The organism is Ruegeria sp. AL11, assembly GCF_056540865.1.
This window is the reverse complement of sequence record NZ_JBQFXO010000006.1, coordinates 115,343-230,685: the sequence shown is the minus strand read 5'-3', so window position 1 is coordinate 230,685 and position 115,343 is coordinate 115,343. Positions and strand designations below refer to the sequence as shown.

At 58.3% G+C, this 115,343-nt stretch carries 96 protein-coding genes and 1 tRNA gene (1 of these 97 cut by a window edge); 36 read left to right on the top strand and 61 right to left on the bottom strand.

Annotated elements, in window-relative coordinates; genetic code table 11:
- The first annotated feature begins 127 nt into the window (after window positions 1-127).
- A complete protein-coding gene (locus ACR0IP_RS11825; RefSeq protein ID WP_480525700.1) occupies window positions 128-934 on the top strand; it encodes a phosphotransferase family protein in 807 nt (268 codons plus the stop codon).
- Here ACR0IP_RS11825 and ACR0IP_RS11820 read toward each other — a convergent pair.
- From ACR0IP_RS11820 to ACR0IP_RS11810, 3 genes are read right to left on the bottom strand one after another with little or no spacing between them, the layout of a single operon-like run.
- Window positions 921-1,913: an ABC transporter substrate-binding protein gene (locus ACR0IP_RS11820; protein WP_170375644.1), complete on the bottom strand. Its 993-nt coding sequence runs from the start codon at window positions 1,911-1,913 to the stop codon at window positions 921-923. The two genes, ACR0IP_RS11825 and ACR0IP_RS11820, sit on opposite strands and share 14 nt — an antisense overlap.
- The gene (locus ACR0IP_RS11815) at window positions 1,892-3,259 is read right to left on the bottom strand and encodes a sensor histidine kinase (protein ID WP_170690725.1); all 1,368 of its coding nucleotides are present in this window, start codon (window positions 3,257-3,259) and stop codon (window positions 1,892-1,894) included. The genes ACR0IP_RS11820 and ACR0IP_RS11815 overlap by 22 nt, the downstream gene beginning before the upstream one ends.
- The gene (locus ACR0IP_RS11810) at window positions 3,249-3,917 is read right to left on the bottom strand and encodes a response regulator transcription factor (RefSeq protein ID WP_480525698.1); all 669 of its coding nucleotides are present in this window, start codon (window positions 3,915-3,917) and stop codon (window positions 3,249-3,251) included. The genes ACR0IP_RS11815 and ACR0IP_RS11810 overlap by 11 nt, the downstream gene beginning before the upstream one ends.
- A 107-nt stretch (window positions 3,918-4,024) precedes the next feature.
- On the opposite strand from ACR0IP_RS11810, the gene ACR0IP_RS11805 reads away from it, so the two are divergent.
- The 5 genes from ACR0IP_RS11805 to ACR0IP_RS11785 all read left to right on the top strand — a co-directional run bounded on the left by ACR0IP_RS11805 (window position 4,025) and on the right by ACR0IP_RS11785 (window position 9,026).
- A complete protein-coding gene (locus ACR0IP_RS11805; RefSeq protein ID WP_170375647.1) occupies window positions 4,025-5,008 on the top strand; it encodes a tripartite tricarboxylate transporter substrate binding protein in 984 nt (327 codons plus the stop codon).
- Between the two features lie 69 nt (window positions 5,009-5,077).
- Window positions 5,078-5,560: a tripartite tricarboxylate transporter TctB family protein gene (locus ACR0IP_RS11800; RefSeq protein ID WP_170375648.1), complete on the top strand. Its 483-nt coding sequence runs from the start codon at window positions 5,078-5,080 to the stop codon at window positions 5,558-5,560.
- A gap of 1 nt (window position 5,561) precedes the next feature.
- Complete coding sequence (locus tag ACR0IP_RS11795) at window positions 5,562-7,073, top strand: tripartite tricarboxylate transporter permease (protein ID WP_170471470.1); 1,512 nt, start codon at window positions 5,562-5,564, stop codon at window positions 7,071-7,073.
- Window positions 7,063-8,250, top strand: coding sequence for a CoA transferase (locus tag ACR0IP_RS11790; RefSeq protein WP_170690730.1), 1,188 nt, complete (start codon window positions 7,063-7,065; stop codon window positions 8,248-8,250). The genes ACR0IP_RS11795 and ACR0IP_RS11790 overlap by 11 nt, the downstream gene beginning before the upstream one ends.
- Window positions 8,247-9,026 carry a citryl-CoA lyase gene (locus ACR0IP_RS11785; protein ID WP_170690732.1) on the top strand — a complete coding sequence of 260 codons (780 nt, stop codon included), beginning with the start codon at window positions 8,247-8,249 and terminating at the stop codon, window positions 9,024-9,026. Before ACR0IP_RS11790 ends, ACR0IP_RS11785 begins: the two co-directional genes overlap by 4 nt.
- On the opposite strand, the gene ACR0IP_RS11780 is transcribed toward ACR0IP_RS11785, so the two are convergent.
- The 5 genes from ACR0IP_RS11780 to ACR0IP_RS11760 all read right to left on the bottom strand — a co-directional run bounded on the left by ACR0IP_RS11780 (window position 9,023) and on the right by ACR0IP_RS11760 (window position 15,998).
- On the bottom strand, window positions 9,023-10,726 hold the full coding sequence (locus ACR0IP_RS11780; RefSeq protein ID WP_170375655.1) for an ABC transporter ATP-binding protein: 1,704 nt from the start codon (window positions 10,724-10,726) through the stop codon (window positions 9,023-9,025). The genes ACR0IP_RS11785 and ACR0IP_RS11780 overlap by 4 nt on opposite strands.
- A 4-nt stretch (window positions 10,727-10,730) precedes the next feature.
- The gene (locus tag ACR0IP_RS11775; RefSeq protein ID WP_170471477.1) at window positions 10,731-11,681 is read right to left on the bottom strand and encodes an ABC transporter permease; all 951 of its coding nucleotides are present in this window, start codon (window positions 11,679-11,681) and stop codon (window positions 10,731-10,733) included.
- Complete coding sequence (locus ACR0IP_RS11770) at window positions 11,678-12,655, bottom strand: ABC transporter permease (protein WP_170375660.1); 978 nt, start codon at window positions 12,653-12,655, stop codon at window positions 11,678-11,680. The genes ACR0IP_RS11775 and ACR0IP_RS11770 overlap by 4 nt, the downstream gene beginning before the upstream one ends.
- A gap of 106 nt (window positions 12,656-12,761) precedes the next feature.
- A complete protein-coding gene (locus tag ACR0IP_RS11765; RefSeq protein ID WP_480525694.1) occupies window positions 12,762-14,327 on the bottom strand; it encodes an ABC transporter substrate-binding protein in 1,566 nt (521 codons plus the stop codon).
- A 90-nt stretch (window positions 14,328-14,417) separates the two neighbouring features.
- Window positions 14,418-15,998: an ABC transporter substrate-binding protein gene (locus ACR0IP_RS11760; RefSeq protein ID WP_170678071.1), complete on the bottom strand. Its 1,581-nt coding sequence runs from the start codon at window positions 15,996-15,998 to the stop codon at window positions 14,418-14,420.
- 274 nt (window positions 15,999-16,272) lie between these two features.
- Between ACR0IP_RS11760 and ACR0IP_RS11755 the strand changes: the two genes are divergently transcribed.
- From ACR0IP_RS11755 to ACR0IP_RS11745, 3 genes are all read left to right on the top strand, one after another.
- The gene (locus tag ACR0IP_RS11755) at window positions 16,273-18,015 is read left to right on the top strand and encodes a type I secretion system permease/ATPase (protein WP_480525692.1); all 1,743 of its coding nucleotides are present in this window, start codon (window positions 16,273-16,275) and stop codon (window positions 18,013-18,015) included.
- On the top strand, window positions 18,012-19,319 hold the full coding sequence (locus ACR0IP_RS11750; protein ID WP_170375668.1) for an HlyD family type I secretion periplasmic adaptor subunit: 1,308 nt from the start codon (window positions 18,012-18,014) through the stop codon (window positions 19,317-19,319). Before ACR0IP_RS11755 ends, ACR0IP_RS11750 begins: the two co-directional genes overlap by 4 nt.
- A gap of 154 nt (window positions 19,320-19,473) precedes the next feature.
- Window positions 19,474-22,263 (top strand): bifunctional aconitate hydratase 2/2-methylisocitrate dehydratase, encoded by a 2,790-nt coding sequence (locus ACR0IP_RS11745; protein WP_480525690.1) that lies wholly within the window; start codon window positions 19,474-19,476, stop codon window positions 22,261-22,263.
- Window positions 22,264-22,335: 72 nt separating this feature from the next.
- On the opposite strand, the gene ACR0IP_RS11740 is transcribed toward ACR0IP_RS11745, so the two are convergent.
- The 7 genes from ACR0IP_RS11740 to ACR0IP_RS11710 all read right to left on the bottom strand — a co-directional run bounded on the left by ACR0IP_RS11740 (window position 22,336) and on the right by ACR0IP_RS11710 (window position 30,886).
- A complete protein-coding gene (locus ACR0IP_RS11740) occupies window positions 22,336-24,369 on the bottom strand; it encodes a bifunctional aldolase/short-chain dehydrogenase (protein ID WP_480525688.1) in 2,034 nt (677 codons plus the stop codon).
- 27 nt (window positions 24,370-24,396) lie between these two features.
- Entirely contained in the window at window positions 24,397-25,497 is a 1,101-nt protein-coding gene (mtnA, locus tag ACR0IP_RS11735; protein ID WP_170375674.1) for an S-methyl-5-thioribose-1-phosphate isomerase, read from the bottom strand.
- Window positions 25,498-25,602: 105 nt separating this feature from the next.
- The gene (locus ACR0IP_RS11730) at window positions 25,603-26,904 is read right to left on the bottom strand and encodes an NAD(P)/FAD-dependent oxidoreductase (protein WP_480525686.1); all 1,302 of its coding nucleotides are present in this window, start codon (window positions 26,902-26,904) and stop codon (window positions 25,603-25,605) included.
- On the bottom strand, window positions 26,901-27,719 hold the full coding sequence (locus ACR0IP_RS11725) for an ABC transporter permease (RefSeq protein WP_170375678.1): 819 nt from the start codon (window positions 27,717-27,719) through the stop codon (window positions 26,901-26,903). Before ACR0IP_RS11725 ends, ACR0IP_RS11730 begins: the two co-directional genes overlap by 4 nt.
- Entirely contained in the window at window positions 27,716-28,606 is an 891-nt protein-coding gene (locus ACR0IP_RS11720; protein WP_170376046.1) for an ABC transporter permease subunit, read from the bottom strand. Before ACR0IP_RS11720 ends, ACR0IP_RS11725 begins: the two co-directional genes overlap by 4 nt.
- Window positions 28,606-29,733, bottom strand: a complete 1,128-nt coding sequence (locus ACR0IP_RS11715) for an ABC transporter ATP-binding protein (protein WP_170375680.1) — start codon at window positions 29,731-29,733, stop codon at window positions 28,606-28,608. Before ACR0IP_RS11715 ends, ACR0IP_RS11720 begins: the two co-directional genes overlap by 1 nt.
- Before the next feature lie 67 nt (window positions 29,734-29,800).
- Complete coding sequence (locus tag ACR0IP_RS11710; protein ID WP_170375682.1) at window positions 29,801-30,886, bottom strand: polyamine ABC transporter substrate-binding protein; 1,086 nt, start codon at window positions 30,884-30,886, stop codon at window positions 29,801-29,803.
- A gap of 142 nt (window positions 30,887-31,028) precedes the next feature.
- On the opposite strand from ACR0IP_RS11710, the gene ACR0IP_RS11705 reads away from it, so the two are divergent.
- A complete protein-coding gene (locus tag ACR0IP_RS11705; protein WP_480525684.1) occupies window positions 31,029-31,712 on the top strand; it encodes a GntR family transcriptional regulator in 684 nt (227 codons plus the stop codon).
- A gap of 75 nt (window positions 31,713-31,787) precedes the next feature.
- Window positions 31,788-33,185: an aspartate aminotransferase family protein gene (locus ACR0IP_RS11700; protein ID WP_480525682.1), complete on the top strand. Its 1,398-nt coding sequence runs from the start codon at window positions 31,788-31,790 to the stop codon at window positions 33,183-33,185.
- Window positions 33,186-33,256: 71 nt separating this feature from the next.
- On the opposite strand, the gene ACR0IP_RS11695 is transcribed toward ACR0IP_RS11700, so the two are convergent.
- From ACR0IP_RS11695 to ACR0IP_RS11675, 5 genes are all read right to left on the bottom strand, one after another.
- Window positions 33,257-34,573: a lytic murein transglycosylase gene (locus ACR0IP_RS11695; protein WP_480525680.1), complete on the bottom strand. Its 1,317-nt coding sequence runs from the start codon at window positions 34,571-34,573 to the stop codon at window positions 33,257-33,259.
- A gap of 86 nt (window positions 34,574-34,659) precedes the next feature.
- The gene (nagA, locus tag ACR0IP_RS11690; protein ID WP_170375689.1) at window positions 34,660-35,817 is read right to left on the bottom strand and encodes an N-acetylglucosamine-6-phosphate deacetylase; all 1,158 of its coding nucleotides are present in this window, start codon (window positions 35,815-35,817) and stop codon (window positions 34,660-34,662) included.
- A complete protein-coding gene (locus ACR0IP_RS11685) occupies window positions 35,814-36,845 on the bottom strand; it encodes an SIS domain-containing protein (RefSeq protein ID WP_480525678.1) in 1,032 nt (343 codons plus the stop codon). Before ACR0IP_RS11685 ends, nagA begins: the two co-directional genes overlap by 4 nt.
- A gap of 8 nt (window positions 36,846-36,853) precedes the next feature.
- On the bottom strand, window positions 36,854-37,618 hold the full coding sequence (locus ACR0IP_RS11680; RefSeq protein ID WP_480525676.1) for a GntR family transcriptional regulator: 765 nt from the start codon (window positions 37,616-37,618) through the stop codon (window positions 36,854-36,856).
- Window positions 37,618-38,505, bottom strand: a complete 888-nt coding sequence (locus ACR0IP_RS11675) for a glucosamine kinase nucleotide-binding domain-containing protein (protein WP_480525674.1) — start codon at window positions 38,503-38,505, stop codon at window positions 37,618-37,620. The genes ACR0IP_RS11680 and ACR0IP_RS11675 overlap by 1 nt, the downstream gene beginning before the upstream one ends.
- A gap of 156 nt (window positions 38,506-38,661) precedes the next feature.
- On the opposite strand from ACR0IP_RS11675, the gene ACR0IP_RS11670 reads away from it, so the two are divergent.
- From ACR0IP_RS11670 to ACR0IP_RS11645, 6 genes are all read left to right on the top strand, one after another.
- Complete coding sequence (locus tag ACR0IP_RS11670; protein WP_480525672.1) at window positions 38,662-39,543, top strand: N-acetylmuramic acid 6-phosphate etherase; 882 nt, start codon at window positions 38,662-38,664, stop codon at window positions 39,541-39,543.
- A 31-nt stretch (window positions 39,544-39,574) separates the two neighbouring features.
- Window positions 39,575-40,825, top strand: a complete 1,251-nt coding sequence (locus tag ACR0IP_RS11665; RefSeq protein WP_170678115.1) for an ABC transporter substrate-binding protein — start codon at window positions 39,575-39,577, stop codon at window positions 40,823-40,825.
- Window positions 40,826-40,889: 64 nt separating this feature from the next.
- Entirely contained in the window at window positions 40,890-41,804 is a 915-nt protein-coding gene (locus ACR0IP_RS11660; RefSeq protein WP_170459957.1) for a carbohydrate ABC transporter permease, read from the top strand.
- A gap of 10 nt (window positions 41,805-41,814) precedes the next feature.
- A complete protein-coding gene (locus ACR0IP_RS11655; RefSeq protein ID WP_170375704.1) occupies window positions 41,815-42,654 on the top strand; it encodes a carbohydrate ABC transporter permease in 840 nt (279 codons plus the stop codon).
- Window positions 42,651-43,679 carry a Gfo/Idh/MocA family protein gene (locus ACR0IP_RS11650; protein WP_480525670.1) on the top strand — a complete coding sequence of 343 codons (1,029 nt, stop codon included), beginning with the start codon at window positions 42,651-42,653 and terminating at the stop codon, window positions 43,677-43,679. Before ACR0IP_RS11655 ends, ACR0IP_RS11650 begins: the two co-directional genes overlap by 4 nt.
- Window position 43,680: 1 nt before the next feature.
- Window positions 43,681-44,676: an ABC transporter ATP-binding protein gene (locus tag ACR0IP_RS11645; protein WP_480525668.1), complete on the top strand. Its 996-nt coding sequence runs from the start codon at window positions 43,681-43,683 to the stop codon at window positions 44,674-44,676.
- Between the two features lie 2 nt (window positions 44,677-44,678).
- Here the strand turns inward: ACR0IP_RS11645 and ACR0IP_RS11640 are convergent, their stop codons facing one another.
- The 14 genes from ACR0IP_RS11640 to ACR0IP_RS11575 all read right to left on the bottom strand — a co-directional run bounded on the left by ACR0IP_RS11640 (window position 44,679) and on the right by ACR0IP_RS11575 (window position 63,152).
- Window positions 44,679-45,938, bottom strand: a complete 1,260-nt coding sequence (locus tag ACR0IP_RS11640; RefSeq protein ID WP_480525666.1) for an aminotransferase class V-fold PLP-dependent enzyme — start codon at window positions 45,936-45,938, stop codon at window positions 44,679-44,681.
- Window positions 45,939-46,084: 146 nt separating this feature from the next.
- On the bottom strand, window positions 46,085-47,191 hold the full coding sequence (locus ACR0IP_RS11635) for a LysM peptidoglycan-binding domain-containing protein (RefSeq protein WP_170471522.1): 1,107 nt from the start codon (window positions 47,189-47,191) through the stop codon (window positions 46,085-46,087).
- A gap of 40 nt (window positions 47,192-47,231) precedes the next feature.
- Window positions 47,232-48,341, bottom strand: coding sequence for a peptidoglycan-binding protein LysM (locus tag ACR0IP_RS11630; protein ID WP_480525664.1), 1,110 nt, complete (start codon window positions 48,339-48,341; stop codon window positions 47,232-47,234).
- 45 nt (window positions 48,342-48,386) lie between these two features.
- Window positions 48,387-49,649, bottom strand: coding sequence for a transporter substrate-binding domain-containing protein (locus ACR0IP_RS11625; RefSeq protein ID WP_170375717.1), 1,263 nt, complete (start codon window positions 49,647-49,649; stop codon window positions 48,387-48,389).
- Between the two features lie 21 nt (window positions 49,650-49,670).
- Window positions 49,671-50,456 carry a PP2C family protein-serine/threonine phosphatase gene (locus ACR0IP_RS11620; protein WP_480525662.1) on the bottom strand — a complete coding sequence of 262 codons (786 nt, stop codon included), beginning with the start codon at window positions 50,454-50,456 and terminating at the stop codon, window positions 49,671-49,673.
- 3 nt (window positions 50,457-50,459) lie between these two features.
- Entirely contained in the window at window positions 50,460-51,536 is a 1,077-nt protein-coding gene (locus ACR0IP_RS11615) for an FHA domain-containing protein (RefSeq protein WP_480525661.1), read from the bottom strand.
- Window positions 51,537-51,737: 201 nt separating this feature from the next.
- Window positions 51,738-53,951: a serine/threonine-protein kinase gene (locus ACR0IP_RS11610; protein WP_480525659.1), complete on the bottom strand. Its 2,214-nt coding sequence runs from the start codon at window positions 53,949-53,951 to the stop codon at window positions 51,738-51,740.
- A 340-nt stretch (window positions 53,952-54,291) separates the two neighbouring features.
- On the bottom strand, window positions 54,292-55,575 hold the full coding sequence (locus ACR0IP_RS11605) for a dynamin family protein (RefSeq protein WP_170690768.1): 1,284 nt from the start codon (window positions 55,573-55,575) through the stop codon (window positions 54,292-54,294).
- Window positions 55,572-57,614 (bottom strand): dynamin family protein, encoded by a 2,043-nt coding sequence (locus ACR0IP_RS11600; protein WP_480525657.1) that lies wholly within the window; start codon window positions 57,612-57,614, stop codon window positions 55,572-55,574. Before ACR0IP_RS11600 ends, ACR0IP_RS11605 begins: the two co-directional genes overlap by 4 nt.
- Window positions 57,615-57,682: 68 nt before the next feature.
- Window positions 57,683-58,513 carry a hypothetical protein gene (locus tag ACR0IP_RS11595; RefSeq protein ID WP_480525655.1) on the bottom strand — a complete coding sequence of 277 codons (831 nt, stop codon included), beginning with the start codon at window positions 58,511-58,513 and terminating at the stop codon, window positions 57,683-57,685.
- Between the two features lie 23 nt (window positions 58,514-58,536).
- The gene (locus tag ACR0IP_RS11590; RefSeq protein WP_480525653.1) at window positions 58,537-58,938 is read right to left on the bottom strand and encodes a hypothetical protein; all 402 of its coding nucleotides are present in this window, start codon (window positions 58,936-58,938) and stop codon (window positions 58,537-58,539) included.
- A gap of 37 nt (window positions 58,939-58,975) precedes the next feature.
- The gene (locus tag ACR0IP_RS11585; protein WP_480525651.1) at window positions 58,976-60,706 is read right to left on the bottom strand and encodes a dynamin family protein; all 1,731 of its coding nucleotides are present in this window, start codon (window positions 60,704-60,706) and stop codon (window positions 58,976-58,978) included.
- An 8-nt stretch (window positions 60,707-60,714) separates the two neighbouring features.
- Entirely contained in the window at window positions 60,715-62,727 is a 2,013-nt protein-coding gene (locus ACR0IP_RS11580) for a dynamin family protein (RefSeq protein ID WP_170375735.1), read from the bottom strand.
- 2 nt (window positions 62,728-62,729) lie between these two features.
- A complete protein-coding gene (locus tag ACR0IP_RS11575; protein ID WP_170661643.1) occupies window positions 62,730-63,152 on the bottom strand; it encodes a hypothetical protein in 423 nt (140 codons plus the stop codon).
- A gap of 416 nt (window positions 63,153-63,568) precedes the next feature.
- On the opposite strand from ACR0IP_RS11575, the gene ACR0IP_RS11570 reads away from it, so the two are divergent.
- Window positions 63,569-63,653 (top strand) — tRNA-Leu (locus ACR0IP_RS11570).
- Between the two features lie 80 nt (window positions 63,654-63,733).
- Here the strand turns inward: ACR0IP_RS11570 and ACR0IP_RS11565 are convergent.
- Window positions 63,734-64,792: a transporter substrate-binding domain-containing protein gene (locus tag ACR0IP_RS11565; RefSeq protein ID WP_480525649.1), complete on the bottom strand. Its 1,059-nt coding sequence runs from the start codon at window positions 64,790-64,792 to the stop codon at window positions 63,734-63,736.
- Window positions 64,793-65,000: 208 nt separating this feature from the next.
- Here ACR0IP_RS11565 and dapE point away from each other — a divergent pair, with 208 nt between their 5' ends.
- Together dapE and rnr are read left to right on the top strand one after the other, a co-directional pair.
- Window positions 65,001-66,140: a succinyl-diaminopimelate desuccinylase gene (dapE, locus tag ACR0IP_RS11560; RefSeq protein WP_480525647.1), complete on the top strand. Its 1,140-nt coding sequence runs from the start codon at window positions 65,001-65,003 to the stop codon at window positions 66,138-66,140.
- A gap of 62 nt (window positions 66,141-66,202) precedes the next feature.
- On the top strand, window positions 66,203-68,461 hold the full coding sequence (gene rnr / locus ACR0IP_RS11555; RefSeq protein WP_480525645.1) for a ribonuclease R: 2,259 nt from the start codon (window positions 66,203-66,205) through the stop codon (window positions 68,459-68,461).
- On the opposite strand, the gene ACR0IP_RS11550 is transcribed toward rnr, so the two are convergent.
- The 4 genes from ACR0IP_RS11550 to ACR0IP_RS11535 form a co-directional block, all read right to left on the bottom strand.
- Window positions 68,458-69,570 carry a TfuA-like protein gene (locus ACR0IP_RS11550; RefSeq protein ID WP_480525643.1) on the bottom strand — a complete coding sequence of 371 codons (1,113 nt, stop codon included), beginning with the start codon at window positions 69,568-69,570 and terminating at the stop codon, window positions 68,458-68,460. The genes rnr and ACR0IP_RS11550 overlap by 4 nt on opposite strands.
- Entirely contained in the window at window positions 69,567-70,775 is a 1,209-nt protein-coding gene (locus tag ACR0IP_RS11545) for a YcaO-like family protein (protein ID WP_480525641.1), read from the bottom strand. Before ACR0IP_RS11545 ends, ACR0IP_RS11550 begins: the two co-directional genes overlap by 4 nt.
- Window positions 70,776-70,795: 20 nt before the next feature.
- On the bottom strand, window positions 70,796-71,092 hold the full coding sequence (locus ACR0IP_RS11540; protein WP_419739375.1) for a hypothetical protein: 297 nt from the start codon (window positions 71,090-71,092) through the stop codon (window positions 70,796-70,798).
- A gap of 102 nt (window positions 71,093-71,194) precedes the next feature.
- On the bottom strand, window positions 71,195-74,485 hold the full coding sequence (locus ACR0IP_RS11535) for an adenylate/guanylate cyclase domain-containing protein (protein ID WP_480525639.1): 3,291 nt from the start codon (window positions 74,483-74,485) through the stop codon (window positions 71,195-71,197).
- Between the two features lie 172 nt (window positions 74,486-74,657).
- Here ACR0IP_RS11535 and ACR0IP_RS11530 point away from each other — a divergent pair, with 172 nt between their 5' ends.
- Complete coding sequence (locus ACR0IP_RS11530) at window positions 74,658-75,299, top strand: NADPH-dependent F420 reductase (RefSeq protein WP_480525637.1); 642 nt, start codon at window positions 74,658-74,660, stop codon at window positions 75,297-75,299.
- Window positions 75,300-76,228: 929 nt separating this feature from the next.
- Here ACR0IP_RS11530 and ACR0IP_RS11525 read toward each other — a convergent pair.
- Window positions 76,229-76,639, bottom strand: a complete 411-nt coding sequence (locus tag ACR0IP_RS11525) for a Rap1a/Tai family immunity protein (protein WP_480525635.1) — start codon at window positions 76,637-76,639, stop codon at window positions 76,229-76,231.
- Between the two features lie 925 nt (window positions 76,640-77,564).
- Here ACR0IP_RS11525 and ACR0IP_RS11520 point away from each other — a divergent pair.
- From ACR0IP_RS11520 to ACR0IP_RS11490, 7 genes are all read left to right on the top strand, one after another.
- Entirely contained in the window at window positions 77,565-78,590 is a 1,026-nt protein-coding gene (locus ACR0IP_RS11520) for a LacI family DNA-binding transcriptional regulator (RefSeq protein WP_170552113.1), read from the top strand.
- 94 nt (window positions 78,591-78,684) lie between these two features.
- A complete protein-coding gene (locus tag ACR0IP_RS11515) occupies window positions 78,685-79,986 on the top strand; it encodes an ABC transporter substrate-binding protein (RefSeq protein WP_170690787.1) in 1,302 nt (433 codons plus the stop codon).
- A gap of 109 nt (window positions 79,987-80,095) precedes the next feature.
- Window positions 80,096-80,962 (top strand): carbohydrate ABC transporter permease, encoded by an 867-nt coding sequence (locus tag ACR0IP_RS11510; RefSeq protein WP_170375757.1) that lies wholly within the window; start codon window positions 80,096-80,098, stop codon window positions 80,960-80,962.
- Window positions 80,963-80,974: 12 nt separating this feature from the next.
- Window positions 80,975-81,805 carry a carbohydrate ABC transporter permease gene (locus ACR0IP_RS11505; RefSeq protein ID WP_068333782.1) on the top strand — a complete coding sequence of 277 codons (831 nt, stop codon included), beginning with the start codon at window positions 80,975-80,977 and terminating at the stop codon, window positions 81,803-81,805.
- A gap of 12 nt (window positions 81,806-81,817) precedes the next feature.
- Window positions 81,818-82,822: an ABC transporter ATP-binding protein gene (locus ACR0IP_RS11500; protein ID WP_170375758.1), complete on the top strand. Its 1,005-nt coding sequence runs from the start codon at window positions 81,818-81,820 to the stop codon at window positions 82,820-82,822.
- Window positions 82,819-83,592: an L-iditol 2-dehydrogenase gene (locus ACR0IP_RS11495; protein WP_480525632.1), complete on the top strand. Its 774-nt coding sequence runs from the start codon at window positions 82,819-82,821 to the stop codon at window positions 83,590-83,592. The genes ACR0IP_RS11500 and ACR0IP_RS11495 overlap by 4 nt, the downstream gene beginning before the upstream one ends.
- The gene (locus ACR0IP_RS11490; RefSeq protein WP_170690791.1) at window positions 83,592-85,088 is read left to right on the top strand and encodes a mannitol dehydrogenase family protein; all 1,497 of its coding nucleotides are present in this window, start codon (window positions 83,592-83,594) and stop codon (window positions 85,086-85,088) included. Before ACR0IP_RS11495 ends, ACR0IP_RS11490 begins: the two co-directional genes overlap by 1 nt.
- A gap of 75 nt (window positions 85,089-85,163) precedes the next feature.
- On the opposite strand, the gene ACR0IP_RS11485 is transcribed toward ACR0IP_RS11490, so the two are convergent.
- From ACR0IP_RS11485 to ACR0IP_RS11465, 5 genes are all read right to left on the bottom strand, one after another.
- Window positions 85,164-86,657, bottom strand: coding sequence for a cryptochrome/photolyase family protein (locus ACR0IP_RS11485; protein ID WP_170690793.1), 1,494 nt, complete (start codon window positions 86,655-86,657; stop codon window positions 85,164-85,166).
- Between the two features lie 27 nt (window positions 86,658-86,684).
- Window positions 86,685-87,848, bottom strand: a complete 1,164-nt coding sequence (locus ACR0IP_RS11480; RefSeq protein ID WP_480525807.1) for an FAD-binding domain-containing protein — start codon at window positions 87,846-87,848, stop codon at window positions 86,685-86,687.
- Window positions 87,849-87,916: 68 nt separating this feature from the next.
- A complete protein-coding gene (locus tag ACR0IP_RS11475) occupies window positions 87,917-88,048 on the bottom strand; it encodes a DUF2256 domain-containing protein (protein ID WP_170376052.1) in 132 nt (43 codons plus the stop codon).
- Window positions 88,049-88,050: 2 nt separating this feature from the next.
- Window positions 88,051-89,565 (bottom strand): cryptochrome/deoxyribodipyrimidine photo-lyase family protein, encoded by a 1,515-nt coding sequence (locus ACR0IP_RS11470; RefSeq protein ID WP_480525630.1) that lies wholly within the window; start codon window positions 89,563-89,565, stop codon window positions 88,051-88,053.
- Between the two features lie 386 nt (window positions 89,566-89,951).
- Window positions 89,952-90,371: a hypothetical protein gene (locus tag ACR0IP_RS11465; RefSeq protein ID WP_480525628.1), complete on the bottom strand. Its 420-nt coding sequence runs from the start codon at window positions 90,369-90,371 to the stop codon at window positions 89,952-89,954.
- 302 nt (window positions 90,372-90,673) lie between these two features.
- Here ACR0IP_RS11465 and ACR0IP_RS11460 point away from each other — a divergent pair, with 302 nt between their 5' ends.
- Window positions 90,674-90,862, top strand: coding sequence for a hypothetical protein (locus ACR0IP_RS11460; protein WP_170375770.1), 189 nt, complete (start codon window positions 90,674-90,676; stop codon window positions 90,860-90,862).
- A 239-nt stretch (window positions 90,863-91,101) separates the two neighbouring features.
- Here ACR0IP_RS11460 and ACR0IP_RS11455 read toward each other — a convergent pair whose 3' ends face one another.
- Entirely contained in the window at window positions 91,102-92,217 is a 1,116-nt protein-coding gene (locus tag ACR0IP_RS11455) for a hypothetical protein (RefSeq protein WP_480525626.1), read from the bottom strand.
- 179 nt (window positions 92,218-92,396) lie between these two features.
- Here ACR0IP_RS11455 and ACR0IP_RS11450 point away from each other — a divergent pair, with 179 nt between their 5' ends.
- The 3 genes from ACR0IP_RS11450 (at window position 92,397) to ACR0IP_RS11440 (ending at window position 95,054) form a co-directional block, all read left to right on the top strand.
- Window positions 92,397-93,014: a PepSY domain-containing protein gene (locus ACR0IP_RS11450; protein WP_480525624.1), complete on the top strand. Its 618-nt coding sequence runs from the start codon at window positions 92,397-92,399 to the stop codon at window positions 93,012-93,014.
- A 37-nt stretch (window positions 93,015-93,051) separates the two neighbouring features.
- Window positions 93,052-93,711, top strand: a complete 660-nt coding sequence (locus ACR0IP_RS11445) for a response regulator transcription factor (RefSeq protein WP_170642565.1) — start codon at window positions 93,052-93,054, stop codon at window positions 93,709-93,711.
- 74 nt (window positions 93,712-93,785) lie between these two features.
- Window positions 93,786-95,054 (top strand): sensor histidine kinase, encoded by a 1,269-nt coding sequence (locus ACR0IP_RS11440; protein ID WP_170690799.1) that lies wholly within the window; start codon window positions 93,786-93,788, stop codon window positions 95,052-95,054.
- A 161-nt stretch (window positions 95,055-95,215) separates the two neighbouring features.
- Here the strand turns inward: ACR0IP_RS11440 and ACR0IP_RS11435 are convergent, their stop codons facing one another.
- Genes ACR0IP_RS11435 through ACR0IP_RS11420 form a run of 4 tightly spaced genes read right to left on the bottom strand, consistent with a single transcriptional unit; the run spans window position 95,216 to window position 99,297 of the window.
- Window positions 95,216-96,127: a glycosyltransferase family 4 protein gene (locus tag ACR0IP_RS11435; protein ID WP_170375778.1), complete on the bottom strand. Its 912-nt coding sequence runs from the start codon at window positions 96,125-96,127 to the stop codon at window positions 95,216-95,218.
- A 13-nt stretch (window positions 96,128-96,140) separates the two neighbouring features.
- Window positions 96,141-97,127 (bottom strand): glycosyltransferase family 2 protein, encoded by a 987-nt coding sequence (locus ACR0IP_RS11430; protein WP_170375780.1) that lies wholly within the window; start codon window positions 97,125-97,127, stop codon window positions 96,141-96,143.
- 20 nt (window positions 97,128-97,147) lie between these two features.
- Window positions 97,148-98,062, bottom strand: coding sequence for a glycosyltransferase family 2 protein (locus tag ACR0IP_RS11425; protein WP_480525621.1), 915 nt, complete (start codon window positions 98,060-98,062; stop codon window positions 97,148-97,150).
- Window positions 98,059-99,297, bottom strand: coding sequence for an oligosaccharide flippase family protein (locus ACR0IP_RS11420; RefSeq protein ID WP_170678394.1), 1,239 nt, complete (start codon window positions 99,295-99,297; stop codon window positions 98,059-98,061). The genes ACR0IP_RS11425 and ACR0IP_RS11420 overlap by 4 nt, the downstream gene beginning before the upstream one ends.
- Window positions 99,298-99,492: 195 nt before the next feature.
- On the opposite strand from ACR0IP_RS11420, the gene ACR0IP_RS11415 reads away from it, so the two are divergent.
- On the top strand, window positions 99,493-100,722 hold the full coding sequence (locus ACR0IP_RS11415; RefSeq protein WP_480525619.1) for a polysaccharide biosynthesis/export family protein: 1,230 nt from the start codon (window positions 99,493-99,495) through the stop codon (window positions 100,720-100,722).
- A 1-nt stretch (window position 100,723) separates the two neighbouring features.
- Here ACR0IP_RS11415 and ACR0IP_RS11410 read toward each other — a convergent pair whose 3' ends face one another.
- From ACR0IP_RS11410 to ACR0IP_RS11395, 4 genes are all read right to left on the bottom strand, one after another.
- On the bottom strand, window positions 100,724-103,261 hold the full coding sequence (locus ACR0IP_RS11410) for an ATP-binding protein (RefSeq protein WP_480525617.1): 2,538 nt from the start codon (window positions 103,259-103,261) through the stop codon (window positions 100,724-100,726).
- A gap of 45 nt (window positions 103,262-103,306) precedes the next feature.
- Window positions 103,307-103,813, bottom strand: a complete 507-nt coding sequence (locus ACR0IP_RS11405) for a molybdopterin-dependent oxidoreductase (RefSeq protein ID WP_170690812.1) — start codon at window positions 103,811-103,813, stop codon at window positions 103,307-103,309.
- A gap of 101 nt (window positions 103,814-103,914) precedes the next feature.
- Complete coding sequence (locus ACR0IP_RS11400; protein WP_480525615.1) at window positions 103,915-104,796, bottom strand: UTP--glucose-1-phosphate uridylyltransferase; 882 nt, start codon at window positions 104,794-104,796, stop codon at window positions 103,915-103,917.
- 20 nt (window positions 104,797-104,816) lie between these two features.
- Window positions 104,817-106,190 (bottom strand): sugar transferase, encoded by a 1,374-nt coding sequence (locus ACR0IP_RS11395; RefSeq protein ID WP_480525613.1) that lies wholly within the window; start codon window positions 106,188-106,190, stop codon window positions 104,817-104,819.
- 252 nt (window positions 106,191-106,442) lie between these two features.
- Here ACR0IP_RS11395 and ACR0IP_RS11390 point away from each other — a divergent pair, with 252 nt between their 5' ends.
- The 3 genes from ACR0IP_RS11390 (at window position 106,443) to ACR0IP_RS11380 (ending at window position 109,948) form a co-directional block, all read left to right on the top strand.
- Window positions 106,443-107,057 carry a LuxR C-terminal-related transcriptional regulator gene (locus ACR0IP_RS11390; protein WP_480525612.1) on the top strand — a complete coding sequence of 205 codons (615 nt, stop codon included), beginning with the start codon at window positions 106,443-106,445 and terminating at the stop codon, window positions 107,055-107,057.
- 114 nt (window positions 107,058-107,171) lie between these two features.
- On the top strand, window positions 107,172-108,653 hold the full coding sequence (locus ACR0IP_RS11385) for a GumC family protein (RefSeq protein WP_480525610.1): 1,482 nt from the start codon (window positions 107,172-107,174) through the stop codon (window positions 108,651-108,653).
- Entirely contained in the window at window positions 108,650-109,948 is a 1,299-nt protein-coding gene (locus ACR0IP_RS11380) for an O-antigen ligase domain-containing protein (protein ID WP_480525608.1), read from the top strand. The genes ACR0IP_RS11385 and ACR0IP_RS11380 overlap by 4 nt, the downstream gene beginning before the upstream one ends.
- A 264-nt stretch (window positions 109,949-110,212) precedes the next feature.
- On the opposite strand, the gene ACR0IP_RS11375 is transcribed toward ACR0IP_RS11380, so the two are convergent.
- The 7 genes from ACR0IP_RS11375 to ACR0IP_RS11345 form a co-directional block, all read right to left on the bottom strand.
- On the bottom strand, window positions 110,213-110,824 hold the full coding sequence (locus tag ACR0IP_RS11375; RefSeq protein ID WP_480525606.1) for a transmembrane anchor protein: 612 nt from the start codon (window positions 110,822-110,824) through the stop codon (window positions 110,213-110,215).
- Window positions 110,825-110,837: 13 nt separating this feature from the next.
- A complete protein-coding gene (locus tag ACR0IP_RS11370) occupies window positions 110,838-111,554 on the bottom strand; it encodes a HupE/UreJ family protein (RefSeq protein ID WP_480525604.1) in 717 nt (238 codons plus the stop codon).
- 49 nt (window positions 111,555-111,603) lie between these two features.
- Entirely contained in the window at window positions 111,604-111,924 is a 321-nt protein-coding gene (locus ACR0IP_RS11365; RefSeq protein ID WP_480525602.1) for a hypothetical protein, read from the bottom strand.
- A 198-nt stretch (window positions 111,925-112,122) separates the two neighbouring features.
- Entirely contained in the window at window positions 112,123-112,932 is an 810-nt protein-coding gene (locus ACR0IP_RS11360; protein WP_480525600.1) for a PhzF family phenazine biosynthesis protein, read from the bottom strand.
- Window positions 112,929-114,341: an amidase gene (locus ACR0IP_RS11355; protein WP_480525598.1), complete on the bottom strand. Its 1,413-nt coding sequence runs from the start codon at window positions 114,339-114,341 to the stop codon at window positions 112,929-112,931. The genes ACR0IP_RS11360 and ACR0IP_RS11355 overlap by 4 nt, the downstream gene beginning before the upstream one ends.
- Window positions 114,342-114,345: 4 nt before the next feature.
- Window positions 114,346-114,549: a hypothetical protein gene (locus ACR0IP_RS11350; RefSeq protein WP_170552071.1), complete on the bottom strand. Its 204-nt coding sequence runs from the start codon at window positions 114,547-114,549 to the stop codon at window positions 114,346-114,348.
- Between the two features lie 130 nt (window positions 114,550-114,679).
- Window positions 114,680-115,343, bottom strand: partial view of a M24 family metallopeptidase gene (locus ACR0IP_RS11345; protein ID WP_170471592.1) — the 3' portion only. It continues 491 nt past the right edge of the window; the window shows 664 of its 1,155 coding nt (coding positions 492-1,155); its start codon lies off the right edge, out of view — the gene reads right to left on this strand; its stop codon occupies window positions 114,680-114,682.

Below are 115,343 nucleotides of genomic sequence, written 5' to 3'. Positions count from 1 at the left end.
GGCTGGCAGTCCAAACCTTGGCAAATCACGATTCCCTTGCTGAGCGGTACATCCCCTGCCCCATGTCAACGCGCCTCTACCAGACCTGATTGACCAGCTGCGCACGCGCGGGCTGATCACGGGATCCGTGCGGTTCGAACCTTTGTTTGGGGGTCGGACCAATATGGTGTGGAAAGTTCTGGGCGAGAGTGGCGACACGGTATTGAAGCTTTACAGAACCAAACTGCGCAACCCCATGTTCAGCAATGACGCCCAACTCGAAGCGCTGTGTCTGCGCGCGTTTGAGCAGGACGGGTTCGTACCCCGGTTGCGGGCAACTGGGCAACATCAGGGCGACGCCTGGGTTCTGTACGATCACGCACCGGGTCGCCCGTGGGAAAGTGGAACGGCTCAGGTCGCCTCTTTGCTGCGCAGATTGCATGGTGCGACGGTCGATTTGCCGCTGCCTACAGGACGGAACGGCAGCGCTGATCTGGCTCGCCACGGGGCTGAGCTCTTGGCGTTGTGTTCCTCTGGCTTTAAAGATCGCGTCACCGCGATGCGGCCCGAGGAACCTGTGCCTCCAACAAAAAGAACGTGTATGATCCACGGCGACCCTGTGGCCGGGAACATTCTGGTGGACGGCTCCAACCTGACCCTGATCGACTGGCAATGCCCGGCAATTGGCGATCCCTGCGAGGATCTGGCCCTGTTCCTATCGTCTGCCATGCAGCATCTGTATCGCGGCGCTCCGCTTAACCCAGATGAACACGCGCAGTTCCTGGCCAAGTATAACTGCCCCAAAACAGTTGCCCGCTACGAAGCACTACGTCCGTGGTATGCGTGGCGAATGGCAGCCTATTGCCTGTGGCGATTTGAGAACGGATCAACAGACTATGAAAAAGGCCTGCAGCTTGAGCTAAAGGCCCTTGAGGATCGCGCTATTTCTGAATGACGGCGTCTTCCCAGGCCGTCAGGAATTTCCTGCGTTTGAGCGTGTCGAGATAGGTCAACAAAGCGGGCTCCAGCGTGATAACTGCGGCCTCCTGTGCCTGCTGTGAGGTGAGCAAGGGCAAAGGTGCCAGCTCAGGCACTGCAACGATCAGGTTGCGGACAAACGCCTTGGCGACAGCAGGATATCGCGTGTTTTTAACCACCATTGCCGTTCGCATCATGGTTGTCTGAAAATCGCTGGGCAGAATGACTTCGAGCGCCTCTTTGCCTTCAACCCGTGCCGTTGCGTAGCTACCAAGCACGTTGTAGGCCACCGCGATCGAGCCACTTGTCAGATCGTCAATCATGTCGCCCGAGCAGCAATACAGACGCAGGTCCAGCCCGCCCATGACTTCCATCAGACGCCAAAAGGTCTCGGAGGCGCGAGCATCTTGCGTGGCGAACAAATAGCCCAAGCCAGATTGGCGGACATCATAGGTACCGACTTTCCCACGGAAGGCTTCGGGGCGCGCGCGCAGGGCCTCGATCAGTTCCTGCCGGGTTTGCGGAACGGGATACCCTGCGAAGGCCGCACGGTTGATAACGATGGCCGCCGGCTCCTGGGTAAAGGCAAACAGGCTGTCATGCCACTGGGCCCATTCCGCGCCCGGCATATCCTTCAAAGGCATTGCAAACCCATCATTCGCAAGCTTCAGCTGCAGATCCATCGCGCTGGAAATGACAACATCAAACGCCTCAGGCGCAGCCCGCACACGCGCATTCAGATCGGCGGTTCCCGTCACCAGATACTCGACGGAGACATCTGGATTTTGCGTCAGGAACCCCTCGATCAACGGCGCGAAAAGCGCGGTGTCGGTGCTGGAGATGATACGCAAACGCGGGCCTTCAGCGGCGGCGTTGAACACCCGCTGGTCCTCCCACTCCTCGGCCACGCAGGCTGAGGCCAAAAGTGTGACGATCAAAGCAATAAGGTAACGCATGCGCCTGTACCTTTCCGGTTGGTCAGGATCAGATCGCCGCCATGGGCCTTTGCGACATCCTGAACGATGGTCAGGCCAAGCCCCGAGCCAATGGTCCCGGCCGCATTCTTCCCACGCTCGAACCGCCGGGTGAGTGTGTCGATTTCACTTGGCGGAAAGCCCGGCCCCTGATCGCTCACGCTGATCTGCGCTTGCGCCCCTTGCGAGACCTCGATCTCGACCACGCTTTCGGCGGGGGCATATTTCAGCGCGTTGTCGACCATGTTGCGCACGGCATTCTGGATCAGGATCGGATCGCCGGAATAGGTCACAACGGGGTCTCCGACCAAGGTCAGGGAAAGGTCCTTCATCTCGGCAATGGGCGTGAGGCGTTGAACCAGATCGCGGACGAGAGCGACTAGATCAATCTCTTCCCGCTCCAGATGATCGGCGCGAAAGGTGATCATCGCATGATCCAGCAATTGCCCCGCCGCCCGAGAGCTTTCGTCAATTGCTCGCACCATCGAGCGCAAAGCCTCTCGATTCTCTTCCTTTTCAACGCGTTGCAACGTCGCGTCCGCATAAGACCGAACCGTTGCCAATGGCGTCCGAACCCGGTGTGCCGCCTCGGCTATGAAATCCTCGGACTGGCTGAGCGACTGATCCAAACGCCCCATCAAAGAGTTCAGCGACGACACAAGCGGGGCCATTTCCCGCGGCACCGGTTTTCTGAATGGGCTGAGATCTTGTGGGCCCCGACGTGTCACCGACGTCGTCAGCTTGTTCAACTGCCCGATGGTGGCAGACGTTGCCCAGAACGATAACCCGGCGACCAGCGTGAAGAAACCTATCCCCAAATACGCCGCGTTTCGTGAAATCTGCCTGAGGGTTTCGGCTAATGCGTCTTGCGTTTGACCAAGGGCCACTTCGACTTCGGTCCGGGTTCCCAAACCCACGAGAGTGCGGCTGGCGCTGACCTGGCGAATGCTCTCTCCGCGCACCTCGCCCGATTGAAAAACCCATTCGCCATTGGGCGTTCCATTCGTGGCTGAAAGATCGTCGTAGCCGGACAACAGTTCTCCGTCCTGAAAGATGGCGTAAAACACCCGATCATCCGACGGCGTACTTAGCATCGAGAAGGCGGCGTAGGGGATGTCGACCTCAAGCTCTCCGTCCCGCAGAGCGACGGCATCGAGGATCGAGGTGACGGAGGCACCAAGAATATTGTCCTGCCCTTGCTGCGCGACGCGAGCGGCATAACTGCGCACTGTAAAGAACAAAAGCAACGCCAGAATGGCCGCGCCGCCAATCAGGGTCAGCACCAGACGATTACGAAGAGATCCTGAAACCGCGGGGCTAGCTGACATGATCCAGCCTGTAGCCCAGGCCACGCAACGTGGTAATTTTCAACTCCGAACGCTCGAGATGTTTGCGCAGGCGGGCGACATACACCTCGATAGCATTGTCCGAGACATCGTCATCGTAGGAAAACAGCCTGTCCGCCAGTTTTTGTTTCGAGAACACCTGACCGGGCGCATTGATGAAGAACTCCAACAGGCGCAGTTCCCGATTGCGCAGCGACAGAGTCTCGCCGCCGACAATCAGGTGACCGGCAACCGGGTCGAAGACGATACCGCCGATCTCGATGGTTGATTTAGCGATCCCAGATTTGCGGCGCAAAACGGCGCGGCAGCGGGCCTCAAGCTCTGCGTGATCAAAGGGCTTGGTGACATAGTCGTCGGCCCCCAGATCCAGCGACCCGATTCGATCCGAGACCTGGCTGCGCGCGGTCAAAACGATGACAGGTGTGTCCAGATGACTTGCACGGTGGCGTTTGAGGAAATCGCGCCCATCCCCATCGGGCAGCATGATGTCCAACAGGATCAGGTCATATTCCTCGGCCTCGACGAACGCGGTCGCATCGTCCAAAGTTGCTGCATGATCAACGACATGGCCGTCCAGTCGCATCCGCGAACCGATTGCGTTCGCAAGGTCCATATTGTCTTCGATCAGTAGAAATTTCATGAGGCGTTCGCAGTATTTTCGCGCATGACAGGTTGATGTCAGGTTGATGTGTTTTCTTGATCTCAATCTGTGCCGCCAAGCGGCCAGTTGTCAAATGGGAGGACATCATGACAACTTTCAAACTGGGCCGTCGCGCCCTGATCGCGGCTGTGGCCGCTGTTGGTCTTGCAGGACCTGTTTTGGCTGACGGCCACGAGGTCGTGGACAGCATCCACTTCCTGATCCCCGGCGGCGCAGGCGGCGGCTGGGATGGCACTGCACGCGGCACCGGAGAGGCGCTAACCAAAGCGGGGCTTGTGGGTACCGCGTCTTACGAGAACATGTCAGGCGGTGGCGGCGGTAAGGCCATCGGCTACCTGATCGAGAATGCCGACAGCAACCATGGCACGCTGATGGTGAACTCGACCCCCATCGTAATCCGCTCACTGACGGGTGTGTTCCCGCATAACTTCCGCGATCTGACGCTGGTGTCGGGCACCATCGGCGACTACGCGGCCATTGTTGTCGGCAAAGACAGCCCGATCAATTCGATGGCGGACCTGCTGGCCGCCTATGACGCGGACCCGGGTGCAACAGCCATCGGCGGCGGCTCGGTTCCGGGCGGCATGGACCATCTGGTTGCGGCCATGGTGATGGAAGCAGCGGGCAAAGACGCTCTTGGCGTCAAGTACATTCCTTATGACGCAGGCGGCAAAGCCATGGCAGCCTTGCTGTCGGGTGAGATCGCAGCGCTGTCCACCGGTTTCTCGGAAGCCGTCGATCTGGCTAATGCAGGCGAGGTGAAAATCATCGGTGTGACTGCGGATGAGCGTGTGGACGCAGCGCCCGACGCACAGACCATGAAGGAACAGGGCATCGACACCACCTTCGTCAACTGGCGCGGTTTCTTTGCAGCGCCCGGCTTGCCCGAAGACAAGCTGGCCGCCTACCAAGACGCCATCGCCAAGATGTATGACACCCCCGAGTGGGAAGAAGTACGTGCGCGCAATGGTTGGGTGAACATCCACAACTCGGGCGACGATTTCTCGACCTTCCTCGAGCAGCAAGAGCAGCAGATCAGCGATCTGATGAAAAAACTGGGCTTCCTCTAAGCACCACTCACGGCAGAGCGGCCCGCCCGCTCTGCCACAATCAACAAAAAACACGAGGGAGGGGATGTCATGGCGCTGGATCGCTGGATCGCGCTTGTTTTGCTTGGGGTCTGTCTGGCCTATGGCTACGCCGCCTGGTTTACGATGGATGGCAGCCTGCCCCCCTTCATGCAGCGCAACCCCATTTGGCCAAGCACCTTCCCAAAAGTGCTGTCTGTTCTGGGCATAATCGCCTGCACAATCATCCTGCTGGGCTTCGAAAAATCCGAGCCGAAAGCGGCGGATATCGACTACCGCCGACTGGGTGACTACCACCTTGATCAAGCTTTGATGCTGTTGGCCCTTATGGTGATCTATGCCCTGTGCCTGCGGCCCGTCGGCTTTCTGATCTCAACTTCTGCTTTCCTGGTCCTCGGCTCGTTCATACTGGGCGAGCGCAAGTGGCACCTCATGCTGCCGGTCGCCTTCATCGCCACAGGCGCGGTCTGGTATCTCGTTCAGGAAGTCCTGGGCATCTACATGCGCCCCCTGCCGGGCATTTTCGGAGGCTGACATGCTCGAAGGACTTCTGATCGGCCTGCAAACGGCATTCTCAATCCAAAACCTGCTGATGGTCATCGCCGGCTGTCTGATCGGCACCTTCATCGGCATGCTTCCGGGCCTCGGCCCGATGTCGATCATCGCCATCATGATCCCGGTCGCAATTTCGATGGGCGATCCCTCGGCAGCCCTGATCCTGTTGGCAGGCGTCTACTATGGCGCGATTTTCGGCGGCTCAACCTCGTCCATTCTGCTGAACGCGCCGGGAGTCGCGGGCACCGTGGCCTCAAGTTTCGATGGCTACCCGATGGCGCGGCAAGGCAAGGCAGGTAAGGCGCTGACCATCGCGGCCATCGCCAGTTTCGCGGGTGGCACATTGGGCGCCATTCTGTTGATGGTGTTCGCGCCCGCGCTTTCTTCGGTCGCGCTGCTGTTCCACTCGGCCGAGTACTTCGCCCTTATGGTCGTGGGCCTGTCCGCTATCGCGGCCTTTGCGGGGTCGGGTCAGGTCGCCAAAGCCATGATCATGACAATCCTCGGCCTGATCATGGCAACCGTCGGCGAAGGCGCTTTGTTCAACCTGCCGCGCTTCACCATGGGGATCATGGACCTTCAGTCCGGCTTTGGCTTCATTACGCTGGCTATGGCGATGTTCGCCCTGCCCGAGGCGCTGTTTCTCGTCTTGAAACCCAAAGACCTGAAAGGCGACGACGGAGAAATCAAGGACCTCCGCATCACCAAGGACGAAGCGAAAGCAATTGCACCCGTCATTGGCCGTCAGTCAGTTCAGGGCTTTTTCATCGGCGTCTTGCCTGGGGCTGGGGCGACAATTGCCAGCTTCCTTGGCTACGCGGTCGAACGCAATATTGCACCGAAGCAGGAACAGGAAGAGTTTGGCAAAGGCTCGATCAAAGGTCTGGCCGCACCGGAATCTGCCAACAACGCGGCCTGTACCGGGTCATTCGTACCACTGCTAACGCTGGGCATCCCGGGGTCGGGCACGACGGCCATCCTGCTGGGCGCTCTGATCGCGCTGAACGTGACACCCGGCCCGCGCCTGATGGTGGATGAGCCTCAGATCTTCTGGGCCGTCATCATGTCGATGTTCATCGGCAACCTGGTGCTGCTGATCCTGAACCTGCCGCTGATCCCCTACATCGCCAAAGTGCTGGCCGTACCGCGCAATTTCCTGATCCCGTTCATCCTGTTCTTCACCCTGATGGGTGCCTATATCGGCCAGAACAACGCGACCGAGCTACTGCTCCTCGTCGGCTTCGGCATCTGCGCCACCGCGTTGAAATTCGCGGACTACCCCCTCGCCCCACTTCTGATCGGGTTCATACTTGGTGGGATGATGGAGGACAACTTTGCCCGCTCGATGCAGCTCTATGACGGTATCGCCTTCATATGGGAGCGCCCGATGACCCTAGGCCTGCTGGTGATCGCCGTCCTTCTGGTGCTGCTGCCAAGCTACCGCGCGCGCCGTGCGCGGGCACGGGCTGCGGGGATTGCGGATGGGGACTGACCCTCTGGCCGGCATCCGCGTTCTGGATCTGACGAACGTGCTTGCTGGCCCCTATTGCTGCTATCAGCTGGCGCTGATGGGCGCCGAGGTGATCAAGGTCGAACGCCCCGGCTCGGGCGATCTTGCCCGGGTGTTGGGCGCTGATCCTGATCGCAACAAAGCTGGCATGGGGATCAGCTTTCTTGCGCAAAATGCCGCGAAGAAATCCGTGACGCTGGATATGAAACATGAGCACGGAAAAGCGCTGCTGAAAAAGCTTGTTCGCAACGCCGATGTTCTGGTCGAGAATTTCAGGCCCGGCGTTATGGATCGACTAGGTCTGGGCTATGAAATCCTGAAAGCTGAAAACCCGCGACTGATCTACTGCGCAATCAGTGGCTTTGGGCAGGACGGGCCACGCCGGAATGATCCCGCCTATGACCAGATCGTACAAGGCATCAGCGGTGTCATGTCCATCACCGGCGCGCCCGAAACCGCCCCCTATCGCGTCGGGTTTCCGTTAGCGGATACGGTCGGCGGGCTGACCGCAGCATTCGCCATCTCATCCGCCCTGAACGCGACCCCGCGTGGCGCGTTTCTCGATGTTGCGATGACCGAGGCGGTGATTTCCACAATGGGTTGGGTGGTGTCAAACCACCTGATCGGGGGCGTCACGCCTGCCGCGCATGGGAACGAAAACACAACCTCGGCCCCCTCGGGCACCTTTGCCACTGCAGACAGTCCGATCAACATCGCTGCAAATCGGGATGAACAATGGCAAGCACTGGCTCGGCAACTGGGTCGGAACGACCTGCTGGACGATCCAGCCTACACAACACGAGAGGATCGCAAGGCCAATCGTCACGCCTTGCGCGCGGAATTGGAGCTCACGCTGACCACGCGACCGGCAAAGGAATGGGTGCGAGAGTTGAATGATATTGGAGTGCCCACCGGGCAGGTACTGACCGTCGCCGATGCACTCGACGACCCGCAACTATCTGGGCGGGGTTTGATCGGTACGCTGGACATTCACGGTGAAGACCTACAGCTCGCTGGCAGCCCTATTGTCATGGACGGGTCGCGCAAACATCCTGGGACTGCACCGCCGGAATTGGGCGCAGACAATTCCGCAATCTGGTCTGAACTCGGGCTGTCGCAGGATGAGATCGACGCCTTGAAAAAGGAGGGCATCATATGAGCGATGTATCCGATTGGTGGCAAACCTCGATCATCGACATGGAGCCTGGCCGGATACACCTGCGCGGAGAGCCAATCCAGGATTTGATCGGCAATCTGGGTTTCGCCGAAATGATCTGGTTCATGCTGCGCGGCGAGAAACCGACCGACGCCCAAGCCCGTTTGTTCGAAGCAGCTTTGGTTGCGGCGGTCGATCACGGTCCGCAAGCGCCCTCAATTGCTGCCGCCAGAATGGCCGTGACCTGCGGTCTGCCCCTGAACAACGCGATGGCCAGCGCGGTCAACATGCTGGGCGATGTGCATGGCGGGGCCGGAGAGCAGGCCGTGCAGCTCTATCATTTTGTTGCAGGACATTCGGGCGATTTGGGGCAAGCGTTGGATGATTGGATCACCACTCACGGAAAGATCCTGCCGGGCTTTGGCCATCGCTTTCACACCCCGACTGATCCGCGCGCGCCGCGCCTGATGGCGCTGGTCACGGAAGCCGTCGATCAAGGGGCATGCAGCGGTGATTTCATGCGGATCGGGCAGGCGATTGAGGCCGAGCTGGCCCATCGCAAAGGCAAGCCCGTCCCCATGAATATCGATGGCGCGACGGCAGTGATCTATGCCGAGTTGGGCTTTGCCCCACCCTTGGCGCGCGGGTTGTTCTGTCTTTCCCGTTCGGTCGGCATCCTGACTCATGCATGGGAGCAGATGGAGCAAGGTGGCCGCAATAAGGGACCGACCCCGCCCGCCTATCGCTGGACTTATGTGGACCCCAGAACCAAGACCTAAACGTCCAGTCCTTCGGTCGACAGATCATCAAGTCGTGGCATCAGGTGCAATAGTTCCTTAGCGTAGTCCGTCTGCGGATTGGCAAACAGGGCATCGGTTTCTTGGATCTCGACCATCTGCCCTGCCTTCATCACGGCAACGCGGTCGCACATCTGCCGCACGACCGGCAGATCGTGGCTGATGAACAGCATCGTCAGGCCCAGATGCTCTTGCAGGTCCTTCAGGATGTTCAGGATCTGCGCCTGGATCGAGACGTCTAGCGCACTGGTCGGCTCATCGCAGATCAGGAACCGAGGCTGCGTCGCCAAGGCGCGCGCGATGGAGATACGCTGACGCTGCCCGCCCGAGAACTCATGCGGGTATTTCAGGCCCGCTTCCGAACCCAGACCCACCTGATCCAACAGCTCATCCACCCGACGTTTGACGTCTGAACCGCTCATGAGGCGGTGATGACGGATCGGTTCTGCCACGATCTCGTCCACGCGCATTCTGGGGTTCAGCGAGGAATAGGGATCCTGAAAGATCATCTGGATGTTCTTGCGGTACGCGTCCTGCACAGCTTTGTCGCCCAGATCGCTGACCAACTGCCCGTCAAACGTGATCGAGCCGCCATCGACCGGGTACAAGCCAGCAATCATCCGCGCCACGGTGGACTTGCCCGAGCCGGATTCACCCACCACGCCGAAAACCTCGCCCGCGCGGATATCAAAGCTCACATCATCGACGGCGGTGAAATAGGTCCGATCCCAAGGCAAAAGACCGCGCCGTTGCAGGAAGCGTTTGGTCAGGTTGCGAATTTCGAACACGGGCTTGGATGTGTCATTGTCCACTTTCGGCCAATGGCGCGCCATATCCTCGATCGCAAAGCGCGTCTCACGACCGCCATAGCTGATCTGAGGGAAACGGTGCAGCTTGAGCGTCGGCCGTGGCACCGCCGCGATCAGCGACCGCGTGTATTCGTGTTGGGGCTGCCCCATCACCTGCGCGGTTGTTCCGGTTTCGACAACCTTGCCAGCATACATAACGGTCACGCGGTCGGTCGTATCGGCGATGACGCCCATGTCATGGGTGATCAGAATGACGCCGACCTGCCGTTCCCGCGCCAATTCCTTGATCAGGTCCAAAATCTGCGCCTGAACCGAAACATCCAGCGCTGTGGTCGGTTCATCAGCGATGATCACATCTGGTTCGGTACACAACGCCAAGGCGATCACCACCCGTTGGCGCATCCCGCCCGAGAATTGGTGCGGGTACTGATCCAAGCGTGTATCGGGGTCCGGGATACCCACCCGGTCAATCAGATCTCGGGCGCGTTGATTGGCCTCGGCGTCGGTGCAACCCAGATGGGCCAGGATGGTTTCGGTCAGCTGCTCTCGCACCGTGAACAAAGGGTTCAGCGAGGTCAGCGGGTCCTGAAAGATCATCGAGATCTTCTTGCCGCGCAGACCGCGCATCGCTTCGGCATCGAGGCCACTGATCTGTTCTCCGCCCAGCTTGATCTGGCCGCTGGCGATCCGCCCGGGACGTTCCAGCAGCCCCATGACAGCCGCACCGATGGTGGATTTGCCTGCACCGGATTCGCCCACCAAACCGTGGATTTCACCCGGCTCGACGGACAGGTCTGCGCGATCCACCGCAGTGAACAGCCTGCGGCGGGTCGGGAATTCGACGGTGAGGTCTTGGATGGTCAGAAGGCTCATTAGGTCACCGCAGTTTTGGGTTCAGCGCATCGCGCAGCCAGTCGCCCAGCAGGTTCACGGACAGGGCGAGGGCCAGAAGGGTGCAGGCGGGGAAGAACAGAATCCACCACTCTCCCGAGAACAGGAACCCCTGTCCAATGCGGATCAGCGTTCCCAGCGAAGGTTGGGTCGGAGGCGCGCCGACGCCAAGGAAGCTCAGCGTCGCCTCGGCGATGATGGCCAGCGCCAGCGAGATGGTGGCGATCACCAGAACCGGGCTGAGGACATTGGGCAGGATATGACGGAACATGATCGGGATCGAGCCGCGACCGATCAGTCGCGCAGCCTGCACATATTCCTTGTTCTTTTCGACCAGCGCTGCCCCGCGGACGACCCGAGCAAACTGTACCCAGTCGGACAAAGCGATGGCGATGATCAGCACATAGATCGCCATTTCATCGCGATATTCCGGCGGGGTCACGCCTTTGGCGATGCCAAAGATCAGCATAGCGACCAGAATGGCCGGAAAGGTCAGCTGAACGTCGGCGATCCGCATGATCAGCGTTTCGACCCAGCCACCAAAATAGGCCGCGACCAAACCCAGAACGACTCCGATGATCAGAGCCAGCAATACGGCGGCAGCCCCGACGAACAAGGAAATGCGCAGCCCGTAGAGGATGGTCGAGAATACGTCCCGACCCTGGTCATCCGTGCCCAGCAGGAAGGTTTCCTGCGTAAACGCATTCGGTGTGCCCGGCGGTGTGAAGCCGTTCATCAGGTTCAAAGTCGCCGGATCAAACGGATTGTAAGGCGCGATCAAGGGCGCGAAAATGGCACAAAACACAAGGATCAGCACAACGGCCGAGGCGATGACAGCCACGGGCGAATGCCGGAAGGACCATGCGAAATCGCTGTCCCATGCTTTGGCAAAGCGCGACTTGGAGGCGGGTTGCGGGGTTTCGATCGTATCGGTCATGTGGCCCTCGCGTCGACACGCAGGCGCGGGTCAATGGCATAGTAGAGAAGATCGACGATCAGGTTGATCGTCACGAACATGACCGAGATCAGCATCAGATAGGCGGCCATGACGGGAATATCGACGAACTGGATGGCGTTGATGAACAGCAGTCCGACGCCGGGCCATTGGAACACGGTCTCGGTGATGATGGCAAAGGCGATGATCGAGCCCAGTTGCAGACCCGTGATCGTAATCACCGGCACCAGCGTGTTTTTCAGCGCGTGGCGGAAGTTGATCACCCTGTCCGACAGCCCTCGGGCGCGGGCGAAACGCACGTAGTCGGCGCGCAGGACCTCAAGCATCTCGGACCGCACCAGACGCATGATCAAGGTCATCTGATACAGGCCCAGCGTAATCGCGGGCAGGATCAGTGCCTTCAGGCCCGAGGTGGTCAGAAACCCGGTTGACCAGCCTCCGATCATGACTGTCTCACCCCTGCCGAAACTGGGTAAGAGGTCAAGTTCGACTGAGAATATGTAAATCAGCAATATCCCGATCAGGAAGGTGGGCAGAGAGACCCCGATCAAACTGACCGTCATGATGATATTCGCCGCCACCCCTTGTCGTCGAATCGCCGTGAAGACGCCCAGCGCGATGCCCATAGTGATGGCGAGGAAGCCTGACACGAAGGCCAGCTCCAGCGTCGCGGGCGCACGTTCGGCGATGATGGTCGAGACCGGGCGGCCTTGACGGTAGGAGACGCCGAAGTTGCCCTGAACCGCGCCCTGCAGGAACTTGGCGTATTGCACGACAAATGGCTGATCGAGGCCCAGTTCCGTCCTCAGCCGGTCGATATCGGCCTGTGTGCGTTCCTGACCCAGCATGTTGTCGATCGGATCGCCGACAAAACGAAACATCGAGAATGCGACCAGACCCACGACCAGCAAAACGATCACGGATTGGAACATCCTTCGAACAATATATGCGAACATTCAGAATCCCCGGTTGATCGGCCTGTCTAAGCCGCGTCTGACCAAATGGTCAAGATACCGCTAACGAAACAGGGGCCAGAACGATCCGGCCCCTTGAACAGCGTTTTCAGTCTACGGTAACCCACCGCAGGATGAAGAAGTTATCCGGCCGTTGCGTCAGCTCGATATTGCTGCGCGTTCCCCAGACCAGAGGTTGCACATACATCGGAACATAGACCTGCTCATCCTGAATGATGCTGGTGACCTCGTCCAACATGGCCTGACGCGTGCCTTCATCCAGTTCGGATTGAATCTGCGGCAGCAGTTCATCGACACGCGCGTTCGAGAAGCCTCCGAAATTCCAGCTGCCCAGCTTTTTCTCTTCGTTGGGTGTCGCGACCAGAAAGCGCACGGGGTGTTCTGCGTCGAAAGTGCCCGGGCTCCAGCCCAGCAGGTACATGTCGTAATTGTCTTCGCGCAGCTCGGGCCAGTAGTTGCGCACCGGCATCGCGTCCAGCTGAGCCGCTATGCCGATCTGTGCCAGCATGCTGACAATCGCCTGACAGACGGCCTCGTCATTCAGATAGCGGTCATTGGGGCATTTAAGGCCGAACGAGAATCCATCCGCGTATCCAGCTTCGGCAAGCAAGGCCTTTGCTGCCTCGACATCATAAGCGGGGCGTTCTGCGTTGGCCGCCGAGTAACCGCTCATGGCAGGGCTGACGAGTTGCGAGGCCGCCTCGGCATTGCCGCGCATGATCGTGGCAAGGATCGCGTCGACATTAACGGCATGCGCCACGGCCTGACGCACACGCGCATCCCGGAACGGGTTCGGTTTGCCAGCGTCGTCGGTGTATTTCAGGGTCTCGGCCTGATGGTCAAAGCCAAGCATGATCACGCGGGCCTCGATCCCCTGAATGACCTCGACCTCATCATTGCCCTGAAGGCGCGCCACGTCCTGAATCGGGACAGGCTCAATCATATCGACATCGCCGGACAGCAAGGCTGCGACAGCGGTAGCAGAGTTCTGGATCGGGTTGAATTCGGCGCGGGCAATGTTGTGCTCTGCCTCACCCCACCAACCTTCAAAAGGCTCCAGAACAGTACGCAGACCGGGCTCACGCGCGGTGATCTGAAACGCGCCGGTGCCGTTGGCGTTCAGCGTCGCGTAATTCCCGGTTTCCTTGTCGGGCAGAGCCGCCTCATTGGCCTCTGCCCAGCCCTGATCCATGATCATCCAATTGGCAATGGACGACGGGAACAGCGGGTTGGGTGCTGTTGTCATGAAATCGACGGTATAGTCATCGACCACCTTGACCTCGCTGATCGGTGCGAACCAGCTGCGGGTATCCGAAACTTCATCCGAGGCGCGTTGGTAACTGAACAGAACGTCCTCCGCGTCGAATGTGCTGCCATCGTGGAACGTCACGCCCTCGCGCAGGGTGAACCGCCAGCCTTCGCCGTCTCCGATCGATTCCCAACTAGTGGCCAAAGCGGGCTCGACGCTCATGTCCTTGCCGCGGCGGACCAGTCCTTCGTAGACATTGTTGAGGAACCCAAGAACAGCGGCCGAGTTGACGGCGTGCGGGTCCATGGTCTGTGGATCGGTGGTCGAGGCCCATTTGAACTCGGCGGCCTGAGCGGCGCTTGCGGCTAAAAAGGCCAAACCGATGGCCGTTGCCTTGAAGGTCATGGCGATACCTCTCTGTTTTAGGTGAACAGTCGTGAAACACCAAATGACAGGGCGCTGGTCCGCGCCCTGCCCTGTCTTGCACCCTGAACCTTAGTTCATGGTGAAGTATTTGATCTTCGGCGAATCTTCCGGCTCAACAATTGTGCCGACATTCGACTTCATACCCCAGTTCAGCACCTGATGGTGAATCGGGATATACAGTTGATCGTCCTGCACAACCTGCCAGATCTCGGCGATCTGCGCGTCACGCTTCGGAAGGTCCGTTTCAGAGGCCAGCCCCTGGATCTTGGCGTCCAGATCCGGGTTGTTGTAGCGAGTCGCATTCCACGAGCCGTATTTCTCACCCTTGGTGTGAACCAGGAAGTTGAAGATATACTCGGAGTCGTAGGTCGGAACGCCCCAGCCCAGCATGTAGAAGTCGGTCTCGAGGTTCGAGAGCAGCGGGAAATGCTGCGCCTTGGGTTTGGCATCCAGATTCACCGTAACACCAATCTGCGCCAGCATGCCAACGGCAGCCTGACAGATCGCTTCGTCATTGACATAGCGGTCGTTGGGGCAGTTCAGCGTGATCGAGAACCCATCCGGATACCCAGCCTCGGCCATCAGCGCCTTGGCCCCTTCGATATCAGTCGTCGACGAGCTGTCCATGCCCTCATCCCAACCGTTCACGAAAGGCGGTGCAATCATGCCAGCAGGGGCCGACTGGCCGCGCATAACGACCTGCTTGATGGCATCCCGGTTAATGGCCTTGGACATCGCCTGACGAACGCGTACGTCTGCCAGCGGGTTCTTCCCGTCCACATTGTCCGAACCCAGATCGGCATCCCCCATGTTCATGCCGAAGAAGATCACCCGGTTCTGAGGCGCAGTCCGTACGTCCAGGCCATCGGTATCCGCAACGCGGGCCAGATCCTGAACGGGGACGTCCTGAATGAAATCGACCTCCCCCGACAGCAAAGCAGCAACCCGGGTCGCGGCGTTCTGGATCGGGGTATAGATGATCTCGGTCACTTCTAGGGGGAACTCATCCTTGCCCCAGTAGTTCTCGTTCGCGGTCAGAACGGTTTTCACGTCGGGTTCACGGCTGACCAGCTTGTACGGGCCGGTACCGTTTGCGTTCTTGGCGGCGAATGTATCCTCGCCCCCTTCATAGTCCTGCACCTTCACGGCGTTGTTCGCCTCGGCCCAGGCCTTGTCCATCATAAACATGTTGGTCAGGTTGTTAGGCATGATCGGGTTCGGACCGTCGGTTTCGATCTCAACCGTGTATTTGTCCGGCGCGCGCACCTCTTTGACCGAGGCGAGCAACTCTTTGTAGTCGGAATCCGGCGTCATCGCGCGGTTGAGCGAGAAGACAACGTCTTCGCTGTCGAACTCAGCGCCGTCATGGAAGGTCACGCCTTCACGCAGTTTGAACACCCATACGTTCGGGTTTTCCTCAGACGGGGCCCACTCGGTCGCCAGCGACGGCACAAGCGCCCCGGAATGGTCGCGCATCACCAGCGTTTCCATGATCTGATGCGCCATGGCCGAGGTCGGACCCTCGTTCTGGGCATGCGGGTCCATCGTCAGCGAGTCGCCCGCGCGTGCCCAGCGCAGCGTTTCCGCAGAGGCAGTACCAGCCAAAAGGGCCATGGCACTGGCTGCGACCAGCAAGTGTTTCACTTTCATTGTAATCTCCCCAATTCTTTTTTTGACCCGCTCGGATGGCGGGTGATCGACGAAGCGCGATCAACGTGCCCTTGATAATCCAAATCATTCTGAAACTTGCAATGCCTAATTGGGGTGCTGGACCCTAGGGGAACCTGCCAGATTTTAGCCGTTTGGCCGGATTTCGCTGGTCCTTTGACGATCGAGTTGCATACCCTAACTCTTTCTTCGAGACTCGGTTCGCGGTAAAAAAACGTAGCCGCATCAGGCTGGACATCGTGTCGGGGACATTGATTTGAAACAGACAAACCGCAAACCGCCCAACCCGAGGCGAGAGCTTCAGAGCGTGCGCAACCAGAGCGTATCGTTTCTGGGTGTCGCGTTTCTATTCAGCATCTTCGTCAACCTGCTGATGCTGACCGGGCCGCTGTTTATGCTGCAGGTCTATGACCGGGTTCTCAGTTCGCGCTCGGTCGAGACGCTTACGGCGCTGTTTCTGCTGGTCGGGCTGCTCTACGGCCTAATGGCCATGCTGGACTACGCACGCGGCCGGATTGTGGCGCGGTTCGGGGCCAAGTTCCAATCCTCGCTGGACGAGAGGGTTTTTGACGGAACCATTCGGCGGGCACTGTATCCACAGATCCGCTCGGCACCAGCAACGGCCTTGCGCGATCTGGAGGCCGTTCGGTCGCTTTGCGCGTCGCCTGTTTTCCTCGCCGTTATGGATATCCCGTGGACGCCTGTTTTCCTGGCCGCGATCTTCCTGTTTCACCCGTTGCTCGGCTGGCTGGCGGTTGCTGGTGGTAGCTTGCTGATCGTCATCGCCTTGCTCAACCAGATCCTGACCAAACAGAAAGTGGCCGAGGCGCAGGTTGCCTCAGGCCGGGCCAATGCCTTTGCGGAACAAGCGCGGCAAGCCGCCGAAGTTGTACGGTCGCAGGGCATGCAGGGCGACGTTGCGCAGCGCTGGTTGACACAGCGCAGCAGCGCCTTGTCACAGAGCATCTCGGCCAGCGACTGGACCGGCAGTTTCACGTCTTTGACCAAATCGCTGCGCCTGTTCCTGCAATCCGCGATGTTGGCGCTTGGCGCTTGGCTGGTGTTGCGCAACGAGATGACGGCAGGGGCCATGATCGCAGGTTCGATCTTGCTGGGCCGCGCTTTGGCACCTGTGGAAATGGCGGTGGGCCAATGGGGGCTGATCGAAAACGCGCGAACCGCATGGTCTCGTCTTGGCACCTTCCTCGATGAAACCCCTCCCGAGCAGGCCAAAACCAAGCTGCCGGTGCCCGAGGCGCGTCTCGTCGCAAAAGGGCTGACGGTCATTCCGCCCGGCGTTCAAAAGCCAACCCTGCGCAATGCCTCGCTGCTATTGGAACCCGGCAAGGCGCTGGGTGTGATCGGCAAAAGTGGCTCGGGCAAGACGACTCTGGCCAAGGCGCTTTTGGGTCTGCTGACCCCCGCAGCGGGTGAGATTCGCTTGGGTGGCGCGACACTGGACCAATATGCCGCAGATGATCTGGGCCACTACATCGGCTACCTGCCGCAGCAGGTCACGCTGTTTAACGGAACCGTGACAGAGAACATCGCCCGGATGTCGCAACGACCCGATGACGCCGCTGTTGTCGCCGCCGCCAAAAAGGCCAACGCACATGAGCTGATCATGTCTTTGGAAAAAGGATATGATACCTTCTTGGAAGGCAATGACAGCCAGCTGTCCGGCGGTCAGAAACAACGGATCGCACTTGCCCGAGCGCTCTATGGTGATCCTGTGCTGCTGATCCTGGACGAACCGAACTCGGCCTTGGATGCCGACGGCACAGAAGCGCTGAACCGCGCGGTGCGCAGCCTCAAGAAAAGCGGCAAGGCCGCAATCATCATGACGCACCGCCCGCAGGCGATTTCCGAATGTGATGACCTGATCGTGGTCGAGAAAGGCCAGATCGTCAAAGCAGGCAGCCGGGACGAAGTTCTGGGCTCGATGGTCCAGAATGCCGGTGCGATCAAACGACACCTCAATAAAGTGGGTGAGAAATGAGCAACCCTCCTGCGCGCCGCAGTTGGCGCATAACCTTCCCTGCAACTGTGGGCTTTGTTGCGCTGCTCATCCTTGTTGTGGGCATCGGCATCTGGAGCGTTCGGACCCAACTGGCCGGTGCGATCATCTCACAAGGTGTGATCGAGGTGCAAAGCAACCGTCAGGTGGTAGAACATCCCGATGGCGGTGTCGTCGGCGAGATCTTCGTGCGCGACGGGGATCTGGTGGAAAGCGGCGATCTGCTGCTACGTCTGGACGATACGTTTCTGGCTTCGGAAAAGACCGTGGTCGAGACGCAATTGTTTGAACTGCTCAGCCGTCAGGCCCGGTTGGAAGCGGAACGCGATGGGGCCACCTCCGAGGAGTTGGCGGCAAAGCTGCGAGAGGTACAGCAACGCGAAAACATCCCAGACGATCTGATCGCAGGTCAGCAGCGCCTTTTTGACGCCCGCAACGAGACGTTGACGCAACAGACTGAGCAATTGACTCGTCAGAAAACCCAGATCGAAAACGAAATCGACGGCACACAGGCGCAGTTAACCGCCGCCCAAAAGCAAGTGGAATTGATAAGCGAAGAGCTCAAGGATCAGGAAAGCCTGTTGCAGCGCGGCCTGACACAAGCCAGCCGCGTATCGGCCTTGCAACGGGAAGAGGCCAACCTGACCGGCGCCATCGGACGGCTCGAGGCGACCATCGCCCGGTTGACGGGGCAAATCGCCTCGACAGAGATCCAGATATTGGAGCTGAACGCAACCCGCCGCGAAGAAGCGATCACAACGCTGCGTGACGCGCAAACGCGCATCGCCGAGCTTGCTGAACGACGCCTCTCGCTGACCGAGCGCCTTTCGCGCCTGGATATTCGCGCGCCCGTTTCTGGAACCGTTTATGACAGTCAGGTTTTCGCCCTGCAGTCGGTCATCCAACCGGCTGAACAGATGATGTATGTGGTGCCGCAGGATACGCCCCTTTTGGTGGCAGCCAAGGTTGATGCGATCCACGTGGACCAGCTGTTTCGCGGGCAAGAAGTCGCCCTGCGCTTTCCCAGCTTCAACCAGCGGGAAACCCCGGAACTGGATGGCCATGTCATCAATGTCTCGGCAGATACATTCACCGATGAAGGCACAGGCTTTACCTTCTACCGGGCCGAGCTCGTTCCCGATGACGGTCAGCTGGATCGCCTCAACGGGCAAACTCTGCTGCCAGGCATGCCGGTCGAGGCGATGATCAAAACGGATGAGCGTACTCCGCTGTCCTACCTGACCAAGCCGCTGACCGACTACTTCACACGCGCTTTCCGGGAATAGGCCAAGAACCCTGGGGCAACCTGTCCCAGTGTCGCGACTTGCAATCCCTGTTGATTTAGTATACCGCCGCATACAAAGAGCATGTCCGGGCGTCAGATCCATGTCTGAGACCGGGACCTCAAGCACCTTCTAACGCCAATACGTCGGGATAGCCATGAGCCTGTATACTGATTACCTTGCCGAGATCGAAACACGCAAAGAGCAGGGGTTGAACCCCAAACCCGTCGATGACGGCGCCCTGACAAAAGAGATCATCGACCAAATCCGCGACCCTCAGAATGAACATCGCGCGGACTCGCTGCATTTCTTCATCTACAATACCCTGCCCGGCACAACCAGCGCCGCAGGTGAGAAGGCGGCGTTTCTGAAAGAGATCATTCTGGGTCAGGCCGATGTCGAAGAAATCTCGCAGGATTTCGCGTTCGAACTGCTGTCGCACATGAAAGGCGGCCCCTCGGTTAAGGTTCTGCTGGATCTGGCTTTGGGTGACGATGTAGCGATTGCGGGCAAGGCGGCTAAGGTTCTGAAGACTCAGGTCTTCCTGTATGACGCGGATACCAACCGGCTGAAAGCAGCGCTCGATGCAGGCAATGCCGTCGCGAAAGACATCCTTGAAAGCTACGCCAAGGCCGAGTTCTTCACCAAGCTGCCCGACATCGACGAAGAGATCGAAGTCGTCACATATGTTGCTGCCGAAGGTGACATCTCGACTGACCTGTTGTCGCCTGGCAATCAGGCACACTCGCGCGCGGACCGCGAATTGCACGGCAAATGCCTGATCTCCGAGGCCGCGCAACAAGAGATCGAAGCGCTCAAGCTGAAGCATCCCGGCAAGCGCGTCATGCTGATCGCTGAAAAAGGCACCATGGGTGTGGGCTCGTCCCGTATGTCGGGTGTGAACAACGTGGCCCTGTGGACCGGCAAACAAGCCAGCCCCTATGTGCCCTTTGTCAACTACGCCCCCATCGTTGCGGGCACCAACGGCATTTCGCCGATCTTCCTGACCACCGTGGGCGTGACCGGCGGCATCGGACTGGACCTGAAGAACTGGGTCAAAAAGGTCGATGAGGATGGCAACGCAATCCTGAACAATGACGGCAACCCGATCCTGGAAGAGAAGTACTCGGTTGCGACTGGCACGGTTCTGAAGATTAACACCAAAGACCACAAACTGCTGAGCGAGGATGGGGAAGAGCTGGTCGACGTAACCTCGTCCTTCACGCCGCAAAAGGTCGAGTTCATGAAGGCAGGCGGTTCCTACGCCATCGTCTTCGGCAAGAAACTGCAAACATTCGCAGCCGAGGAACTGGGCGTTGAGGCACCGCTGGTCTTTGCGCCGTCGAAAGAAATCAGCCACGAGGGCCAGGGCCTGACAGCGGTTGAAAAGATCTTCAACAAGAACGCCGTTGGAACCACACCCGGTAAAACCCTGCATGCCGGATCGGACGTGCGCGTCAAGGTCAACATCGTCGGCTCACAGGACACAACCGGCCTGATGACCATGCAAGAGCTTGAGTCGATGGCGGCAACCGTTGTCTCACCCATCGTCGATGGGGCGTATCAGTCCGGCTGTCACACGGCCTCTGTGTGGGATGCGAAGGCGCAAGCCAACACCCCCCGCCTGATGAAGTTCATGAATGACTTCGGCCTCGTCACCGGGCGTGACCCGAAGGGCGTTTACCATTCGATGACGGATGTGATCCACAAGGTGCTGAACGACATCACCGTGGATGACTGGTCGGTCATCATCGGCGGCGACAGCCACACCCGTATGTCCAAAGGCGTGGCCTTCGGGGCCGACTCGGGCACTGTTGCTTTGGCGCTGGCCACAGGTGAGGCCTCGATGCCCATCCCTGAATCGGTCAAGGTGACCTTCAAGGGCACGATGGCCGAGCATATGGATTTCCGCGATGTTGTGCATGCCACCCAGGCGCAGATGCTGGAACAGCACGGCGACAACGTTTTCCAAGGCCGCGTGATTGAAGTTCACATCGGCACGCTGCTGGCCGACCAGGCGTTCACATTCACCGACTGGACCGCCGAGATGAAGGCCAAGGCCTCGGTCTGTATCTCGAATGACGAGACCCTGATCGGTTCGCTGGAACTGGCCAAGTCGCGCATCCAGATCATGATCGACAAAGGCATGGAGCATGAGAACGGCATGCTGCAAAAGCTGATCAACATCGCCGACGCACGCATTGCCGAGATCAAATCGGGCGAAAAGCCAGCGCTGCGCCCCGATGACAACGCTAAATACTTCGCAGAGGTTGTTGTTGATCTGGACCAGATCGTTGAACCGATGATCGCCGACCCGGATGTCAACAACACCGACGTCTCGAAGCGCTATACCCACGACACGATCCGCCCGATCTCGTACTACAATGCTGAAAAGCATGTGGACCTAGGCTTTGTCGGCTCGTGCATGGTGCATAAGGGCGACATCAAGATCGTGGCCCAGATGTTAAAGAACCTCGAAAAGGCAACCGGCAAGGTCGAGTTCCAGGCCCCGCTGGTCGTGGCAGCCCCGACCTACAACATCATCGACGAGTTGAAGGAAGAAGGCGACTGGGAAGTACTTGAGAAATACTCGGGCTTCGAGTTCGACGACCTGTTCCCGAAAGAAAAGGCGCGGACCGAGTACGAGAACATCCTGTATCTCGAACGTCCCGGCTGTAACCTGTGCATGGGCAACCAGGAAAAAGCCGCCAAGGGCGACACGGTTCTGGCCACCTCGACCCGCCTTTTCCAGGGCCGCGTCGTGGCAGATGCACCGGACAAGAAAGGTGAGTCCCTGCTGGCCTCGACCCCGGTTGTTGTCCTGTCGGCCATTCTGGGCCGGACGCCCACGATCGAGGAATACAAAGCCTCGGTTGAAGGGATCGACCTGACCAAGTTCGCCCCGCCGGTTGCGAAAAACCCGGCCACTCAATCGGCGCATTTCTAACGACGCATTTGACACGTTTTTCCTGCGCGCGGCCGTTCATCGGTCGCGCGTAGGTGTTTTCAGCGGGCGAAGCTAGCGCAGTTCGGCCTCGGTATTGCCACCATCGACTGTGATGACGTGACCGGTCGTACGCTCCATCAAGGCCAGATTGACGAACCCTTCGGCGACATGATGCGCCTCGACCTCGCGGCCCAGAAGATTGCCGCCCATATAGACCTCTTCGCTGACACCCCGCGCGGCGGCGCGTTCCCTGATGAACGCATCCGTCAGCAGGCCTGATCTGATCTTGTCAGCATTGACCCCGTTGACCCGAATTCCAGACCCCGCCAGTTCCAGCGCCAGTTGCCGCATCAGGAACATTGTTGCGGCTTTGGGGGTTCCATAGGCGCCTAGGTTGCGACCAGGATTGACCGCCTGTTTGGAGATATTGAACAGGATCTGCCCACCCCGCCCCTGATCCTGCATCAGCTTGGCAGCGGCGGTAGCAAAGGCCTTATGCGCGAAGAAGTTCAATTCGAAAGCCGCGCGGAAGGCATCATCCTCCAGCTCGACCAATGCGCCACCTGTGGCCGTGCCCGCATTCGACACCAGAAAATCAAGCCCCCCGAAGGCCGCGACCGCAGCGGTCATCGCGGTATCGGCAGCGTCAGGCTGCGTGATGTCGAGCGCGCAGGCCGCATGCCAGCGACCCAACTGGGATAGTGCGGCATCCAGAGCCGCTTGATCCCGATCCACCAGAACGACATTCGCGCCCTTGGCGGCAAAGGCCTTGGCGGTTGCCAGACCAATCGCGCCTGCCCCTCCGGTCACCATGACGACCCGGCCCTGAAACGGCGGAGGGGTGCCTTTACCCAACTTTGCTTGCTCCAACGACCAATATTCGCAATCGAACATGTCCTTTTCACCGATGGGATAGAACCCGCCCGCATCTTCTGCGACAGCGCGCACGCGGATGTTCTGTTCAGCAAGATCAGCCGAGGCTGAGGCCGCCTTAGCGTTCACCCCAATCCCTAGCACACCGATCCCTTCGATCCACGCATGTTTGGGATCAGGGGTCAGCATGGTCTTGGGTTCCGCGGCCTGAGGGGCCTGACGGTCGAAATAAGCGCGGTAATCCACAGCGAAGGCTTCGACCTTGGCCTTGATGCTCTCTCGGTCGGTTAGGTCCGCCTGTTTCAGCACCAGCGGCCAGCCCTTGGTACGCAGCACGTGATCCGGTGAGGCCATGCCGCGAGTCGCCAGCGCGTCCACATCGCCACGCGCCATAAACGCATGTGTCGCGGGGCCATTTCTCAGATCAAAGACAGGCATCGCACTGTCCTGATCCGCAGTGACCTCAGCGATCACGCCACGCAAGACGGGCAACATGTCCAGCCCGTTGGCAGGCAGACGTTCACCAATTGACGTCAGTTCGGTCAGCCCGAGATAGTCCGCGACCTCATTGGTATGCTGAACGATCTTGTCATAGCTTTCCTGCGCGGTGGTGCCAAAGGCGAAATGACCATGTTTAAGGAGCAGCAGCCCTTCAACATCAGGGTTGGCGTCGTACACATCCGCCGCCGCCTTCGCGAGGCTAAAACCGGGCATGATGTAAGGCACGATCCCCAGCCGGTCGCCGAAAATCTCGCGACAGACCTCCTCGGCATTGGGCAAGTCGGCGAGGATCAGAAACGGCGTCGCGTGGGTGTGATCGACGTATTTGTGTGGCAGGAAGGCATGCAGCAGCGTTTCCACTGACGGGTTGGGCGAGGCCGAATTCAGCAGGCTTGAGCGCTGATAGTTCACCATGTCTTCATCCGACAACTTATCGAGTGCGCGTAGCTTCAACAGTGGCTCTTGCCAGACACCGGGCAGTCCGGGCGCTTCGATCGTGTCCAGATCCCAGCCCGAGCCTTTGACGTGCAGAACCGGCCGCATCTCGCCAAACAAATCGGGGCGCTCTAGCTTGACCGAGGTATTGCCACCGCCATGCATCAGCAGATCCGGTTTCTGACCGATGAGGCGCGAAGTGTAGACCCGCTCTGCCAATTCCTGATCAGCCGGATCGGCGCCGGCAGCCGCACGCCAGTCTGCGGCGGCCTGCGCCTTGTACATGTTTTCGATCATGTCTTTTGTATCCTTGTCTTTCTGCGCTCAGGCGGCTTGGCCAACCTTTTCAGGGAACATGGCCGCCAGACCTTCGGCGCTGGCTTCGCAGACGCCCCGCTCGGTGATCAAGCCGGTGACGAGACGGTTCGGCGTGACGTCAAAGGCCGGGTTGCCCACATCCGAGCCTTCGGGGATCACGCAAACCTCACCGATGCCGTCCTCTGTCATGCCGAACACATGCGAGATTTCGCGGTCCGGTCGGTCCTCGATCGGGATTTCGGCGACCCCGTCCCGAAGCGTCCAATCGATGGTGGGTGAGGGCAAGGCCACATAAAACGGCACATTGTTGTCATGCGCGGCCAGGGCTTTCAGATAGGTGCCGATCTTGTTGCAGACATCGCCAGTCGAGGTGGTCCGATCCGTCCCGGTGATCACCAGATCGACCAGACCATGCTGCATCAAATGACCGCCTGCATTGTCGACGATGTATTGATGGCTGATGCCATGTTCGCCCAGCTCCCACGCAGTCAAGGCCCCCTGGTTTCGGGGTCGTGTTTCATCGACCCAGACATGGATCGGCAAACCAGCGTTATGCGCCTGATACATCGGGCTGGTCGCAGTGCCCCAATCTACGGTGGCCAGCCACCCGGCATTGCAATGGGTCAACAAACGCACCGGCTCACCTGCGGGTTTGCGGGCGGCGATGTCGCGGATCAAAGCAAGCCCATGTTCTCCGATCCGGCGATTGATCTCGATATCCTCTTCGCAGATCTCGTCCGCCAGCGCCCAGGCCGCGGCGGCACGTTGATCGGGCTGCAGAGGCAGCAGGGCCTCCCGGCAGCGCTGCAACGCCCAGTTCAGGTTCACCGCCGTTGGGCGGGTCGCGTTCAGCACCGAGGCTGAATGTTCAAAACTCTGATCAGACGGGTCACGGGACATCGCATCCGCCATCCCATAAGCAGCTGTCGCCCCGATCAAAGGCGCGCCACGCACCCACATCTCGCGGATCGCGGCCTCAAACTCGGCCAGAGAGGACAATGTAGCGATCCGGAAATCATGCGGCAGCCAGCGCTGGTCGATGATCCTGACCTCGCCGCTTTCAGCGTCGCGCCAGATCGAGTGGTAGTGAACACCGCCTATTTTCATCTTCTGCCCTCCGGTCGGGTTTCATGGGGTCTGCCACACGTTCCAGTATTTTCACGCAGGCCTCAAGTGCCGATGGGTTGTTTCTGCAAAGCCATTTGCAGTGGATCACAGATCGGCCAACCCCATGGCGGCATAGGCGGGCGGCATCAGCACGCGCCGCCACCGGCCCAAAGGAAAGCGCCGCGCGGTCTTGGACATGAGTTTTGGCAAACCACTGGTCTGGCCGAGCGCCAACCGCGCCAAGGCCCGGCCACTATAGGTGCCCATGGCGACTCCGTTGCCGTGATAGGCAAAGCCCGCGAACATCCCGATCTGTTCAGGAACAAGCCCGACAAAAGGCACCAGATCGCGCGACATGCATACCATGCCCGACCAGATATGAGTGACGTCCACCTCGGACCACGCCGGGAACATTCGCTTGAAGTCGCGTTGCACCTGCGTGCGGATCGCTGCCTCGGATTTGGGTGAGGACAGCAGCCCGCCCCGCATGCCAAACAGGAACCGACCATCCGGCATCAGACGAAGATAGTGCAAGAGATTGCGCGTATCGTAGGACATCTGATCCGAGGTCCAACCCTGCGCCTCCTTCTCGACCGGCGTCAGAGGACGAGTGACCAGCACCGTGGATTGGGCAGGCATGTAACGAGCCGACATCCAGGACGGGATATCTTCGCTGGAGTACCCATTGGTGCAGACCAAGACCTTGTCGGCTCGGATTTGGCCTTTTGGTGTTTGAACAGCAAAGCCTGACGCGGTCTTCTCAATGCTCAGAACGGGGCTGTTCTGAAAAAACACTGCGCCTTGCGCCTGCGCGGCTTGGGTTAAACCAAAAAGGTATTTCCGAGGATTCAGGCCAAACCCAACAGGAGTTGTGTACCCACCGTGAAACGGCCCGTTCAGGCCCAGACCGGGTAGATCAGCGGCTTCATGCAAAATACCGTTCTCTTCGGCATTGCGTCTCAACGCCTCCATCGCGCGGCGGGAATGGGCCAGTTGCGTCTCACCTTTTGAATGCCGATCCACGTCGATCCCGTAGCGGTCCAGAAGGCTTTCGACTAGTTGCACCGAGTCGCTTTCAGCCTCGGAATAGGCTTGCGCAGAAGCCTCACCATAGCGACGACACGTTGCCTTGTAGCTGAGTTTCGATCCCCCCAGACAGCAAAACCCACCATTGCGTCCTGATGCCCCCCAACCGGGTGTTTCGGCTTCACACACTGCGACGGACACGGCGGCATCCGCCAGATGCAGTGCGGCTGAAGCTCCGGTGAAACCGCCGCCGATGATGGCAACATCAACTTGCAAATCACCCTGCTGTTCAGGCCAGTCGGGGGCGGCGATAGTTTCGTCCCACCAGCACCCATGCCTTGGCCCATCACCATAGGTGTAGTCTGGAAATATCCGTTTCATTCGGCGCGCACGGCGGCCATCTCATCCTGCTTTTGCCGCATCATGGCGCGTTTGGTCACCAATGAGGCGGTGATGACGCCGATAGTCACAACCGCGATCATGAGGGTCGACAGCGCGTTAATCTCAGGGCTGACACCAAGCCGCACCGCCGAGAAAATCTTGATCGGCAAGGTCGTGGCAGACGGACCCGAAGTAAAGGACGCGATCACCAGATCATCCAGAGACAGAGTAAACGCCAGCAGCCAGCCTGAGATCACTGCCGGTGCGATGATAGGCAGAGTTACCAGTCTAAACGCTTGCGCGGGCGAGCAGCCAAGGTCCAAGGCGGCCTCTTCCAGCGACTGGTCAAAGGTCACAAGACGCGAGGAAACAACCACTGACACAAAGCACATCGAAAAGGTCGTATGGGCCAGAACGATGGTCAGGATCCCCCGGTCCAATCCGATACCGATGAAGAGCAGCAACAGGGACAGACCTGTGATCACCTCGGGCATGACCAGCGGCGCGTAGATCATTCCCGAGAACAGGGTACGGCCAAAGAAGCGCCCTCCGCGTACCAGGACATAGGCCGCGGCGGTGCCCAGAATGGTTGCCAGCGTCGATGAGAACACCGCCACCCGGATCGTCACCCATGCCGCGTCCAGAAACGCTTCGTTCTGGGCCAGCTCTCCGTACCATTTGGTCGAGAACCCCGCCCAGACAGTGACCAGTTTGCTTTCGTTGAAACTGAAGATGATCAGGATAATCATCGGGATGTACAGGAACGCGAACCCCAGCGTCAGGGAAACCGTGTTGAACCAGCTTAACCTGTTCATTTCTCGGCCTCCGCCTGTTTCTGCTGGTTGCGCTGGAACAGCACAATCGGCACCACGAGGATCAGAAGCAGTACCACCGCCACCGCACTCGCCACCGGCCAGTCACGGTTTGAGAAGAACTCCTCCCACAGAACCTTGCCGATCATCAGGGTGCCGGAACCGCCCAGAAGCGAAGGGATCACGAACTCACCGATCACCGGGATCATCACAAGGAAACAACCCGCAATGATGCCGGGGCGCGACAAGGGGATCGTCACCAGCCAAAAGGCCTGCAGGCGCGAGCATCCAAGATCCTCGGCGGCTTCGATCAGCGACTCGTCCATGCGCTCCAACGACGAATAGATCGGCAGGATCATGAACGGCAGATAGGTGTAGACGATTCCGATATAGACGGCCGTATTGGTGTTCAGAATCGTCAGCGGAGTCGAGATGATACCCGTCCACAGCAGAAGCTGGTTCAGATACCCTTCGTTCGACAGGATACCCATCCAAGCGTAAACGCGGATCAGGAATGAGGTCCAGAACGGCAGGATCACCAGCATCATCAGTGTCGGGCGCCATTCAGCAGGCGCGCGCGCCATGCCATAGGCAATCGGGTATCCCACCAGCAACGTCAGAAAGGTTGAGATCACAGCGATCTTCAGGCTGGAGAGGTAGGCCTTCCAATACAGGTCATCCTCGGTCAACCAGACGAAATTCTCAAAATCCAGCTGGCTGAAGAAATCCTTGATCCCGGCCCAACCCTGCGACAGGTCCAAGGTCGGCGTGTAGGGCGGGATCGCCAGTTCCGTGTCCGAGAGTGAGATTTTCAGGACAATGAAAAACGGCACCAGAAACAGCGCCAACAACCAGACATAAGGAACTGCGATCAGCAGCGCGCGGCGCATCAGCTTGCCAACAGGACCGCAGCCGTCGCTGTCCAGGACAGCCAGACCGGGTCTTCCCATGTGAATGACCGACGCGAGATGCGGCGAGTATTGGCCGTTTGCGCCTTGATGATCGTGCCGTTCGGCAGCTCGACATGATAGGTCGAGAGGTTGCCCAGATAAGCGATATCCAACACCTTGCCCTGCACGGCATTGATTGCCTCGGCAGGGCGGTCAGTTGATATCGTCACCTTCTCGGGCCGGATCGCCAGATGGCAGGCCTGACCCTCCGAGAAGCCGTTTGCCGAGGTTGCCGTCAGCGGAGCCTGCCCTTCGGCCCAATCGATCCGATAGGTTTCCTCACCATTCGCGGTGGCGTGGCCTTCGATGATGTTTACGTCGCCGATAAAGTCAGCGACATAGACCGAGTTCGGGTTTTCATAGATGCGATCGGGCGTGGCGACCTGCATCAAGCGACCTTGATCCATTACCGCCACGCGGCTGGCAACGGTCATGGCTTCCTCCTGATCGTGGGTGACGATCACAAAGGTCGTGCCGGTCTTCTCTTGAATATCCATCAGTTCGAACTGCGTATCCTGCCGCAGTTTCTTGTCCAACGCACCCAGAGGTTCGTCCAACAGCAACAGCTTAGGCGCCTTCGCCAGTGACCGCGCAAGCGCGACCCGTTGCCGTTGACCGCCCGAGATCTGATGTGGCTTTCGGCGTGCAAATTGCTCGAGCCGGGTCAGGCGCAGCATCTCTTCCACCCGGTCCTCAAGGTCATGCTTGGGCATGTTGTCCCGACGCAGACCGAAGGCGATGTTTTCCCAGATGCTGAGATGCGGAAACAGCGCGTAGGACTGGAACATCATGTTAACCGCCCGTTTGTTGGGCGGGATCGGGTCAATGTCCTGACCGCCTAGAATGATGTGCCCTTCGGTCGGCGTTTCGAACCCCGCCAGCATCCGCATCATCGTAGTCTTGCCGCAACCCGACGGACCGAGCAGGGCAAAGAATTCTTTCTCGAAAATGTCCAGAGACAGATTGTCTATGGCCGTGAAATCTCCAAACCGTTTGGTGACATTCTGGAATTGGATCAAGGGTTTCGCCTGCGGGTCATCCCACGGCGCAAAGACGTCAGAGTTCAAAACGGCCCCCGTTCGACAATCTGGAAGTGGGCGCAAGGCGATCCCCGCCGCCTTGCGCGAAATCGGATCAGGTGCCCGATTTGATCTTGGTCCACATACGGGTCACAACCCGCTGCGTTTTTGCCGGGTAAGGCGTCGTGATGTAGAGGTTCTGCATCGTCGCATCATCCGGATAGATCGCCGGATCACCGATCACGTCTTCCTCGAGGAACTCTTGCGAGGCCTTGTTGCCGTTGGCGTAGTACACATAGTTCGACGCCGCCGCCATGTTGTTGGCATCAAGGATGAAGTTCAGGAACTTATGCGCGCCTTCCGGGTTCGGAGCGTCCGCCGGAATAGCCATCTGGTCGAACCACATAAGCGAGCCTTCGGCGAAGGGGTGGTATTCGATCTCAACGCCGTTGTCGGCCTCGGCCGCACGGTCACGGGCCTGCAGAATGTCACCCGACCAACCAACTGCAACGCAGATATCGCCATTGGCCAGCGCGTTGATGTATTCCGAGCTGTGGAACTTCTGGATATAGGGGCGCACGCCGGTCAGAACTTCCTCGACCTTCTTGATGACGTCCGGGTCATGGCTATCCGGGTCCTCACCCAGATATTGCAACGTCATCGGGATCATTTCAGCGGGGGCATCCAGGAAGTGCACTCCGCACTCGGCCAGTTTCTCCATGTTTTCGGGCTTCAGCACCAAATCCATGCTGTTCAGCGCAACGTCATCCCCCAGCGCTTCTTTCACCTTGCCGACATTCACACCAATGCCCGTGGTGCCCCACATGTAGTTGATCGAATAAGCATTGTTCGGGTCGTATCCGGCAGTACGCTCCTGGATGACATCCCAAAGGTTGCCAGCATTGGACAGCTGAGCCGTATCCAGTTCCCGGAATGCTCCGGCCTGAATCTGGCGCTGAAGGAATGTACCCGAGGGCACCACGACATCATAGCCAGAGCCACCGGCCAGCATTTTGGTCTCCAGCAATTCGTTGCTGTCGAACACGTCGTAGATCAGGGTCAGCCCTGTCTCTTCCTCGAACTTCGTTAGAAGCTCCTCGTCGATATAGTCCGACCAGTTATAGACTCGCACCTCTTCGGCGAAGGCCGCCGAAGTCCCCAATGCGAGAACCGCTGTCAGTGTCAGCGTCTTGAACATCATTTTTGTTCTCCCTGCGATTATGGTGGGTATTGTCCCGTTTTTTTGGATTTGATCAAGTTTTGCGTTTTTCGACTTTCTGAACTATGGTTCCAAAAGGTCAACAGCCCGGCAAGTCGGCACCCATCGAGACAAGGCAAACCAATTGGATTTGATCAAAAATAAGGCACCTAAGCCCAATATTGACGCCGGGAAACGGCCCGCGCACGAACAGGTCTACCACACCCTGAAATCCATGATCATGTTCGGCGAGCTGGTACCAGGTCAGCCCGTCACCATTCAGGGCCTGACTGATTCGCTCGGCGTCGGGATGACCCCCGTGCGTGAGGCGATTCGACGTCTGATCTCGGACGGCGCATTGGTGTTTCAGGGTAATCGCAGGGTCAGTGTGCCGTTGTTGTCCAGCGGTGATGTTGAGCAGGTGATCTTCGCCAGAATTACCATAGAATCAGAGCTTTCAAGGCGATCCACCGCCAAAATGTCCGCCAGCGACGTTGATCAACTGGAAGCTATCGACCAGCAATTGGACCAGATGATCGCGGATGGTGACGTTCACGGCTACCTGCATCTCAACCACAGATTCCACGAAACGCTATATGCACATGCCGATGCGCCCGTTCTGAGCGATCTGGCCGAGCGTCTGTGGCTTCGATTCGGGCCATCCTTGCGTGTGGTCTGCGGCCGCTTCGGCACTCAAAGCCTGCCTGATCGCCATAAGGACATCATCACAGGGCTACGCGCCGGAGATGCGGAAAAGGTGGCGAAAGCGACCGCTCAGGATATCGAGCAAGGCATGGAACTGATGATCGAAGCCGCCTCGGACATCTAGAAAACACCGATTCGATTGACAGGAAATAATTTGATCATATTGTGACTCGCAACCACCGTTGCAGGAGTCTTTCGGATGTCCACGATCACAAACCACATGCCCACCGCTGAATTGCAGGCGCTGGATGCCGCCCACCACATGCACCCGTTCTCTGCCAACGGAGCGTTGGGGAAAGAGGGCGCGCGCGTTATCACCCGCGCCAATGGCGTCTATCTGACAGACAGCGAAGGCGAACAGATCCTGGACGCAATGGCCGGCCTGTGGTGCGTGAATATCGGCTACGGGCGCGATGAGCTGGCCGACGCCGCCGCTCGCCAAATGCGCGAGCTTCCGTACTACAACACCTTCTTCAAAACGACCCACGTGCCTGCAATTGCACTGGCCAACAAACTGGCCGAGCTTGCCCCAGGCGATCTGAACCACGTGTTCTTCGCCGCTGGCGGGTCCGAGGCGAACGACACCAACATCCGTCTCGTGCGCACATATTGGGCCGAGAAAGGCCAGCCCGACAAGAACATCATTATCAGCCGGCACAACGCTTACCATGGCTCATCGGTGGGCTCTGCCTCGCTGGGCGGTATGGCCGGAATGCACGCGCAGGGCGGGATTCCGATCCCGAACATCCACCACATCAATCAACCCAACTGGTGGGCCGAGGGTGGCGACATGACGCCCGAAGAGTTCGGCCTCGCCCGCGCACGCGAGTTGGAGGACGCCATCCAAGAACTCGGCGAAGACCGCGTCGCGGCTTTCATCGCCGAGCCGGTTCAGGGCGCAGGCGGCGTGATCGTTGCGCCTGATACCTACTGGCCCGAAATCCAGCGCATCTGCGACAAATACGACATCCTGCTGATCGCCGATGAAGTGATCTGTGGCTTTGGCCGTACCGGCAACTGGTTCGGATCGCAAACCGTCGGCATCAAGCCCCACATCATGACCATCGCAAAAGGCCTCAGCTCGGGCTACGCGCCCATCGGCGGGTCAATCGTCAATGACGAGATCGCCGAGGTGATCGGCGGCACCGAGTTTAACCATGGCTACACCTATTCCGGCCACCCGGTCGCGGCCGCTGTTGCTCTGGAAAACCTGCGCATCCTCGAAGAAGAAAAGATCGTCGAGCATGTCCGCGACGTCGCCGCCCCGTACCTGAAACAGAAGTGGGAGGCGCTGGCCGATCACCCGCTGGTAGGCGAGGCCAAGATCGTCGGCATGATGGCGTCGATCGCGCTGACCCCGGACAAGGCCAGCCGCGCAAAATTCGCCTCGGCCCCCGGCACGGTGGGCTATATCTGCCGCGACCGCTGCTTTGCCAACAACCTGATCATGCGGCATGTGGGCGACCGGATGATCATCTCTCCGCCTCTGATCCTGACGACGGCGGATATCGACGAGATGTTCGTGCGCATCCACAAGTCTCTGGACGAAGCACAGGCTGAGATCATCGCGCAGGGTCTGATGAAAGCGGCCGCCTGATCCGCCCTTCATCTGGCTGAAAATATACCGGGGGAGACGCCGATAGGCGGCGGGGGCAGAGCCCCCCTCCTCTACCTCAACCGCTCAAGTAAACGAATGGACGCGTAGCCATCTGGCAGTAGTCCTTGCGCCAGTTGATAGGCCCGCACTGCATTCACCGTATTCGGCCCGGTACGCCCGTCTATGCCCTGAGTATCGAACCCGGCCTGCGTCAACCGCGTTTGCAATTCCTTTTTCTCGGTAAAACTCAGCACCCGGTCGCCACGCGGCCAACTGGCCTGAAACGGAGCGTCACCACTCAGACGATCCGATAGGTGACCGATGCCGATCACATAGGCATCCGCGCCATTGTACGCCTCGATCACGCTGAAATTGTCGAAGATCATCAGCGCTACACCCTGCCCGCCTGCTGGCAATAAGATCGCAGACCGTCCATGATCGCGCACTGGTTTGCCATCAAGCCCGACCACACCACGTGCCGCCCAGTCGGACGGCATCAGAGTGTAATCCCGCTTGGCAGTCGCATAGTCGAATCCCTCGGGCAGCCGCACCTCAACGCCCCAGGGTTGCCCCTTGGTCCACCCGTGCCGGGCAAGATAAGCGGCAGCCGAGGCCAGCGCGTCCGTCGGATCCTCGGACCAGATGTCGCGTCGCCCATCGCCGTCGAAATCAACTGCGTGGTCCAGATACGAGGTCGGCATGAATTGCGTGTGCCCCATGGCGCCAGCCCAGCTGCCCACCATACGACCCGCACTTATGTCCCCGGCCTGAATGATCCGCAAAGCGGCAATCAACTGGGTCTCGAAAAACGAGGCGCGGCGGGCATCGAAGGCCAATGTCGCCAGCGAGCGGATCGTCTGGTTGCTGCCACGATAGGACCCGAAGGAAGTCTCAAGGCCCCAAATGGCGGTCACGACCTCTTTTTCAACGCCATATTGCGCCTCGATCTGGCGAAGGACTTTCCGATGCCGGTCCAAACCCGCGCGACCATTTGAGATGCGTGTGTCCGAGACAGCCGCGTCCAGATATTCCCAGATCGGCTTTGAAAACTCTGCCTGATTGCGATCCCGTTTGATAACCTTTTGATCATAGCTCAGCCCGGCCAGTGCCTGATCCAAGGTCTGCTGAGTGATCCCCTGCTCCACCGCCCGCCGCTGAAACGCGCCGAGCCATGCCTGAAAGCGAGCATTGCCTTCTACCGACACCCGAACGGCCTCAGCCGAGGGTCGCGGCACCGGCCGGAGGGAAATCACCACATCCGCCGAAGCCAGTTGTATCGTATTGTCCAAAAGTCGATTTTCTGACCTTTTGGAAGTTTCTGCTAAACCTGCCTGCATCATGGATGCCCACAATGCGGCGGTCATGACGCCGCCTATGCATTTACGCATTCCGTTTTTTCCTGATTACTGCTCCGCCTCAGGATAGCGCAAAATGGGCGGTTTTCAAAGCGCGCAGAGCGGTTCTGCTGATAGGGTCATCCGAGGATTTTCTGCCCGTTCTGCCAGACGGCCAGCAGATCCCCCTCAGGGCCGATATGCAAGACATGTGCCAGCACGCCTTTGACCAGACGTCCGATCTGGCGATTGCCGATCAAGTTCGCGGGCACAAGGCTGGCCATCTGCAGGGCCTTAGCAAACGGCACATCGACCTGCGTGGTAAGATTCCGCGCCGCCTGCAGCAATTCCAGATGCGCGCCGGCCAGCGTTCCTTCGGCAAGTGTCAACCGGTTGTCCTCACGGTGGATTTCGCGGCCATTGAGCTCAAACACGCAGATATCCGACCCTGCCGTCGCCATGGCATCGCTGACCAGAAAAATCTCACCCGGCCCCTGCTTGGCGTTCAGCGCAGTGCGGATCATGGCAGGATGCACATGGATCATGTCCGCGATTAATCCCGCCGAGAATTTCCCCTCGGCCAATGCCGCGCCAACGGTTCCCGGCGCGCGTCCTTGCATCTGGCTTTGCGCATTGAACAGATGCGTCACACAGCGCGCGCCGGCCTTTGCAGCAGCAACGCAGACCTCATAACTGGCATCGGTATGCCCCAAGGAGACCAAAACACCTGCCGCCGTCAGCGTTTCAATCTGGGCGATTGTGACGCTTTCGGGTGCCAGCGTCACTTTAAGAACCGGCAATAGGGCGGCGGCCTCAAGCAGTGCCGCGACATCCACATCTTCCATCGGGCGGATAAAGGCAGCGTCATGCGCGCCTTTGCGGGAGACGGCCAGATGTGGGCCTTCCAGATGCAGGCCAACGATCCCCGGAACGCCTTGCCGCACGGCCTCAATCGCGGCCGAGATGGCGTTTGCAGTGACCTCGGGCGAATCCGTGATCAAGGTCGGCAGGATCGAGGTCGCCCCGATCTGCGCATGAGCCCCAGCCATGATCTGCAGCGCGGCAACATCCGGCTGGTTGTTGAACATCACCCCACCGCCGCCATTGACCTGCAGATCGACGAAACCCGGCGCAAGAAACCCGCCCTCCAGCGTGATTGGCACGTGCCCAGAGCCAAGTTCCGACATGGGAACGACGCCATCAACCCGCCCACCCCGATGCAACAGCGCGTGGTCTTTCACGATGCCGTCCGGCGTCAAAATATCCGCTCCGATGAGGGCGTGGGCTGCCTCAGTCATACCGTCTCCGTCACCTTCTTGAGGTGCCGGGGGGCATCCGGGTCAATGCCGCGCGAGGCGGCGAAAACCTCGACCATGGAGTAGAACGAAACGATCAGGCTCAGCGCGTCGGTCAGCGGGTGTAGCGTGCGGACATGTTCGACCGGTGACGCAGATTTGACCTTGGTCGTGGTGGCAAAAACGCGGGCCCCTTTGGCGCTGATCGCGTCGGCGACCTCGGACAGCGCGGATTCTGCAGCATCGGCAGCCGCAAAGCTGAGGACAGGAAACCCTTCTTCGACAATCGAGACCGGCCCATGCAGCACTTCGGCCGAAGAATAGCTTTCGGCATGCAACTGGCAGGTCTCTTTGAACTTCAAAGCCGCCTCGTTGGACATGGCCAGCACCTGCCCGCGCCCCAATGTGAACAGCGACGGGTTAGCCCCGATCGCGGCCCGCACCTCAGGCCAGTCGATACGCGCAGCCTGCGCCAGCCGTTCTGGCAAATCGCGAATGGCAACCAAAAGTGCCTCATCCCGCGCCCATTCGGCCAACACCCAAAGGCCCGCCACGGCCGAGGACACAAATGTCTTGGTCGCGGCCACACTCAGTTCGGGGCCTGCCTGTATATCAATTGTGTGGGCACAGGATGCCGCCAATGGAGAGGCCGCGTCATTTGTCAGCCCGATGGTCAGCGCGCCATCACGATACGCGCTGCGGACCATCGCCAGGATATCCGGGCTTTGCCCGGACTGGGACACGGCCAGACAAAGGCTGTTTTGCAGCCGGAGCGGCGCGTTGTAGATCGACGCGACAGAAGGACCAACCGAGGCCACCGGCAGACCCAACAGGATTTCCGACGCGTATTTGAGATAGGTGCAGACATGATCCGACGACCCCCGCGCCACGCTCGTCAGAAAGGCGGGATCAAGGGTCCGGGCGACCTCGGCCGTGGCGGTGATGTTCTTTTGACCCCGGCTGAGCAGCCGTTCGACCGCTTCGGGTATCTCGTCGATTTCCCGGCGCATCCGGGTGATCTGCTGTTGCATGTGCTTTCCTAGCTGTTTGCAAGGCGCAGTTCGGCCACAAAATCGTAGGCGTCACCGCGATAGACAGAGCGTGTGAACTCCACCACACGTCGATTGGACAGGAATGAGGTCCGGACGATCCGCAGCCCGGCCACGCCCGGCTCGACCCCCAGAACTGCGGCATCGTTGGCCTCAAGGTTGATCGCTGAAATTCGCTGCATAGCGCGCACCGGGCGGTTGCCGTCGCGTTCCAGCACTTCATAAAGTGAGGATGTTACGCCTTCTGGATGCGGCAGGATATCGACCGGCAGGGCCGCGTGCTCAATCGCCATCGGCCGGTCATTCGCCATGCGCAGGCGCGACAGCCGCGCCACCTCTTCGCCCGAGGACAGGGCCAACGCCATGACCTCTTCAGGTGAGGGTGTGTGAATGCCCCGCTCCAACCACTCGCTGGTCGAATCCAATCCGCGGCGGTTCATGTCTTCGGTAAATGAGGTCAGTAGAGACAGCGATTGTTCGACCCGAGGCGTTCCGTCCGCCACGAAACTGCCCGAGCCCTGACGCTGCACGATGATGCCACGCTCGACCAAATCCTGCAGCGCGCGCCGGACGGTAACACGGGACAGGCCGGTCAGATGGGCCATCTCGCGCTCGCCTGGCAGCGGGGCGCTTTCGGCCAGAACGCCGGCTTCAATGCTTTGCTCAAGTCGCTTGCGCAACCGAACGTAAAGAGGGCCTGTGGCCTCCTGCAGCCAATCGGCAGATTTCAGGAATGTCTCGATTGTGTCGTTCATCAGCCCGCCCCTACCTTTGCCCGCTCGGCCAAGTGGCGCGCCAATATCAAAGCGCCGTCAAGCGGTGAGCCCTTGGCCTCGGTCAGGCAGGCCTGCATGTGTGGGGGCAGATACCCCGCATAGTGCGGTGCGACCCCGCCGATCATGCAGATGGGCGATCCGTCGGTGTGACCAAGGGCGCGTAGCCCCTGCGCCAGATAGTCGGCCCCGCCTAGCATCAGATCCCGCGCCACGGGATCGCCACCAGCCGCGGCCGCGATGATCTCGGGGGCGAGGCCTGCAAAATCAGAGGGACTCGACTGGCCAACAAACCCAACGATTTGCATGGGATCGTCGCCATATTCCGCGCTGATTTTTCGGGTCAGCGCGCTGTGGGGTTGAATGCCGTCCATCGCCAATAGAACGCGTTGAAGCAGTTGAACGCCTAACCAATTGCCCGAGGCCTGATCGCCGATCAGAGCTCCGTAGCCGCCAATAAACTGCGTTCGCCGATCGGCCTGACGGGCCAGAAAGGATCCCGTTCCAACGCCGATCACAGTACCGTCCTGCGCGCCCAACGCGCCCACAACCGCCGATCTGCGGTCATCTTCTACTTCGACAATTCGCGAGGGCAGACTGCGCGCAACCTCCGACGCCACAACGGCATCCGTCACCCCAGCCAGCCCCGCGTAGGTCGGAATCTCGGCCAGATGTGTTCGGGGCAATTGCGCCTTATCGGCCAAGGCCTGCAGCCCCTCATCGAGGGTGCGCAGCGCTTTCTGACGATCCGAGAAGGCATTAGCACTACCCAATGTCACCTCAACCCGACCGTCAGGCGTGGCCATCGCGAAACGGCACTTTGTGCCACCGCCGTCGATCGCAATCAGGTATTGGAAGGACTCACCCATATAGATACCTTTAAAATACCTTTTGCCGAAAAAAAAGACCTCAGCATATATAAACTGAGAATTATTGGTGATTTTAGGGCTTTTTGGCATATTTCTCTAACGAGAGGTAGACAAAAGGTATTATATAGGTATTACTTTCATTTGGGGAGGAATCAAATGCTGCCGCAAACCGAAATGTTGCGCGACGAGGTCGAAGGACTTGACCTGCGGCCAGATGTCGACATCCTTGACTATCTGCTTGAGGCGCAGAAGGCAGCATTGGGTGGGCTTGACGGTTGCTTGGATGTCCTCTCAGAGGGGGCTGCTATTCTTACGGATACGGTGCGTCAGGGCGGCAAGATTTACTACGCTGCGGCCGGTTCCTCGGGCCTGATGGGGCTGGCGGACGGGGCTGAATTATCCGGAACCTTTGGCCTTTCGCCTGAGTCCATGGCGATCTGCATGGCAGGCGGGGTACCACAGGGCGCGGCGATGCCCGGTCATACCGAAGATGACGAAACTGCGGCGCAAACTGCGGCGGCCAAGGTACAACCGAGTGACGCTGTAATCGCCCTTTCCGCCAGTGGCAGCACGCCCTATGCCGTCGAATTCGCCCGTCATGCGCGCACGCAGGGTGCCAGTGTCATCGGGATCGCCAACAACGCAGAGGCCCCGCTGTTCGACTACGTGGATTGCGCCGTCCACCTGAACACGCCACCCGAACCCATCGCTGGCTCAACGCGCCTTGGGGCCGCGACGGCGCAGAAAGTGGCTCTGAATATGATGTCCACGCTGATGGGCATTCGCCTGGGGCATGTTCATGACGGGATGATGGTGAACGTCATTGCGGACAACCATAAACTGCGCCAACGCGCCGAAGGGATCGTTGGAAAAATCGCCGGGGTTTCGGCAGAGCAGGCCAGTGCTGCGCTTACGCAGGCGTCCGGTAACGTGAAACAGGCAATCTTGCTGGCCGCGGGCGCCGACAGCCCGGACTGGGCCGAGGCGCTTTTGGCGCAATCCGATGGCCACCTGCGCCCCGCACTGAAACAACTTTAAAACCAAACAAAATACCAAGGGAGAAAAGACCATGAAGAAAGTATCACTAAGCGCCGTTTTGCTGGCGTCGTCGGCCCTTGCAGGCGCCGCCTATGCCGAAACGGTCCTGACTATCGAAAGCTGGCGCAATGACGATCTGGCCCTGTGGCAGGAAAAGATCATCCCCGCGTTTGAGGCGCAGAACCCGGATATCAAAATCCGATTCACGCCCTCGGCCCCTGCCGAATACAACGCCGCCCTGAACGCCAAACTGGATGCCGGATCGGCCGGAGACCTGATCACCTGCCGTCCGTTCGATACCTCGCTTGGTCTTTATGAGGCCGGTCACCTGACGGATCTGTCTGATCTGGGCGGCATGGCCAATTTCTCGGACGTGGCGAAATCTGCATGGCAGACCGATGACGGCGCGGCGACCTTCTGTGTTCCCATGGCCTCAGTCATTCACGGTTTCATCTACAACAAGGACGCCTTCAACGAGCTGGGCATCGACGTGCCCACAACCGAGGCTGAGTTCTTCGCCGCGCTCGACAAGATCAAAGAGGACGGCACCTATATCCCAATGGCCATGGGCACCAATGACCAATGGGAAGCGGCCACCATGGGCTACAACAATATCGGCCCGAACTACTGGAAAGGTGAAGAGGGGCGTCTGGCTCTGATCGAAGGTTCGCAGAAGCTGACGGATGAGGCATGGGTTGCACCCTATCGCCAATTGGCGAAATGGGGTGAGTACATGGGCGACGGGTTCGAAGCCCAGACCTATCCGGACAGCCAGAACCTGTTCACTCTTGGCCGCGCTGCCGTCTATCCCGCTGGCAGCTGGGAGATCAGCGGTTTCAATAATCTGGCCGATTTCGAAATGGGTGCATTTAAGCCTCCGGTCCAGAATGCGGGCGATGAGTGCTATATCTCGGATCACACCGATATCGCCATCGGCCTGAACGCAGCCTCGCCCAACGCTGAGGCCGCGCGCACCTTCCTGGATTGGGTTGGCTCGGAAGAGTTCGCGACTATCTATGCCAACGCCCTGCCCGGCTTCTTCTCACTGTCGAGCTTTGACGTCGCGATGGACGACCCGCTGGCGCAGGAGTTCGTAAGCTGGCGTGGCGAGTGTGGCTCGACCATCCGCTCGACCTACCAGATCCTGTCGCGCGGCACGCCGAACCTTGAGAACGAGACCTGGAACGCCTCGGCTCAGGTCATCAAGGGCGAAGAAAGCCCTGAGGACGCCGGGCAGCGCCTGCAGGATGGCCTCGCCTCCTGGTACGCACCGCACCAATAACCACTCACGAAACCAACGGGTCCGGCCTTCGGGCCGGACCCACCCAGAACAGTCGAGGCATAAGATGGGCAACAGCCGGATCAAATGGCACATAGTGGTGTTCCTTGCGCCCGCCGTGCTGGTTTACACTGCCGTGATGATCCTGCCGCTTTTCAACACGCTGCGGCTGGCGCTTTATACCGAGGTCGATCAATCCCGCGTCTTTGTCGGGCTGGACAATTTCCGTACCCTGTTCGGCGATCCCTTATGGTCGGATGCGTTCTGGAATGCATTAGGTAACAACTTCTGGTTTTTCTTCATTCACATGCTGGTGCAGAACCCGATCGGCATCGCTCTGGCCGCCATGCTCAGCCACCCGCGGCTGAGGTTTGCCGCTTTCTACCGCTCGGCCATCTTCATTCCGACAATCCTGTCTTTCGTGATCGTTGGCTTTGCCTGGAAACTGATCCTGTCGCCGATCTGGGGCATTGCGCCGGACATGCTGGCCGCTGTTGGCTTGAAATCCCTCTATGCTCCGTGGTTAGGGAAAGAGGAGTATGCCCTGACCACCCTGGCGCTCGTGTCAGTCTGGCAGTTTGTCGGTATCCCGATGATGCTGATCTATGCCGCCCTGCTTTCAATCCCAGAAGAAATCCTTGAGGCCGCCGAGGTCGAAGGCATCACCGGTATGGCCGCCTTCTGGAAGATCAAACTGCCGCTGATCCTGCCGTCGATCGGCATCATCTCGATCCTGACCTTCGTGGGGAATTTCAACGCGTTTGACCTGATCTATGCCGCCCAAGGAGCTCTGGCAGGTCCCGATTTCTCGACCGACATTCTGGGCACCTTCATGTACCGCACCTTCTTCGGGTTCCAGTTACAGCTTGGCGATCCGCATATGGGCTCGGCCATTGCGACGGGTATGTTTGCGATCATCCTGACGGGCGTCTGCGTCTACCTGTTCCTGATCCAGACCCGCATCCGCCGGTATCAGTTCTGAGGGTAGCAAGATGAACAAAGCCCGCAGAAACCCGTTCAATATCGCCGCCATGCATGGCGCGCTGATCCTGTACACCCTGATCGCGCTGTTCCCGGTCTTTGTGATCGTGATTAACAGCTTCAAGTCCCGCAAAGCGATCTTCCGTGAGCCGCTAGCCCTGCCGGATGCCGAGACATTCTCGATGATCGGCTATCAGACAGTGATGAAACAGGGGGATTTCTTCCTCTACTTCCAGAACTCGATGATCGTCACGGTGGTGTCGCTGTTCTTCATCCTGCTGTTCGGCGCAATGGCCGCCTTTGCCCTTAGCGAGTACCGCTTTCGCGGCAATACCCTGATGGGCCTCTATCTGGCCTTGGGCATCATGATCCCGATCCGCATCGGCACGGTCGCCATCCTAGAGATGATGGTCGCAACCGGGCTGGTGAATACGCTGATGGCCCTGATCCTTGTCTACACCGCGCAGGGTCTGCCTCTGGCCGTCTTTATCCTGTCCGAGTTCATGCGGCAGGTCAGCGACGATCTGAAAAACGCGGGCCGCATTGATGGCCTCAGCGAATACACAATCTTCTTCCGTCTGGTTCTGCCGCTTGTGCGCCCAGCGATGGCGACGGTGGCGGTGTTCAACATGATCCCGATCTGGAACGATCTGTGGTTCCCACTGATCCTGGCCCCGGCCGAGGAAACCAAGACGCTCACGCTGGGCAGTCAGGTATTCATCGGGCAATTCGTCACCGACTGGAACGCGGTTCTGTCCGCGCTCAGCATGGCGATCCTGCCGGTCATGGTTCTCTATGTCATCTTCTCGCGGCAATTGATCCGCGGCATCACCTCGGGGGCGGTCAAATGATCCGAGTCCTTATCGCAGGTCTGGGCAATATGGGCCTCAGCCACGCGCTGGCGCATCACCATCATGCCAACGCGCAGATTGTTGGGTTGGTCAATCGCTCGGGCCAGGTCGATCAGTCGGAGTTGCAGGGCTATCCCGCCTTCTCGGATTTCCACACTGCTTTGGCCGAAACCGCGCCAGATCTTGTGGTCCTTGCGACCTATTCCGACAGCCACGCTGACTATGCCCGTGCCGCGATGGAAGCAGGCGCACATGTGTTTGTCGAGAAACCTCTGGCCACCACCGTCGAGGATGCGCGCCGCGTTGTCGCCAAAGCTGATGAGACGGGGCGCAAACTGGTGATCGGCTATATCCTGCGCCACCACCCCTCGTGGATGCGTTTGATCTCTGAGGCGCGCGATCTGGGCGGCCCCTATGTGTTCCGCCTGAACCTGAACCAGCAATCCACCGGCCCGACATGGGAGACGCATAAGGCGCTGATGCAGACCACCTCGCCCATCGTCGATTGTGGCGTGCATTATGTGGATGTGATGTGCCAGATCACCGACGCCCTGCCCGTTCGGGTCAATGGGATGGGCCTGCGCCTGTCAGACGAGATCGCCGCGGATATGTATAATTACGGCCAGTTCCAGGTGGTGTTCGAGGACGGCTCAGTCGGCTGGTACGAGGCCGGATGGGGCCCGATGATGTCCGAAACCGCGTTCTTCGTGAAAGACATCATCTCGCCCAATGGCGCCGTTTCGATCACCGAGGGCAACAAAGGCGCTTCGGACGATGTGGACGGGCACACCAAAGTGGGCGGCATTCTGGTGCATCGCCCGGATGGGGACACTCTGATCGAAATGGACGGCGAACCGGGCCATCAGGAGCTGTGCGATGCAGAGCAAGCCTACATGCTGCGCGCCATCGCCGAGAATATCGACCTGACCCGCCACATGAGCGACGCGGTGCAATCCCTGCGGATCTGCTTGGCGGCTGATGAAAGCATTCGAACCGGGCAACCGGTTGACCTGAAGGAGGCGTGACGTGACCGCCCTGAAGCTGAGCAAAGTGTGTAAATCCTTCGGGCCAGTTGAGGTGTTGAAGAACATCGACCTGACGGTCGAGGAAAACGAATTCGTGGTCTTTGTCGGCCCCTCGGGCTGCGGGAAATCGACCTTGCTGCGGGTGATTGCGGGGTTGGAGGATGCGACCTCGGGCACGGTTGAAATCGACGGCGAACAGGTCAACACAGTGCCCCCGGCGAAACGCGGGCTTGCGATGGTGTTCCAGTCCTACGCGCTCTACCCGCATCTCACGGTGCGTGGAAATATGGCGCTTGGGCTGAAACAGGCCGGGCACCTGAAGGATGAAATCTCGCGCCGCATTTCCGAGGCCAGCCGGATGCTGTCGCTTGAGGATTACCTGGAGCGCCGTCCTGCCGAACTGTCAGGCGGCCAGCGGCAACGCGTCGCCATCGGGCGCGCGATTGTACGTAACCCGAAACTGTTCCTGTTTGACGAACCGCTGTCCAATCTGGACGCAGCCCTACGCCTGAATACACGGGTCGAGATCGCCAATCTGCACCGTCAGATTGACGCCAGCATGATCTACGTGACCCATGATCAGACCGAGGCGATGACTCTCGCCGATAAAATCGTGGTTCTGCGCGACGGGCGCGTGGAGCAGATCGGCAGCCCGATGGACCTCTACAACAACCCCGCCAACCGTTTTGTGGCCGAGTTCATCGGCTCCCCCGCTATGAACTTTGTCCCGGCAGATATGATCGGCGGCCCGAAGGGCACCTATTTCGGCATCCGCCCGGAATACGCCACCCATTCTGAAACCGGGGCCCTATCCGGCACCGTGGTGCATGTGGAAAACCTGGGTGCGGATACGAATATCATGGTCGATATCGGAACCGGAAAACCCTTCACCATCCGCGCCTTCGGCCAACACAGGGTTGAGCCGGGCGCGCAGACAGGAATCGCCTTCGATCAGGCCAACGTCCTCGCTTTTGGCGAGGACGGGCAGAGACTGTAGCGCTACGCGTCTTCCCCTAGCTCTTTGACGGCGGCCAAGAGGCGGGCGATTTCCTGTTCTGTGTTGTAGTGACAGAAGGAAATGCGGATGCAGTCCGATAGCCCCAACGGCCCCAGCACATTGCCCGAGTAATGGTCGGCCTTGCGCGTATGGGTTCGAATGCCCTGCTGGTTCAGCGTCTCGACCACATCTTCAGATGCCTTGCCTTTGACCACAATCGACACCAGCCCCTCTCGCGCTGGGTTGTCGGCCCCGGCAAGAATGGTGACGTGATCCATATCGCGCAGACCCGGCAGGTTGCCGGTGCCGTTGATTGCTGTATCGGTCAGGTGGGTCTCGTAGGCGTGAATGGCACGGCCCGCAGCCTCGATCCGCGCGCGCGGGTCGGTCTCGTTCGATACTTCCCCACCCAGCCAGTCGAAATAGGACACCACATCCGACACCGTCGCGTAGGAACCGGTATCGCGGGTGCCGAACTCCCACCCTGTTGCGGGGGCGTCGATCAGCATGTCGTGGGGCGTACGGGTCAGCCGGTCAGAGATCCATGCAATCCCGTATCCATGTCGCGAGAACACTTTGTAAGGTGAGATCGCATAGCCGTCGACGTTGTACGCATCCAGATCGAGCTGCCCGTGGGCCGCGTGCTGGATGCCGTCGACGATGATCATGCAATCCGGCGCAACCGCCCGGATCGCGGCCGAGATCGCGGCCACATCCATGCCCATGCCTGTCACAGGTGAGGCATGCAGGATCGTCGCCACCGCCACATCCGGGGTCATCAGTGCGGTGTAGTCCTCAGCCGTGACCAAACCGGTTTCGTTGTTATGCGGCACGTTCACATATTCCAGCCCGGCAATCTCGGCCCAGCGGCGTGCGGCGCTGCGGGTGGCCGGGTGCTCAATGGAGGACCCGATCACTTTGGCCCCTTTGGGTGCGGCCAGACAGGCGGTGCGGATCATGCGGAACAACAGCTCGGTGCCGCTTTCGCCTGCAAAGAACTGACCGCCTGAGGCGTTCATGAACACGCCCAGATCCTGCTTGGCCTGGTTGATCACATTCTGCGTGCCCTGCCCCGCAGGGTTGATACGGCCCGGATTGTCCGGGATCGCCGCATAAAAAGCCGAGGTCTCAGCCACCGATTTCAACGTCAGGGCGCCGCCTGCATTCTCAAAGAAAATGCGTTCACCCTGAAACGGGCAAGTGTCGACATGGGCGAACCTGTCGCGAATGGCATCAATAAGCGCGGGGTTGTCTTGGATCATGGGTCCGTCCTGTGGAAAGTCAGAGCGTTCGGACAGCTTGCACAGGCCGGCCGAACAGATCGAATTCAAACACCGGTTTTGTCCCCATGACAAGAAAAAGGGCCGGTTGAAACAACCGGCCCTTCTGCGTCAGTTGAACCGAGGGATCAGTTCGAACCGGCGTTCAGCTTTTCGTTCTGCTCGCGCAGCGTGTCCGAGATGATGGCGTACCACTCGCCGGACTGGCGCATCTCGTTCAGACCTTTGTTCATCATCGCGATGTATTCGCGGGCAAACGGGTTCGAACGGTGGGCCATGAAGCTCATCGACGAGAGAGTCGAAACATAGGGGTTCTCGACGATATCGTCCGATGTCAAACCCATGTCATTCATTGTCGAAGCAAACAGCTCAACCTCGAATGCAGCAACGTCTGCCGTGCCGGTGAGAACAGCGTCCAGGCATTCACGCGCTGAGTTGGGATGAATCAGGTTCAGGTTTTTGCCATTCAGGCCAACTTCTTCCAGAACAACCATGCTCCAACCCGCCATACGGCAAAGGGTTGCGCCTTCGAGATCCGAAAACTCTGTTGCGGCGGCGTATTCACTTTCGGGCAGCGTGAAGAAGCCACCAACAACGTCGTAGATCGGAACAGACGCCACGAACTGCGTGCAGCGGGCTTCGGTTGCCTCAGACCACTCGTAAGAGCGGTTTGTACAATCGGGCAGCGTCCAGGCAATCGAGATGTCGAATGCGCCCAGCGGCAGGAGAGTGTCCAAGTGCGAAGACCAGTCATCCACGAAGCTGACCGAGAAGTCGCGGCTATTGCCAGCGCGCTGCAGGCTGGTTGTTGCCAGACGGGTCATGATACCGCCACCGCTCAGGGATTCTGTCGTGAACGGTTCCCAGCCGTTGCCAGCAACCAATTTGATCGGCGGTGCATAGACGTTCGACCGTTTCACGCTGGCCGCACGCTGTTCTTCCGCTGCGATGATTTCCTGCGCCGACTGACCGTTAGGCAGGCTGCCATCCTCACACGGCAGAGCCAGGACAAGACCGGGCTCTAGCGAATTGGGGTTGGTGATCTCGTTGCGGTTCGCGTTGAAGATCGGCTGATAGTTCGATGTGCCATAGGCTGCGATCGCGATGGTTGCCATCGTGTCGCCGTCCTGCACGGTGTAGTTTGAACAGGCTTCCTGCGCTGCTGCAGCACCTGCGGAGAGTGTGAGGACGGCGGTTGCCGTCATCACTTTGGTATTGAGTTTTTCTCTTAGCATTTTTTATTCCTCCCATAAGTTGGAATGTGGAGATGAGGTTTCAGTTGATTGCGTCTAGCAGTCTTTCGTTATGCTCATTCAGGCTATCCGAGATGATGGCGTACCATTCCCCGGTTTCACGCATTTCGTTCAGGCCCTTGTTCATCAGGGCAAGGTATCTTTGACCCTGAGGATTGGACCGGTGAGTGATGAAGCGAAGGGACGACAGCGTCGAGACATAGGGGTTCTCGATCAGGTCGTTGGCATTCAGGCCCATTTCGCTCATGGCGTCTGCGAACAGCTGCAATTCGAACGTGGCGATGTCAGCTGTTCCAGTGATGACCGCATCCAGGCATTCCCGTGCGGTGGCAGGCTGCACAACGGTCATGGTGTCGTCGCGCAGCAAACCTTCTTGTTCCAGATCGTGCAGAGGCCAGCCTTCCATACGGCAGATCGTGGCGCCGTGCAGATCATCAAAGCTGGTGGCTCCGGCGTATTTGCCCTCGGGCACGCTGTAGAAACCGAACACGATGTCATAGACCGGGGCCGAGGCGTGGAACTGCGTGCAGCGAACCTCGGTCTCCCATGACCATTCATAGCTGCGGTTGGTGCAGTCGGGGATGTTCCAGGCCATCGATACGTCAAAGGCACCCAGCGGCAGCAGGGTTTCGATATGCGAGTTCCAATCGTCCACGAAGCTGATCGAGAATTGCTCGTTATTGCCACCACGCTGCAGCGTTGTGGTGCCCAGACGGGTGATGAACCCGCCACCGTTCAGGGTTTCATCCGCGAACGGAGCCCAGCCATTGCCGGTCACCAGTTTGATCGGCCGTTTGAACGCACTGCTCTGCGCAGAGTTTGCAAAACGCTCCTGCTGCGCCGCGATGATGTCGCTTGCGCTCTGACCGTTTGGCAGGTTTCCGTCCTCACAAGGCAGGACCAGAGACAGCCCAGGATCCAGCGCGTTAGGGTTGCTGATCGCATCGCGGTTCGCGTTGAAGATGGGCTGGTAGTTGGACGTGCCATACGCGGTCAGCGCGATGGACGCCATGGTATCGCCGTCCTCCACGGTATAATTCGTACAGGCTTGTTGGGCGGCAGCGGCTCCGGCACTGACCGTCAATAGGGCAGCGGTTGTCAACGCAACATTATGGAGCGTGAAGTTGGGCATTCGATGTTTTCTCCAGATAAAATTTGAGATGGCTTTTCAGTTTTCTCAGCCGTTTTCCATTTGATAGCGAAGAGCGGATGAGACGATGTCTCGCCATTCGCCGGATTGCTGCATGATCGCCAGACCCTTGTTGAGCGTTTCCAGAATCGCTTCTCCGTCCGGGTTGTCCTTGTGCGTCATGACATTCAGCGACTTGATCGCCGCCAAATTCGGGTTCTCGACGATGCGGTGTTCGTAGCCAAGGCGACCAATGGCTCCGTCGGCCAGGTGCGCTTCGATTGCGACAATGTCGGCCTCGCCCGTCATCACTGCTTCAAAGCACTCGTCCGGCGATTCCGGGCGCAGCAAGGTGATGATCGGCTCGTACAGGCTGACCGCATCCATATGTGACAGCGACCAACCTTCGGGGCGGCAAATCGTCGTTCCGGCGAAATCAGCGTAGCTGAGCGCTTCGACATAGCTTGTGCCTTCGCGGGCGAAGAACGTGTCGACCACTTCGTAGAACGGGTTCGAGAAGTTGTAGGTCTCACAGCGGTTGCGGTCGTTTTCGGACAGCGCCGCAGGTTCTTCGCAATTCGGACGCGACCAGGGGAACGTGCCATCGAACGCAAGTGTCGGCATCAGCAGATCCAGATGCGAATTCCAGTCGTTGACGAACTGAATCTTGTAGGCCTGCTCGGGCGCGGCGCGCAGCATCGCGGTTTCCACCAGATGCGTATAGAGGCCACGGTGCGGCAGTGCTTCGTCGGTGAAGGGTTGATAGTCGCCGCCGGTGATCAATAGCACCTGACGGTCGCGCACCTCAGGGCGTTCGCCCGTACCGGCGTCGCGGATCAGGGCGGCGCCTTCGGCGCGTGCGGCCTCGATTTCCTCACGCGCGGCGGCCTTTGCTTCAACCACGGCCTGTTCACTGACCTGCTTGGCCTCAGCTTCGGCGGCAGCCACTCGGGCTTCGGCCTCGGCGATCGCCTGTTCTGCACGCTCTTCGGCAGCTTTGACCAGCTCGGCAGCCATTTCGGCGGCCAGACGCTCAGCCTCGGTATCAGCCAGAACCGGAGTACGACCGATATCTTCAAGACAGGGCATTGCCAGCACGTCACCGACCCGAATGATGTTCGGATTGGATCCAATCACATCGCGGTTGGCGTCAAAAATGATGCGGAAATCTTCCGTCGCATAGACCTGAATCGCCAGCTCTCGCAGACTGTCGCCGCGCTGAATCTCGTAGTTCGAGCACGCCTCTTGCGCGGATGCTGCACCTGTAGCCGCCGCCAGGGCCAGGCTCGATATGATCAATGTGTTTTTCATGGGTCCCGTTGCTTTGCCTTATTATTGTTTCGCAAGTTTCACGACTGCGATTGAGAGGTTGTCTTGATCAGGGTTGTTCTTCTCCAGCACTGCCTGCTGCAATGCCTCTGCGATTTCTTGCGCCAATGCCTGCGCGTGGTTGCCCACAACTGTCTGAAGCTCGTCATCGGTCAGGGTCTGCAGGCCGTCACTGCCGAGGATGAGGATATCTGCGACCGTCATTGCCAACGGATCTTCCGGGCAATCCACTTTGGGAATCGCGCCGCCCATGATGACCGACGTCAGCTGATTGCGGTCCGGATGAGCCCGCGCCTGCGCTTCGGTCAGCGTACCGTCGGCAACCTGCGCGTCGATCATCGGCGCCATCGAGTGGTCTTCGTTGATCTGCATCAGCGCGCCGTCCCGAAACAGGTAGAGCGGGCTGTCGCCAATCGAAATCCAGAACAGACGCTGCCCCAACAGCAAGGTGCCCAGCAAGGTGGACCCCATGTTGCAGCCATCGCCCTGTTCTTCATTGCGGTTCGAAATCAGCGCGTTGGCCTGCATGGCCGCCAAAGGCAGCGCATCTATCGCCGCGCGTTCTGACACGGTGTCGCTTTCCAGCTCGGCGTCCAACGCCTCGCGCCAGGCGGCGACCACAAGGCTTGAGGCGACTTCACCAGCCTCATGCCCGCCCATACCGTCGGCAATCACCACATAGCCTGCATCCGCCGCGTCGAACATACGCGCAGCGATGGCATCCTCCTGCGTGTCCCGCTGACCCTGGTTCAGGATCAGCGCAACGTCATATGCCGGAGTCGCGAGCATCTATCAGGAATCCCGCCAATCAAAACCTTCGTCGCAGAAGGCCATGAAACGGATCGAGGTTTCGCTGATGCGGATCAGGTCGCCATTGGACAGCGCCACGGTGCTGAGAACCGGCTTGCCATTCAGGCGCACCAGATTGGCCTTGCCGCCGTGACCCAGATAGCATTTGCGATCTTCCGGGTCATAAGCAATCACGGCGTGGTTGCTGCGCGAGATGCCGGTGTCGCCGAAATCCAGCTGGATGGCCTGATCATCATTGCGCCCGATCTGCATCAGACCTTCGGTCAGGGTGATGCTGGACCCACGGCCGGGGCCTTGGGTGACAACCAGCCAACCCACCGGGAAGGTCTCTTGCGCGGCTTCGGTCTTGGCGACCGGCTCCGCGGTTTCGATCAGGTCCTGAACGTGGGTATCTGCGCGTTCGAAACCCAGGAAAGTGGTCTTGACACGCGAACGGCGGTCCTCGGCTGGGGCCGGAGTTGGCATTGGAGACGGTGTCGGCTCAACCGCTGCGGCCTGCACCTCGGGTTCGGGCTGCGGTTCAGGCTGCGGTGCGGGGGCTTCCGCCGCCGGCTCCTGAACTTCGACCTCAGGCTCGACCGGAGCGGAGGTCGGTTCCGGAGTGGGTTCGACTGCGACAGGTTCGATCACTTCGGGCTCTGCCACTTCGACCTCATCCTGAACCGGCGCTTCGACCCGCTCGTCTTCGGACAGATGGAGGGTCACGATCTGCTCGTCAACTTCCGGCTCGGCAATCGGTGCTTCTTCGGCCACCTCTTCGGTCACAGGAGCCTCTTCTGCGAAGATCGACGCCTCTTCCTCGGCGTCCTCGGCCGCGTCCTCAGCATCCGAAAACTCGGGCATCTCGCCTTCGACGGTCAGCTCATCTTCTTCGTCATAGGTCTCTTCATACGCCTCAGAGGCCAGATTGCCGCCGCCCAGCGCCGCGCGCAGCGCGTTGAAGTCTGCAATCGGTTCGGGCTTTTCCTCGGCTGGGGCTGCTGCCTCAGTCGGTTCTTCTTCTTTCGCTTTGCCGGCACCTTCTAGAAGCCGGCTGAGAGGGCTTTTGTATTTGAACATGGTGTCGACACCTTCAACTTGTTGGCACGCAATTCTGTGCCGTTTCGATACCCGCACCGCGTCTGTTCGCTGCGGTCTTCAATCTTGAAACCAGGAAACTTTTTACCTTTCTGCGTCGGGCCGGATCCCGTCAGGGTGGCTGTCTTTCGAGGGCCACCCTCAGCAAACACACGCTGGCAGATTACGTTCGAACCGGTCTGATCACTCCTGCGCAAGAGGCATGGTTGCGTTGTCATCTGCACCGTTGCGCAATACCGCAAACTGCGCCTGAGGCTGTTCGCCCGACACCAGTTGCGCCAGCACCGCATCGAGGCTTTCCGGTCCTTCGAACGCAAGACCCGTTTCGGCCTCGCTGACCAGCACATCCCCTGTTTGCAAGCTGCCCGACGCGCCCTCGGGCACCTCTGTCACAACTGTCTGCCAGCCACCGGCTCCATTGCCGTTGACGCTAAAGCCGTAGCCGTTTTCCAACCCGATCGTGCGGAATGCAGGTAGTGCCAGCAATCCGTTCTGCGCCCGCGTCTCACCCAGAGGACGGTAGCGCGCTGCTACGCGCAGATACCCGTCGGGATCCACCTGCAGGTTCTCAAGCACCTGTGCCGCAAACGAGGCATCGTCGCGCACCGGTTTGCCGTTCAAAGTAAAGATGGTGGCTCCGCGCTGAACCCAGTCGCCGATCACCGACATATCCTGATTGGCATCCACGCCCGTGATCGAGAACATATTACCGGTCGAGGCGCGACGGCGGGACGTGTCAAACGGAACCTCAACATCCCAATGCGAGAACGCCACCTGAGCCTCGGCCAGATTGACCGGAGCTGCCTGGACCTCAGCCTCAGGCGCGGTCACTTCGGGCGCGGCTGCCGTTTCTTCGGGTGCGGCTGCCGTTTCTTCGGGCGCAGCTGCGGTTTCTTCAGGCGTTGCTTCTTCGGTCACCGTTTCTGCGGGGGCTGCTTCTGTGGCAACCGTCTCCGCAGTTTCAACCGGCTCCTGCTCGACAGGCTGCACTGCAGCGCTGACTTGTTCCAGTTCCTGTGAAGGCTCTTCTGTTTGGGTCGTTTCGACCGCCGCTGTTTCGGATTCCACCGCTGCGGTTGCGGGTTCCGCCGCTTCCGTCGCAGGGGTCACCGCCGCCGCTGTCTCGGCCTTGTCCGCATCACCGGACATCATCACATAACCACCTGCGGCCAGAGCAATGGCCACAACAGCCACACCTGCCAATAGCTTGCCATTGCCGCTCGATCCACTTTTGACAACCGTATCAACGGCAACCGCTGGTTCTTCGCGGGGCGAGAGCTTGGACAGATCCTCTTCGGCCTTGTCCTCATTGCCCATGACAATGTCGGAATTGCCTGCCAACAAAGCGGTCACAACTGCCTCGGCGTTTTCGCTTTCAGCCTTGATCCGAGCTTTCTCGGCCTCTTTGTCCTCACGGTCCATGCCGACGATGACCGAGACCGGACGATAGGCGAATGTATCGAACATCACCCCCGGCCCGCGGAACATGCGCAACCAGTCCAGCGCCGATTGAAGACGGTCGGTGGCGTGAACCTCCATCGCCTTGTCGATCGCTTCCAGGAATCCTTCGGGATAACCCTCAAACCGTCCGGTCAGCGGGGTATAGGGGTCTTCCTGACCGTTGTTGAACGCGTTCAGGCGGCTTTGACCATCAATCGGACGCTCACCGCTGATCGCGTGAAATAGCGTTGCCGCCAGTACATAGAGGTCGCTGCTGGGGCCTTGCTCAGCGCCGCGCACGTAGAATTCATGGGGCGAGTAGCCATCCTTGATCACCCGCAGCGTCAACAGCGCCGCCGACTTGTTCGCCGCCTGCTCGCGTGCCGCGCCAAAGTCGATCAGAACCGGATCGCCATTCTCGTCGATCAGGATGTTGTCAGGGGAAATGTCCCGGTGCAGCATGCCGCTCTGGTGGATGAACGAGACCGCAGACAGCATCTTTTCGGTCACCTGCACGATGAAGTCAGGGCCGCTTTCGTTATCGGGCTTCTCCATGTAGTCCAGCAGGTCGCACCCGCGGATCAGGTCCATGGCGATATAGGCGGTGTTGTTGTCCTCGAACACCTGATGCACATCGACGATGTTGGGATGCACCAGCCGCGCGTGGTTGCGCGCTTCCTGGATGAAAAGGTCCACGATCGCGCGCAGGTCTTCAGAGTAGGAGGGATCAGCGGCTTCGACCAGGTCTCCATCGCGACGGCAGAGCGCGCCGGGGAAACATTCTTTGATAACCACGTCCCGCTCCAGGCTGTCACGGGCCAGATAGGTGATTCCGAAGCCACCATTGCTGAGATAGCTCAGGATTTCATACTGCCCCCGCAGGAGCTTGGCTCCGGGTTGCAGACCTTCAATTTTTGGTTCGTCGTGCGATGCACCGACAGCCTGGTTATGGCTCATTTCAATCCGCCCGTATTTCTCAAATCGCGGTACAGAAAACTGGGCAATCAGCCCGCGAACTCATAACCAAAAACAACCGCAGGACACTTAAGTCCGGTTAGACGTTTCAAATTTGACTTTATTGGGGCCGCCTCATGGCTTCACTATGGATCGTATTTCCCCTAAATCAACATATAGTGTTGGGTCCATTTTGCAATCATAGATATGGTAAATTCACATATATTATTCGAAAACTGAACCGACTAAAACAAGCGGTTGGTCTACGAATTCGAAACAATAGGGAATCGTTTTGGACAGGCCTCGAATCGCCGCAGTGCAGCTCAATTCCAGGTGGAGAGCGTCAGGTTCCGGTCTTGGACTGCTCGGTCGCCACAGTGCTACCAGCCCAGGCGAGGTTGTCGCTCAGCTGTGCCAGTATACTGATGGCATCACGCAGAGGTGCGTCGCCGCTTTCGAATTGCAGTAGCAGCAGAAGGTCGGTGGCCTTTTCGAACTCACCGGGGATCCAATCTGCATCGGGGTCGATCTCGCCGCCCTGTTCCAGACGTTCGGCAAAGTCCTCGACGATTTCCTGACAGCTCTGCAGGAACGCGGCCGGTTCGATATCCGAGGATTCACGCAGGTCCTCATAAATGCTGGCAATCGCGGCCAGCCAGTCCTCGAGGATCGGGTTGTTCAACGGTGGCAGGGCCGATCCGAGCGCAGCTTGAACCGAGGGGCTTTCGGTCTCCGGCTCTGGCTCGGGGCCAGCGAGAGTTTCCAGAAACGGCTGGAACAGCTCGGCAATGTCTTTGCGGGCTGCGTTCAGGTCATGCATCCGACGAGCGGAAGCCGCCTCAAGCACCTTCTCGGCCAGATTCTGACCGCCGCAGTTTTCCCACAGATCAAAATCTGGTTCAGGCTCTTGCGCCATAGCTTTCACAGCGACAGGCGTACCGATTGGAACCACGGCGTTGAAAAGGCCTTCTTTTTCCTTGTTCAACCGGGCAAGCACGCGATCCAGAGCATCTCGGACGTGAGGCAAATCGGTATGCGTAACGGCCAGCAGACTGTTGTCGCGTAATTCCTGCGGGACCTGTGCCCAAAGATGACGTTCGGTCTCGCGCCAGGCGTTTGTGCCGTTGGTACACCAGATGGCGCAGTCCACGAAACGCAGCAAGTCGAGCGTTGGTTTATAGGTCTCATCCAACGCGCCCGAGCCGGGCAGATCGAACAGAGAGATCTCGCGCAGCGCGGGCGTGTTCAACCCGACGGAGATGAAATCAGGCTCATCTTCGGCCGCTTTCTCCAGCACGATCCCCGAGTAAGTCTTGGGCTCCTTGTCCCACCAGCCGACGGTGGTTTCAGGCGCATCCGCATAAGCAACGATTACGAGGGGCAGCTTCAGATGCTGTGGGCCGGTAGGCAGAATGTCCGCCCCGGCCAGCATATTGGCGAGGCTGGACTTACCCGCCCCGAATTCCCCGGCAAAACCGATATTGACCGCGTTGGACAGACGCTCGGCATGGGCCAGAGCCTTCGCGCGCATATCCTCCAGCGCCGAATCCATTGACAGGGATTCGGTTGCGTTCAGAAAGCGCTCAAGCTGTCTGACGTCCTGTTCGGTTCCGGGAAATTCGATCATTCCGCTGCCTTTGCTTGTCCTTCATCCGCGCGCACCGGGCCGAACACCGTTTCCAGTTCATCGGCGATGCGACGGGCCCGATCGAACGCATCCTGCGCTTCGGCCTGAGCATTAGTTTCACCCGATCCGGTCCGGTGTTCAAGATAGCCGCCCAACAGCGCCACATAGTGGTCCAGAACCGTTTTCAGCCGCTCCATCATGTTTTCACGAGCCGTGTCGATCAGATCATCCCCGATCAGTTCGAATTCCTGCACGATCATCCGCTCTGCGCGCGTGACCACGCTTTTGCGCGAAATCAGGCGCGACAGCCAGTTCACCCGCAACTCAACCGTAATACCGCGAGTGAGCGCCGTGGTGTCAGGACGGAACCACCGCACCGCGCTGGTGTTCATGCGGTTGTCGACGGGGTCCTGCCATCCGGGCAAGGCGCGCAGGGCCGCGTTGGCCTGCATGTCAATCGCGTAAAGCTCGCTCAGCATGCGCTGGCGGACGACCTGCGTGGCCCCTTGAATCAACTCGCGCATCCGGTCGCGCAGAGGGGTAAAGTTCAGCTCGGTCTCAGCACCTTTGGCCAGCAGAGGCGAATTGCCATCCGGGCCACGCACCACGGCCGAGACCGCCTCGGCCACCGTGTCATCCATGACGCCGCGCAGATTGGCCAGCACGTCGTCCATGTCGCGCGTCATCACCTCGGTCTTCTCGGCGACAAGCGCCCTGAGTTCACCAAGCGTCTTGTTGTTTTCGTCCAGATCGACTGTAGCGGAGCCGTCCTCGGACTCCAGCGCGCGCAGCTCTGCCTGCGACCGTTCCAATTCGCCTTGCGCGAAACTGTTCAGATGCTGCCACGCCATCCGCAGCTGTTCGCTGCGAGGGCCGTCGGCCAAGGCCTGTGTCACATGCCGCCGCAGATCCGGTAGGCCCGAGGCGATCATGGCAGCAAAGCGCAGCACGCCCTCACGGCTAATCGGGCCAGGGCCTTGCTTGATCTCTTCCACACCGTCCAAATACTGCTTCATCTGCTCGGGATGGGCGCGCAGCCAGGCCAGAACGTCATCGTGATTGACGCCGGTCTCATCCCCGGTCAGAGCGTAATGCGCCCATTGGGCACTGCCCATCAGCACATCAATGTCCGAGTTCCCCAGCGCTTGTTCCAGACCGTCCAGAACATCACTGCGCACCTTGCCGGCATCCTCGGCCCCGCCGCCCAGCTCATCCACGCGGTTGATGAAGACGACGATCTGACCCAGTTCCAGCGCTTGCATCAGGCGGAACAGCTTCAGATCAGCCCGTGACAAGGCCTGATGCGCGGACAGAACCACCACAAAGAAATCGGATTCCTTTAGGTACTGGCGCGAGATTTCCTCGCGGATCAGCAGCGGGTCATTCACGCCCGGCGTGTCGGTAACGGTCAGCGGAAACGGGAAATGGCCGATGTCAAAATAGACCTCGGCCTTACGGGTGATATCGCTGTAGAGTCCCCGATCCGAGCCGGGGTCGTGGGTTTCGCTATCGCTCGGATCATCACCCGCGCAGACATAGCGGGCCAGATCGTCCGAGTTCAGGTCTTCCAGATCGTGGTGCTGACCCAACAGCTGTTCGTAGCTGTCGCCCAGACGCAGACGGGCGCGGGTTTTCATCGCCTCGACCTGCTCTTCGATCATCTCGCGCTTATAGCTGTCCTCTTCATCAGGGAACATGTTGCGCAGCTCTTCACCCTCGGCGATCAAGGCCTGCCACTGGTGGTTGTCGAAGAAGTGGAACTCTGCCCCGTCAGCCCGGCCCGAAGGATGGCCGAAATGCATATCGGTGATCACCGTTGTCCATGGGTTCACATCTGAGGGCAGGTATTCGGCCTGCCCCGTGAAGCCGTTGATCAAACGCGATTTTCCCGCCTTGATCTGCCCTACAAAGGCAATCGACGGTTTCAACCCCGAAAGGTCTCCGACAATGCGCGAGATGAACTGACGGGTTTCGTCATTGCTTGTCTCGTTCATGTCTTCGGCGATGCGAATAAGCTCGCGGCGACTGGTTTCACTCATAACTTTTTACCCTGGTAACAAGAAACACTGGTTTGAATTGATCGAAAACTTGAAGGATCGGGAGGCGCTCATAAGTCACCCCCGGAAAGTTTGGTCCACAGGCCAACAACGGCACCCAGCTTGCGCGCGTCATGCACGGCAATGGCGGTCTGACCTTGATCCTGCACCACCGCCACGGCGGCCCCCTTGCCCCCCGAAGGACGCATGACAATCAGCTGAGGTTGCTGCAGTTCGGACTGGCTATCATCGTTCCATCCGGTCAGATCCGCCATGAAACGCGTCAGAAGATCGGTATCGGGTCGCAGTGCGGCGTCCCCTTCGAACTGAGGATCACCCCCGTCGATCAAGCCACGCGCTTGCGCAAAACGCTCGGCACTGTCAAAGAAACCCCGCGCGGCAGAAGTGGCATCGGTTGCTTGAGGCGCAGGCTCTTCAACATCCGGTACAACCGAAACAATCGGCTCCGCCGGAAGTTCGATCCGGGCGCAGGCCGTTTCGATTTCGCCAAGCGTGACGCCGACGTCATCGGCCTCAAGCTCGGCATCGGGTTTCAGCGAGACGAATTCCAGCGGCGCGGGCGCGTCGGCGATGTCCGACACCAGCTGCGCAAGTTTGCCGATCAGCCCTTCGCGTGGTTCGGTTTCAAAATCCGGCACCATACCCGACCGGACGCGGAACACATCGGTCACGCGGGCATTGCTAACTTCGATCGCAAGCACGTCTCCGTTGGCCGCGGTAAACTCCAACCGGCGCGGCAGAACGGTGCCGCGAATTGCGCGCAGAACGCCCGCACGGCGCGCAACAGAGGTCTCGCCCTCGACCGGGACGGCAGGCGACAAACGTGCAACCGAGGACCGCCCGATATTGTCGAGCATGTCGAGTATGTTCGTATCCATCATACCGTGACCCCCTCTGGTCCCGTTCAGACTGCGGCCGCAACCGGCTCTAAGCTGAGATGTGATTTGGTAAGCGCCAACCCTACATTCGCGCTGTTGCTGCAGATGTAGCAGACCACATGTTCGGGATATTCCCGGGTCCGCTGGAAAATGATCAACCTGTCGCCGGAAAACACCGCGATTTCCCCAAATCCCGGTGTTTCAGATGTATCCCCTCCTGCTTCACGCAGCATGGTTTCAAAAGCCACCACCCCGCGCCCCTGAAACAGGTTTGCCGCGGCCAAAGCCAGCGTGTCCAGCACGTCCGAGGCATCAGGGTTCTTGACGCTGGTGCCCAGCAACATCCCCGTTTCCATGTCGACATACCCGGCTGCAACGCAGTCGGGTATCGTCTCCATCGCCGCGGTCAGAGCAACTTGAATAGACATTTAACCCCTGACCTTTTTCGTGTCTTGTCGGTGCCGGCTACAGAACATGCCATTCTGCCCCCCTGTGTTCCCCGGCTTTGGGAATGGACCTGATCGCCTCTTTGGCCTGAGTTTCGATATGCTCAAGGGCAATCTGGTCGAACTCAGCCAGGAAGGCCAAGAACGCGCGTTGAAGCCCCTCGGCATCGGTCGGCAGATCCCCGGCGGCGGCAAGCTCTCGCCACATCGCGGCTGCGCTGGGAAGCTCACCTGTGGGGATGTCCATCAGCCCCTCGTTTGCATCTTCCTCAACCTCTTCCGGCTCGGGCTGCGGCATCAACCGCACTTCAACCAGACCGTTGGTTTCTGGCTCCGGCTCAAAGTCATCGTCATCGCTGCCCGACTGTTCCGCCATCAAAGCCGTGATCGACGAGACCGAAACTTCGATCCCGCCCGAGTCGGGTTGGTCTTCTATGTCCTCCGTCGGCGCAACCTCGGGTGTTTTGGACAGTGTCTTGTTGAGCGACACCAGAAGGTCTTCGGATTCCTCAGCCTCAGGCGCGGCCTCAGCCACATCATTTGCGGGGCTGGGCGTATCCTCCTCTTCGGCAAAGACATTCTCATCTTCGTCTTCCGAGCCCGAGAATTCGAACACGTCCAGATCCGCCTCGTTATCAGCGAAAGTGGAGAGGTCCAGCGGGTCTTTGGGTTCTTCTCTGAACTGGGCCCGCAGCTGATCCTCTTCCGTTTCGGCGGGTTGCGGGTCAGGTGTCTGGACCATTTCGGCGCGCAAGCGCTCGGCCTCGTCCGCATTGATCCGTTCCCGCTCGACCTCGTCCGAGCGTCGTTCGACGCGGGACGGGCGCACTGGGAAATTGGTGACCACGCCACTGTCCTGATCTGCCACGTCAGGGGACTCCGAAGGAACCGGATCCACCAGCTGCAGCGGCGCGACCTCAGCGGTCTCATCCTTGCGCTTGGGCCGGGTCGGGCGCACCAGCGGGCCGTCAGACTGGCTCTTGTCAATTTGGTACCGCGACAGATGGCCAGCGCGGGTGTCCATGATCTGCTCGGTGATCCCCAAGAAGCAGTCGATCATCTTGCCGCCACCGCTGCGCGCCCACATCTCGGGGTCGCCGGTCTTATCGCGCGCGGTAATCGCATCGCGGGCAGAAAACAGGATCGAGCGGTTGAACAGATGCCCCGCTTCGCGGTTGACCCGCCGCAGAACTTTTTGGCGGTCCTTCTGGCCCAGCGCGTCGGCGCGCGTAATCAGCAGGATCGAATTGTTCTGCAACCGTTCGGGCAGAGAGACCCATGTCGCACGTTCAGTTTCCCGCCAGGCCTGCGTCGCGTGGGTGCACCACAGAACGCCATTGGCCTGTCCAACAGCGCGCTGCCAAACATCGGTCGAGATTTTGGGGTCCGAGATACCGGGCGTGTCGATCAGATCCACTGCCTCAAGAATATCGGCTTCAAGGAAAATCCGAATGAACTGCGCGTCGTTGACACCCACACTCTCAAGCTGATCCAGCGAGATATCTTCGGTGCTGCCATCATGGCGTTTGACGTAAGCCGAGCGATTGCCATAGCTAAACCAAACCGGTGGCAGTTGGGTTGCGGTGACCTGCGTCGGCAAGGCCTGCTTTCGCAGCAGAAAATTCATAAGCGTCGATTTACCGGCGCTGAACTCGCCCATAAGGGCGAAAACCGGCTTTCGGCGCGACCACTGCTCGATACGCTCCCATGCCTTGGGGGTGATGAAACGGTTTTGGATATCTTTTGCCATTTTTCTACTTACGCCGCTTCGTTGCTTAGGTCTTTGAGGATGCTGCCCAGAATCTCGTCACGGGATTTCTGCAATTGCAGACCCGCCATCAGCGCCGGATTCTGCCCTGCATCCTTCTCGGCCGTGGCCGAGATATTCAGCAGGGTTTCCTTCTGCTCGCGCAGGAAGTCGGTCAGGACGGCCCGCACGTTTTCAAGCACAGCGGCGACCTGATTTTCTTCGATATCCTTGGTGATCGAGTTCGCCTCGGACGCGATCAGACGGGTGTAATCGGATGCATAAGCTTCGAACCCTTTGCGCCGCTGCCACCAGCGCCGCCACCACGTGCTTTGCAGGTCCAGTGCGATGGTGCGGCCAATCCCCAGCGGAGGCGGTACACGGGGCACGATCGGGGCTTCGATGTTGAACTCACCCAGATGATTGCCAAGCAGTTTCTGATAGAGCGCCTCGACATCCGCCGCAGCTGCAGAATAAAGCGCGCCGGCTTCTTTGCGCATCGAACGGGCAAAACTGAAATACGCCGCTTTTTGCAGCGTCCGCAGACCTGCAGGGTCATACTGCCACGTACCCTGTTCACCATTCTGTTCCAGGTGCGAAATCAGAGAATCGGTAGCCCGTTTGACAAAGCTCGTCTCGGCCGAGTTCAAGCGCTCCAGCACCTTGTCGCGCAGCTTGGCGGTCAGGTCAGCGGCCTTTTTGTCATACTCGGCGGACACGGCGGCAATCGCATCCTCGGGCGACGCACCGTCAAGATCGCGGACGACGCCCTCACCTCCGGACAGGGTCTTTGCGACAGCAGTGGCGCGAATCTGGCTGGCAATGTTACGCGCCCGGTGGCGCACGCGGTCCAGCAATCTGGCCCCTGCCCCTTCGGCGATGCGTTCGTTCATTGCCAGTAGCAGATCGGGCAGGCCCGAAAGCGCCCAAATCTTGTCGAGCGACGGCGCCTGATCCCCGAACCCTGCAGCAAGGTAGAAAGTGTTCAGGGTCTCGCGCGATTCCTCGGTCAGAATATCCGGGTTGCCGGTCAAGGCCGCCTCGGCCCAGAGGGCGCTGCCGAAAACAACACTTGTGTTGGCATCGATGTTGTTCTGTTTCAGCGTGTCCTGAATCCGGTCGCGAATCTCGGGCACTTGGTTCACCGGATCAGCCAGCTCATCGATACGGTTCACGAACAGCACGATCTGGCGATTTTCGAACTGGGCGATGATCCGCATCAACGCCATGTCCATCGTGGTCAGCGCCTGGCTTGCAGCCAGCACGACAACACAAACCTCGGACCCGCGCAGGCTACGCAGCGTGATCTGCTCGCGCACCATGAAGGTATCGTTCACACCGGGTGTATCGCAGAGCTTCAGCGCAATCGGGTATTGCGGTATGTCCATGTAAAGCTCGGCCGACTTCGTCACGTCAGCGAACCGTCCGGTTTTGGGATCGATATCCGGATCGTCCTCATCACCCAGACAGACATAGCGCTGGATCAGCTCTTCGTCGAAATAGTCGTATTGGTGGCTTTGACCTAGGATCAGGTCGAAATGCTTGCCAAGGCGCTCTTCTGATTTGGCTTTCATCTCACCGATCTGGCGGCGGATATCGTCCATTTCGTCATCCGCACCGGCGCGGTTGGCCAGCTCACCCAGACGACCGCCGCCCACCATCAGGTTGTCCCATTCTTCCTGCTCGAAGAAAGTGAACTTAGACTTGGTATCACCCGGCGGGCGCGTGTTGATGTTCAGCGTCGTGACCACCGAGGTCCACGGGTTGACGTCAGAAGGCAGCAGCGCAGGACGGCCTGCCAGAATGTTAACGATCGAGGACTTGCCAGCCTTGACCTGCCCCACCATCGTCACGCTCGCGGTGAAGTTCTCCATCCGCGTCTTGAGCGTCGCCAGACGCGCCGAGGAGCGCGCATCCGCCACCTCTGTCAGTTGGTCGATCTGCGATGTCAACGACGTCATCGCCGACGTCATCGGCATCAGAGCTTCGTTGCCCACAGACAAAAGGTGGTCATTGCGCGCCATGTTCAGCCTCCGGTTCCTGTTGCCGCGATCCGGTGCGCGTGATCCGCGCCTTGAGCCGAGATCCCGGTCAGGGTGTCGATACGGGCGATTAGGTTCAGGGCGTTGCCCAGAATCTCGGCCTCGGCCCGTGGTGTAATGGTTTCATAGCCTTCGGAATCTGCCAGAACTTCGATCGAGCTGAAGCGGTCGCCGTTTTCAAGGCAGGCAACACGACGCCCGGTCGGAAAGCCGTCAGACTTGCTGGCGGGCAGCGGCATCCGCGCGTTTGCCAGCAGATAGTGCTGACCCGAATGGGTGCGCAGTGAAATTCCAAAGCCAGTATTGGGGTAGTCACGGTTCAGGGTTTTGAGTTCACCCAGAAAACTCTCACGTGCAAAGATGACAGCATCCTGCTCGTGGGCAGCGGAGTTGTTCGGATCGGTCACAGCAAAGAACCTCGAGACTGGAGTTGAGCAAAAAAACTCGTAAGGGCGCCTAAGTGGCAGAAAAGACTCATTAACTCCTACGCGACCAAGAAGCCCGTTCAAGGCGGTGTTATTTTGACGCGAATAAGATATTTTGGCGTTTCAAATGTGGCGCCATTAAGGCGCGCGATTCATAAGAATGCCTCAACCCCTACGTGTACGGGGTTGTCCTTCAAAAACATCTATCTCGCGACAAACCGCATAGTCTGCAAATTGGCAACGTTGGCGGACTATACCGCAGCGCTTGGCAAATACCAGCGAATCGCAATGGCGTTTTGTTCAAGTGCAAAAACTTGCCATTGGGTGGATTTTACCCCTCGCGCTGGAGGAAAAGCTTTGCTATCCAGCGCTCCAGTCCGACGCATAAGCGTCCGGTTGCGGGTGTGGCGAAATTGGTAGACGCACCAGATTTAGGTTCTGGCGCCGCAAGGCGTGGGGGTTCAAGTCCCTCCACCCGCACCACTGATATCCATAGGCGATAATTGTACTGTTTTAGCTGGTCCGCTCAGTTGGCTGTCCCTGTGAATCCAGAGGCCAGCCTCTTAGTTTCGCGACCCGAACCATTTACGGTAAATCTCGTCATAGGTGCCATCTTCGCGCAAAGCCAGAAGCGCCTGATTGACGTCTTCCACCAAAGGTGATCCCGTCGGGAAGGCTATGCCGTAGTTTTCGCGCAGGAAAATCCCACCGGTCATCGTGGCGATCCGGCGACCTTCATGGGCGGCGAAATAGGACAGGACCGGAGCGTCGAATACGACGGCATTCAAGTCTTCGGCCTTGAAAGCCTCCAACATTTCATCAAGCCCGGGGTAGGCGACGTATTCGATCTCGCGCCGGTTGAGGAAACTGGCAGCCGTCGATCCCTCGATCGTGCCGACATTTTTACCGTAAAGGTCATTGACCGAGTTCACATTTCCGGTGATCGCATCTACCGTCATGACACTGGTGATCCGGGCGGTGAAGACCGAAACGATGAACAAGGACGACACCACCAGAATAACGCCCAGAATCCGGCCAAAGGGCGTGCGAGGCATCCTCTCTTCAAAGCCGCCGTTGACGACCAAATTCAGTGCCCACCAGAAGGATGGGAACCAAGCCTCGTTCAATTTCCGATCGAAATAGGGCTGCGCGCGGCGTTCGAACCCCCACATCAGCATGCCGCCCCCCAGAAGAATGGCAAAGGCCAGGCCGATGGCAAAGAACAGCTCGGCCGACAGCAGCGCCTGCAGCAGCGACGGCTTACGCGCCGAATCAGAGGGCACCATGATCTGCAACCCGGCCTCAAAGATCGGCTGGCTGAAATCCATCTGCGTCTCACGAAGCGCAGTGATCGAGATATTTGCGATCGCCAAATCCGCAGTACCATCCTGAACGGCCCCAAGCATGTCTGCGAAAGCCTCGACCCGGGTAACGGAGTACTCCCACTCCAGCGACTCGGCGAGAGCTGCCAGCAGGTCCATCGAAAAACCAGCCTCGGCACCGTCCTCGACATAGGAAAACGGTGGGCGGGTCACCGTGGTGACGTTCAAGGTTTGGGCCAGGCTTTGCTGTGCGAGAACGGCGAAAGTCAGGCTGATCAATGCGTAAAAGGCGCGTTTCATGGTCAAATTACCTGTTTCGCCGCCCTGTAGCGCGATTGAGGTTAAAACAGCAAGGTCACCGCAAGGTAAAGCACCATGTTTTATTGGCGTCTCAACTCGACACATTGTGGGAATTACCGGGGGAATCTGGCGGATTGGGGTTGGCAATCCGGCCAATTCGTTGAATCTGTGCGGTAACCTGAACGAAAACCCAACCCCGAGGCCCGAAATGACGGACGCAGTTCAATTGACAGCGGATTTGATCCGTTGCCCATCGGTCACACCCGTTGAAGGGGGGGCTTTGGTCTTGTTGGAAAATCTGCTGTCAGATGCGGGGTTTGACTGCACGCGGGTGGATCGCGGCGGCATCTGCAACTTGTTCGCCCGTTGGGGGGCCAAGGGGCATCCGCGTAGTTTTGGCTTCAATGGCCATACCGACGTTGTTCCGGTAGGCGATAAGACCGCATGGACCAAGCCACCGTTTGGAGCCGAGGTGCATGACGGCGTCATGTTCGGACGCGGCACAACGGATATGAAGTCCGGAGTCGCTGCCTTTGCCGCTGCAGCTATTGATTTCGTCCAAGACACGCCGCCTGACGGGGCCGTCATCCTGACCATCACCGGGGATGAGGAAGCCGACGCGCTGGACGGCACGACGGCTCTGCTGGACTACATGGGTCAGGCGGATGAGCAGATGTCGGTCTGTCTGGTGGGTGAGCCGACCTGTCCAAACCATATGGGCGAGATGATCAAGATCGGTCGTCGCGGCTCAATGACTGCGTGGTTTACGGTGACCGGGGTGCAGGGGCATTCGGCCTATCCCCAGCGGGCGAAGAACCCTCTGCCAGCGATGGCGCGGCTGATGGATCGGCTCGCCAGTCATGAGTTGGATCAGGGCAGCGATCACTTTGATGCCTCTACGCTGGCCGTAGTGACAATCGACACTGGCAATGCCGCGACCAACGTGATCCCGGCGCAATGCAGCGGGGCGGTGAATATCCGCTTTAACGACCTGCATTCCGGGGCTGTCCTCGGCGATTGGTTGCTGCAGGAGGCCGATCAGGTGGCGCAAGACTACGGCGTTGAGATTGAGACCCGGATCAAGATCTCGGGCGAAAGCTTTCTGACCCCTCCGGGCGCGCTGTCCGATCTGGTATCTAACGCCGTTAAAGCCGAGACCGGCGTAACGCCCGAGCTCTCGACCACGGGCGGCACGTCCGACGCGCGGTTCGTCAAGAACCACTGTCCGGTAGTCGAGTTCGGGTTGGTTGGGCGGACCATGCATCAGGTGGACGAATGCGTCGAGGTGGCTCAGATCGAACAACTCAAGGCGATCTATACCCGCATCCTGAAAGACTACTTCGCCTGACGGGCTCAGGGGGCTGCGATTTTAGTCATGACGCCGTCGCACCGCCGTGCTAGGCCAAACCCATGACTCGCATCCCCACCAAGCAAGAGGTCCTGGATTGGATCTCGGCGAACCCCACCCTGACCTCGAAACGCGATATCGCCAAGGCCTTTGGCATCAAGGGCGCGGATCGGATTGATCTGAAACGCATCCTCAAGGAGCTTGAGGCCGAAGGACATCTGGAAAAGCGCAAGCGCAGCTATCGCGACCCGGACCGTCTGCCTCCGGTCAGCGTGCTGCAGGTGAAGGCCCCCAATGAGGATGGCGACCTGTTCGCGCGGCCATTGGAATGGCATGGGGAAGGGGTTGAGCCGATTGTTCTGCTGATCACTCGCGCCAGCGACCCTGCCTTGGGCGAAGGCGACCGGATTCTGGCCCGTCTGACCGTGGTGCAGGAAGAAGACCACAATTACGAGGCCCGCCTGATCCGCCGTATCGGGACCAATCCGCGCAAAATTGTGGGCCTGTTCCGCAAAGGGGCCGAGGGCGGGCGGATCGTTCCCATCGACAAAGCCAGCCAGACCGAATGGCAAGTGCCCGAAGGTGCGGTGCATGGGGCGAAAGATGGTGAGCTGGTCGAGGCCGAACAGGCGGGACCCAAATCCCGCATGGGCCTGCCCCGCGCCCGTATTGTCGAACGTTTGGGCGACCCGTCCGCGCCAAAGGCTGTGTCGCTGATCGCGATCCATCAACATGGCATCCCCGACGATTTTCCCGACAAGGTTATCGCCGAAGCGGACAAGGCCAAACCCGTTGGTCTGAAGGGTCGCGAAGACTTGCGGGACATGCCGCTGCTGACCATCGACCCCTCGGATGCGCGCGACCATGATGACGCCTGCTATGCCCATGCCGATGACGATCCCAAGAACCCCGGCGGCCATGTGATCTGGGTCGCCATCGCCGACGTCGCCGCTTATGTGCAGCCCGGCACCGCGTTGGATCGCGAAGCACGCAAACGCGGTAACTCCAGCTATTTCCCGGATCGCGTCGTACCGATGCTGCCGGATCGTCTGTCCGGTGATCTGTGTTCCCTGCACGAGGGCGTCCCGCGCGCCTGTATCGCCGTGCGGATGCAGATCGACGCTGAGGGCAACAAGATCGGCCATCGCTTCGTCCGCGGCCTGATGCGCTCGGCCGCGTCGCTGTACTATGCCGAGGTGCAGGAGGCCATCGACGGAAACCCCAACGACCGCACCGGACCGCTGTTGGAGACGGTTTTGAAACCGCTCTACGCCGCCTATGCCGCGCTGAAAAGCGCGCGCGCAGCGCGGCAACCGTTGGAACTGGACCTACCGGAACGCAAGATCGTTCTGTCCGAGACGGGAGAGGTGACCAGCGTCGCCTTCCGCGACCGTTTGGATGCGCATAAGCTGATCGAGGAATTCATGATCCTCGCCAATGTCGCCGCGGCTGAAACGCTGATTGCGAAACGTCGCCCCTTGCTGTTCCGCGTCCACGAGGAACCCGCGCCTGAAAAGCTGGAGAGCTTGCGTGAAACGGCCCAAGCCGCTGGCCTGAACCTTGCCAAGGGTCAGGTTCTGCAAACCCGCCACCTAAACGCCCTGCTGAACGCGGCGGCAGGCACCGAAGATGCGGAACTGATCAACCTGACGACCCTGCGGTCGATGGCGCAGGCCTATTACAATCCCGAAAACTTCGGTCATTTCGGGTTGGCATTACGGAACTATGCACATTTCACCTCGCCCATTCGTCGCTATGCTGACCTGATCGTCCACCGCGCGCTGATCTCGGGCCATGGCTGGGGTGATGACGGTCTGACCGAGGAAGAAATCGCCCGGCTTGACGAAACCGCGACGCATATCTCGGACACTGAGCGACGCTCGATGATGGCTGAACGCGACACGACTGACCGCTATTTGGCGGCCTATCTCAGCGAACGTGTGGGCAATGAGTTCAAGGGCCGGATCAGCGGCATCGCGCGCTTTGGGGCCTTCGTGAAGATGGACGAAACCGGCGCGGACGGGCTGGTGCCTGTCCGATCGCTGGGGCGTGAGTTCTTCCATTTCGACCGCGAAGCGGGAACCCTCATGGGCTCGGACACCGGTCTGATCATAGCGATTGGGCAACGTGTCACCGTGCGCCTGACCGAGGCAACGCCTGTTACGGGCGGCTTGGAATTAGAGTTGCTTTCCATTGACGATCAGGCCCTGCCCCGAGGACGCGGACCGAAGGGACGCGCAACCAGGCGCAAGGCCGTGAGCACCAAGCGCAAGAAGGACAAAATCAAGCGCAAGGTCGAACGAAAACGGCGTCAGCGCTAGCCTTTGTCGCCGGGTTGTGACGACCCCTGTGCAAAGACCAGCAAGTCTCGCATGCGGTCGTTCAGGTGGGGCTCAATCTGTTGCCGCGCCCGGGCGATCCGCGCGCTTTCTTCCAACTTCCGGGACAGGGCGTCGATATCCACGCCGTTTCGACTCAGCCAGTGCTGCAGCGCCTGCTGATCAAGCAGGCGGTGTTGCTGCCGAAACTCTGATACTGCACGCACAAGGTCTTCGCCTGGCACGGGTTGCCCGGAGTGCTGGTCCAGCGCAAGAGCCAGTGCGTCGATCTCAGCGGCAAGGCGCAGCGCGTCGAACCGATCACCGGAGGCGGTCTTGCATCGTATGAGAACCTCGGGATCGTTAATTGGGTTATGTGACAGCACACCTGTCAGAAGGGTTTCGAACGCATCCGTATGCCGAAACTCGAAAGCTGGCGCGTCGGGTAGCGTGTCGTTCAGCCAGTCGCTCTCCACGCGCTGCATACAGGCCAGCGCATCCCGGTTTTTCTGATCAATTCGACCCTCGGGAAGCCATAGCTCAAGGCGATCTGCTGCGGCCGGGTCCAAAACTGCACAGTCTTCCAAGAGGCTGACAAAGCTGCGATCGGGATAAAACCTGCGACGGGCGGCTGCGACAAGGGCATCCGCCAACTGCCGCTCAACAACCTGCGCGGCGACGGCGGCATCCAGCGTCCAGCGGATGTTCACCAGTGGCTCGGACAGGTTGGCAAAACCGACCTCTTCGGGCGCATGGATCAGGGCGACCTCATCATCAGCTTCAAGCCGGAATTGGGCGAACGCGTCAAAGATTTCTCCGACCCCGATCATGCCAAAACTGCCAAGCTCGCACGCACGCAGAGCTCCGATCGAGGCGGCGCCATAGACGGGGATGCCTTGGGACAGCGCCCAAAGGATTTCCTTGTGGTAGACGGCAGGCAAAGCCTCGAAATAGCCATCCAGCAGGATGATGGCACGTGGGCGGGCAAGCGCCGCCTTCAGCAGATCGCCCTGCGCCGCAGGCCCAAGACGCCGGATCGGCAACCGGTCTTCCACGTCACACCGGCGCGGCAGGGAAGGACCGGCAAAGAGGACGATGTCACCTTGGCTCATGACACCTTCCGCGCGCGCGCTCCGGGGCGGTATCCGGGCGCGTAGGATGTACCTTCAAGCCCCGGCGCAATGACCCGCATGACCGTTGCGGGCAGGTCGGGAACCGAAAGATCAACGGCAACCGGCACCTCAAGCCCGGCCCGTTCTAGCGCGGCCAGCATGCAGTCAAGGCTATCACGAGGGGAGCGGACCTGATGAAACGGCACTCGATCGAACCGGTGTGGCGTGTCCGCCTCAACGATCTCGGCGCGCTGCGACCAGAGCGTTTCCGCATTACGCCGTGCTTCATAATAGTCGCGCGTGCGATCATCCCGCGCGCCTGAGATGAGGGTCAGCCGACTTTGCGCCGCTTCGGTCAGGGCACGAGACAAGGCGATGCCCCGCGCAGGGTGGCACCCTGCCCCCGAGGCCGCCTGCAAGCCACGTCTCGTGTCATCCTGACGGTCGATGATTGTTGCAAAGAATGCGGGAATTCCAAGGTCCGAGGTCACGTCCCAGATCGCGCAAGCCACGCCTGCGGCGTCAAACCTGTCAAGAAGCGCTTTGCAAGTCGGGTCTGTGACGGAGTGCAGATCGACCCGGCAGGACGCCATGTTGCTTGGGTTGAGCTTCCACAAGGTCACCGCATCCCGCTCCAGCGTTTCGGCCAGCGCCTGACAGGTGGCCTCATCAACGCTGCTGCCCGAGGCGAGGCCGGTCGACGACATCAGAAAACACCCCAATCCGGGCTGCAGGGGCAACGTGTAATCCATATGGACCAGTTCGTAAGGAACCCAGACCGAATGATCATCTGAGAGCGCCTTGCCCTCGGCCCAAAGCACCGGTTTACCGCGTGAAATGGGGTGATCTGAAATCCGGGGCAGACGCTCAAGATCAATCACGTTTTCCGACTTCACCAAGTCATCGGCGCTTGCCAGACGCAGGGGCAAAACCGGAGTTTCGGCGCAGCTGAGCTCGACCGCCTCCATCAAAGCCGAAACCTTTGCATCCGCGACGGTCGCGCCTTTGCCTTGCGTCACGGCCAGAGACCGCGCATTCGGACGATGTGCGGCGTAGACGGGTATGCCGATGCAATCCAGGCCAGTCAGATCAGCCAGCCGGGTGACGCCAAGGCGTTTCGTATGGGGCAAGACGCGGTCCAGAACCTGTACGGACGGAACCGCGTGGGCAGGCGCTCGGTGCTGGTCTTCCCCCTCCTGCCCCATGTGTGTCAGCGGGGCTGATCCTAGCTGCGTGTGAATTTGTGCCTCTGTTTCAGCCCGTCGATATTGACCAGATAGCAGGTGCCTTCGGGTTCGAACTTGTCAGGCGGCAGGAAGTCTTTGGGCGGGATGGTGGCAAGGTTCACACCACACTCCAGAAGCTCTCGGACCAAGGCCCAGCCCTTGTCGTTCTGGTACTTCTCAGGATCAACCTGATAGGCTTTGTTGTCCCAGACCTCACGCGGGATATGCAGCACTGTGCCATCATCGCTTGCAATAATCAGGTCGTGTCTAAAGTTCTCAATATCGCTTTCGGACATTATGTCTCCTCCACTCAATACAGGCACGTTCACTACAGCAAATCGAACCCGGTGCCGCAAGCTTTCCCTCGGGCCGGAGCAATCTTGCGGAAATGAGCCGTGTTAGAGGAACCCAGAATAGCGTGCAGCGTCGATCAACGCGGCGATGCGCTGTTTGATCAGGGGCACGTCATCCGTGCCAGTCAGGGTGACAATATCTGCCACGACATTGCGCAGCGTCTCGGGCAGGTTCTGCTGGCTGCTGTCCAGAAGGCGCGCGCATAGCTTTGGCACCTCGGAGAGGTCTTTCTGTGTCTGGCTGGATGCGATCAAAGGCAGCAGCGCGGACCATTCAAACGGATAAGCGATCGAGGTCTTCTCGAACTGAACCATCGCGTCACGGGCCAGCTTGCACGCTGTGCTGTCTGCGCCGCGCTGCCAAGCCTCCCACGACAGGTTGGCGGTCGCCAATGCAATATACTCATGCATCTGGAGTTCCCGCGCCAGCGCAATGCTTTCGTGAGACAGACGCGTGGCCTCGGATGGGTTATGCATGCGCCGGTAGACGAGGGACAGATAAGTCATGCAGCGCAACTCGATCTTGCGGTGACCGGATTGGCGCGCGGCCTCCAATCCTGTGCTCATCGCCTCTTGGGCCTGAGGCAGGCGGATACTGTGCAGATTGACGAACCCAAGGATAAACAGGGCCGAGGCAACTATGGCGAGATTTCCGGTTTCCTCAGCCGCAGACACATAGTTCGATGCGGTTTCAATCGTGTCCTCAGTCGGATCATAGCGCGACATTCTGAGGTCGCGCAGCACCAGTTGATCGAAATACTCGGCGCGTTGTTCAGCGGTCATGCTGCCCACATCCTGCGCCAGTCCAGCAGCCAGTTGAGACATCGCCTCGCCATCCCCGCTCCAATAGTGAACGTTGAGCGTATTAAGCTGGATGTCGATCCACTCACGCAACAGCTCGGCGTCGTCCCGCCACGCGGTTTGATCTAGCGCGGCCTCGGCTGCTGCAAGTTCGGCCAGTGATCCCGCGCGATCCTGTTGCAAGGCATTTCCGGTCAGACGGTGTAACCGAGCAGTTTTCCGGGGGTTGTCTTGAACCAACCCTACGGCCTCACGATAAGCCGCAACCGCGCCGTCAAGGTCGTGAACCAAGGTCAAGACGGTGCCAAGCTGTTCCAGCAGATCGGCACGCTCCGGCAGAGTGCCGGGGTGCAACCCGTCCGAAAGGGTGACCTGTTCCAGATGGTTCAACGCGGATTTGAAATAGGCCGTGGCCTCTGTATTCGCGTAGCGCGAACTTGCCTGCTCCGCTGCTTGCTGGAAGCACCGTGTTGCTTCCGCATGGTTGCCGGACAACCCCCAATGGCTGCCCAGAACATGGGCGGGCGTGATTTTGCGGAACCGCGCCCCGAGTACAGCCGCGATACGCGCATGCACCATTGCACGCACGGATCGAAGCATGGTCTCATACGCTGCATCGCGCATCAGGGCGTGGCGGAATGAGTATCTGCGAGCCGCAGCCGGGGCGGGAACAATAATCTGCGCCGATACCAACGTGTTTAAATGAGCCGACAGCGCATGATCGGATTCATCAATCACGGCAGACAGAACGTCGAAGGAAAAATCCCGACCAATGGCCGCAGCCGTCTGCAGTATCCGGCGGGATTCGGGGTGACGATCAAGGCGGGCGACCAACAACTCGTTCAGCGTGGTCGGTACCGCCGTCTCATCAATCGAGGTGCCGCCCCCATCGGTTCGGTCAAAGACCCCGGTTTCAATGAACGACTTGGAAAGCTCCTCGGCAAAAAGCGGCACCCCGTCGGACCGATCCGCGATCAATTCCAGCACCGGCATCGGCACCGGTTTCAGATCGTAGACATGTGCCGCAATCTCACCGATTTCCTCGTTGGACAGCCGGGTCAGTTCGATGCGGGTATTGACCTCCCACGCGGTTTGAAACGCGGGCCTGCAGGTCAGCAGCACCATGACCTGCTCATCTTTGAACGTCTCAAGCAGCCGTCCCAAAAGCTCTTTTGTGGTCGGGTCGATCCAGTGAAGGTCCTCGAAGACAACCAGCACTTTCTTGTCGCGCACATACCATTCGAACAGAGCAATCAGCGCCTGAAACGTCATCTCTTTCCGTCCCAGCGCATCAAGCGGCAGCGTGGTGTCGCGCCCGTGTTCGCGAAACTGCATCAAGGCGTCCGCCAATGAGGCTGTCTTGCCCGGATCCAGGGTTGTAGCCGAAAGAATCTGTTCCAGTCGCTGGGCCGTGTCCCCGGCCGAAAGCTGCCCCCCGCCCAAAACCATAGACCAGATTTGGTTCAGTACCGGATACAGGGCGTCATTGGTGTGAAAGGGCGAGCATTGAAAGCGCAGAACGTCGCCCTCGACCTCGAACACATGCGATACGAACTCTTCCACCAGTCGAGACTTACCGATCCCCGGCTCACCAGAAATGAGCGTCGACCGCGGTACGCCCTGCTCGACCTGCTCCCACGCGCCATCCAACTGGGCCAGTTCAACCTTGCGATTGATGATCGGCAGCTTTTCTTTTGACCGACGCTTGAAATCGGGGGTGGGGCCGTCCGTTGCGCCTTCGACGCGCCAGATACGTACCTCGCCGCGGAAGCCTTTCAATTTGTGATTTCCCAGATCGGTCAGATCGAATTTGCCTTCGACAATCTTCTTGGTTTCATCCGAGATCGCCAAGGTGCCCGGTTTTGCCATCAACTGGATACGGGCAGCCAGGTTGGGCGCGCGCCCGACGGCCTGATCCTCTTCGATATACGAGTTGCGGATCAGGTCTCCGACAACGACATTGCCCGTTGCGATGCCAATGCGGCAATTCAGCTTAACCCCATGCGGCCGCCCCAGAAAGTGCATCGAGTCGGCGATGCTTAGCCCCGATCGGACCGCCCGTTCGGCGTCATGATCATAGGCCTGCGGCCAGCCAAAATAAGCCAGAACGCCATCGCCCAGATATTGCGCGACAAAGCCGCCGTATTCCTCGACGATCTCGGTCACGGCGCTTTTATAGCTGGTCAACAGGGTCGAAAGCTCTTCGGCATCTAATTGTTCAGACAGTTGGGTCGAGCCGACAAGATCCGTAAACACCACTGACAGCTGCCGTCGCTGTTGCGGCGCGACAGAATGGCTGCGATCCGCCTTTTCCGCAAAAGGACCGTTTGCCAGGTCCGATGCCTGCCCGCTGCGCAGCAAAGCAATCGCGTTCAGCAACTGACGACGATGGCCAACCGATGCGATCCCCATATCCCTGAGGTCTTCTGCAGTGATCGTCGGCAGCAGGCTGCCATCCACATCATGGTCATGAAACGCCGAGATGTAGCGCTCCATTCCAAGCGCTCGCAGCCAATCGTCAAGATCAATTGCCATCGTGTTGTTTCACCATTCACCCTACCAATGGGCACTTGCGACACGACTGAAACACACCAACCGCCCGCCTGAAGCGCTGCAATCTGAAAGAGAGCGCAAAAAACAATTATCATCATGATACCGATTCCACTATCCTCGGAATCGCAACATTATCAAGGGGAAGAACGTCGTCGTGCCCAACTCAAGAAATTTGCTTATCGTCGGAACCGGAAATGTCGCCAACGCGCTTGCGCGCCGGTTTTCTGCAACGGATCATGTGGTTCATATCGGCTCGCGAGATGCCGGGCGAGGGGCCGAGGCGGCGGACCGACATGGTATTGAAGGCGGCCTTGCAGCCGATCTGGTTCAACACGCCGAGGTTGTGTTCATCGCCGTGCCTTTCACGGCTCTGGACGAAACATTGGAGGCTCTGGGATCGCTGGAAGGCAAGGTGGTGGTCGACTGCACCAACCCTCTGACCGATGACTACATGGCTCTGACCCTGGGGCATACCACATCCGCAGGTGAGGTTTGCCAGTCGAAGCTGCCGGGCGTTCCGGTCGTCAAGGCCTTCAACGCGATCTTTGCTGATGTCGTTGACTCGGATCCAACCTATGGCGGCATCCGCCCTCAGGTGTTCCTTGCCGGGGACGATGCTGGGGCAAAAGAAACGGTGGCCGAGTTGGTGCGTGCCATCAATTATGACCCGGTCGATAGCGGGGCGATGCTGAGTGCGCGGTATCTGGAACCTCTGGCCGAGTTGATCATTCAGATGGCCTATGTTCAGGGCGAAGGCACCCAGATCACGCCCGTCATCCTGCGCTCAGACGCATAGTAACGCTTCAATACCGGGAGAAGCAGGAAGGCTCGGACGCGCTGCCTGCTTCAAAGGTCTATTGCAAATAGCGGCCGCCGCGAGTCTGGGCCGGAGCTTCGGATCGCCATTACTTGGCCCCCGACGTGGGCGCCTGTTAGATTATGTCACCCGCCATACGGTTCTTCCCAGCTTCGCGAAGCTCTTTCGATCAGAAGGAAAACAAGCTTTCGGCAATACGGTAGCGGTAGCACAGCGAGACAATGCTCATCATTCCACCAAGTCCAGTCAAAACACTCGTGATCTTCTCATCAACCGAATACTGCTTGATTGTGTTTGACACCTTTGACCAGCCTGTCAGCCACACCTCTCGATGCGAGATTTTCTAGGACATACCAGAACAGTCCATCGCGCAAAATTGGGCCAAATGGCAAGCCTTTCTAACCCAAGAAGTTACCGTGGAGCCTTCTGGACAGTCGTCAGCTATGCGGGCAAACCGGCCTGTAGCGGCTGCAGCGAGCTTGCCGACGACCACAACACAGAATACGGAAGTGGTGCGGCGCAGCGTCATTTCCCGAAAGCGGTCATCGAAAGCTGCCAAATTGGCTTAACTCGAAACTGGTCGTTCGCTGCATTTGTGTCGGATGTCTTAGTTGTGGAACATGCAGTCGCTGACGGGCATTCGGATCATCGGTACAACCGTTTGATGACAATTCTCTGCTGTGAGTAAGGTCCGGCTGACTTTCGGGCAGCGCAGACAATTTTGATTTCTAAATCTCCGCGAAGTCTTGCAGAACCGCGAAAGGCACTCCGGCAAGCGTCCGTGGACCTCTTTTTAGCAATTGGCAATTCGCGACCGCGGGTCGAGATCAGTTTATCGGTTTGGCTTGCGCCAAACGTATGAGCTATGTGCTTCTGCACGGCGTTGACCACGTTAGCTACTGTAAAGGCTACATATTTTCTTCACAGGGAAACGCGCTCCAAAGGCTTTTTGAGATTGCTGAACCAGCACTCTCCTCCCATGTCTCGGGGTGATCCGAGATATAGTTCACCACGATTTCACGCATTTGGTGGTTCGGAAGTCTGGGAAAAACACACCTGCCGGAGCGAAGAGGATCAGTAAACTCTTTTCTGTTCTCAATTGGCTCGCTTCCCAAACCTTTTGCTGCTCGGACAGTGTGCCAAGTCGTGTCTCCTCCTTCGCGATATCCGGCCATATACCCCATACAATAGCCCAGTTGCAGCGCATCCCCGTCAGTGCAGATATCAACAAGTGTACGGCCATCCATTTCGGCAGCGGCTTGCGAAACAATGCTCGATAAAAGCACTGCTGCGGCTGAGTTTAGAATTCTGGCTGTCATTTCACGCCTCCTTACTTTCAAGCATTTGCCAGAAGTAGCGGCATTTCTCGGAGACCTCATTTTCGATCCCGAGTTGTAGATGTTTAACATAATCGCGGCATTTCCGCCTTGACGCAGATCATATTCGTGGAACTTTGACGTCCTTTAACGTCTGCGCTTGGGAAATGTGCTGCATTGCTTCAGTCTATTCGGCGTAGCAATGCAGCAGTGAATTTGGCCGCGTCAACATCAGGCAACTTGTTCTGCAATTCGGACGTTAGCGCCTAAAATTCGCGGCACTCTTAATCAATGGCCGCTTTTTTGCCTAAAACGCGGCTAGTGGGGTTGGCGAAAATTCTCTGCGTCGGCGGAATGCTGGACAACAACACTTCCAGTACGGGGTCTTTGCCGAAATTCACTGCGGTCCTCCGCCATGTATATCTTCAGTTCGTCGCCAATTTCATCAAAGTGGAATTTTAGGCGGGGCGACTGCGTTGAAAAAAGTCCTTAGTGCCAATTCCTGCAAACATTCAAACAGATCGAATGCGTTTGAAACGCGTGTATCTACGATGGTGGAAAACCGACCCACATGCCAAAGAAAATGACTGCACAAAGGTCATTCGACCGCACAGACGGCGCGATTTGTCCTGAAAGCTGGGGCAATGCCTCGCGGGTCGCCCTCCACCAAAGATCCGGGTGCTGCTCTAACCAGCCGGGGTGTGGTTAAGTCGTTATGACTCCCACTTAGGACGTCGCGAGAATTTGATCCGAATTCGCGCAGACAAGCTTGACCGCCGATGCTCCGATATCAATCCCGAGCTACATTCAAACCGCTTGCGTACAGAAACAAACAGAACTTGCCTGGCTATTGATCTTTTTAGCGCGCGCAAAGAATATGTAAAAGTAAGATAAGATCAAAGCGGCTGTGATCCGCAGGCAGACTGGCATGACCAAAATCAAGAATATGGAAGAGTTCGCGGCGCTCAGCGGAATATCGCGGCCCACGGTGTCCAAATACTTCCACGACCCCGATAGCGTTCGCCCAACGACGAGGGCGCGCATCGAAGAGGCGCTGGAGCGGTTTGACTATCGCCCGAATATCTATGCAGTGAACCAGAACCGGAAGCTGACCAAGAATATCGGCATCGTCGTGCCCTATCTGGCTGATCCGTTCTTTGCCGAAATCGCTCGGTATCTTGAACAGAGCTGTATCGCAGCCGGGTATCGGCCTTTCCTTTTCAGCGCTCACGGGGAACAAAAGCTGGAAAACGAAATTCTGGACGGTTTGCAATCCCTGAAACCTGCGGGTGTCTTGTTGGCGCCTTTGGGGCGTATCTCTGACAAGTCAGCGATCGAGAAATTCTGCGCCAGTGTGCCGACGGTTCTGTTCGACAGTAACCTCGACGGTTTGGGCGCGGCGTTTATCGGGTCCGACAATTTCAGCTTTGTGTCTCAGACCGTGGAATACATGACCCGCACGGGCGAGCCGCCCTCGTTCTTCGAAATGCGGACACCTGCAAACCCCAATGCCAACAAGCGGCGGAAGGCCTATGTCGAGGTGATGGAGCGTTTGGGCTTTGAGCCGCATGTGATCAAAATCGAAGGCACGGGCTGGGCCTTTGAGGAGATTGGTCGACAAGGTGCGCTCAAGGTTTTGGATGAACGCAAGTTACGCACGGATTCGGTTTTGTGCAGCAATGACCGATTGGCGATCGGCTTTCTGGCGGCCTGTTTTGAGCAGGGGATTCGCGTCGGGCGGAAAGAGGATTGTGCGCTGCGGGTGGCCTCAAACGACGACCATCCTTTTGCGAAATTCACATGCCCCTCCCTGACAACCGCGGCGCATGATTATGACAACGTGGCGGCCCGAAGTGTCGAAACGCTTTTCGAACTCATTGAAAACGGAGGGAAATTTGAGAAGCGGACGGAAACCCTCTTCCCGGCCCGATTGGTTCTCAGGGAATCCGCATAACGTCAAAAATTAACGCGCGTAAAGTTTTTATTGACGCCGCGACAAATCTTGAACTAGTCTTTCTGCACAGCATCCAAGCTCAGGGAGGACAGGGATGTACTTGAAACACGCACTTCGTGCGGCGACAGCTTTGACGTTCGTCGCGACGGCCGCGGCCCACGCACAATCCATCACGATTGCCACAGTAAACAACGGCGACATGATCCGGATGCAGGGCTATACCGACAAATTCACCGAAGCGACGGGTATCGACGTCGAATGGGTGACGCTTGAAGAAAACGTACTGCGCCAGCGCGTGACGACTGACATCACCACAAAAGGTGGTCAGTTCGACATTATGACCATTGGTATGTACGAGACCCCGATCTGGGGTGCAAATGGCTGGCTGGTTCCGCTGGACGGTCTGTCCGACGAGTACGACGTCGGTGACATTTTGCCCGCGATGTCGGGCGGTCTAAGCCATGACGGAACGCTGTATGCGGCGCCGTTCTACGGCGAAAGCTCGATGATCATGTACCGTACTGACCTGATGGAAAAAGCGGGCATGGAAATGCCTGAGGCACCAAGCTGGCAGTTCATCAAAGAGGCAGCGGCGGCGATGACCGACAGAGACGCCGACATCAACGGAATCTGCCTGCGCGGCAAAGCCGGTTGGGGTGAAGGCGGCGCGTTCATCACGGCGATGTCCAACTCCTTCGGCGCGCGCTGGTTCGACGAAGATTGGAAGCCCCAGTTCGATCAGCCCGAATGGTCTGACACGCTGAACTTCTACGTTGAAATGATGACGGAATCCGGTCCGGCAGGCTATGCTACCAACGGGTTTAATGAGAACCTGTCATTGTTCCAGCAAGGCAAGTGCGGCATGTGGATCGACGCCACTGTTGCGGCGTCATTCGTGACCAACCCGGACGACTCGACCGTCGCGGACAGCGTTGGTTTTGCGCTGGCACCCGACACCGGATTGGGCAAACGCTCCAATTGGCTTTGGGCTTGGGCACTGGCCATTCCGGCCGGTACACAGCAAGAAGACGCAGCCAAGCAGTTCATCGAATGGGCAACGTCTAAAGACTATATTGAGCTAGTTGCTGAAAACGAAGGTTGGGCAAATGTACCGCCGGGCGCGCGCTCCTCTTTGTATGAGAACCCGGAATACCAGAAGGTTCCGTTTGCCAAGATGACGCTGGACTCGATCCTGTCCGCTGATCCAAACAACCCAACGGTCAAACCTGTCCCATATGTTGGCATCCAGTTCGCTGCGATCCCAGAGTTCGCGGGTATTGCGACACAGGTCAGCCAAGAGTTCTCGGCAGTCTACGCCGGACAGCAAACGGTTGAGGAAGCACTTGCCAAAGCGCAGGCCTTCACCGCCGAAGAAATGGAAGCCGCAGGGTACTGAGGCATCCTCCCACGCGGGCGGGCAGAAGAGCTGCCCCCCCGCTCACCCCTTCCACAACCCACATTTTTCTCGCAGGCTAAGCTACGCCTGAACAGAGAGGGTTTGCGTAATGGCTACTCAACATTCCCGATCCGTCGCGCGCCTGATGATGGCACCTGCAGTGGTCCTGCTGCTTGGCTGGATGCTCGTGCCCCTGACGATGACGCTGTATTTTTCCTTCAAGAAATATCTGCCCCTGCGCGGTGGCGATCTGGGCTGGGTCGGCTTCGACAACTACGTCCGGTTCGTATCGTCCAGCTCCTTCTGGCCCGCGGTTCAGGCAACGCTTGTGATCGTCGGAGGGGTTCTGGTCATCACCGTTATCCTGGGCATCCTCCTGGCGATGCTTTTGGACCAACCGATGTGGGGTCAAGGGGTTGTCCGCATCCTTGTGATTGCACCCTTCTTCGTCATGCCCACTGTGTCCGCGCTGGTCTGGAAGAACATGTTCATGGATCCGGTAAACGGCCTGCTGGCCCATCTGTGGCGCTTTTTCGGGGCCGAGCCGATCTCATGGTTGTCCGAGGCGTCGATGACCTCAATCATCATGATCGTCTCATGGCAGTGGTTGCCTTTTGCGACCCTCATCTTGCTGACCGCAATCCAGTCGCTGGACAGTGAGCAGTTGGAAGCGGCCGAGATGGACGGCGCGCCGGTCCTGAAGCGGTTCTACCACATCATCCTGCCGCATCTGAGCCGCGCGATCACCATCGTGATCCTGATCCAGACAATCTTCCTTTTGTCGATCTTCGCCGAGATCTTCGTGACCACCGGCGGCGCATTCGGCACCCGTACACTCACCTACCTGATCTTCCAGCGTGTGCTGGAAAGCCAGAATGTTGGTCTCGGATCAGCCGGAGGTGTCTACGCAATCATCTTAGCCAACATTGTTGCGATCTTCTTGATGCGCATCGTCGGCAAGAACCTGGACGCGTGAGGAGGTAAGAACATGGCCCGCGCTGTCACAACCCGCCGCAAATCGCTGAATACCGCCCTCGCTTGGGCCGTTGGTTTGCTGATCTTTTTCCCGATCCTCTGGACCATCCTGACCAGCTTCAAGACCGAGGCACAGGCGATCGCCAGCCCACCGCTGTTCCTGAACTTCAACTGGACGTTGGAAAACTACGCCATCGTGCAGGAACGGTCCGATTACATGCGGTTCCTGTGGAATTCGGTCATCATAGCCGGGGGCTCGACTATTCTGGGCGTCATCATCGCCGTCCCCGCTGCTTGGGCGATGGCCTTTGTGCCGTCCAAGCGCACCAAGGACATCCTGCTATGGATGCTGTCCACCAAGATGCTGCCTGCGGTCGGCGTTCTCTACCCGATCTACCTGCTGTTCATTCGGTTGGGCCTGCTAGATACACGCGGAGGACTGGTCGTCGTCCTGATGCTGATCAACCTGCCGATCATCGTCTGGATGCTGTACACCTATTTCCGCGAAATTCCGGGTGAGATCCTGGAAGCCGCACGGATGGACGGGGCGACGTTGAAAGAAGAAATTCTCTATGTTCTCACCCCCATGGCCATCCCCGGTATCGCCTCGACCGTTTTGCTGAACTTCATTCTGGCGTGGAACGAGGCGTTCTGGACCCTCAACCTGACCGCCGTCGACGCGGCTCCGCTGACAGCGTTCATCGCCAGCTATTCCAGCCCCGAAGGCCTGTTCTTTGCCAAGCTCAGCGCGGCCTCGACCATGGCAATCGCACCAATCCTGATCCTCGGCTGGTTCAGCCAGAAACAACTTGTCCGCGGCCTGACTTTCGGCGCTGTGAAATAAGGAACACGACACATGGGACGTATTCAACTCAAGTCCGTGACCAAAAGCTTCGGCGACGTACAGGTCATTCCACCGCTGGACCTGACCATCGAAGATGGCGAGTTCACCGTTTTCGTCGGCCCCTCGGGCTGCGGTAAGTCCACCCTGCTGCGTCTGATCGCAGGGTTGGAGGATATCACCTCGGGCTCTATCGACATCGACGGCGCGGATGCCACCGATGTCCCGCCCGCGAAACGAGGGCTGGCGATGGTGTTCCAGTCCTATGCGCTCTACCCCCATATGACCGTGCGCAAGAACATCGCCTTTCCTCTTCGGATGGCGAAGCTGGATCAGGCTGAGATCGATAAGCGGGTCGAAGGTGCCGCCAGCGTCCTAAACCTGACCGATTATCTCGACCGTCGCCCCGGCCAGCTGTCCGGCGGCCAACGCCAGCGGGTCGCCATCGGGCGCGCAATCGTGCGCGAACCTGCGGCGTTTCTGTTCGACGAACCTCTATCCAACCTCGACGCGGCACTACGCGTTGGCATGCGGCTTGAGATCAGCGAGCTGCATGAACGTCTAGCGACCACTATGATCTACGTGACCCACGATCAGGTCGAAGCCATGACCATGGCTGACAAGATCGTCGTCCTTCAGGCCGGAGTGATCGAACAGGTCGGCAGCCCGCTGGAGCTTTATCGTACACCTCGTAACTTGTTTGTTGCGGGCTTCATCGGCTCCCCCAAAATGAACTTCATCGAGGGTGAAGAGGCCGCAAAACATGGCGCTAAAACCATCGGCATCCGCCCGGAACATATCGCTGTTTCGGAAACCGAGGGCGAGTGGTCCGGGGTTGTCAGCGTCTCGGAACATCTGGGTTCGGACACCTTCTTCCACGTCCACGATACCGGACTGGCCGAAACGATCACGGTTCGCGCCGATGGCGAGGTTGGGTTCCGTCACGGGGATCGTATTCACCTGACGCCACGGGCCGACGTCATCCACCGCTTCGATGAAAAAGGACTGCGGATCGAATGACCCGTCTGAATGGCAAAATCGCTCTGATCACCGGTGCCGCGCGCGGCATCGGGCTGGCCTTTGCCAAATCCTATGTCGCGGAAGGCGCACGCGTTGCCATCGCGGATATCGACATCGAACGCGCCCAACAGGCGGCAGCCGAAATCGGCGCGTCCGCCATGGCCGTCGAAATGGACGTGACGAACCAAAAGAGTATCGACGGCGCCATTGCCCACACGGCATCGCATTTCGGCCCGATCGATGTATTGATCAATAACGCGGCGATCTTCACCGCCGCCCCGATTGTCGAGATTGAGCGCGCGGACTATGAGCGTGCCTTTGACATCAACGTTGCCGGTGCCTTGTTCACCATGCAAGCCGTCGCGCGCCATATGATCGCACATGGCACCAAAGGCCGGATCATCAATATGGCGTCGCAAGCTGGGCGGCGCGGTGAGCCACTGGTCGCCGTTTATTGCGCCAGCAAGGCTGCGATCATCTCTCTCACCCAATCTGCGGGCCTGAACCTGATCGCGCACGGGATCAACGTGAACGCGATCGCGCCAGGTGTGGTGGACGGCGAACACTGGGACGGCGTCGATGCGTTCTTTGCCAAACACGAAGGTAAACTGCCGGGACAGAAGAAACGCGAAGTGGCCGCTGCCGTTCCCTATGGCCGCATGGGCCGGGCCGAAGACTTGGCAGGCATGGCAGTGTTTCTCGCCTCGGACGAGGCAAAATACATCGTTGCACAAACCTACAATGTCGACGGTGGAAATTGGATGAGCTGATGAACCCAGTGGCACACTCAAACCCTCTGATCCAGCTGCGGCAAGACAGGCTTGCAGACCTCCCAGCGACTGTCGGCACCCCTAACTATAAGCGTTCGGAGCTGACGCCGGGCATTGTTCATATCGGTCTTGGAAATTTCCACCGCGCCCACCAGGCGTGGTACATTCATCAGCTCTTGCAGCAGGGCCAAGCCTACGATTGGGGCATTATCGGAGCCGGAGTGCGCAGCTACGACGCTGAGATGCGTGAGAGGCTGTTGGCGCAGGATTGCCTGACCACGTTGATCGAGTTGGATCCACAAGGAATATCCGCAGAGGTCATAGGCCCGATGATCGACTATCTGCCGATTGAGGCAGGTAACGCAGCACTCATCCGCCGGATGGCGGATCCATCTATCCGAATTGTGTCCCTGACTGTAACCGAGGGCGGCTATTTTCTGGATGCCAACACCGGCATGTTCAACTTGGATCATGAAGACATACGGCACGACGCCGAGAACCCGCACCAGCCACGCACAGTATTCGGTGCGATGGTCGAGGCATACAGGCAAAGACGTGAGAATGGATTGGACCCGTTTACGGCGCTTAGCTGCGACAATCTTCAGGGCAACGGCGCAATTCTAAAAACCTGCATTGTTGGTTTGGCACGTATGGTCGACGCGGACCTGGCCGACTGGATCGCCCAAGAGGGCGCATTCCCGAACTCGATGGTGGATTGCATCGTACCCGCAACGACTGAGCAGGTCATTTCGCAATGCAGGGCGCTTGGAATAGACGATCGCGCTCCGGTCTCGCATGAGAATTTTCGGCAATGGGTCGTCGAAGATGATTTCTGTGCCGGGCGACCGCCCCTGGAACAGGCTGGGGTAACGATGACCCACGATGTTCACGGATATGAAATGATGAAATTGCGCATCCTGAACGGAGGGCACCAGCTGCTTGCCAATATTGGGGAAATTCTGAACGTACCGACAATTTCAGACTGCATGCAGGATCCGGACATCGTAGCGTTTTTCAAGAAGGTTCAATCCGTAGAGATCTTGCCCTATGTCGAAGCCGTTCCAGGCACCACGGCAACTGAATATCTTGGATTGGTTGAAAAGCGATTTGCAAACAGCACCATCCGCGACACGACACGTCGCGTGGCATTTGATGGGTCTTCACGACATCCGGGGTTCTTGCTGCCGTCGTTGCGCGATGCCCTTGCCTCCGGCCGTTCTCTAACTGGTTTGGCTCTGGCCGAAGCGCTCTGGTGCCGGATGTGCGCAGGCGTTCGTGAAGACGGTTCGGAAATTACGCCAAACGACCCCAAATGGGAGCATTTGCAAAACACTGCTCGGGCCTCCGCGTCCGACCCGAAAATGTGGATCGATCAAAGCCAGTACTATGGGGATCTAGCCAACAACACACGGTTTGCAGAAGCTTTTTCCGGTTGGCTGACCGCAATCTGGCAAGTTGGTTGCCGGGCAGCGGTAACCGACTACGCCACCTCATAGGCAAAGCGACACTAGTCGTGCCGCGCAATGGGCGTAAACTTCCCTAACGCTCATTGAGCGGAACCGTAGTTGCACTCAGTTCAATTCGGCCAGAAAGGAGTTGGCCTTTTCCAGATGCTTCTCTTTTGTTTCCAGCGACATCCTATCGCCTGTGCGACACATCATGGCCCAACGCGGATTTTTTGAAAGCGTGTCTTTGTGTTTGAAAATGAAGCGCCAATATAAGCCGTCCCAAATCTCGGCCCATTCGCCTTTGCCCCAATGACTCATCTTCCGAATGTAATTTGATCCTGAAAAATAAGGCTTGGTCGTGATCAGCCCACCATCCGCGTTTTGGCTCATTGCATAAACGTTTGGAACCATGACCCAATCGTAGCTGTCCACGAACATTTCCACGAACCACCGATAGACGTCGTCTGGCTTGATTTCACACAAGAACATAAACCCGCCGAGAACCATCAGCCTTTCGATGTGGTGGCAGTAGCCGGTCTGCAGGATCCGCCTGATCGTATCGTCAATCGGATCTATCCCAGTTGTGCCGTCATAGAAGGACGAAGGCATTGGTCGTTTGTGACGCCAATGATTGGTTGTGCGCATACGTACGCCCAAATCTTCATAGGTGGCGCGCATGAACTCTCTCCACCCTATGATCTGACGGATAAACCCCTCTACAGAGTTGAGTCGCGTATTCTTGCGCTGGGCATGGTCCAGAGTTGCGTCAATGACTTGCCTTGGCGTAATCAAGCCAATGTTCAATGCTGGCGTAAGGACGGCATGCCAAAGCCAGCTTTCGCCTTCAACAATCGCATCCTCAAAGTCACCAAACTGCTCGAAACGCCGTTCCAAAAACTGGTGAAGCCACGCCAGTGCAGCCGCGTGCGAAGTTGGATAATAAAGGGTATCGAGATGTCCGCGCGCGTCGGGAAATTCAGACAGAACGTTGTCTTTCGCCGCTTGGTCCACACCGTCGTGCTGCGGCCAGTCGATCCAAGGCAAGCTTTGTAGCAGGGCTTTTGGAACCTTTTTGCGATTGTCTTCGTCAAAACTCCACTGGCCACCCAATGGCTGATCGTTCTCAAGCAAGATGTTCAATCGGCGTCGCTGGCTTTTGTAATATTCCGCCATAAACCAACGTTTTCGACCGTCAGACCAAGCCTGATTGCTGGCACGCGTATTCAGAAAGCCGGGCGAAGGCAGGAATTCAACGGTAACTCCAGTGGCTTGCGAAGCCTCACTTAAACGCTTTTCAACGACTGAATCGACGGGATCAGCCATCACGACCCGAGAAATCTGATCCAGAGAAAGCCGTTCGAACAAATGCTGGCAAGCTTTGGTAGAGCGCTCATACTCAAAGAGGTCAACATCAAAGCCCTTGATCTCGAGCTCTTGGCGATACCTGGCCATGCTCGCCCTATGGAGCCAGAGCTTCTGCTTGTGCATTTTGGCGGGATACAGCGGGTCCCCGAAGAACAACGGATCTTCGAACAAGATCACCTTTTGCAGCGGCATTTCAAATGCGGGGTGTTCTGCAAAAATTTGATTTGGAAGCACAATTGCAGCATATGTCACGGCGTTTTCCCGATTTGGTTTACACGGCTAGCAGGTTAGATTCAGGAGCTGCATTATGGACGGGATCTTCTTCTTGAAGCCAAAGAACCCTGCTTTGGCGTGTGGCCACGCGTGCGCATCATAAGGGCGCCAGATACGATGCAGATGAATGCCGGCCTCGTTCAGCTTTGGTTCGGCACGGTCCAAGCGCACCCGAGTCGGACCGATAGGACAATAGGGGGTGACAATCGTATCAACTTTGTTTGTTTGGGCCGCCCTGATCAGGGGCTCGGACCAATCGTCCTTGGCTTGTCCAATCTCTCCAAACGGCGAAAGTGCGCTATTCATTGCGTGTTCGACAAAAGCTAATGGCAAGTCATCGACCTGACCAGGCGAACGACCATCTGTGGCCAGCAGACCGACCACTCCTGTGGGGCGAAGTGATGTGATATCTGCTGCGGACATGTCTTCCTCTGTCACCAGCAGCAGATACGGCTTTGAGAAGGGTTTTTCTGACTGCGGGCGGATTTCGAAGCGCGGATGATCTGTCGCTTCAACCAGCGGCTCGGCAACGTTGGCCAAGCCTTGGGGTTGAAACCGTCCATCGGTGTATTTCGCGATATTGTCGGCGCGCGCGAGATAGGTTTTTCCCTTTGTGTGGAGACCCGCCACCCAACGCCAACTTAGAGTATTTGATGCCGGATCGCCGTCGACAAGGTGGCGCATGAAGACATCTGCGCCCAGTTCCCAAGGGAGTCTGAGCGTGAAAATCCAAATTGAGGCCACCCACATCCTCACGTGGTTATGGAGATACCCCGTCGCGTTTAACTCGCTCATCCAGTGATCAAAACACTCGATACCCGTATGTCCAGAGACAGCATCCCGATACGCCGCATTCAATGTTGCATCGTTTTCCAAACGCTCCAATTGCGCCACCAAGTTTCTTTGGTAGCTAAACCAAACACTTGGACGTTGCTCCAACCAGCCTTTGAAATACGTGCGCCAAAACACTTCGTGAATGAACTTGTCGGCAACCTTTTCACCATGTGCGGACAGAACGCGTGACAGAACCTCTTCCTCAGTTAGCAAGCGGTGCCGCAGCCAGGGCGAGAGAGTGGATACATTGCCGCGTCGGTCGGGGCCAAAGTCATAATTTCGACTTTGCGCATAGTCGCGTCCAGCGCGGGGCACAAATTGCTCAAGACGCTTCATGCCTGCGGCGCGCGTAGGTTCGAACTGCAGCTGTTCAAAAGCCTTACCCACTACAGGAACCTCCAAAGTCATGCAGCAGCCTTGCAGCGTTTCGAGCAGTATTTGACGTCATCCCAGACCTTCTCCCACTTCTTGCGCCACACGAAGGGACGTTGGCAGACCGGACAAATCTTTTGCGGAAAATCCGCCTTCTTGCGCATCTTCACGTGAGGTCTCCGAACGGTAGATCAAGTTGAGCTGCATTCCGCAGTGTTCTGGTTTTTCTTTTACGAGAGCGTTCGGCCTTTCTGCTTGCGTGTTTTGTAGCGATTGCGTGCGCTCGATCGCGAAATTCCGGCCCGCACCTCACTGCCCACACCTTTTCTCGCGCCGCCTTTGCCGCCGCCAGATGGTCAAAGACGCGCACAGGGTATTTTCGGTCAAGAACCGCGCCTGCGTTGTCCGCGTTCCATGGATCATGCAGATGTGCATCCGGTATCTCTGCCAGTTCTGGCACCCACCGACGAATGAATATGCCGTTCGGATCCTGATCCAGGCCTTGTTTGACGGGGTTGTAAATACGGATGGTGTTGATGCCGGTTGTGCCAGATTGCATCTGGACCTGACTCCAATGGATACCGGGCTCATAGTCGGTGAACATCCTTGCCAGATGCAGGCCCGGTGAACGCCAATGCAGCCACAAGTGATAGCTCGCAACTGCCATCACCATGGCTCGCATGCGGAAATTCAACCAACCTGTCGCGCGCAGAGATCGCATGCAGGCGTCCAAGAAAGGATACCCTGTCTCACCTGTTGACCAAGCTTGTAGAAGCGCCGCATCCGGTTCCTTGGGGCGCAAGCCATCATAGAGCGGGTGAAGGTTTTCGAACTCTATTCGCGGTTCGTCCTCCAGCTTTTGAATGAAATGACAATGCCAGTGCAAACGCGCTGAAAAGGATCGCATCGATTTCTGCCACTTCCCTGCACCTGCGGGAAGCGTGCGTCGCGCATTTTCCGTCTGTTGCGCAATTTCGCGAACAGAGATCGCGCCCCATGCAATATAGGGAGACAGCCGCGAACATGTTGTCGCGCCACTCAAGGGGCTGGACATTGCACGTTGGTAGTCAATACTCCTGTTGTCCAAAAAGCTCTTCAAGAGCCCCAGCCCCACTTGACGTCCACCCCTTTGCCGACCCTTACATACGGCCCCTGCACGGCCCAGATCTTTGCTGCTTGGGAGCGCACCAAGCTCTATGGGCAAGGGCGCAAGCTGCGGCGCCTTTTCTGTTGGTCGCGACATCTGCGAATCCCAATGGTTCGCCCAGCCGTCTCGTGACTTCAGTCGGCGGATAACACCGTGGTTCTGAATCTCATGCCAAGGGACACCTGCGTCACGACACCAGGCAGCGACATCTTGATCCCTGCGATAGGTCCAATCGTTGCCCGTCTCCTCGTGTGACCATAGGGCCTCCAGAAAACCTTTTGTTTTCAATTCCGTAAGTGTCTCAATCGCCGTCCCGATACGAACAACCAGTGGCTGTCCTAATTGAGCAGTCGCCTCCCGCAATTCCGCAAGTGTCTCGGAAACAAAGCTCCATTGTCGTTCTGAGGCATCGGGCTGCAGCCAAAGCTCGGGTTCAACAACATAGAGCGGCAACACCGGGCCAACCCTGGCCGCATGTGCCAAGGCCGCATGATCCAAAACACGGAGATCTCGCTTGAACCAGACGACTTGCAAATCCGTACACCTCACCCAAGCCATTCCTTGAGTGCATACGCGTCATGGGATGCAACGGATCAGAAAAAGTGCTGATTTTGCAGAGCGATCGCGACATCTTTGCCTGCAGGTCGGCGACTGCAAGTAGTGCCCGCTTTTGCGCTTTTCCTCAGTTTTATCGCTGGCAATAAAGCGCGACAAAATCGCTCTTTACCAGACATGGAAGGACGGCTTAGCCCGCGTCCGCAACCTAACTTACTCCACAATCTTGCGGGTGTAACGAATGTCAGTTTTGGCGGGTCGCATTGTAGCAATTGAGGTTGTTGGCCCATGGCAGGAAAAGGCCGCACGTGACGGAAAACGGATCAGCCAATTCTCCCAAGTTTTTTTTACAAGCCGTATGGCAGTCAGTTGAGAATATCCGCTATTGCACCGATCAGGTTCAGAACTTCGTTCGTTCGTCGATCTACCTCGTAGACATAGTTTCCGGCCCGCACATAGTATCCGTTTCTTTTCAGACCATATCTGTAGGGATCGTTGATGCGCACATAGCCATCGTAGATGTAATCCCCAGCTCGGTATCGTTTGACTTGTCCGGGGGGGACGCACGGAACTGCTTTTTTGGCCAAGCCCGGTGGGCAATGTCCTGCTTTTGATTTCACTAGAACAGGATGCATAGCATTGTGGGACCCAACAGTCTTTCTAAGATCAAGAGACTGGACGTCAAAACTCGCACTCGCAACCGGCCCGGTTTGCATTACGAACACCGTCGCTGTGATTGCTAGAGCCGTTTTCATCCATTTGCCTCCTTTAACTGCGTCTTCCATTTATGATCCCCGTCGGGATTTGGCCAATGCAATAGGCGGAGACTGGCTTACCGCTGAAGTCTCCCACTATGACGCGATGGTTCGTTGGCACGACAGCCTCACCTGACGACCTTTCAAACCGCAAAGTTGGAATGGGGTAATTGAAGGAGCGCACGGCCGGACAATTCGTTTGTTCTTATTTCGTAAACAACATTAACCGAACGTGAACAGTGTATTCGCAGTGGGTTCAAACAACTTTAGGCATACTGACTAAGTTGGATCGAACGAGACGTACATCGTTTGACGAAAACAAGGGGAACAAAATGGTCAAGCCTGCCTTTATGACTGAAGATCGCAGCACTGAAATTGCGATGAGGACCTCTAGCGAATCTGCTGAAGAGCGCCTGCAAACCACAATGAATTCGAGCAATAGCCGCTTCCCTCCTATTGAAAACGCACTGACAGAGATCATAAAAAACAAGCGGCTATCCGAGGCTCACCAGAACGTCTGAAGACAAATCAGCTGACCCCCCCGACAATTCTCGATTATCGTCCTAAACATGGGAATTGTAACACAAATCCCGCCCCAAATTGGGGCGGGATTTTCTTGTTGCGCATCGCAATCATCAAGAGTTTGCGCCTAGCAGGCCGACTAGGTCGACCTGCCAACTTGGTATCCGAAAGGCTCGCCGGCGCTCCAGCCTTCAGTTCATCCTGAAGTGGAAGCGGGCGATGGCCAGTAAGCCTCAGGTCACAGTCCCAGCAGCGCTTTGACCTGTTCCTCAACCGCATCGGTGACAGGCTTGTTGGCAGCGGCTTCCAGGGCCTCACGTTCAGCCAGATCTTGCTCTTCAACAAGTTCTGTCAGCTCTTCCACCTCTTCAACGGCTTCATTGTATTCAATGGCTGCCTGTCTCTCGTCATTCAAAGTCTGAGCTTCATCGATCGAAGCGTCCAATTCAACTTGGGCCTCTTCTAGCTGTGCTTCGATATCCGGGTCGCTACCGCCCGCGTCCTCCAAAGCCTGTTCAAGCTCTGCGACTGTGTCCCGATTGGTTTGAACCTCACCCAATGCGACTTCCAAGTCATCCTCGATTTCTTGAACTGTACGATCTGGCTCTTCCAGTCCTTCGAGAAACTCCAACTGTTCTTCCAGTTCCTCACGCAAGGGTTCTCCGGCCAGCACAGTGTCGCGGTACGTGGCAATTCTGCCAACCCGTGAATTGGGCGCAGCATTGGCGAGGGCCGTTGGACTTGCATTGGCCGCGTTCAGGGCACCCAACTCGGACGGATGTGCACCAAGCAGCGCAGCCATACGATTACCTTTGGTGCGGGAAACAGGGCGCTTGGACTCTTCTACAATGACAGTCTGACGAACCGTTCTTTGCACCTTGGCCTTTTGCGTTCGAACGGTTGTCGTTTGGCGGGTTTTGCCATTCCCGTTGAACAGATCTTTCAGAGAGAACCCTCCGCCTTTTTTCGTACCTGACCGAGCAGACTGAGACTTTGTTTTCCCTTGTCCGAATATCCCGACTCTGGTGCCGCCACGGCTTTTGTCGGCCCCGTTGCCACGGCTACCATTTCCAGCCGAGCTGTTGTCTCCGCGATCTCCCTGAGCGCCGTTGCCATTCCCGCCGCCGTTTCCATTGCCTCCGCCATTGCCGCCGCTGTTGCCGTTTCCGCCGCCATTGCCGTTGCCGCCGCCGTTACCACCACCGTTTCCACCGCCATTGCTGCCACCATTACCGTTGCCTGGTTTGGCATAAGCAAAATCAGGAGCTGCGACGGTGGCTACAATGGCCGTGGACCCCAACAAGGCAATCGCGATCGTCGAAGCTTTTAGCAGTCCGCACTTGGTGGTTTTCATTTTCAATCTCCTCAAAACCTTCAGCAACGGCAATCAGCGTGCTGAGGTTGACCACAGTGTTTCGGCAGTATGACTCGCAGTCGAATCAAAGCCCTTGCCACTGATTTAACTTGAGGTCGCTTGAACGCAGGGCTAACTGCTTGTTCATCATCGGTTCATGTCTGGCCTAGTAGTCTTCAATGAAGGTGTTTGAGGGTGTTATGCAGGCCAAAGCGTTTTTTGTGGTTGCAGCTTTGCTAACCGCCTTGTCCGGGGGACAAGCGGCGGCAGATGCACGCGAACTCAAACAGTCTGAACTGCGCATGGCGACGTTGTCAGGCAGTGCAATACGGCTGAACCGTGTCATCAAAGGCGTGAAGAAAGCATACGGCGGAACCCCTGTTGATGCGCGCGCATTCAAAACAGACAAGATCTACTATCGTATTCTGGTCAAAAAGCCGGGCGGAAAGATCGTCAGCGTGATCGTGAACGCCGAAACCGGCACAGTCGTCTCAAACCGCTCGAGTACCGGTCGCGAGATTTCAGAAGCCGCACGCAATTCAACCAAATCCAAAAGCAACAACGGTCAGAGTGCCTCTGCCACCCGTGGAAACAGTGCAGGTCGAAGCAATGCGGGCGGCAATGGCGGTGGCAATGGCGGCGGCAACGGTGGCGGCAACGGTGGCGGCAATGGCGGCGGCAACGGTGGCGGCAATGGCGGCGGCAACGGTGGCGGCAATGGCGGCGGCAATGGCGGCGGCAACGGTGGCGGCAATGGCGGCGGCAACGGTGGCGGCAATGGCGGTGGAAAAAATTAGAGTTAAGATCGCGCTGATTTAGCTGTAGTCTCTGGATATGCGAATACTCCTTGCTGAAGACGAACCCCAGCTTTGTGAGCAAGTCAAAAAGCTATTGGGTGCGGAAGGTCGCGTGGTCGACGTGGCCCACAATGGTACAGATGCCCTGCATCTGGGGTCGACTGAACCGTACGACATGATCATCCTCGACATCGGCCTGCCTGAGCGTGACGGCATTTCGGTCCTTCGCGAATGGCGCAGCGCGGGCGTCAAGACACCGGTTTTGATCCTGACTGCCAGAGATGGCTGGAGCGAACGCGTCGACGGCCTAGATGCCGGCGCGGATGACTATATGACCAAGCCGTTCCACATGCCTGAATTGGCGGCACGGGTACGGGCCATCTTGCGACGTCAGAGCGGTCAGTTGAACCCCGTGATAGAGATGGGAGAGGTTTCTCTGGATACGCGGAATGGTCGGGTCACCGTTGGGGGCATACCTGTCGATTTGACCGCGCAGGAGATCGCCGTTCTGACCTATCTGGCGCACAACATCGGTCGCATGGTGTCGCGTACTGAGCTGTCGGAACACATTTACGAATATGACGGCGACAGAGATTCCAACACGATTGCAGTATTTGTGACCCGCCTGCGCAAAAAACTGGGCTCCGATTTGATCACAACCGTCCGGGGTCGCGGCTATATGATTGATTCCGCCTAATGCTCTCGTTGCGCCAACGGGCATTACTCGGAGGTATCGCTTCGGGAGCGCTGTCCGTAGGGGTCGGTACGCTGATGGTGTTTTCCTACATCAATACGCGCGTTCTGGAGCAGTTCGACGCAACGCTACAAGACCGGCACACGCAGGTTGTTGTTGGCCTCAGCGCCACCACGGATGACCCTGAAACCCTGCGGCAGTTGGTATTCGACCCGGCCTATAGCACGCCATATTCGGGGCGGTATTGGCAAGTAACGGACGGTTCTGGCGCCATCTATACATCTGCGTCACTCTTCGATGAAACGATCGCCGAGCCTCCGCGCGGAAATGACGAAACAATCATTTGGAACACCTCGGGTCCAGATAGCGAAGCCATTCGTAGCGTCTATCAAAAGATCACGTTCGAAGACGGAACGGAGTGGGGCGTAACTGTCGCCGAAAGCAGGAGCGAATTGATCAACGAACGCGGCGCTGCGCAAAGATACCTTCTCCCAGTTTTCGGATTAGTTGGGTTGATCGGAGTGGCAAGTTCTCTTTTGTTGATGTCCGCCATTGTTGGCCCGCTCCGGAAATTGCGCGCCGATGTCGCCCATCGCTGGGATCGAGGCGATGAGCTGACCCCCGAAGACTACCCGGAAGAGGTTTCGCCCCTGGTGGAAGATCTCAACAAACTGCTGCATCGAAACCGCGAGATTGTCTCAGGTTCGCGAAGACAAGCGGCCGATCTGGCGCATGCGCTCAAGACACCGACGGCCATCTTGCGAAACGAATTGGCGGAACTGGCAGACGCCGGAGCACATACGGAACCCGCGGAAGAAGCCCTAACCCGAATTGACGCCCAGCTTAGCCGTTCACTCGCGCGCATGCGCGCATCAAACACAGGAGAGTTAACGCATTCCAGGACAGACCTTTCGAACTCGGTCGAACGACTGTCTCGGCTGTTCTCGGTCATGGCGGAACGTGAGGGGAAGACGCTTGTTTCGAATTGCGAGGCTGGTCTTCATGTTCGCATGGACCCACAGGACATCGAGGAAGTGATCGGGAACCTCCTCGACAACGCCCTCAAGTGGAGCCGAACGACATTCCAAATCACTGCGAGGCGAACGGATAGCGGCATCGAACTTCGCGTCGAGGACGACGGCCCCGGAATCCCAGAGGAGGCCCGGCTTGAGGTTCTGCGTTCCGGCGGTCGACTCGATACCTCTGTAAAAGGAACAGGGCTGGGGCTGCCTATTTCCGTTGATTTATTGGCCGCCTACGGTGGAACGCTGGAACTTGGAACATCGAAGCGCCTGGGGGGCTTGGCCTGTGAGGTGAATATTGGGCGCGAGACACATAGCCAATAGATAAGCAAAGTGGCGACAGTGTCCTACCGCGTCGCCACACGGCGCCAGCCCTTCGAACGAGACGTGATCGGTCCTGATACTCGGCAAATAGTTTGGGAGCGCGACGATCTAAAAATGGCAAAACCCCACCCCAATATGAACTTCGAATGGCAGACCTGACGTCAGTTGCATGTCGCAGCAATGGCAGGTCGCAAGCATTCGTCGATAGCGTGTCGCCATGATTCAGAATCAAGATTGCAGAACGACACTCTTGAATCTCCTTCCCGATCACGCAGCCCATCGACTTTGCTGGCAATAACCGTGCGCCCGGCGGCGAGCGCTTCGTCCAAGACCAATCCGTACGCCTCCCACCGTGACGGAATCGCGACGACATCGACGGCTTGATAGGCTTCTGCCGGGTCCTCGGCGTGGCCCCTAAATTCGATGCGCGGATCACCTTCTGCCAACGCCTCAAGGTATGAACGTTGACTGCCTTCACCAAAGATCAACAAGCGCGCGCCCGGCGTTCGGGTTGACCGAAAACCCTGAATCAGGATGTCGAACCCTTTCTGCTGTTCCAAACGCCCGATGGCACCAATTGTGGTCTTTGACTTGGGAGGCATAGTGTTGCGCGACAACTGCTCAAGATCAACGGTCGGAGGAATGACAGCCAGTTTTTCCGAAGCAGCCAGGCGTCGTTCCTTCATCCAATCCGACTGCGCGTGGCTGACCGCGACCACCTGATCAAAGAAGGAATAGATCACACGCAGCATCGCAAAAAACCGACTTTTTTGTGGGACATTCAGAGTGGTGAATGCCCGGGTGTAACTGTGTTCGACATGGACCAGTCGAGTGTCCAGATGCATTGCGCGAAGAGCTGAGAACGCAGGTAAGCTTCTCCAGCTTGGTACGACGTGGGACACGATGACATCCGCATTCAGTTTGCCCCAAGAAAACGCGGTCCGTTTGACCTTCAACACTTTTTGCTCGACCGCGCCGGACAGATCTGACTGCGCCAAAAGATGGTCGAGCATCCGCATCACGCCACCCGCTGTGGTGTCGTCTACCAAGTGGAGGATCTTTTTCTGTTCCATGATGACGCCTCTCTCAGATCGATTGCAGTTTGGATTTCATTTGTGCCACCCGGGTGATCGGGCCGGGTCCAAAAGTTTTCAACGCAAGGGCTGCGGCGAAAGTGCTGAACGATTTCATAGGTTCCTCAAGCACCGGGCGGAGGCTTTCCTGGACGCTTCGCGCAAACAACTCCCAAGCTGTGTCCTGATCGAGGTTGGTGATGGCCCGCCGCGCCAGATAGCGCAGCTGATAAGCACGGGCCGAGGGTTCGTGCCGGGCAAAGAATTCAGGGTTCAGCGGGCGCAATTTCGCGACCATACGCTCCCATGCCTCAAACTGGCGATCCAAAGCCGCCGAAAGCCCGCCTGCATTGATCCGGTAGTGGGTCAGCAGCCCCGGAACGCCTTCGATCTGCCAATCGGTCTTCAGCATCAACCGCATCCAGCATTCGATATCCTCTGACTGCCGGAAGGTCTCATCGAAGACCCAATCCCGCTCGATTTCAAAGCTCGGGCGGTAGGCCAGAGCCTTCAGCACAGTCTTTCGTATAACGGCCGCCGATCCGTTGCCGATCGGGTTGCGGTTCAGAACATGTGCTGCGGTCACATCCTTCAGGCGGGGTGCTTGTTTGATCCCCATCATGCACCCCGCCTCGTCGATCAAGGCACTGCCAGAGTAACTAACCCCCACATCCGGTTCGGCCTTGAGATGGTGAATATGAGCCGCCAGCTTCTCGGGCATCCACAGATCGTCGGCGTCGCAAAAGCCGATGAACGTACCCCGCGCGGCAGCGATGCCGGTATTTCTGGCCCCCGCCAGCCCGCGGTTGGCTTGCCCGACAAGTCGTACGCGCGGGTCGCATTGGTGCGTGCGGGCAATCCCGGCGGTCGCGTCCTGCGATCCATCATCGACGATGATGATTTCGAAATCGTCATAGGTTTGCGCCTGCAGTGCGGCGAGCGTTTCGGCCAAGGTTGCTTCGGCGTTGTAGGCGGGTACGACGATGGATGCTGTGGGCATGGTGATCTCCTTCAGAATTCTCATGAAAACAACGCGCGTTTGATCGCTCGCGGCAGGATCGGGGCCAGCGCGGCCCCTGCGGCGGTAGGCAGTCCTCGGCGCAGGGGCAGCAGGAAACCGCGCGCATGCAGACTCAAGCCTTTGCCTGTGTAAGACAGCGCCTGACCCTGATGTCCCAACCGCAGCGCTCGGCGGGCGAGATAGCGCAGATAGACGGCCTCGGACGACCGGGACGGGAATACGCCATATGATGCGGCTGTTTTGACCGCGTAGGCCCGCCCAGCGCGCATTGCGTTCAAGTCCGAGGACAAGCCCCCGGTGCTGGTGCGATACCAGACTTGGAACTGATTGACCCCTTTGATGGTGAACCCTTCGCCTGCGACGCGGATCAGCAGTTCCAAATCTTCGTTATGCACCGTTCTCGTGTCCAACCCGCCGACCTCGTTGAAGACCTCACGGCGGATCGAAAGATTGGACATGGTGCAGACCGGGTTCTCAGCCAAAAGGTCCTGAATGGTCAGGGGTGCGTCAGGAACGGTCGAACCTGTCTGAGAATCTCCGGGCCGATCCGTGAAGAACCGGATCTGCCCAAAAACAGCATCCGTCGAGGAGGATTGGAAGGTTTCGTTTAGCTGCGCCAGCTTGTCCTTGTGCCACAGATCATCCGCGTCGCAGAACGCCAGTATGTCTCCCTTGGCCAGTTCGGCCCCATAGTTGCGGGCAACGCTTGGGCCATCGAAGGGGCTGCTGGCGACCCGGATACGGTGGTCTTGCGCAATGTGATATAGCACGATGGACAGGCACGCGCTTGAAGGACGGTCGCCGACGCAGATCGCCTCCCAATTCGTGAAGCTTTGCGCGCGAATGCTGGTCAGCGTGTCGGCAATTGTATCCGCATCGGTGTGAAACGGCACGATAATCGTAAAGTTGGTCATTGGAAGCCGAGCCTTTCTGTTGTTTTGTGATCCCGAGGCAGCAGAACCCAAGAGGCCGTTAGCATCACGGCAGCACTCGTAAGCAGGTACCCGGTCGCCACTGGCATCAGCCCGAAAGGCGCTATGATCGCGGTGTTGAGGATCAATGCAAAGGCCAAGGCCGCGCTGACCCATAGCTCGGTAACCGCGCGGTTCTCGGACCGCAGCCATCCGGCCACGGCTGACCAGATGACGCTGGGCAATGCGGCAAGGCACAAGACCGAGACTACCGGTGAAATCTGTTGCCACTCGGCCCCTAGCAGCAGCGGCACATAGACCGGCGCAAGCGCGGCTTGCAGCAAAACCAACGGGCTCAGCACCAGGAGGGACGTGCCGAGCCCATGACGCAGCGCCTTGGTTTTATCCAGGGCTGCGCAAAGATGTGGGAAAAGAACAACTGAAAAGGCCTGCGTGAAAGATGTCGCCAAGCCGAGCCCAGCGTTGAAAGCCATGAAGTAGATGCCAAGGCTCTCGGCCCCCAGCATCGCGCCGACGACAAGCTTGTCGGCCTGGAGACGCAGAACTTTGACTATCTCGACGCCCAGAACGGCCCAGCCGAACCCAACAAAGGGGCGAAGAGCGGCAAATCCTTGTTTGGTGTCCAACGCCCAGGGACGCAGGCGGCGCATCAGGACCAGCCAGATCGGAGCAGCCAGCAAGCGGGGCAGCACCAAAGCCAGCGGCGAGGCCCAGAGCAGCGCCAGTAGCGCCGCCATGACATTCGCTCCAACCACCTGCCCTCCGGCAATGGCGGCGGTCTGCTGCAGCTTGCCCTCACGCATCGCAAGCGAGGCCTGTACTAGACCGGCGGGCATGAACAGGTACTCTCCCGCCAGAATGGCGAGCAGCAGCGCCAGCGTCTCGTGCCCTATCGCGTAGAGGAACGCAGCGATAGCCAGCTGCAGCGAAAACAGCGCCCCGCACCAGACCCAGAAGATGCGATGCGCAGTGTTGCAGCGCTGTTCCAACTCAGCCTGAGGGGCTTGGATGATCCTCTGCCCTACGCCGTTCTCGGTCAGCGCCTTGAGGATATCCCCTGCCGCAAGGGCAGCAGCAGCCAGACCGATTGCCTCGGGGCTGAGGCTGCGGGCCACGACAACAACGACCACAAGGCGCGACGCCTTTGCAGCCACTTCGGACGCCGCATAGGCCAGCAGGTGCCGCAAAAAACCGGAATGTGCCAATTGCTGAGTCATGTCGCCAAATATCCAAAAACAGTGTTGGGATCAGTTCTAATTGGCCGCGACTTCCCTGTCCCAGACGCGGGCGGACAGCCAGACGAACCATCCGGCGAGGGCCCTATCCGAATGGGATAAACGGCAATCCCGATGCCGGTCTGACGCATATCAAGACACTGCCGTAGCTGTAGATGCAGTTCAGGAGAGTTCAAAATGACACGACATTTCAAAGTTTTGGTATTAGGAGCCGTCAGCGCGATTGCTCTGTCGGGTTGCAGCAGCATGAAGACCCCGCGCAACATCGAACCCGTCGCAAAAGGCGACAGCTATCAGGCGCAGTACCGTGCCCCCTCGCGGCGCCGGGCAAATGCACCTTTGCTGCAAGCGGAACATATGAATGGACGCGCCTGTATGCCTCAGACCGGGGATCAGGGCGCAAGTGCTTTTGCCAAATGGTCACAGCCCGCGCTTAGCCCATTGTTGGGCGAGAAGCTTTCGCGCAATGACATGGTGCAGATCACCATCGACGGGGATGAGCTTCTCAGCGACACCTATGTTGTGTCCCGCGATGGCGATCTGAAGCTGCCCTACCTACCGCCGGTGCGTGCGCAGGGTCGTACGACCGAGCAGGTAGAGCGGGATGTCGCCCGCGTTCTAGTGGCGGCACAGTTCTATGACAGTACCCCGCGTGTCACGGCGCGCATCAGCGATTTCGCCTCGGTTACTGTCGGCGTGAAAGGCGCAGTGTTTGAGCCCCACTCGGTCGAGATCGGAGGCACCCCAGGCGACTCACTGGATCGAGGACGCCAGGGTGTGCTGGGCGCCTCGACCGAGGCGCGCAACCTCTCGGTCGCCATTCGCGCTGCCGGAGGTGTGCGCCCTGATGCGGATCTGTCAGCGGTCGAACTGCACCGGCAAGGCACGATCTACCGGATGGACCTACGCGGCGTGTTCGAAGGCTCAGACCCGACCGACATCATGCTGCTGACCGGGGATCAGATCGTGGTCAACAGCCGAGGGTGTTTCCAGGATGATCTTATGCGCCCCAGCCCGATCAGCCCGCCCGGCGTGACGCTTTACATGTCCAACCTCACACAACCTGCAACTGGCAACGCAGAGTCGGCTATTGGACGCGACGTGCGTGAGGTACCCTATGGCACGCGCTACCTGCAGGCCGTCGTCGATACCAATTGCGTCGGCGGAGCCAAGACAACCAACGCCAATCGCAGCGCGGTCCTGTTCACCCGTAACCCGATGACCGGGAACTCGATCGTCATTGAACGCAACATCGAAAAGCTGCTGCGACGCGGGGATCGGGATGACTATGACCCCTATGTTTTGCCGGGTGATGCGATCGCCTGCTACGACAGCAAGGCAACCGGCCTAACCGAGGTCGCCCGCGCGGTTGGCATCGTCGGCGCAGCGGCACTGCTAGCCCCCTAATTCAATCCCGAGCGGGCGATGCTTTCGCCCGCTCCCAAGCGGTAGAAACTGCGGCGAGTTTGTCAGTAATGTCTTTGTGTTCTTTGACCGCAGTCTCTACCGCAATTAACGCCTCGCGAAATTCTTCCGCGCCGAAGGTTGCCGCGCTGCCAGCCAGTTTGTGACAAGCCTGAGCGATTTGGGTCAAATCTGACTGGTCAATGGCACCGGTTTCGAGCTGTTCAACGAACTCATCCCCTTCGACAATGAACTTGGCATGCAGACGGCCAAAGACTTTGGGCCCGAGGCTGTCTCTTAACTCAGCCAACGGATCAGGCTGCGCATGCCCTGAAATCTGGCCGTCGGTTCGGGTGACCACCGAAAGCGCCTTGCGCAGAGCATCAAGCGAGATTGGTTTGCCAATGAAAGCAGTCATGCCAGCGGCACGAAAGGTTTCGACCGCGTCTGGCAGGACATTGGCCGACACTGCGATAATCGGCACATCTGTCGACTGCCCCTGGCCATTGCGGATGTGGCGTGCAGCGGTTGGTCCATCCATCACCGGCATGCTGATATCCATCAGGATCGCGTCGAACCGCTGACTGCTGGCCTTTTCGACGCCGACCTGCCCATTTTCCGCTGTCGTTACACAATGACCGTCCAGCGCCAGCATGTTGCAGATGACCTCGAGGTTGATCTCGTTGTCTTCGACCACCAACAAGTTCAGAGGGCGAACGGTCTCGGTATTGATCTGAGCAGCTTCTAGCAGTTGGTCGCGCGCCCACGGCTGCAACGGTATCCGCAGCCAGAAAACACTGCCTTCGCCCAATGTGCTTTCCGCCCCGACCTCACCGCCCATGGCCTGCGCGAACCTACGGGCAATTCCCAGGCCAAGCCCGGTTCCTCCGACCGTGCGACCGATAGAGGGATCGCTGGTGTAGAAGTCATCAAAAATGGCGTCGATCTCATCATCGGCGATGCCAGCCCCGGTGTCGATCACACGCACTTCGTATACATGTGCCTTACCCTGATCTTCAGGTTCACATCTTTCGACCTCAATAGAAACACGGCCATTTTCGGTAAACTTGATCGCATTACCCACGAGGTTCAGCAGAATTTGCCGCAACCTTTGCCCATCAGTCGCGACATGCGGATAGGCTCCACCCACCCATTGCCAAGAGATTGAGTTGCCGCGCGAGGCCGCATTGCCGCTTTGACCATCCACTAGGTCCTGCAGCATCGCGTTCAGGTCGGTTGGCTCGTGCGCGACTGACAGCTTGCCGGCCTCGAACCGAGCAATATCCAGCACCGCATCCACATGGTTTTGCAGAACCTGGCCCGAGATCTCCATGTTGCGGACAAACTGAGACTGCTGTTTGGTCGTGCGTGTATTCTTGAGTAGGGTTAGGTTGCCCAGCAGCCCGTTCAACGGGGTTCTGATCTCATGGCTCATAACAGTCAGAAAATCCGACTTTGCCTTTTCCCCGGCAAGTGCACGGTCGCGGGCCGAGACAAGCTCTTTCTGATCCGCAACGCTTTGTGAGATATCGCGGACGAAACCGATTACGATTTCCTCGTCCCCGGCCTGGGCAGATTGCAACGCAAGTTCGACGGGAAAGACCTCTCCATTCTTGCGCATCGCCTCAAGCTGGACGCGACCCTTGCCAACGACGTGGCGGGCGCCTCCGCTCTGCATCCGCTCCATGCCTTCATCATGGGCTGCGCGTAGATGCGAAGGCACAATCAATTCGCCGATCGAATGCCCTTTGGCCTCTGCCTCGGAATACCCGAAAATCGCCTGTGCGGCCGCGTTGAACTCCAGCACTGTGCCAGCGGCGTTTACCACGATCACGGCATCCAATGAGGTCGACAGGATAGTATTCATGCGTTGGTTCGCCTGCTGAATCGCCTGCCCCCGCCGATCAGCTTTGCGGTTGACCGCCAAGAGGTAGGCGCTGACCGCAGTCAGCGTCAGGAACAAGCCACCCGACAAAACGGCCAGTTGAAACAGGCTGAGCGCGGTTTCCTCACGGCGCTGATCCGACTGGCTTGCAAAGTACGAAATCGCCGAGACAGAAAGCTCTCGCACCTTCGGAGCGATCTCCTGCGCGCCGTCATAGAGATCCGGCAGCCCCGCACTGAGCCCAGGATCCCCAGCGTCAATCGTGGGCACCGAGGCCTCCAGATAGGTGGAGACATCGTTCAGAGGTTCGGCGAATTTCGGGTCACTTCGCAGCGTTTCAAACAGACGCGAGGTGTCCAGAATGTCGATACGGCTGTACAAGAGATCGAAACGGCGGCGGACAAGGTCCAGGTTTTCGGTGCTTCGCCTCGCATCCGATACGCCCGCCTCAAGCGCGTTAAGGTAGAAAAGAAACTCGACCTCGACCTGCGTCAGTGTCCATTGCACGTTATCTGTCCGGGCTGACTGCCGGTCGCGCAGGTCGGATATCACCTTGACAGACAGCAACACGACCAAAGCAAGGGCACCCAGAACGGCGATGCCGACGAGCCCGAAAGCCCACCGGCGCCGCGAGTGGTTTTGGAAACTTCTTGTCAATGTCTGGCCCGTATCGCCCACTTCATACTATATTGTAACCCCACGCTATTTAACGATTTCCAACCTGTCGAGTTGCCAAATGCTGCGAGAGTAAATCACCTCGGTCTGGTACTTGGTGTCACTGTCATAGGGATATACGACCCATAGCGGACCTTTCTGCCGGCGGGACATCGCTGCGCCGTCCATCTCATAGGCGACAATCGGGTCCTGCGCCGAAATCGACTCCAAAGGAATCTCAACCGCGTAGTCATTGATCGCCGTTGCCCGGATCGTCGCGCCCTCTGCTCCGATCAGCTCCAGCAAGACCGACAGGGGAACGCCGACAAAGCGGGTCTCGCCTTCCGTCCAGATTGTTGAGGTTTCAAAGCTACGCCGCGGCAGCGCCAGCAACATTTCCATATCGAACTGCGCCGCCCCGTCGGGGCCGGTCTGCGCGATGTTGCCTGAAATGGTTAGGACAACCTCACCTGTCGGGGTCGCCAAATCTTCGGCTTGCGCAGACGTCAGGCAAAAGGTGAACACCGCTGCAAGGATCGCAAAAAACAGACGCATCTTAGTCTCCATTTCTTTGACCCTAAATAACAAGAAAGAGGTCAGTAGCGACAGATGGGCATGGGGATACGCACCTATCCGAACGGATAGGTGCCTCGGTCTCATGCGGCGGCTGACAGCAGGTTCATGCGCTGGCGCAACATGGATTTGAACCCGTCCCGCAGTTCTGCACGTTGCAACGCAAAGACGGTGGTTGCCTCAAGATACCCGGCGACCGACCCACAATCGAAGCGCTCTCCCTGAAAAGCGAAGCCGTAGCATCCGGTACTTTCGATATCGGATGCGATCGCATCGGTCAGTTGGATTTCGTTTCCCGCGCCGGGTGCCAATCCGTTCAGTTGATCGAATATCGAAGGTTGCAGCAGATATCGCCCGACGATGCCAAACTCGGACGGCGCCTCATCGGCGGAGGGCTTTTCGACCAACCCTTTCAGATACTGTACCTGCCCTGTCCTGTGCTCGATATCGACCACGCCATAGGCACCGATCCGGTCGGATGGAACCTCTTCGGTCGCGATCATGTGTCTGCCTTCAAAGTTCTGGACCATTTGCGCCAGGACCGGGCGCTGCGCGTGGATCACATCATCCGGCAGGATCACCGCGAAGGGTTCATCACCGACAATGTCACGTGCCAGAGAGACTGCGTGGCCCAGTCCGCGTGGGCTGTCTTGTTGGATAAAACTGTATGCCTCATCCTCAAGATTCGTGCGGCGCAAACGGTTCAGCAGGGTGGTTTTGCCGCCATCCTTCAGTTTGCGCTCCAGCCCCGGGTTCAGCCCAAAATACGTCTTCAGCGCGGATTGGCCAGTTGACGTGATAAAGATGAATTCAACAATCCCGGCGGCGCGGGCCTCGTCCGCTGCATATTGGATCAAGGGGCGGTCGATCAACGGCAGCATTTCCTTGGTCACCGATTTGGTGGCCGGCAGAAACCTTGTGCCCAGACCTGCGACCGGGAAAACAGCTTTGCGAATACGGGTCATTTCAATGCTCCTAGGATTGATCAGTAAGCGCCTCTACCCGACACGACGGCACGTGCGGTCAATGCGATGAGAAATAGGTTCAGAAGGGGCGAGCGGGCGCGGACATAGGCCGTATCCAGTTCGATCATGCGGTCAAAGCCGATGCCCGCGCGGCCCGAAACCTGCCAGAGGCCAGTGATACCGGGACGCACCTGAAGGCGCTCCAGTGCTTGTTCTGGATAGGCGGCAACCTCTTCGGGTAAAGCCGGGCGCGGGCCAACCAACGACATATCCCCTTTCAGCACGTTGAAGATTTGCGGCAGTTCATCCAGCGAGCACCGGCGCAGAACTTTCCCGACACGGGTGATGCGTGGATCATTTTTAGCTTTGAAGCACACGCCCTCACGGTCCGAACGGGCGAGCAGGTCCGTACGCCGCGCTTCTGCGTCCTGCGTCATCGAGCGGAACTTGTACATCGTGAAAGGCACGCCGTTTCGACCGATCCGCGTCTGCCGAAAAAAAGCGGGGCCGCGACTGTCCAATCGCACCAATGCGGCGATTGCGGCCATGGGCAGGGCCAGAAGAGACAGCGCGACCACCGCCAAAGTGAGGTCCAGCAGGCGACATGCTGAGACCTTGGGAACAGAATTGTGCGCGGCACGCCCGAGGAATTCGAAATTGCCCAATAGATATCTGCGGGCCATGCGACGCGGCTCCATCGCCAACCGCCATGCCCACTCCATCCGGGCGCGCCGAACGATGCGCGGCGCACGGCGCACATTCCCGGCCAGGAAGTCAAACAAAGCACCCACACCCAGCGCGATGCGAGGGTCAAGCCGGTGGCGGTTCTGCGTAATCCACAACTCCTGCAGCGGGACGCCCATCGCGACCAACAGGATGTCGGCGCCGGACAGGTTGATATCGTCGATCGCCTCATCAACCCGCGCTGCACCTTCATAACCATCGCGCGTACCAGCCACGGCCAAATCGGGGATTATTTGCTGCAACCGCGCCGCCGCTGCCTGAGCTGTTCCGGGACGCCCCCCCAACAGGTAGACCGACTGCCCAAGACACGCCGCGCGTTTCAGCAGTTTGGGCACAAAGTCCGTACCGTTCAGGTTCTCGGCCAACTGGACGCCTTGCAACTTTGCCGCGACCTCTACCCCAATCCCGTCAGGTAGGATCATATCTGCCCGGGCCAATGCTGCTCGATAGGTATGGTTACGGGCCCGTATGTTTGCGCAATGTGCATTTAGGAAAAAGACCGTCCGGCGGGTTCCATCCAGCAGTTTTGAGATCACCTGCCCGGATTGGGCATTCACAACTGGCAAACCCAAAATCTCGGACTCTTCCAGATTTGGTGTGGGTGTCGGCTGCGCGCCTTTGTACATATCTTGGACTGACAGGAACTGCATGGAACTCTCCGATCAACGATGACAATCTCTGGCTTCAGACTGCCAACGTGATCCTGCAACCGATAGGCGAGCATCCGGAGAGGGATCGGAGAATAGGTCTATTCAAACGACCCCGCAGCACATAGCGTGGTGGAAACGGCCCGCTGACCTATCCGATTGGATATTCACCTGTCCGTCAGGCAGGCTTCATGCCATGTGTTCAATGATTTATTAACGCATTTGGGTGTGGTTGGGTGCAGACGGAGATTTGAGATGAAAGTTCTTATTGCTGACGACCACAAGCTTATTTTGGACACGCTTGTCGCCTTTTTTGATGCCGCAGGCGGGATCGAGGTTGAAACGGCGCCGGATTTCCCAGCCGCGAAAACTCTGATTGAGAACGACGGAGCCTTTGATCTGGTCCTTCTGGACCTGAACATGCCCGGCATGAACGGGTTGGCCGGACTTGAAACCTGCATCGCTTTGGACGGTGCCCAGCATGTGGCCTTGTTTACCGGCGACACCTCGCGCGATCTGGCGCAACGCGCGCTGGAACTTGGCGCGGCCGGTTTCGTCCCAAAGACTCTACCTGCCAAATCCCTGGTTAACGCGATCCGCTTTATGGCGATGGGCGAGCAATACCTTCCTGCGGGTTTCATGAACGCGGAGCAGCCAGAAGACTCCCACCCTATGGCTCAAAAACTCACAGAGCGAGAGCGGCAAGTTCTCAAAGGGCTGACTGAGGGCAAATCCAACAAGGAAATCGCCCGCGATCTGGATCTGTCAGAGCCGACGATCAAACTGCATATGAAGACTTTGTTCCGCAAAGTTGGTGTCAGCAATCGAACCCAGGCCGCCTTAGCTGCGCGCGAGGCGGGGTTTTTCTAAGCGTCACTATCCAAAGGGATAGGGGGCGCTCCCAATCCCCTCGGCCCCTAGCCTGCTGAGCGAATGATCAGCGATCAGATGCGCTGTATCACCCTTGTAAGAAAGGGTTTTTCCATGTCGCAACAGATTTCAAACTTCTCTGATTCCACGCGAGACACGCAATTTCTGCATTGGGCACGCATTTCCCGAACCAATTTCAGATCGCTCAGCTGGCCTCGCATCGTAAAGGGAGGACGCCTCAGCGATGCTGGCCGCCTGCCCCGTTACGTGGCGCTGTTCCTTCTAGGGGCGAGCTGCATCTGGGCCCCGATCAGCGGATATCTGGCAACCGCACCCGTCAAATACACTTCTCACGCATCGCTGATCCTGCCCGGGTCTGGCGCTTCGGCATCGGTCAACCTGGCCAATATCGGTCAGGCATCCTCCTACGCGAATTCGGCATTTGCCAACGGTTCGATCAGCCCGACCGAGACGTATAAACGTCTATTGTCGGCCGACCGTATACTCGACGCGGCAGCCAAGGCGGTAGAAGCTGACCGGGATGTGTTTGGCAAGCCGCGGGTACAACTGGTCGATCAAACCAGCCTGATCCATATCGAGCTTCAGGCCGCCTCTCCGGCTGACGCTCAGCAATATGGTGACGCCCTAGTGGCCGCCTTTTTCGCCGAGATTGACGCCCTGCGCGCCGATGAAATTGCCACCCGTGAGGCCAGCAATACGGGCGCGATCGAAGACTACACGCGCGCAATTCAGGCCACGCGGGCCGAGATCAAAAAGCTGCAGTCGCAAAGCGGTCTGATATCAGTCGCGCAATACCAACAGCAGGTCGCCGCTAATGACCGTGCAAAGCAGGAACTGCGAAAGCAGGAGAGCGAGCTGGCACGCCAATCGGAACGTGTCGCCGCGCTTCAAGTCGCGTTGAATCTGCCCTCTGGCGCAGCGGCGGCAACGCTGAAACTCTATGCTGATGGGCAGTACCTATCGTTGCTTGAGGACGTGTCGGTGGGGGCTGCAAAGCTGGCGCAAGCTGACGCGACCTATGGATCGCGCCACCCGATCTATGTGAATGCCCAAAACGACTATGAAGGGGCGCGTTCGGTTGCGTTACAACGCGCGTCGCAGGTGACGGGCTTGACGGCCGAGCAGCTCGGTGGACTGGATCGCGCGCCGGAAGGGCAACGGGCGCAGTTGCTCAGCGAGTTGGTGCGCGAGGATGCCTTGCGCGCCGGATTGGAAGAGCACGTCGCGACACTGCGCGTACAAATTCGTCTGGAAACTCTGCGCCTGTCAGACCTCGCCCCCATCGCCGCTGAGCTGGAGGATCGGCAGAGAGATTTCGCTGTGGCAGAGGCCGTGTTCGCCTCTGCCATCGCTCGGTCCGAGTCGAAAAAAACCGATGTCTACGCCTCCTATCCCTTGATCCAAGTGCTGGAAAACCCGTCTCTGCCGACCCGCCCGTCTTCCCCGAACAAGAAGATCTCGATCGCCGCCGGGATCGCTGCAAGCCTTATGCTACTGATGGGTTTGGTGCTGGCATGGGTCCGAAACCCGCTGATCTCAAAACTGCTGAAAGACAAGACAGAGGCCGCAGATTGACGCGTGTAGCCCCTCAAACCCCGGCCGAAAATATCGTCTGGTACACGCTGATCTGGACGTGGCCGTTCTACGGGCTTGGTGCGCTCTATGTTGTCGGTCCAGTGCTGGGTTGGATGTTGGCTGCTATTGCCGGGGTGTCACTTTACCTCGGCCCGGCGATCCGCTCGGACATGCGCGTAACAGGCCCCATCCCCGCCTTGGTCTGGATCTGGAGTGTTGGCATGCTGGTGATGCTGGTCTCACTTTGGGCAGGCCACGCGGATTGGAATCTTGGCACCACGAAAACGATCAAATCGAGCATCGGATGGGCCAAGGGTTGGGCGCTGATCCCGTTGTTTATCCTAGCAGGGGCGGTTTTACCAATCCGGCGCGAGGTTCTGGTCAGAGGACAATGCGTACTGGGCCTTTTGACCTTGTGCCTTCTGCCGTTGCTAGTGGTCGCCCCCTATGCCGGTTTGCCGCATCTGCTTTTTACGTCTCCGTTGAAAGCAGTGGGCGGCCCGGGGCCTGAGTATTTCTCGGTCTACCTGTATACAATCGACCCGGCCAGCGGCACGCCGCGTTGGCAATTCTTTGCGCCTTGGTCTCCATTCGCGGCACTGTTGGGCGTCTGCATGGTCTTGTTTGCCCTTGAAGAAAAGCACCGCAGCTGGAGGGTCATCGGTTTGGCTGCCGGAGTTCTGATGATCCTGATGTCGAAGTCCCGCATGGGCTTGGTCGGATTGGTGGTCTGCTCGCTGACACCCCGCCTCTTGCCACTTGTTGCCCGCAGCTTGGGGTGGATTCTATTGTCTACAGTCACCACCACCGTAGCCGTCTGGGGCGCCGCCTTTGTCGAGTTCGGTAACCGAGCCCTCTACAGCTTCAAATCCGCGCGCGCCGACAGTACCCGCGTACGCGAAACGCTGCAGCGCGTCGCATATGAACGATGGCAATCAGACGCAATGGTTTTCGGGCACGGCACGGTCAGACCAGGAGCGCATCTTGTTGAGTACATGCCGATCGGCAGCCATCACACCTGGTACGGATTGCTATTCGTCAAAGGGCTGACCGGATTTGCCGCGTTTCTCATCCCTTTCCTCGTTCATTTCGCAATCGTCACCTTTGACGCCATAAAGTCGGAACGCGGGAGGCTGCCGCTCGGGCTGTTGCTCACAGTTCTCCTGCTGACTTTTGGAGAGAACGTCGAAATCCAAACTTATCTACTCTGGCCGTCCTTGTTGGCACTCGGATGTCATCTGAGGGAGATCAAAGCGGCGGGTCCATTACATGCCACATCGGATTGGGTCTCATGACCTTGTCCCAAAGCGCTGCTGAGTATGACTGGACGCGACGGGCACGAGTCTGCCTGCCGAGGTATTGCCGCTGCGGATTGGACAACCGTGTTAGACGACAACTTTCCCTCGGCTGCGCCCGAGGACTGCACCGCTATTGGCAGTCGCCTCCTGACCCAAGACGGGCGAGGACAGTGTGCTGACATAATGCGGCACTACAGGCCCGAAACCTCCCTTCGCCTAAATGATCCGCCGCGCAGAAAACCTGCGCGGCGGGCACTTCATTTAATCGACGATCTCGCTGTAGTCCCCGCGGACTTGAACCATCACTGATACGTTACCAGAGTCGCGGTTGCGCCAGAACCAGCCATGTTCACCGGCAAAGGCCGCTTCAATCGTGCCCTCGGCACCGGTCGACCCGCGGCCTTTCTCATAGGTGATCGACTGACCGCCACCGTGACCATGTAGGTCGAAATTCACCCGACCGCCTGTAACGACCATACGGTACTCAGCCGTTGCGCCTTTTTCCATGACCAGCTTCCATTCAGCCGACTCTCCGGGCGTCAGTATAAAGCTGGTTTCGTCCTGCCAAACCTCGGCCTCCTGCGCATGAGCCGACCCAACAAAGAGGCCAAAGACGTCGTTCAGCAGGCTCGACTGATCCTTGCTTTCGAGTTTGCGGTCTGCTTCGGCTTCGTCTGCAAGTTGCGATTTTATCTCGCCCATCTCTTGCAGCCCGAGCACACGGCCAACGCCAGTCGGGTCGATCCCGTATTCGGCCGGCAGAACCACCGTGACAAGGATCGCGACGGCAGACGCACCTGCAATGACGGTCGAGCGGATAAGCTGAGCCGAGCTTGGCAGTTCTTCAAGACTTGGTCTTTCTGTGTTGAACATTTTCTGAACTCCGTTACGCGGCAACAAAATAGCCGGTGATCTGATAGCCCATCAGAATGAACCCGAGGGTCATCATGATGACGTTTACGCTGTAAGCTTGCTGGAAGAAGTAAGGGCTTTTGCGCCAGAACCCCATGACGATAAGGATGATCGCAATAGCCGTAAGCTGGCCAAGTTCCACACCCACGTTGAACGCCAACAGATTGGCAAGAAGCCCTTCCGGAGCGATATCATAGTCGAGGATTTTGGTCGCCAGACCCATTCCGTGGAACAGGCCAAAAATCAGCGTCGCAACTTTGGTATTTGGCTGAAACCCCAACCAACGCTGGAACGCACCAAGATTGTCGAGCGCCTTGTAGACAACCGAAAGGCCGATAATGGCGTCGACGATATATGCGTTTACGCCCCAGCCGAACCAAACGCCCAACAGCATTGTTGTCGAGTGACCGATCGCAAAGAGGCTGACATAGATGCCGACATCTTTGGCTCGGTAGAGAAAGAACACAACGCCAAGCAGGAATAGGATGTGATCGTAGCCTGTGACCATGTGTTTGGCGCCAAGATACATGAAGGGGATGATGTTCACGCCCCAGATTTCCTGGATGTAGCCCGCATCGCCTTCAGTGACGTTATGAGCCAGCACCTGAGACGTGCTCAGTGCCAGATTGGTTATAATGAGGGCCAGCAGGAGCGTCGCGCGCCTGTCCAGACCCCGTGAGATTAGATTCATGGATGTTCTCCGTTGTTATGTGATGTCGAAAACCCCAATCGGGGCGACGTCACACGCGCGGAGGTCGATCTATACCGTAGTTCTTGGTTGGACCGTCCGGCACTCGGTCGAACGTCCTGTCATCAGAAAGCGAGGCTAGTGACAGCGCATTTTCCGGTCCCGGTATGACCATTTGGCTGTGGTCGTGATCTGCACCATCATGACTGTGCCCGTGCATCGCCCACAACAAATCTTCTTCAAAGCCATGGGTATGCCCGTGCTCTGCAATGATCTGCAAATGCTCCTGCACGGTTTCAATCACTGTCGGAGCATGGCCCACGTTTGGCTGAAGCGACCAAAAGATCAAAGACAGGCAGAGCAAAGCTGCCATCGCATTCTGCGTATATCTTTGAACTGCTCTCACGTTTTCAGTGCCTCTTCGGCCTTTCTATATCCCCCCCAGGGGTTATCTCGACTTATATGTCAAAACCACAAATGCTCGCAAGCCATCCAGTACGCATAACGCGGCAGTAACGTGCCTAAGAGCCTCTGCGGTCTCTTTGGCGCCTAGGTTCGGTTGGCAGTCGCTCTATTGAACAACCAAGAAACCTTCCAACGAAGTAACAGTAGCGCCTTCAAGGATGACGCGACTGCCATCCGCTTCACAAGCAATGACTCCGCCTCGCGCAGAAAGCTGGCGAGCCAACAAGTGTTTTTTCTTCAGTCTCCGAGACCAGTATTGCGTCAAACAGCAATGTGAAACGCCTGATACGGAATCTTCTGGCACACCATTTGCCGGGGCAAAGAACCGTGAAACGAAATCAAATTCCCCTGTCCCTTGCGCCGATATGATCACTGCGGGCAACGGTAGTTTTGCCAAAGCGGCAAAATCCGGAGCACAGCTCAGAATGTAATCTTCGCTCTCAAAAACAGCCAGATAGTGCTTTGCGGCCAATAAAGCCAAGGGCTTCTTCCCAAGTGCTTCGATCAGACCCATAGGGACATCGACCACCTCTGGCACAAGTGCGGGCATATCCAGACGCAATCCGTTTTCCCCACGTCGAACGGTCATCCGGGAGGATTCAGAATGGAAGGTGACTGAATCCAACCCGACCTCGAGATCGGAGAACACGATGTGAGCGGCCGCAAGGGTCGCGTGCCCGATCATATCCACCTCGCGCGTTGGGGTGAACCAACGTATGTCGAATTCGGCATGCTCCGCGCGGTTGCGCGCATTTGCTCGAGGAACAAAAAACACCGTTTCAGATTGGTTCAGTTCACTCGCGATGGATTGCATGACCGGTACAGGCAGCCATTGATCCAGTGGGCAAACGCCAGCAGGGTTTCCGCTGAGCGTGCGGTCTGAAAAGGCATCGACGATAAAGGTTCGAAGTTTCATCCCTGGCCGTCTACATTTGGGCGCGGGATTGTGAACGCCCCGTCGTTTTCAATGGCAAAGGCGGCACGAAGAACCGTGCTTTCTTCGAAATACCTGCCAATCAGCTGCAACCCAATCGGCAATCCTTCCGAGTGCATTGCACAGGGCATCGTCAGCGCAGGATGGCCAGACATGTTGAAGAAGGTGGTAAAGCGCGTGATGGCATTGCCAACTGCTTCTTCCACACCGTCACGGGTTGTCTTCACGGTTCCCAGCTTTTGCGCAATTTCCGGCGTCGCTGGCGTCAGGATCAGGTCGACCTCTTCAAACAACGCGTTGGTCTCTTGCCGATAGAGTTCTACGAAGCGCTTGGCCCGGATGTAGTGTTCCGCCAGGAGCGTCTGCCCCAGTGCCAATCCGGCGCGAAAATCCTGCCCATAAAGCTCACCCCGGTCTTGCAAATAAGCCGAATGCGCGCTCAGAGCTTCTGGCATCTGAACGGTGAGAGACACGGCGCGGCTATGTTCGAGATCCGGAAATGTCACTGGGATCAATGCCGCGCCCTTCGCAGTCACAAGGCGTTTGACATCTTCCAATGCTGTCAAGATTTCCGGATCGGTTCGCTCGAAATAGAAATTTGTGGGAATGCCGATGCGCAACCCAGAGATATCGCCATCGAGCGCTGCGGCATAGTCTTCGACCGCAAGGTTTTGCGAACCCGGATCGCGTGGATCGTAGCCCGCAATGATTCCGAGTAAATCAGCGCAATCTGTGACGTCCCGAGTCATGATGCCCACATGATCTAACGTCCAGCAATATGGCACCACACCCGTCGTCGGCACTCGGCCAATGGTTGGCTTCAGTCCGACCAGTCCGTTCAACGCTGCAGGCGCGCGCACTGATCCGCCAGTGTCCGTACCAAGGCTGGCAGGGACCAAGCCGAAGGCCACCGCTGCCGCTGATCCGCTGGATGATCCTCCGGCCAGTCGGCTTGGGTCATAGGCGTTCACGCAAGTTCCATAGACCTCATTTTCGCCGGTTGCGCCGTAAGCAAACTCATGAAGATTGGTCTTGCCCAGGCTCAGCGCGTTTACCTCTCGCATACGGGCGATGACAAAGGCGTCCTCCGATGCAATTCTGTCATGAAACACGCGCGATCCAGCTGATGTCAGAACACCTTCGATGTCGAAAAGATCTTTGGATGCGTATGGAATACCCGCAAAACGCGACCGCTCCAGATCATCGCGCGTGAGGGTCTCGGCTACCTGGCGCGCAGATTTATCTGTCACGGTGATAAAGGCTTTGGAACGGTCATTGTGCCTTGCAATCCGCTCGGCAAAAACCGCGACCAGTTCAGTTGGCGTTATTTCACCGGCTTCAAGCCTGGATTTAAGACCGCGGACAGTGTCAAACGCTATTTCATTTGTCATCTGTCTATCGCTTCTGAACAGTCAGGGCCGGAGGTATCGTGCCAAGGTCGATCTTGCGAAGGACCTCCAACTCGTCCAGCAACTCCTGAAATCCGGTAATGATGCCTAGTTTCGGGTCTACAAGCTCGTCTATTTCCGCATCGCTCCAGTCGTGCGAGGCCATCTGGCTACAGATACCTGTCAGAGTCTCTTTTTTCAGTTTTTGCATGTTACCCATCCACGCAGGTTCCGATGAATCCTCCGGCGCGCCAAGACGCGCGCCGCACTCGTGCGTCACAGTTGCGATAGTTCAACCATTTGGCAATCTGCTACCCTGACCGATACCACCGCCTGTAGGCCTATTTACTAAGCAGGATCTCACGCGGATAGTTGGTGATGTAGTCGAACCCGGTTTCCGTCACGACCACCGAGTCACCAATCCGACCTGCAGTGACACCATCGACCGAGATGCCGCCATCCACCGCAAAGGTCATGCCCGGCTGCAGAACTGTCTTGTCTCCGGCTTTGAGCTCCGGCGCTTCCAGATATGCAACACCGATGGATCGACCGGTACGGTAGCCGGTTTCAAAACCACGCTCTTGATAGACTTCGTTGGCGGCTGCAGCGACGTCTTCGGCCAGAACGCCCGGGCGGATCGCGTGGATCGCGGCTTGCTGTGCGTCAATCGCAGCCTGCTGCACCTCGCGGTCCAGGTCCTTCACTTCACCGATGTGGAACATGCGATCGAAGCCCAGCTTGTACTGTTTGAACTGCGCCATGTTGCAGAAGCAGAAATAAACGGGATCAAACTTTTCATAGGCTTTCACACCGGCACGACCATGCACCATCGAGGTATTCTTGCCGCTTTGAACAATCTGCAGGTTGTGGATCATGGGCGAGACGAAGCTGTCCCAACCCTTGTCGGTCAGGAAAGTGGCCGCCTTGCGCGAACCTGCATCAATTACCGCCAGCGCGCTCTCGTATTCCTGTGCGCCTTCTTTCAAGGAATTATGCGCCGCAAGC

Excerpts from the sequence above, each read along its gene's own strand:
- ACR0IP_RS11820 (WP_170375644.1), bottom strand. The coding sequence starts at position 1,913 with ATGCGTTACCTTATTGCTTTGATCGTCACACTTTTGGCCTCAGCCTGC.
- ACR0IP_RS11815 (WP_170690725.1), bottom strand. The coding sequence starts at position 3,259 with ATGTCAGCTAGCCCCGCGGTTTCAGGATCTCTTCGTAATCGTCTGGTG.
- ACR0IP_RS11810 (WP_480525698.1), bottom strand. The coding sequence starts at position 3,917 with ATGAAATTTCTACTGATCGAAGACAATATGGACCTTGCGAACGCAATC.
- ACR0IP_RS11805 (WP_170375647.1), top strand. The coding sequence starts at position 4,025 with ATGACAACTTTCAAACTGGGCCGTCGCGCCCTGATCGCGGCTGTGGCC.
- ACR0IP_RS11800 (WP_170375648.1), top strand. The coding sequence starts at position 5,078 with ATGGCGCTGGATCGCTGGATCGCGCTTGTTTTGCTTGGGGTCTGTCTG.
- ACR0IP_RS11795 (WP_170471470.1), top strand. The coding sequence starts at position 5,562 with ATGCTCGAAGGACTTCTGATCGGCCTGCAAACGGCATTCTCAATCCAA.
- ACR0IP_RS11790 (WP_170690730.1), top strand. The coding sequence starts at position 7,063 with ATGGGGACTGACCCTCTGGCCGGCATCCGCGTTCTGGATCTGACGAAC.
- ACR0IP_RS11785 (WP_170690732.1), top strand. The coding sequence starts at position 8,247 with ATGAGCGATGTATCCGATTGGTGGCAAACCTCGATCATCGACATGGAG.
- ACR0IP_RS11780 (WP_170375655.1), bottom strand. The coding sequence starts at position 10,726 with ATGAGCCTTCTGACCATCCAAGACCTCACCGTCGAATTCCCGACCCGC.
- ACR0IP_RS11775 (WP_170471477.1), bottom strand. The coding sequence starts at position 11,681 with ATGACCGATACGATCGAAACCCCGCAACCCGCCTCCAAGTCGCGCTTT.
- ACR0IP_RS11770 (WP_170375660.1), bottom strand. The coding sequence starts at position 12,655 with ATGTTCGCATATATTGTTCGAAGGATGTTCCAATCCGTGATCGTTTTG.
- ACR0IP_RS11765 (WP_480525694.1), bottom strand. The coding sequence starts at position 14,327 with ATGACCTTCAAGGCAACGGCCATCGGTTTGGCCTTTTTAGCCGCAAGC.
- ACR0IP_RS11760 (WP_170678071.1), bottom strand. The coding sequence starts at position 15,998 with ATGAAAGTGAAACACTTGCTGGTCGCAGCCAGTGCCATGGCCCTTTTG.
- ACR0IP_RS11750 (WP_170375668.1), top strand. The coding sequence starts at position 18,012 with ATGAGCAACCCTCCTGCGCGCCGCAGTTGGCGCATAACCTTCCCTGCA.
- ACR0IP_RS11745 (WP_480525690.1), top strand. The coding sequence starts at position 19,474 with ATGAGCCTGTATACTGATTACCTTGCCGAGATCGAAACACGCAAAGAG.
- ACR0IP_RS11740 (WP_480525688.1), bottom strand. The coding sequence starts at position 24,369 with ATGATCGAAAACATGTACAAGGCGCAGGCCGCCGCAGACTGGCGTGCG.
- mtnA (WP_170375674.1), bottom strand. The coding sequence starts at position 25,497 with ATGAAAATAGGCGGTGTTCACTACCACTCGATCTGGCGCGACGCTGAA.
- ACR0IP_RS11730 (WP_480525686.1), bottom strand. The coding sequence starts at position 26,904 with ATGAAACGGATATTTCCAGACTACACCTATGGTGATGGGCCAAGGCAT.
- ACR0IP_RS11725 (WP_170375678.1), bottom strand. The coding sequence starts at position 27,719 with ATGAACAGGTTAAGCTGGTTCAACACGGTTTCCCTGACGCTGGGGTTC.
- ACR0IP_RS11720 (WP_170376046.1), bottom strand. The coding sequence starts at position 28,606 with ATGCGCCGCGCGCTGCTGATCGCAGTTCCTTATGTCTGGTTGTTGGCG.
- ACR0IP_RS11710 (WP_170375682.1), bottom strand. The coding sequence starts at position 30,886 with ATGATGTTCAAGACGCTGACACTGACAGCGGTTCTCGCATTGGGGACT.
- ACR0IP_RS11700 (WP_480525682.1), top strand. The coding sequence starts at position 31,788 with ATGTCCACGATCACAAACCACATGCCCACCGCTGAATTGCAGGCGCTG.
- ACR0IP_RS11695 (WP_480525680.1), bottom strand. The coding sequence starts at position 34,573 with ATGCGTAAATGCATAGGCGGCGTCATGACCGCCGCATTGTGGGCATCC.
- nagA (WP_170375689.1), bottom strand. The coding sequence starts at position 35,817 with ATGACTGAGGCAGCCCACGCCCTCATCGGAGCGGATATTTTGACGCCG.
- ACR0IP_RS11685 (WP_480525678.1), bottom strand. The coding sequence starts at position 36,845 with ATGCAACAGCAGATCACCCGGATGCGCCGGGAAATCGACGAGATACCC.
- ACR0IP_RS11680 (WP_480525676.1), bottom strand. The coding sequence starts at position 37,618 with ATGAACGACACAATCGAGACATTCCTGAAATCTGCCGATTGGCTGCAG.
- ACR0IP_RS11675 (WP_480525674.1), bottom strand. The coding sequence starts at position 38,505 with ATGGGTGAGTCCTTCCAATACCTGATTGCGATCGACGGCGGTGGCACA.
- ACR0IP_RS11670 (WP_480525672.1), top strand. The coding sequence starts at position 38,662 with ATGCTGCCGCAAACCGAAATGTTGCGCGACGAGGTCGAAGGACTTGAC.
- ACR0IP_RS11665 (WP_170678115.1), top strand. The coding sequence starts at position 39,575 with ATGAAGAAAGTATCACTAAGCGCCGTTTTGCTGGCGTCGTCGGCCCTT.
- ACR0IP_RS11660 (WP_170459957.1), top strand. The coding sequence starts at position 40,890 with ATGGGCAACAGCCGGATCAAATGGCACATAGTGGTGTTCCTTGCGCCC.
- ACR0IP_RS11655 (WP_170375704.1), top strand. The coding sequence starts at position 41,815 with ATGAACAAAGCCCGCAGAAACCCGTTCAATATCGCCGCCATGCATGGC.
- ACR0IP_RS11650 (WP_480525670.1), top strand. The coding sequence starts at position 42,651 with ATGATCCGAGTCCTTATCGCAGGTCTGGGCAATATGGGCCTCAGCCAC.
- ACR0IP_RS11640 (WP_480525666.1), bottom strand. The coding sequence starts at position 45,938 with ATGATCCAAGACAACCCCGCGCTTATTGATGCCATTCGCGACAGGTTC.
- ACR0IP_RS11635 (WP_170471522.1), bottom strand. The coding sequence starts at position 47,191 with ATGCTAAGAGAAAAACTCAATACCAAAGTGATGACGGCAACCGCCGTC.
- ACR0IP_RS11630 (WP_480525664.1), bottom strand. The coding sequence starts at position 48,341 with ATGCCCAACTTCACGCTCCATAATGTTGCGTTGACAACCGCTGCCCTA.
- ACR0IP_RS11625 (WP_170375717.1), bottom strand. The coding sequence starts at position 49,649 with ATGAAAAACACATTGATCATATCGAGCCTGGCCCTGGCGGCGGCTACA.
- ACR0IP_RS11620 (WP_480525662.1), bottom strand. The coding sequence starts at position 50,456 with ATGCTCGCGACTCCGGCATATGACGTTGCGCTGATCCTGAACCAGGGT.
- ACR0IP_RS11615 (WP_480525661.1), bottom strand. The coding sequence starts at position 51,536 with ATGTTCAAATACAAAAGCCCTCTCAGCCGGCTTCTAGAAGGTGCCGGC.
- ACR0IP_RS11610 (WP_480525659.1), bottom strand. The coding sequence starts at position 53,951 with ATGAGCCATAACCAGGCTGTCGGTGCATCGCACGACGAACCAAAAATT.
- ACR0IP_RS11605 (WP_170690768.1), bottom strand. The coding sequence starts at position 55,575 with ATGATCGAATTTCCCGGAACCGAACAGGACGTCAGACAGCTTGAGCGC.
- ACR0IP_RS11600 (WP_480525657.1), bottom strand. The coding sequence starts at position 57,614 with ATGAGTGAAACCAGTCGCCGCGAGCTTATTCGCATCGCCGAAGACATG.
- ACR0IP_RS11595 (WP_480525655.1), bottom strand. The coding sequence starts at position 58,513 with ATGATGGATACGAACATACTCGACATGCTCGACAATATCGGGCGGTCC.
- ACR0IP_RS11590 (WP_480525653.1), bottom strand. The coding sequence starts at position 58,938 with ATGTCTATTCAAGTTGCTCTGACCGCGGCGATGGAGACGATACCCGAC.
- ACR0IP_RS11585 (WP_480525651.1), bottom strand. The coding sequence starts at position 60,706 with ATGGCAAAAGATATCCAAAACCGTTTCATCACCCCCAAGGCATGGGAG.
- ACR0IP_RS11580 (WP_170375735.1), bottom strand. The coding sequence starts at position 62,727 with ATGGCGCGCAATGACCACCTTTTGTCTGTGGGCAACGAAGCTCTGATG.
- ACR0IP_RS11565 (WP_480525649.1), bottom strand. The coding sequence starts at position 64,792 with ATGAAACGCGCCTTTTACGCATTGATCAGCCTGACTTTCGCCGTTCTC.
- dapE (WP_480525647.1), top strand. The coding sequence starts at position 65,001 with ATGACGGACGCAGTTCAATTGACAGCGGATTTGATCCGTTGCCCATCG.
- rnr (WP_480525645.1), top strand. The coding sequence starts at position 66,203 with ATGACTCGCATCCCCACCAAGCAAGAGGTCCTGGATTGGATCTCGGCG.
- ACR0IP_RS11550 (WP_480525643.1), bottom strand. The coding sequence starts at position 69,570 with ATGAGCCAAGGTGACATCGTCCTCTTTGCCGGTCCTTCCCTGCCGCGC.
- ACR0IP_RS11545 (WP_480525641.1), bottom strand. The coding sequence starts at position 70,775 with ATGGGGCAGGAGGGGGAAGACCAGCACCGAGCGCCTGCCCACGCGGTT.
- ACR0IP_RS11540 (WP_419739375.1), bottom strand. The coding sequence starts at position 71,092 with ATGTCCGAAAGCGATATTGAGAACTTTAGACACGACCTGATTATTGCA.
- ACR0IP_RS11535 (WP_480525639.1), bottom strand. The coding sequence starts at position 74,485 with ATGGCAATTGATCTTGACGATTGGCTGCGAGCGCTTGGAATGGAGCGC.
- ACR0IP_RS11525 (WP_480525635.1), bottom strand. The coding sequence starts at position 76,639 with ATGACAGCCAGAATTCTAAACTCAGCCGCAGCAGTGCTTTTATCGAGC.
- ACR0IP_RS11520 (WP_170552113.1), top strand. The coding sequence starts at position 77,565 with ATGACCAAAATCAAGAATATGGAAGAGTTCGCGGCGCTCAGCGGAATA.
- ACR0IP_RS11515 (WP_170690787.1), top strand. The coding sequence starts at position 78,685 with ATGTACTTGAAACACGCACTTCGTGCGGCGACAGCTTTGACGTTCGTC.
- ACR0IP_RS11510 (WP_170375757.1), top strand. The coding sequence starts at position 80,096 with ATGGCTACTCAACATTCCCGATCCGTCGCGCGCCTGATGATGGCACCT.
- ACR0IP_RS11505 (WP_068333782.1), top strand. The coding sequence starts at position 80,975 with ATGGCCCGCGCTGTCACAACCCGCCGCAAATCGCTGAATACCGCCCTC.
- ACR0IP_RS11500 (WP_170375758.1), top strand. The coding sequence starts at position 81,818 with ATGGGACGTATTCAACTCAAGTCCGTGACCAAAAGCTTCGGCGACGTA.
- ACR0IP_RS11495 (WP_480525632.1), top strand. The coding sequence starts at position 82,819 with ATGACCCGTCTGAATGGCAAAATCGCTCTGATCACCGGTGCCGCGCGC.
- ACR0IP_RS11490 (WP_170690791.1), top strand. The coding sequence starts at position 83,592 with ATGAACCCAGTGGCACACTCAAACCCTCTGATCCAGCTGCGGCAAGAC.
- ACR0IP_RS11480 (WP_480525807.1), bottom strand. The coding sequence starts at position 87,848 with ATGAAGCGTCTTGAGCAATTTGTGCCCCGCGCTGGACGCGACTATGCG.
- ACR0IP_RS11475 (WP_170376052.1), bottom strand. The coding sequence starts at position 88,048 with ATGCGCAAGAAGGCGGATTTTCCGCAAAAGATTTGTCCGGTCTGCCAA.
- ACR0IP_RS11465 (WP_480525628.1), bottom strand. The coding sequence starts at position 90,371 with ATGGAAGACGCAGTTAAAGGAGGCAAATGGATGAAAACGGCTCTAGCA.
- ACR0IP_RS11460 (WP_170375770.1), top strand. The coding sequence starts at position 90,674 with ATGGTCAAGCCTGCCTTTATGACTGAAGATCGCAGCACTGAAATTGCG.
- ACR0IP_RS11455 (WP_480525626.1), bottom strand. The coding sequence starts at position 92,217 with ATGAAAACCACCAAGTGCGGACTGCTAAAAGCTTCGACGATCGCGATT.
- ACR0IP_RS11450 (WP_480525624.1), top strand. The coding sequence starts at position 92,397 with ATGAAGGTGTTTGAGGGTGTTATGCAGGCCAAAGCGTTTTTTGTGGTT.
- ACR0IP_RS11445 (WP_170642565.1), top strand. The coding sequence starts at position 93,052 with ATGCGAATACTCCTTGCTGAAGACGAACCCCAGCTTTGTGAGCAAGTC.
- ACR0IP_RS11440 (WP_170690799.1), top strand. The coding sequence starts at position 93,786 with ATGGTGTTTTCCTACATCAATACGCGCGTTCTGGAGCAGTTCGACGCA.
- ACR0IP_RS11435 (WP_170375778.1), bottom strand. The coding sequence starts at position 96,127 with ATGGAACAGAAAAAGATCCTCCACTTGGTAGACGACACCACAGCGGGT.
- ACR0IP_RS11430 (WP_170375780.1), bottom strand. The coding sequence starts at position 97,127 with ATGCCCACAGCATCCATCGTCGTACCCGCCTACAACGCCGAAGCAACC.
- ACR0IP_RS11425 (WP_480525621.1), bottom strand. The coding sequence starts at position 98,062 with ATGACCAACTTTACGATTATCGTGCCGTTTCACACCGATGCGGATACA.
- ACR0IP_RS11420 (WP_170678394.1), bottom strand. The coding sequence starts at position 99,297 with ATGACTCAGCAATTGGCACATTCCGGTTTTTTGCGGCACCTGCTGGCC.
- ACR0IP_RS11415 (WP_480525619.1), top strand. The coding sequence starts at position 99,493 with ATGACACGACATTTCAAAGTTTTGGTATTAGGAGCCGTCAGCGCGATT.
- ACR0IP_RS11405 (WP_170690812.1), bottom strand. The coding sequence starts at position 103,813 with ATGCGTCTGTTTTTTGCGATCCTTGCAGCGGTGTTCACCTTTTGCCTG.
- ACR0IP_RS11400 (WP_480525615.1), bottom strand. The coding sequence starts at position 104,796 with ATGACCCGTATTCGCAAAGCTGTTTTCCCGGTCGCAGGTCTGGGCACA.
- ACR0IP_RS11395 (WP_480525613.1), bottom strand. The coding sequence starts at position 106,190 with ATGCAGTTCCTGTCAGTCCAAGATATGTACAAAGGCGCGCAGCCGACA.
- ACR0IP_RS11390 (WP_480525612.1), top strand. The coding sequence starts at position 106,443 with ATGAAAGTTCTTATTGCTGACGACCACAAGCTTATTTTGGACACGCTT.
- ACR0IP_RS11385 (WP_480525610.1), top strand. The coding sequence starts at position 107,172 with ATGTCGCAACAGATTTCAAACTTCTCTGATTCCACGCGAGACACGCAA.
- ACR0IP_RS11375 (WP_480525606.1), bottom strand. The coding sequence starts at position 110,824 with ATGTTCAACACAGAAAGACCAAGTCTTGAAGAACTGCCAAGCTCGGCT.
- ACR0IP_RS11370 (WP_480525604.1), bottom strand. The coding sequence starts at position 111,554 with ATGAATCTAATCTCACGGGGTCTGGACAGGCGCGCGACGCTCCTGCTG.
- ACR0IP_RS11365 (WP_480525602.1), bottom strand. The coding sequence starts at position 111,924 with ATGGCAGCTTTGCTCTGCCTGTCTTTGATCTTTTGGTCGCTTCAGCCA.
- ACR0IP_RS11360 (WP_480525600.1), bottom strand. The coding sequence starts at position 112,932 with ATGAAACTTCGAACCTTTATCGTCGATGCCTTTTCAGACCGCACGCTC.
- ACR0IP_RS11355 (WP_480525598.1), bottom strand. The coding sequence starts at position 114,341 with ATGACAAATGAAATAGCGTTTGACACTGTCCGCGGTCTTAAATCCAGG.
- ACR0IP_RS11350 (WP_170552071.1), bottom strand. The coding sequence starts at position 114,549 with ATGCAAAAACTGAAAAAAGAGACTCTGACAGGTATCTGTAGCCAGATG.